This is a genomic window from Micromonospora sp. NPDC047762 (genome assembly GCF_043204655.1).
GTDB lineage: Bacteria > Actinomycetota > Actinomycetes > Mycobacteriales > Micromonosporaceae > Micromonospora.
The window spans coordinates 1-86,038 of sequence record NZ_JBIDCQ010000015.1; the positions used below are offsets into that span (position 1 = coordinate 1).

An 86,038-nucleotide genomic window follows, 5' to 3' on the forward strand; every position below is an offset into this window, starting at 1 on the left:
TCCACTCCGGGCGCGCTGCGGTGATCACCTGCACCCGGGCATCCTCGATGATCATCCTCAGCAGACAGACACCGGGGTTACGAGACGTCCCTTAGGAGGGGTGACGCAGCGAGTTCGTATGGCGGTCGTTGATGACCGCTGCCGCCTGCCGTTCTAGAGGGATGCCGCCGAACCTGGCGACCAGTACGTCAAGGAAGGCGAAGAGGGCGACCTCATCTCCAACGTCAAGCCGGGCAAGACGGGCTACCTGCTCTGCCTGACAGGAAGACCTGATTAGCGCAACGCAAGCATCGACGGCGGCGGGGGCGAACGAACCCCGCCGCCGTCGGCGTACCACCAATCACCGGGGGGCGAACGGGAGGTGAATGCCACTGTTCCGGCGTCTTCCGGGCGGGGGGCGCGGCATGGCAGGCTACCGGCACGTAGGACCACTGGGCGACCAGCCAACGATGACTGACCGCTAGGAGGACGGCCCATGGGCGAAATGGTGAGCTACCGCAGCAACGGGGGCGCGAGCGAGGGGTATCTCGCGATACCCGCCAGCGGCACGGCCAGCCCCGCCGTCATCGTCATTCAGGAATGGTGGGGTCTGGTCCCGCACATCCGGTCGGTGGCGGACCGGTTCGCCGAGGCCGGTTTCGTCGCCCTCGCCCCGGACTTCTACCACGGTGAGACGACCAGCGAGCCGGACGAGGCGCAGCGGCTCCTGCTGGCGATGCGGATGGACGAGGCGGCGAAGGACATCGCCGGAGCGGCCGACTATCTGGCCGGGCGGCCCGAGGTCACCGGTAAGGTCGGTGCCGTGGGCTTCTGCGCTGGTGGCAGCCTGGCCCTCTGGTCGGCGACCATCTCCGAGCGGATCGTCGCGACCGCCGGTTTCTATCCCGTGCTGCCGTGGGAGTCGATGCGTCCCGACTGGGCCGACTACGCCGGCAAGGCGGCTGTCATCCACTGCTCCGAAGAAGACGGCACCTCGGCCGCCGAGGGCGTGCAGACCGCCCGGCGGGCCATCGAGGAGGCCGGCGGCGACTGCCACCTCTACGACTACCCGGGCACCTCGCACGCCTTCTTCAACGACGACCGGCCGGAGGCGTTCGACCAGCGCGCCGCTGCCAGCGCCTGGGCCCGCACCCTGGAACTCTTCCGGGCCAAGCTTGGCTGAGACGCGTACCCAAGCACAGGTGGTCGCCCGCGCAGCGCGGGCGACCGACCTGGCCGACCTCGACGCGGCGGTGAGCGACTGCTTCGCCTGCCCGCGGCTGGTGCAGTGGCGGGAGGAGGTCGCCCGTACCCGCCGGGCCGCCTTCCGTGACCAGGAGTACTGGGGTCGGCCGGTGCCGGGCTTCGGCACCGGTTACGCCCGGATCGCCATCCTCGGGTTGGCGCCCGCCGCGCACGGTGGCAACCGCACCGGCCGGATCTTCACCGGTGACCGCTCGGGTGACGTGCTGTTCGCCGCGCTGCACCGGGCCGGGCTGGCCAACCAGCCGACCAGCGTCGCCGCCGACGACGGGCTCACGGTGCGCGACCTGCGGATCTTCTCGGCTGTCCGGTGTGCGCCTCCGGACAACAAGCCGACCCCGCTGGAACGGGACACCTGCGCACCCTGGCTGCACCGCGAGGTCACGATGATCCGGCCCACGCTGCGGGTCGTGGTCGCGCTGGGCGCGTTCGCCTGGGCCGCGTGGTGGCCGGTGCTCCGTGCGGTGTACGGGCAGCGCCCGCCCAGCCCGCGCCCGGCGTTCGGTCATGGGGCACACTGGTCCGGCACGAACGCCCCGGACTTGCTCGGCTGCTACCACGTCAGTCAGCAGAACACCTTCACCGGGCGGTTGACACCAGAGATGTTGGACGATGTCTTCGGCCAGGCCAAACAGCTGGCCGGAGTGGACTGAGGCGACGCGTGGGGTGGTGGCGATGACAGACGGAACACGCCCGCCCACACCGGTACCGTCCGCCGAGCCGGGCGTGCTGCGGCCGGTGCTCGGCCTGCTGCGCCGGTGGTGGCCGGTCGGCGCGGTCGCGGCCCTGCTCGCCGGTGCCGCGCTGGCGTCCGCCCACTCGTCGATCGGGGCCAGTCGCATCCCGCCGGCCGCGGACAACGTGCCGTGGGTTCCCGAGTACCCGACCGTCGAGCCGTCGCCGTCCATCCCGATCGAGCCCCGCGACGCCGGAGAGGCCACCCAGGCGCACATCCCGCAATGGGTCGGCACCGTGGCTGTGGTCCTGCTCGGTCTGGCCATTCTCGCCGCGCTCGGCTACCTCAGCTGGGTCCTGATCCGGGGAGCGCTGCGCCGCACCACCCGGGCACTACCCGCGCAGCGGGCCCGCCGTACCGCCGAGGGCACCGCCCGCGAGGTGGTCGCCGCCCTCGACGCCGGCCTGGTGGAGCTCGACGACCGGGACACCGACCCCCGGGTGGCGGTGATCGCCTGCTGGGTGCGCCTGGAGGAGACCGCCGCCGCGGCCGGTGTGCCGAGGCTCGCCGGGGACACCCCCACCGACCTGGTCAGCCGACTGTTGCAGGGTGACCCGGCGGCGGGCGTGCCGGCCATCGCCAGCACCGACGTGCTGGCCGAGTTCGCGCACGTCTATCGGGAGGCCCGCTACGCCACCCACCCGGTCGGGGAACGCACCCGGGACCAGGCCCGCGCCGCGCTCGGTCGGCTGCGCGGAGAGCTCACCGCGGCGGTGGCCTCATGAGCAGCACCAGCATCGACGATCTGCTCGCGTTCGAGGAGGAGGCCGCGCCGGTCGGTCCGCAGGCGCGTCCGTCCCGTTGGCGTCCGGTACTGCGCTCGCTGGCGTGGGCCGCCGCGTTGGTCGCGGTCCTGCTGGTCGGCTTCCGCGCGGTGGGCCTCCAGGTCTCGCTTCCCGTACTGATCGCCGGGGTGCTCGCCGTGCTGACGGTCCGCCGGGTCACCGCCCTGCTCGCGCCGCCACCTCCGCCGCCGCCGGCTCGCCGGGCCGGCGCGGGCGAGGAGGACGGCAGCTACAACTGGGACGCCCGGGACGCGCTGCGTGGCGCCATCAACCAGTGGGAACGGCCCCTGGACTGGTCCTCGAACCGAACCGAACGTTTCACCGAGGTGGTCCTGCCCCGGATCGGTGAACTGGCCGACGAGCGGATGCGGCTGAAACACGGCGTCACCCGTGAGTCGGATCCCGCCCGCGCCCGCGTCCTGCTGGGTGACCGCCTGTGGACGTTCCTGGAGACCCCGCCTCGCCGCACCCCGTCGCCGCGCGACCTCGCGGTGATCGTCGCCGAACTGGAGAGCATCTGATGAACGACGTGGACCGGAGCATTGCCCCCGCCGAGGTCGGGCACCTGGCTCGGGCGGTCCTGGACGCGGTCGGCACCGTCGTGGTCGGCAAGCGGGACGCGTTGGAGCTGGTCCTCGCCGGCATCCTCGCGGGCGGGCACGTGCTCCTGGAGGACCTGCCAGGGCTCGGTAAGACACTCACCGCCCGCTCGTTCGCCCAGGCCCTCGGGTTGGACTTCCGTCGGTTGCAGTTCACTCCCGACCTGCTCCCCGCCGACGTCACCGGCTCCTTCCTGTACGACCAGCGCAACGGTGACTTCACCTTCCGGGCCGGCCCGGTCTTCACCAACCTGCTCCTCGCCGACGAGATCAACCGGACGCCGCCGAAGACCCAGTCCGCGCTGCTGGAGGCGATGCAGGAGAAGCAGGTGTCGGTCGAGGGTGTGACCTACAAGCTCGACGAGCCGTTCCACGTGCTGGCCACCGCCAACCCCATCGAGTACGAGGGCACCTACCCGCTGCCGGAGGCGCAGCTGGACCGGTTCCTGCTGCGGGTCTCCTTCGGTTACCCGCAGCACGAAGAGGAGTGGGAGGTGCTGCGCCGTCGGATGAGTCGTCGCCGGGAGGAGGCGGACATCAAGGCGGTGGTCGACGCGGCGACGCTGCGGGCCATGCAGGCCGCCCTGGAGGACGTGGTCGTGGAGGACTCCATCGGCCGCTACATCGTGTCGCTCACCGCTGCCACCCGGGAGCACCCGTCGGTGCTGGTCGGCGCCTCACCTCGCGGTTCGCTGGCGCTGCTGCTGCTGGCCCGGGTCCGCGCGGTGTTCGGCGGACGGGACTACGTGGTGCCGGAGGACGTCAAGTCGGTGGCGGCCCCCGCCCTGGCCCACCGGATCACCCTGCGCCCGGAGATGTGGTTGCGCCGGGTCGACCCGGCGTTCGTGGTGGGCGAGGTGCTGGAGGCGACTCCCGCCCCGGCCAGTGGCGCGCTGCCCAGCTACGCGGCCGGCGGGCCCCGGCACTGATGACCGGACCGACAGTGCCGACGGCCACCGAGGCGGAACCGGCCGCCGGCTGGGCGCCCACCCCGGCGCTCGGCCGCGCGGTGCTGCTCGCCGGTCTGCTGCTGGTGGCCGGGGTGCTGCTGGGCCGGGTGGACCTCATCGTGCTCGCCGCCCCGTTCGCGTTGGGCACCGCGTACGCGCTGCGTCGACGACCCACTGCGCTGCCTCAGGTGTGGATCAGCCAGGGTGACGGTGGGCCGCTGGTCGAGGGCGGTGACGTGGCTGCGGCGGTGAGCGTCGGCAACCCGGACACTGTCGACTACGACCTGGTGGTGACGCGTACCCGCGTGTCGCAGTGGCTGCGGATCGACCGGGCCGGCTTCGCCCGCGACGAGGCCGCCGACGACGGGGAGCCGAGCGCCACCCCGGGAACCGGTGCGACGGCGACGGGCGACGGCAGGCGACGATCCGTCGCGGACCGACCGTTCGTGACGTCGGTGCCGAGTGGCGCGGCGGTGGACCTGGAGCTGGCCGGCAAGGCCCTGCGCTGGGGCCGGCACCCGGTCGGCCCCGCCGGTGCCCGGGTCGCCGCGGCCGGGGGTCTGCTGGTCTCCCGGGCGGTGATCACCGAGCCGGTGCGGGTGCGGGTGTACCCCCGTACCGAGCCGTTCGAGGCGGTCGAGGCGATGCCCCGCGCCGCCGGCCTGGTCGGGGCGCACCACTCTCGCCGACCTGGAGAGGGCGGCGAACTAGCCGGCGTACGCGTCTTCGCTCCCGGTGACCGGCTGCGCCGGGTCGACTGGCGGGTCTCGTTGCGGGCCCGGCAGCTGCACGTGGCCGCCACTCTCTCCGACCGGGACGCGGAGGTGGTGGTGCTGCTCGACGTGCTCGCCGAGGCGGGCCGCTCCGGTGGGGCTGACGGTGCCGCCTCGGTGTTGGACACCACAGTCCGGGCCACCGCCGCGATCGCCGAGCACTATCTGCACCGTGGTGACCGGGTCTCGCTGCTGGAGTACGGGCCGGCTGCCCGCCGGCTCCGGCCGGCCGCCGGGCGGCGGCAGTACCTGACCGTCCTGGAGTGGTTGCTCGACGTCCGGGTCCACGCGTCCGCACACGAACCGTACGACCAGGTCTTCGGCCCGCAGTTGCTCTCGTCGGACGCGTTGGTGGTGGTGCTCACCCCGCTGCTTGACGAACGGTCGGCGCAGATGCTCGCCCGGTTGGCCCGTGGTGGGCGGTTCGTGGTGGCGGTCGACACGTTGCCGACCGACCTGGCGTCGCCGAAGGACCGGGGTTGGGCCGAGGTGGCGTACCGGCTGTGGCGCCTGGACCGGGAGACCATGATCGGGCAGCTCCGGGAGCATGGCGTACCGGTGGTGCGCTGGGCCGGTGCCGGCAGCCTGGACCAGGTGTTGCGGGACGTGGCCCGGTTGGCGACGGCCCCAAGGGTGGGTGGCCGGTGAGCGCGAGGAGTGAGCTTGCGAGCCCCGCGGCCGCGAACGGAAGGCGGGTGCGGTGAGCGCTCTGGTGGAGCGGGTTCGGGCGGCGCAGTACGCCGTCGCTCGCGTCAGCGTGGCCCCGCTGCTGGTCCGGGTGGGGATCTTCGTCATCGTGTTTGCCGGGTTCGCTCTGGCGTTCCCCGCGGAGGTGCTTTCCGGCCGGTCGATCTTCTTCCTGGCGGTGGCCGCCCTGTTGCCCGCTTTCGGGCCGCGCAAGGTCTGGACGACCTTCACGGCGTTGGTCACGGTGTGCGGTTGGTTGCTCGCCACCGACGGGTACGGCCGTCCGGTCGCCCTCTGGCGGCTGCTCGCCGTCGCGGCCCTGCTCTACCTGGGTCACACCCTCTGCGCGCTGGCCGCGTTGTTGCCCTATGACGCGATGGTGGACCCCGAATTGATCACCCGGTGGTTGGTGCGGTCGTCGGCCGTGCTGTTGGGTTCCGCAGTCCTCGGCGTGCTGTTGTTGCAGGCGACGGGGACGGGCGGGGGTGCCGGATACCAGTGGGTGACAGTGCTGGGGCTGCTGGTGGCGGTGGGGACGGCATTGTTGCTGGGCTGGCTCCTGCGACGTCGGTGACCACTGCGATCCGAGGGTTACGCAGGTCACATGGGTTGTGCTCCGTCACAGATGGGGGCCGCGAGCGGGATTACCTGAGCCGGCCGGGGAAAGATAGACAACGTGAATCCGAAGCGGATCCTTGTGGTTGGTGCAGGGCACGTCGGTCTGTACGCGGCGCTGCGCCTGTCGAAGAAGCTCAGCTCCCGTGAGGCTGAGGTCATGGTGGTTGACCCCCAACCCCACATGACCTATCAGCCGTTCCTGCCGGAGGCGGCGGCGGGCAACATCTCCCCGCGGCACTCCGTGGTGCCGCTGCGACGGGAGTTGCGCCGGTGCAAGATGGTGGCCGGCACGGTCACGCGGATCGAGCACGACCGCAAGGTGGCCACCGTCCAGCCGATCAGCGGCCCGGCCCGGGAGATCACCTACGACCACGTGATCGTGGCCCCGGGTTCGGTCTCCCGCACCCTGCCGATCCCTGGTCTGCACGAACAGGGCATTGGGTTCAAGACCATCGGCGAGGCGATCTACCTGCGCAACCACGTGCTGGATCGGCTCGACGTGGCGGCCGCCACGCCGGATCCGGACGTCCGCCGTTCGGCGCTGACCTTCACCTTCGTCGGCGGTGGGTACGCCGGCATCGAGGCGCTCGCCGAGATGGAGGACATGGCTCGCGACGCCCTGCGGTACTACCCGGAGCTCAAGCAGGACGAGGTCCGTTGGGTCCTGGTCGAGGCCACCCAGCGGGTGCTGCCCGAGGTCGACCGGGACATGGGTGCGTACACCGTGCAGCAGTTGATGAAGCGCAACATGGACATCCGGCTGGACACCCGCCTGGAGTCCTGCGTCGACGGGGTGGTGAAGCTCTCCGACGGTGACAGCTTCCGTTCCGACACGATCGTCTGGACCGCCGGTGTGAAGCCGTCGCCGATGCTGGACTCGACCGACTTCCCGCGCGACGACCGTCGACGGATCACCTGCCTGCCCACGCTCCAGGTGGTCGACGGTGACCAGGTGCTCGAGGGCGCCTGGAGCGCCGGGGACTGCGCCGCCGTGCCGGACCTGACCAAGGAGCCGGGCAACTTCTGCTCGCCGAGCGCTCAGCACGCGGTGCGCCAGGCCGCCCGGATGGCCGACAACATCGCGGCCGTGATCCGGGGTCGCGAGCCGGTGAACTACAAGCACAAGCACGTCGGCAGTGTGGCGAGCCTCGGCCTGCACAAGGGCGTGGCCCAGGTGTACGGCATCAAGATGACCGGTTGGCCGGCCTGGGTGATGCACCGGACGTACCACATGAGCCGGATTCCGTCGTTCAACCGGAAGGTCCGGGTGGTGGTGGACTGGTCGTTGGCGTTCTTCCTCAAGCGCGAGGTGGTCGCCCTGGGCCAGCTGCACGACCCGCGCGAGGAGTTCGTCGAGGCCTCCCAGCCGGTCGGCGCACCCCGCGTCTGACCAGAGACAGACGCCAACCCCGTCGATCTTGCACTTCCGGATGCCGTGATGCGCCTTCTGGTGCGTCCTGTCCGGACAGAAAGTGCAAGATCGGCGGGGTTCTGGGCTGGTCTAGACCCGCCACGTCCAGGCGTCGGCGATGCGGGTGGGCGGGCCGTAGAGCTGCTCCAGGGTTGCTCGCAGAGCGTCCGCGTGAGGGGTTTCGTCGGTGAGCGCCACGCAGGAGGCGCCCCAGAATTCCGCGTCGCGGACGGCCTGGCGGCGCTGCTCGTCACCGATGGCCGGTTGGTCACCGCGGCGGGCGACATCCGCCAGTAGCGCGGAGGTGGGCTGCTTGAAGGTGCCCATCGCCGCGGCACCGCCTCTCCCGTACGGGCCGATGAAGAAGCCTTCCGGCAGCCCGAAACCCGCGTCGGCGGCGGTCGCCCAGCGCATCGGCCAGGGCTCCTTCGGAGTGGGCAGTGGCACCGGGACCAGCACCCCGCCCGGCGGTACGCACTGCCGCCAGTGGCCGCCGGTGATGAATTCCGGCACTGCGGGTCGCCCTGCGGTCGGCAGGGGGGTCGGGAAGATCGGCAGCAGCGCCGCGCCGACGGCCAGCGGCACCAGCCGCCGCGCCCGGCCGGAGCTGCGCTGGGCCCGGTCGACCGCGAGCACCAGCAGCGTGGCGACGATCGGCAGCAACGCCAGCGCGAACCGCATCGGCAACGCCCCGTCCACCACCGGCAGCCCTCCGATCAGGGCGTACGGGCCGGGAACCGCCGTCCTGGTGCCGCCGAGCACCACCTCCGGGCCGAGCGAGAGCGCCCCCATCACCAGGCCCGCCACGACGCAGGCGAAGACCAGCCGGCGCCGCCCGGCCCAGATCGCGCAGACCGCGGCGACCAGCAGCAGTGGCCAGCCGAGGAACGTGTTGTACTCGGCGGGCCCGGTGGTCAGCCGGGCGGACTCGTCGCTGCCGGCAACCGACAGTGGGGAGAGCGCCCACCAGCTGCTCAGGTCGGCGGAGAAGTAGGCAGGGGTGAACATCCCGTCGGCGACTCCCTGCGGCCCGGCGAACTGGAACCACAGCGGATAGCCGAGCACCAGCAGGGCGAGCCCGGCGGCGATCGCCAACCCGCCGGCGAACCCGGGAAGCGCCCGGCGGGCCAGGTCCCGGTCCGCCACGGCGTAGCTGATCGCCATCGCCAGCAGCGTGATCGCGGCGAGGAACAGCACCTCCTCGCCGATGAAGACCTGGGCGCTGACCGCGCCGGCCAGCCCCGCGGCAGAGGTGAACAGTCGCCGACGGTCCGGCCCGGTGGTCCGGGTACGGCCGGCTTCGTCGGGGGTGCCGGGCTCCGGGTCGGCCGCCCGCAGCAGCCGGACCACCAGCCAGACGATCACCGGCACCAGCCACTGGGCGGTCATGTGCAGGTGGCTGTTGGTCTGCGACACCATGCCGGGTCCGAATCCGCACAGCCCGCCGCCGAGTGCGGCGGCCAGCCGGCGGACGCGCAGCGTCCGGTGGAACAGCAGGTACCAGGCGAGTGCGGTGCCGGCGAGGTTGCCGGCGGCGAGCAGCGCGAAGGTGACCGGCGCGCCCAGCAGCAGGGTGACCGGCGCGAAGAGGACGCCGAGGGCGATCACAGTGGTGTTGGCCATCAGGTTCACACCGTCGGGAGCGTTGAGCCGGTCGGTGAGCAGGTCGAAGTCGCCGAGCAGCGCGCGGGCGTCCACCGCCAGGAACCACTCGTAGAGGGTCTGGTCCGCCGGGTTGAGCGCCAGGATGCGCCCGCTCGGGTCGGGCCACAGCCCGTGGGTGAGCCAGCCGGCCAGCGCCGCGAAGAGCAGAGCGGCCAGCAGATCCGCCCGGTGGCGGCGGACGGCGGCCAGCAGCCGGGTGGCCCGGGGTTGGCGGTTGGCCCGATCGGCGAGGCGGAATGCCTGCTCAGGGGCGGCGTCGGGGGCCGTGGGGGCTGCGCTGCTCACGGCATCGACCCTAATGTGGCCAGGCCGGCGGGGTACGCCGGGTCGCCGTAGACCGGCTACGGTGACACTGCACCAGGCGTGTCGGCGCGCCGGTGCCACTCGCCCGGGTGGTGGAAAGGCAGACACGGCCGCCTTAAAAGCGGCTGCCGAAAGGCGTGCGGGTTCGACCCCCGCCCCGGGCACCGGTCGACTCACACATTCTCATTCGTGATCTCCAGGACTTGGCTCTGCCGTTTACTCTTGGAGGGCACGTTCACGTGCAAACGACCCCCTGAGGGAGGCCAGACAGTGAAGACCTCGAACCCGGTGCTCGCCCGGCTCGGCCAAGCGGCCGAGCGGGAGCGCTCCGCCGGGTACGCCCCGGCCGGGCCGTACGGACAGCCCGGCATTCCCCAGCAGTACCCGTCCCAGGCCGACTACCCGGCCGCGCCACCCACTGTGGCGCCGATGACCGTCGACGACGTGGTCGTCAAGACGGTCGCTCTGCTCGGCATTCTCGGCATCACCGCCGCGGCCGCCTGGGTGCTCGTTCCCGACGCGCTGGTCGGTACCGCCTGGATCGGCGCGGCGGTCGTCGGCCTGGTGCTCGGCTTGATCATTTCGTTCTCCCGGATGGCCAACCCGGCGCTCGTGATCGCGTACGCGGTCGTCGAGGGTGTTTTCGTCGGCATGGTCAGCAAGGCGTTCGAGACGGCCTACGACGGCATCGTGCTCCAGGCCGCCGCAGCCAGCTTCGGCATCTTCTTCCTGATGGCGATGCTCTACCGGGCGAAGGTCATCCGTGCCACCCCGGCCTTCGTCAAGGGCATGATCGCCGTGATGGTCGGCCTCTTCGCGGTCATGATGATCAACCTGGTGCTGGCGCTGTTCGGCGTCAACACCGGCCTGCGCGACGGCAGCCCGCTCGCCATCGGCTTCAGCCTGGTCTGCATCGTGGTCGCCTCGCTGAGCTTCGTGCTCAGCTTCAAGGAGATCGAGGACGGCGTCCGGATGGGCCTGCCCCAGCGCTACTCCTGGGTGGCCGCGTTCGGCATCCTGGTCAGCCTGGTCTGGCTCTACATCGAGATCCTGCGCCTGCTGAGCTACTTCCAGGGCGACGACTGACCTCGTCCGCACTGCCGACCGGCGCCCGTCCCCACTCCGGTGAGGGCGGGCGCCGTCGTCCGCGCCGTTTGCCCGCCGCCGCCGGTCCGCCCGGGGCAGAGTGACTTCGGGGGGTACGCGGGCTAAGGAGGCGGCGGTGCGCAGCAACAACCCGGTGCTCAACCGGCTGGACGCAACCGGCCGGGTGGAGGCCCGGGTGCTCGGCGCCCGTGACGTCGAGCCGATGACCGTCGACGACGTGGTGGTCCGTACCGTCGGGTTGCTGCTGGTGACCGGCGCGGCCGCGGCGGTGTCCTGGGCGGTGATCCCCGACGCGGTGTGGCTGGGCGCAGCCCTGGCCGGCAGCGCGCTCGCCTCGATCGCGCTGGTCCTGGTCATCTCGTTGCGGGGGATCACCAACCCGGTGCCGATCGTCGGCTACGCCATCCTCCAGGGGCTGCTGCTGGGGGTGGCGAGCCGCACCTTCGAGCAGGTCTATCCGGGCATTGTGGTGCAGGCGGTGGCGGGTACCTTCGGCGTCTTCCTCGGCATGGCGGCGCTCTACCGGGCCCGGGTGATCCGGGCGACGCCCCGCCTGGCCCGCCTGGTGATCGGCACCCTGCTCGGCATCGCCGTGCTCAGCGTGGTCAACCTGGTGTCATACCTGATCACCGGGCGGTCGGGCCTGGCGGTCTACAGCGTCAGCGGGCAGGTCGGCTGGCTGCCGTACGCCTTCTCGGTGGTGGCCATCATCGCCGGGGCGTTCAGCTTCATTCTCGACTTCGACCTCGTCGAGCGTTCGGTGCGGGACGGCCGAGCCCGCCGGTACGCGTGGCTGAGCGCGTTCGGCCTGCTCACCGGGTTGGTCTTCCTCTACTGGCAGTTGCTGCGGCTGCTCAGTTACCTGCGCCGCTGACCGGCCCGACCCGGACGCGGCCGGTGTCGGCCGTAGACTCGGCGGCGATGAGCGCAGCGGAGTTGGACAAGGCCGTGCAGTTGCTGGTCCGTCAGATCGCGCACTGGCAGCAGCCCCGGTGGGCGGCGATCGCGACCGCCGGCAACGTGTCCCGCGCCGACCTGGTGCACCGCCTGGTGCAGGAGGTCGCCAACCTGGCCGCCGACGCCGAGGGGGAGCCCCGTCGGGTGGTGCCCCGGCTCGACAACGACCTGGCCCTGCCCGATCAGTTGCGGGTGGTCACGGCGGACCTGCTGGCCGCGCACCCGGGGCCCGAGGCGCTGGCCCGGGCCGCCGCCGAGGTGACGGCGACCCGCAGCGCGCTCTGAGGGCAGCCCGGCTCAGCTGAGCCGTTCGAGCACCATGGCCATGCCCTGGCCACCGCCCACGCACATGGTCTCCAGACCGATGGTCTTGTCGTGCCACTCCAGTGCGTTGAGCAGGGTGCCGGTGATCCGGGCACCGGTCATGCCGAACGGGTGGCCGACCGCGATGGCCCCGCCCATCACGTTCAGCTTCTCCTCCGGGATGCCCAGCTCGCGGTAGGAGGGGATGACCTGCGCGGCGAACGCCTCGTTGATCTCGACGAGGTCGACGTCGTCGATGGTCATGCCGGCTCGGCGCAGCGCCTGCCGGGACGCCTCGACCGGCCCGAGACCCATGATCTCCGGCGACAGGGCTGTCACGCCGGTCGAGACGATCCGGGCCAGCGGGGTGAGCCCGAGTTCCTCGGCCCGCTGGGCGCTCATCACCACCACTGCGGCGGCGCCGTCGTTGAGCGGGCAGCAGTTGCCGGCGGTGATCCGACCGTCCGGGCGGAACACCGGCTTCAGGCCGCCGACCGCGTCGAGGGTGACGCCGGCCCGGGGCCCGTCGTCGGTGCTCACCACTGTGCCGTCCGGCGTGGTGACCGGGGTGATCTCCCGGGCCCAGAAACCGTCGTTGATGGCCTTCTCGGCGAGGTTCTGGCTGCGTACGCCGAACTCGTCCATGTCGGCGCGGCTGACGTCGTACACCTGGGCCAGGTTCTCCGCGGTCTGCCCCATGGACAGGTAGATGTCGGGCAGTTCGCCGGCCTCACGCGGGTCGGTCCACACCTCGGCGTCGCCCTGCGCGCGGCGCTTCGAGCGCTCAGCCGCCGTGCCGAAGCGGGGGTTCTCCCAGCGGCCGCCGACCAGGGCCTGCGCCTCGGGCGGCAGCCCGTCGGAGCTGCCCCGGGCGTAGCGGGAAACCATCTCCACCCCGGCGGAGACGAACACGTCGCCCTCGCCGGCCCGGATGGCGTGCATCGCCATCCGGGTGGTCTGCAACGAGGAGGCGCAGTAGCGGGTCAGCGTGGCGCCGGGGACAGTGTCCAGACCGAGGAGCGTGGACACCACCCGGGCCATGTTGAAGCCCTGCTCGCCGCCGGGCAGGCCGCACCCGAGGTAGAGGTCGTCGATCGTGGTCGGATCAAGCGCGGGGATCTTGTCCAGCGCGGCCTGGACGATGGTCGCGGCGAGGTCGTCGGAGCGGACGTCGCGCAGGGAACCCTTGTGCGCCCGGCCGATGGGGGAGCGGGCGGTGGCGACGATGACGGCGTCGCGGGACGACTCAATCGGCATGGACCAACGTTAACCCGCCGGTAACATCGCGCGGAAGAAGCGGACGCGGCGGGAAATGTCACCCTGGCCGGGGGGATCTAGCGCCTGGCCGTGGCCGCCGCCGCGGCGACGATGGCCGGTAGCAGCGCGTGCGCCCACACCCGGTAGCCGTCGGCGGAGGGGTGGAAGCCGTCCTGGCAGAGCGTCCCGGCGTCGGCCCGGAACACCGGCCCGGTCTCGGTCGCCAGGTCGACCACCGAGCCGCCCGCCTCCAGCACGGCAGTGGTCTGCGCGCGGGCCACCCGACGCCCGGACCAGCCGACCACCTGGCGCAGCGGAGGCGCGATGGCACGCACGGCCCCGAGGTCGGGGCAGGTGCCCACCACCACCTCGACGCGTGCCTCGCGCAGGCGGTGCACCGCGGCGCCGAGATAGGCCGCCGCGTCGGAGGGCCGGCGCAGCCCGGTGGCGTCGTTCGCGCCGATCAGAATCAACGCCACGTCGGGCCGCTCGCCGAGCAGGGCCCGGGCCACCTGGGTGGCGAGGTCCGTCGAGCGGGACCCGGAGACGCCGACGCTGGACAGGTGCACCCTGCGGCCGGCCGGGCCCTCGGCGAGCAGGTTGGCCAACTGCCCGCCGATGGTGTCCTCCAGACGGTCGACACCGACGCCCAGTGCCGACGAGTCGCCCAGCAACACCAGCCGCAGCGGGGCAGCGCCCGCCCGGCCGATCGTGGCGCGCAGGGCAAGGCCGAGCTCCGGTTCGGCGTAGCGTCGGTGCCGGGCGATGAACGCCTCACCTGCGAGGACGGCGGCGCCCCCGACAGTGCCGGCGAACAGCGAGATCGCCGCCGCCCGACCCAGTCGGCCGGCGACGCCGGAGGTCACGCTCCGCGCGCTGCGCTCGTTCATGCCAGTCCCTCCACTGTCGAGGTGTCCGAGGCGGACCCGTGCTGCGGCACCGCGCCGACACCGAAGAACGCCCGTCGGCGCAGCTGCGCCCACCGGCCGGCCGGCCCCCGATCGCGGCCTCGTACCTGGACGCCGCTGACCTCCGTGCCGGCGTGTCGGGCCGCCTCCTGCGCGGCCCTCGGCAGCGACCGTACGCCGTCCCCGAGCGTCGGTGTGGCCCGTCGTTCCGGGGTCGCGCCGAGGGCGGAGAGCATCGTCGGCAGGAGCGCGGCGGCGGCCATCGCGTACCCCTCGGCGGAAGGATGGAACCGGTCCCAGGCGAACATCCGGGTCGGTTCGGCCGCGAACCGGGGGCCGAGCAGGTCACCGAGCGAGACCGTCCACCCGCCCGCCTCGACCACGGCCACCGTCTGGGCGGCCGCGAGCTGGCGGCTCCAGCGGTGCGCCAGCCAGCGCAGAGGAGGCTGGATCGGGCGGATCGCGCCCAGGTCGGGGCAGGTGCCGACGACCACCTCGCATCCCGCGTCACGCAGGGTGTGCACCGCCTCGACCAGGTAGCGCACCGCCAGGCCGCGCGGGGTGCGGTTGGTGATGTCGTTGCCGCCGATGAGGATCACCGCGATGTCGGGTCGGCACTCCAGCGCCGCCTCCACCTGGTGGCGCAGCGCCGCCGAGATGGCGCCGACCACCGCGAAGCGGTGCAGCTGCACCGGCCGGTGCAGTCGACGGGACAGGCCGGTGGCGAGCAGCGCCCCGGGCGTCTCCCGACGGCGGTGCACCCCGTAGCCGGCCGCCGACGAGTCACCGAGCACGACCATGGTGAGCGCCGGGCCGGGGAACTTCGCGCCGTACATCCCGTCGCAGCGGGGCGGCGGCGCCTCGGCCATCGGGATGGTCCGTCGTGCCTGGCGTGCCTGGCCGACCAGCACCCCGCCGGTCGCCACCACGGCCGCCGCGGTGGCACCTGTCCCGATGGCCGCCAGCAGGGCGACGCGCCTGGCCTGCCGCCAGCGCTCATCGGGTACGACGAAACCTGCCACCCCCATATCTCGACATTATCGCGCTGGCCCGACACACCGCTGTCGTCGTGACGGCACCCGGGTGCCTGGAAACCGACGCGACGGGGTACCTGGGTTCCAGAGGCCGGCCGACTTGCGCCGACCCGCCACGCTGATCCGGCGGAGAGGAGCGCGACGATGGGTAAGACACTGAAGCGCAGCGCGGCATTCACGGCCCTGGCGCGGGCCCTGGCGGCCGGGGCGCGCAACGGGCCGTCGATCGGCACGCGGTTGGCAGCGCTGCCCCGGATGATCAGGGCCACCACCAAGGGGGAGTACGACGGCGGCCTTCGGCTGGCCCTGATGACCGCGGCGACGGCGTACATCGTCTCGCCGATCGACCTGCTCCCGGAGATCCCGCTGGCGATCTTCGGGCTGGCCGACGACGCGGTGATGGTCACCTGGTTGGCTGGCAGCGTGCTCGCCGAGACCGACCGGTTCCTCGAGTGGGAGGCCCGCCGTAGCTCGGTCATCCCCGGGGGGTTGGTGCCCTGACGACACGTACGCTGGGCGGTGAGCAATCGTCTTCCCGGTCGCCCACCGCCGGCGCCGCAACGAAGGGCACACCGTGCAGTACTACGACAACGTCGTCGACATGATCGGAAACACCCCGCTGGTGCGTCTGCGTAACGTCACCGAGGGCATCCAGGCCACAGTGTTGGCCAAGGTGGAGTACGTCAACCCGGGCGGCTCGGTGAAGGACCGGATCGCGCTGCGGATGGTGGAGGACGCCGAGGCCGCCGGCCTGCTCAAGCCCGGTGGCACCATCGTCGAGCCGACCAGCGGCAACACCGGTGTCGGGTTGGCCCTGGTGGCCCAGCTCAAGGGCTACAAGTGCGTCTTCGTCTGCCCCGACAAGGTCAGCCAGGACAAGCAGGACGTGCTCCGGGCGTACGGCGCCGAGGTGGTGGTCTGCCCGACCGCCGTAGCGCCGGAGGACCCGCGCTCGTACTACAACGTCTCGGACCGGCTGACCCGGGAGATCCCCGGCGCCTGGAAGCCCAACCAGTACAGCAACCCGGCCAACCCGCGCTCGCACTACGAGACGACCGGTCCGGAGCTGTGGAAGCAGACCGACGGCGAACTCACCCACTTCGTGACCGGCGTCGGCACCGGCGGCACCATCTCCGGCATCGGCCGCTACCTCAAGGAGGCGTCCGAGGGTCGGGTGCGCGTCATCGGGGCCGACCCGGAGGGCTCTGTCTACTCCGGGGGCACCGGCCGTCCGTACCTGGTGGAGGGCGTCGGCGAGGACTTCTGGCCGGAGACGTACGACCGGGGTGTCGCCGACGAGATCGTGGAGGTCTCCGACAAGGCGTCCTTCGAGATGACCCGGCGACTGGCCCGCGAGGAGGGGCTGCTGGTCGGCGGTTCCTGCGGCATGGCGGTGGTCGCCGCTCTGGAGGTCGCCCGCCGGGCCGGTCCGGACGACGTGGTGGTGGTGCTGCTGCCCGACGGCGGCCGCGGCTACCTCTCCAAGATCTTCAACGACTCGTGGATGGCCCGGTACGGCTTCCTCGACAACTCGGGCGCAGAGCCGACGGTGGCCGACGCGCTGGCCAGCAAGCCGGGCGGCCTGCCCGAGCTGGTGCACGTGCACCCGACCGAGACCGTCCGCGACGCGATCGACTACATGCGCGAGTACGGCGTCTCGCAGCTGCCGGTGCTCAAGGCCGAGCCGCCGGTGGTGACCGGTGAGGTCGCCGGCTCGATCGCCGAGCGGGACCTGCTCGACGCGCTGTTCACCGGCCAGGCCCACCTGCACGACACGATCGAGCGGCACATGGGCGACCCGCTGCCGATGATCGGCGGTGGTCAGCCGGTGAGCGAGGCGGTGGGCATGTTGGAGAAGTCCGACGCCGCGCTGGTCCTCGTCGACGGCAAGCCCAAGGGCGTCCTGACCCGCCAAGACCTCCTGTCCCACCTGGGAGCCCACTAACCCCCCCCCCCGCCCCGCGCCCCCCCGCCCCGCGCCCCCCGCCCCCGCCCCCCGCCTCGTCGATCTTGCACTTACTGTCGCCCGAACGCGGCTCTTGTCAGGTTTTGTCCCGACAGGAAGTGCAAGATCGGCGCGGGTTGGGTGGGGGCGGGGTGGGGTGGGTTAGAGGGGGCGGGTGTAGCGGATCTGGGGCGTTAGGGCGTTGCCTATGTGTTCCGCGCGCTCGGCGCCGGTGGGGGTCCAGCCGCCGCGTTCGTAGAAGGAACGGGCGTGGGCGTTGTCCCGTAGCACCCAGAGCACGGCACGCCGCCAGCCCTGCGCCCGCATGGCATCCAGGGCGTCCACCATCAGGGTGCGGCCGACGCCACGGCCCTGCTCGGCAGGGTCGAGGTGGATCGCGTTGAGCAGCCCGGTGGCGGGGTCGTCCTCGTCGTCCGGGCCCAGGTGGCTGAACCCGACCAGCGCCCCGGCCCGCTCGGCCACTGTCATCCGGTGGGTGTCCCGCTCCCAGATCCACCGCTCGACCCAGTACCGCCCCATCGCCTCCGGTGTCGGGTCGGCCAGTGCCTCGGCCGGCACGAAGGCGGAGTACGCGGCGACCCGGGAGCGCTGGTGCAGGGCACCCACCGCCATCAGGTCGCCTTCGGTCGCGGGGCGGAGCGTGACGGTCACCCGGCCGAGGCTACCCGGCGGGGCGGAACCTGCACCGTGGTCAGATCCTCGGCGATGATCAGTTCGCCGTCGAAGTGCGCGCGCGCCTCGTCGTGAAACCGGCGTGGGTCGGGATAGCGCTGGGAGAAGTGGGTGAGTACGAGCCGGCGTACCCCGGACTCGGTCGCCACCCGGGCGGCCTGCGCCGCGGTCAGGTGGCCGACCTCGGCGGCGAGCGCGGCCTCCGACTCCAGGAACGTCGACTCGATGACCAGCAGGTCGGCGTGCTCGGCGAGGGCGTACACCCCGTCGCAGAGGCCGGTGTCCATCACGAACGCGAACCGCTGCCCCGGCCGGGGCACGCCCACGTCGGCCCGGGTGACGCGGCGCCCGTCGAGGTCCAGGTGCCCGACGCGGATCAGCTCGCCGACGGCCGGCCCGGCGATGCCGTACGCGGCCAGCTTCTCCGGCAGCATCCGGTGCCCGTCCGGCTCGACCAGCCGGTAACCGTACGTCTCGATGGGGTGCCGGAGCCGGCGTGCCTCCAGCGTGCCGCAGCGCAGGGCGATCCGCTGCCCGTCCGCCTCGATGGGCTCGACCCGCAGCTCGGCGGTCTCGTAGAACGAGGTGGCGTACCGCAGCCGGGCGAAGTATTCGGCGCCGCCGGCGGGAAAGTGCACAGCGACCGGGTGGGCCACCCGGTCCAGGGAGAGCCGCTGGATGGTGCCGGGCAGGCCCAGGCAGTGGTCGCCGTGGAAGTGGGTGACGCAGATCCGGGTCAGGTCGGTGGCGGTGACGGTGGTGTGCAGGAGCTGGCGCTGGCTGCCCTCACCCGGGTCGAAGAGGATCACCTCGTCGTCCCAACGCAACACGTACCCGTTGTGGTTGCGCTGACGGGTCGGCGCCTGGCTGGCCGTCCCCAGCACCACCAGCTCGCGCATGGACATCGCCACTCCCGCGGATATGGAGCGACCCCCGGGGCGCTCCGCGCATGTGCGCGGGCCGGCTGGACTTGGCCGGCACCCCGGGGGTCGGGTGGCTGTCGTGGATTCGCCGCACCGCTGCCACACGGTCTCGACGATGGTGCTTTTGCCCGCCTCGCGGCAGACCGATCACTGTCGAGGACAGCGGCTAGCTGACAGCCACCTCACGAGTCCGATTGCTATACAAGTCTGGACCACCTCCTTTCACGTGTACGGCCACGTTATCGAGTTCTCGTCGGGCTCGGCAACGGATTTCGATCACAGGGCCGAACGGGAATGCCCGGACACCTCCGGGGGCGGCCGAACGGCGGTGGCTCAGGTGGCGGAGGTCGGGTCGGCGTACCCCATCGCCCTCATCTTCGCCGCGGTGAAGACGACCAGGATCTCGTCGCCCGACCCGCTGCGAAACGGGTTGGAGCCGCACAGCTGTCGGGGCGCGGCGAGCGCCGCACCCCGACAGAATGGTGCGTCGTGGTCAGCCGCCGACTCGGGCCACGCCGACCGGGCAGCTCAGCCCGTTCGGGCCGTGGTTGCAGTACCCGTTCGGGTTCTTGGTCGGCGCGAGGTACTGCTGGTGGTAGTCCTCGGCGAAGTAGTAGCTGCCGAGCGGGGCGATCTCAGTGGTGATCGCACCCTTGCCGGCCCGCGTCACGATCGGCTGGAACGCGTCGCGGGACGACTCAGCGATGGTCCGCTGCTCGTCGGTGGTCGTGTAGATGGCCGAGCGGTACTGGGTGCCCACGTCGTTGCCCTGGCGCATGCCCTGGGTCGGGTCGTGGTTCTCCCAGAAGACCTTCAGCAGATCCTCATAGTTGATCTTGCTGGGGTCGTACACCACCTGGACGACCTCGGCGTGCCCGGTCCGGCCGGAACACGTCTCCTCGTACGTCGGGTTCTTGGTGATGCCACCCGCGTAGCCGGCGGAGGTGGTGTAGACGCCGGGCAGCGTCCAGAACAGCCGCTCGGCACCCCAGAAACAGCCCATGCCGAAGACCGCGACCTGGAGGCCCTCAGGGAACGGGCCCTGCAACGGCGTGCCCAGCACCTCGTGGCGGTCGGCGACCGGCATGGCGATCGGACGGCCCGGCAGGGCCTGGTCGGGCGAGACCATATCGGCGTTCATACGGCGCAAAAACACGGTGGGATCTCCTCTCGTACCTCTCCCAGCGTGTAACACCGGAGGGTCCAGCTTCCTTACCCGCGTGACCGTCAGTCAGGCCCCGCCGGGCAGTGCTGCCGCGATCCGGTCCGCGTACGTCTGGGCTTCGGTGTCGTCGTCGTACCTCGTGCGCGGCCAGAAGAAGCCCCGCAACCCGTCGCCCTTGGTGCGCGGGACCACGTGGGTGTGCAGGTGGGGCACCGATTGGGACACCTTGTTGTTCATCGCCACGAACGTCCCACCGGCGCCGAGGGCGGTCTCCACCGCCACCGCCAGCCGCTGAACCATGGCGAAGTAGGCGGGCAGCAGATCGGCCGGCAACTCCGCCAGGGTCACCAGGTGCGGCCGGGGCACCACCAGGACATGCCCCTTGAACACCGGCCGGGTGTCCAGGAACGCCACCCCGTCCGGGGTGTCGGCCACCCGGAACGCCGGCACCTCGCCCGTCACGATCCCGCAGAACACGCAACCGCTCATCGGGCCAGGCTATGCCGGCGGCCTCGCGGGTCATGGCGCCCCCCACGCCTGAACCGGCTGTGGTAGTCATCTGCGTGAATGAATGAGCGCGGGGCGATCCCGGCCGTCGGCGTCCGCGTCGACGCTCTGAGAGGACGAAGCTTGCAGATCAGAAGAGGTCTCACCCTGGCGCTGGCGGCGCTGACCGCCGGGCTGCTCACCGGCGCGGCCCCGGGCCACGCCCAGGCGGCCGCCGCGCAGACCGCCACCCCACTGCCGCTGAACACGGTGGCCGACGTGGTGTCGGCCGGTGACCGGGTCTTCGTCAGCGGTGGCAGCTCCGCCACCGATGTCGTGGTGACCAGCGCGACAGGCACTGTGCTCGGCACGCTGTCGGGCCTGCCCGGCCCCACCGAGCTGATGCTCAGCGCCGACCGGCGGACCCTCTACGTGGCGTTGCCCACCGCCAACGCCATCGCCGCCTTCGACACCGGCTCGCTGGTCGAGTCGGCCCGGTACGACACCGGCGCGGGCGAGTGCCCGTCGTCGCTGGCATTGACCGGCCGGTACCTGTGGTTCGGCTACGGCTGTGGCCAGGGGGACGGCAACATCGGCCGGATCGACCTGGGACGCCAGCCGGCCCGGGTGGCCACGGGGGTGGCCGTCGGCCAGTACTTCTACGGCGCTCCGCTGCTCGCTGCCGCCAGCCAGAACCGCTCGGTGCTGCTGGTCGGGCAGCCGGGGTTGAGCCCCGCTTCGGTGTACGCGTACGACATCGGTGTCGGAGGCGCACTGAGCACACCCAGGACCAATGCCTTCAGCGCGGTCGGCAGCAACCTCCGTGACGTCGCCCTCGACCCGACCGGCACCACCCTCTACACGGCCGCCGGTTCACCGCCCCTGGTGCAGGCGTTCCCGTTCACCGAGATCGCCACGCCCAGCGCGACGTACGCCACCGGCCCGTACCCGCGCGCCGTCGAGCTGTCGCGTCTCGGCACCCGGATCGCCGCCGGTGCCCACGCCTACTACGCCCCGGACGTCTTCGTCTTCGCCCTGGACGGCACCGAACTGGCCCGCTACGAGCTGGGTGATGAGCTCCCAGCCGGAGGACTGGCCTGGTCGCCGAACGGAGCCCGGGTCTACGCGGTCAGCTGGGACTGGACCGGAGCCCGTCCGGCGATGCTGCACGTGCTGCCGGTCCCGGCCGGCTGACGGGATCGCCCTGGCGCGGGGCCGGGCCGGAAGGTCCGGCCCCCACCGGGAGCGCGGGTTCCGTTCCAGCCCTCGGGACGGGGCACTAGCCTCACCAGAATGAGTCACGGCTTCGAGACGCTCGCCATCCACGCCGGTCAGGACCCCGAGGCCCGCACCGGCGCGGTGATACCACCGATCTACCAGACCAGCACGTACGCCCAGGACGCCGTCGGCGCACCTCGCCTCGGCTACGAGTACAGCCGCTCCGGCAACCCGACCCGTGACGCGCTCCAGGAGTGCCTGGCGGCGCTGGAGGGCGGGCCGGTCGGTCTCGCCTTCGCCAGCGGCCTCGCGGCGGAGGACACCCTGCTGCGGGCCGTGTGCCAGCCCGGTGACCACGTGGTGATCCCGGACGACGCGTACGGCGGCACGTACCGGCTCTTCGCCCGGGTCGCGCAGCGCTGGGGCCTGGAGTTCAGCCCGGCCAAGGTCTCCGACCCGGACGCGGTCCGGGCGGCGGTGCAGCCCGGCCGCACGAAGATCGTCTGGGTGGAGACGCCGACCAACCCGCTGCTCGGCATCGCCGACATCGCCGCCCTGGCCGCCGTGGCACACGACGCGGGCGCCCTGCTGGTGGTGGACAACACCTTCGCCTCGCCGTACCTCCAGCAGCCGATCGCCTTCGGCGCGGACGTGGTGGTGCACTCGACCACCAAGTACGTCGGCGGGCACTCCGACGTGGTCGGTGGCGCCCTCGTCGTCGCCGACGCCGGGCTCGGCGAGGAGTTGCGCTACCACCAGAACGCGATGGGCGCGATCAACGGGCCGTTCGACGCCTGGCTCACCCTGCGCGGCATCAAGACCCTCGGGGTACGCATGGATCGGCACTGCGACAACGCCGAGCGGCTCGCCGCGTACCTCGACGGTCACGCCAAGGTCGCCCAGGTGCTCTATCCGGGGCTGCCCTCGCACCCCGGTCACGAGGTGGCCGCCAAGCAGATGCGCCGGTTCGGCGGCATGATCTCGTTCCGCGCCGCCGGTGGTGAGGACCACGCCGTCGAGATCTGCAACCGGGCCAAGCTCTTCGTGCTCGCCGAGTCGCTGGGTGGTGTGGAATCCCTGATCGAGCACCCGGGTCGGATGACACACGCAAGTGCTGCCGGCTCGCCGCTTGAAGTTCCCGGCGATCTCGTGCGACTGTCTGTCGGCATCGAGACGGTCGACGACCTACTCGCCGATCTGGAGCAGGCGCTGGGCTGACCGCTGGGGAAGGATGGCCGTGCAGGACATCATGGCGACCTGGGTCGGAGCGACCGCCAAGCAGATCGCCCGGGGCGTACGTCGAGGTGACGTCTCGGCGACCCAGGTCGTCGCCGACCACCTCGAGTACATCTCCCGAGCCGACCGTGAGCTGGCCGCGTTCCGCGCCGTTCGCGGCGGTGAGGCGATCACCGAGGCGGAGAAGGTCGACGAGCAGGAGGACCTGGCCAACCTGCCGCTGGCCGGGGTTCCGGTGGCGGTCAAGGAGAACACCCCGGTCGCCGGCCTGCCCACCTGGAACGGGTCGGCGGCCGCCCGCACCGACGTGGCGGAGGCCGACCACGAGGTGGTGCGTCGGCTGCGCGGCGCCGGCGCGGTGATCCTCGGCGTGACCCGGATGCCGGAGCTGGGGCTGTGGGCGCTCACCGACGACGACAGCGCGGTGACCCGTAACCCGTGGGACAGCACACGTACCCCCGGTGGGTCCTCCGGTGGTGCCGCCGCCGCGGTCGCGGCCGGGCTGGTGCCGATGGCGCACGGGAACGACGGTCTCGGCTCGATCCGGATTCCGGCGGCCTGCTGCGGACTCGTCGGGCTCAAGCCGGGTCGGGGCGTGGTGCCCTGCCAGCTCGGGGCGGACGACTGGTTCGGCCTCACCGAGCACGGCATGTTGACCAGCACGGTCGCCGACGCGGCGGTCGGCTTCTCGGTGCTCGCCGGCCGGCGTCCCGAGAAGCTGGTCCCCCCGCAGCGGCTGCGGGTGGGTGTCTCGCTGCGCTCCCCGGTGCGTGGTGTCGCACCGGACGCGCCCAACCGGGACGCGGTCGCCGCCGCCGGTCGGCTCCTCGCCGCCGCCGGGCACGACACCGTGCCGGCCGATCCGGTCTACCCGACCGCGCTCGGCCTGCAGGGCATCGCCACCTGGTTCGCCGCTGCCGCGACCGACGTCCGGGCCTCCGGTCTGGACCGGCGGGGGCTGCAACGGCGTACCCGGCGACACGTCGCGCTCGGCGAGTGGGCGCAGCGTCGCGGCTACGTGCGGGAGGCGGACCGGGCCGCCTGGCGGCAACGGTCGGTCGACTTCTTCACCGATCACTCGGTCGACCTGCTCCTCACCCCGGCGCTGGCCAGCGCGCCACCGGAGGCGGCCCGCTGGTCGGAGCGGTCCTGGCGGGCGAACATGACAGCCAACATCCGGTACGCGCCGTACGCCGCACCCTGGAACATCGCCGGCCTGCCGGCGGTCGTCGTCCCGGTCGGACGCCGCCCCGACGGTCTGCCGGTCGCCGTGCAGCTGGTCGGTCCGCCCGGCTCGGAGCTGCTGCTGCTCGGTGTGGCAGGGCAGTTCGAGATGGCCGCCCCGTGGACGCGCCACGCCCCCGGTTATCCCCGCGTCGAAACGGGGTCGACGGCCACCGCGTGATCGTCTTCCGCACGCCTCGCACCGGTGTCGCCGCAGGGTGCCCCGGGGGCGAATGGCACGATCGGGGCATGACGGAACTGGTCGGTCTCGACGACGTGCGGGCCGCACGGGAGTTGCTCGCTGGCGTCACCCGCACCACCCCACTCGAGCCCTCCCGGCCGCTCAGCGCGGCGCTGGGCGGGCCGACGTGGCTCAAGTGCGAGAACGTGCAGCGTGCCGGCTCGTACAAGGTGCGGGGCGCGTACGTGCGGATCTCCCGGTTGTCGGCCGCGGAGCGGGAGCGCGGGGTGGTCGCGGCGAGCGCGGGCAACCACGCGCAGGGCGTAGCTCTCGCCGCCGGCCTGGTCGGCACGCACGCCACCGTCTTCATGCCGGTCAACGCGCCGCTGCCGAAGGTGGCCGCCACGAAGGGGTACGGCGCGCAGGTCGAGTTGGCCGGGAACACGGTCGACGAGTCGCTGGTCGCGGCGCACACGTACGCCGAGCGCACCGGCGCGGTGCTGATCCACCCGTTCGACCACCCTGATGTGATCGCCGGTCAGGGCACTGTGGCGCTGGAGATCCTCGAACAGTGCCCGGAGGTGAAGACGATCATCACCGGGGTGGGTGGCGGCGGTCTGATCTCGGGCATGGCGGTGGCCGCCAAGGCGTTGCGCCCGGACGTCCGGATCATCGGCGTGCAGGCGGCCGGGGCGGCGGCGTTCCCGCCCTCACTGGTGGCCGGGGAACCGGTCCGGCTGCCCATCTTCTCCACCATCGCCGACGGCATCGCGGTCGGCCGGCCGGGCGAGATCACCTTCAATCACGTGCGCAAGCTGGTCGACGAGATCGTCACGGTCTCCGAGGAGGACATCTCCCGGGCCCTGCTGATGCTGCTGGAGCGGGGCAAGCAGGTGGTCGAGCCGGCCGGTGCGGTCGGTGTGGCCGCGCTGCTGGCCGGTGTGGTCGAGGTGGAGACGCCGGTGGTCGCGGTGCTCTCCGGCGGCAACATCGACCCGCTGCTGATGATGCGGGTGATCGAGCACGGGTTGGCCGCGGCGGGCCGCTACCTGCGGGTGACAGTGCGCTGTTCGGATCGGCCGGGGCAGCTCGCGTCGCTGCTCAGCCAGATCGCCGAGCACCGGGCCAACGTGGTGGACGTGGAACACCAGCGGGCCAACCCGCACCTCAGCCTCGGCGAGGTGGAGGTGGCGCTGTCGGTGGAGACCCGTGGTGTCGAGCATTCGGACACCCTGATCAGCGCCCTGCGGGCCAGCGGCTACCAGGTGGTCTTCGCGGCCGAGGCGTGACACCTGTGGGTGCCACGCCTCGGATGCGCGGTGTGTCGGCAGCGGGGTGCCGGCGTCGGTCGACCCGGTCGGAAGCGGGTGACGCGATCGGCGACGGTCAGCCGGAGAACGGCTCGAAGCTGACCACCGTCACCTTGATGTCGGCGCCGCTGGGGGCCGTGTAGGTGCAGGTCTGCCCGGCGCGGCCGCCCAGGATCGCCTTGCCCAGCGCGGACTCGGGGCTGTAGACGGTCAGGTCGGTGGTGGCGGCGATCTCCCGGGAACCGAGCAGGAAGGTCTCGGTGTCGTTCGTGTCGTCGTCGAAGTAGATCGTCACCACCATGCCGGGCGACACCGCGTCCGCCGTCGGCGCCGCGCCGACCTTCGCGGTGCGCAGCAGCTCCTGGAGGTAGCGGATGCGGCCCTCGGCCTTGCCCTGCTCCTCGCGGGCGGCGTGGTAGCCGCCGTTCTCCTTCAGGTCGCCCTCTTCGCGCCGAGCGTTGATCTCGGCTGCGATCACCGGGCGGTTGGCGATGTGCTCGTCGAGCTCGGCCTGGAGGCGGTCGTACGCGTCCTGGGACAGCCAGGTGGCGGGCGCCTCGTTGCCAGTGGACACAGGCGTTCTCCTCAGTTGTGCGTGGCTGGCTGACAGGTGAACTACCAAGTTACCAGTGCGGTACGACACAGCGTGTCGGCCATCACCGCCGGTGTCCGGATCACACACCGGGCGTGAACGCCCCGGCGGCCCCACTTTTGGTGCTGTTTGGGCAGCTCAGGACGGTGCTCGGCAGCGCAGGACCTCACCGATGAACGGCCGCGCGGTGGTCGTCAGGCGGTGCCGGGTCGTGACGTGCCGATCCCCGGGGTCGGCGGTGACGGTGACTTCTTCGCGGCCGACCTCGGCGCCGGCACGGTCCCGGGCACGCAGCACGCAGACCGCTGATCCACCGGACGGGACCGTCACCCGAAAATCGACAAGCACCTGCTTGTCCGTGATGTCGGTGTAGGTGATCACCTGGGCGTCGTAGACCGGGTCGCCGTACTGGCGGTAGAGCCGGACCGAGATCACGGTCAGCGTCGCTACGAGCGCGAGCAGTGCCAGCGCGGCCATCAGCGTACGGCGGCGCTTTCCGCCCGGTGCCCGACGGCGGCCGTAGCGCCCGGCCGGGAATACCGGCGCGCCTGGTGAAATTGTGGCGTGCGTCTCGGTCACCGGCGGGTATCTCCTGGCGTTGTTGTCGGCGGCATCGGCAAGAATGACAGAGCCCCATCCTCCCACCCGGTCCAGCGGCAGGAATGGCAGGTCATGCCCGGCGCTGGTGGCCGGTGACAGGGTGCGGTGAAGAAAGATCCCGGCAGGTCAGCCGGTCGAGCCCGGTCGGGTCCACCGTCCGGCACAGACGAGGAGCGCCGAAGTTGGCAGAGCAACTGCGTCTCATGGCCGTGCACGCGCACCCGGACGACGAGTCGAGCAAGGGCGCGGCGACGACGGCGAAATATGTCGCTCAGGGGGTGGACGTCCTGGTCGTGACGTGCACCGGTGGCGAGCGCGGGAGCGTGCTCAACCCCAAGCTCGACCGACCCGACGTGTGGGCGAACATCGGCGAGATCCGGCGTGCCGAGATGGACGCCGCACGGGCGATCCTCGGCGTCGACCAGGCCTGGCTGGGCTTCGTCGACTCGGGTCTGCCCGAGGGCGATCCGCTGCCGCCGCTGCCCGAGGGCTGTTTCGCCCTCCAGGACGTCGAGGTCGCCGCGGGCCCGCTGGTGCGGTTGATGCGCGAGTTCCGTCCGCACGTGGTGACCACGTACGACGAGGAGGGTGGCTACCCGCACCCGGACCACATCATGTGCCACAAGGTGAGCGTGGCCGCGTTCGAGGCCGCCGGTGACTCGGAGCGCTACCCGGAGCTGGGCACGCCCTGGCAGCCACTGAAGCTCTACTACGACATCGGCTTCTCCAAGGGCAAGATCATGGCCTTGCACGAGGGCATGCTCGCCGCCGGTCTGGAGTCGCCCTACGAGGAGTGGCTCAAGCGGTGGGAGGACCGCCCCGACAAGGGCCCGCGGATCACCACCCGGGTCGAGTGCGCCGAATACTTCCCGGTCCGCGATGACGCGCTGCGCGCCCACGCCACCCAGGTCGACCCGGACGGCTTCTGGTTCCACGTCCCGATGGAGCTCCAGCGGCGCGCCTGGCCGACCGAGGATTACGAGCTGGCGCGCTCGATGGTCGACAGCCCGCTGCCAGAGTCCGATCTCTTCGCCGGGGTGCGGGAGACGGCGCACGCGCGCTGATTCCCGGCAGGGCTACCCTGGTTACCAACCGCACATCGGAGGAACGCCATGCTGACCGCTGCCCAGGTGCTCGCGGAGAACAACTTCGGGGACACCCGCACGGGTGGTCTGGCCGGGCCGATGGGCCTCTTCCTCATCCTGCTGCTGGCCACCGCGACCATTCTGCTGATCCGCAACATGAACGCTCGGCTGCGCCGTCTGCCGGAGCGTTTCCCCACGCAGTCCGGGCCGACCGACCCGAGCAGGGCCGATGCGGCAGTCGTCGATCCGACAGACGGGACCGGGGGGCGTGATTCATCCACGCCCGCTCCCAACGGGCACCAGCAGCACCTGAACGGGTAGTCCGCGCGTGAATCACGCCGAACCGGGTGGTCGCCCCCTGTTGCGACCACCCGGTTTGGCTTAGCCTTCCGCCGGGGGGACCAAAAGTCTCCGAGCCGTGTGCGGGAGGGGGCGCCGATGACCAGCACAGCACCGGCCGCCCACCGCGACGTCGGTCGGTCGGCTGACGGGGGAGGTCGATGACCTCCGGTCCGGCCGACGACCCGTTCGATCGGCTCGGGGTGCGTGGCACACCGGGCCGGGTGCTCGTGCTCACCGCCGCCGTCACGCTGACCGCCCTGGCCGCCGCCGCGGTCGGGCTGACCCTCCCGGTCCGGCTGCCGGCCGACGACCCCCTCGGCGGTCCGGCCCGTTTCGGCATCGCCGTCGCCGTCCTGGCCCTCGCCCAGCTCGCCCGGCTGCGATTCCGTTCGGCCGCCGGCATGGTCAGCATCACCTGGGGCGAGGCGGCCCTGATCGTCTGCCTCTACCTGACTCCAGCCGGCTGGCTCCCGTCCGCCACGCTGCTCGGCACCGGGTTGGCCTGGACGCTGCTGTCACTGCACAGCGACCGCCGTCCGGCCCTGGAGATCGTCCGGATCGCCGCTTCGCTGGCCGCCGCGTCCGCACTGGCCGTCTCCGTGACCACCGCGCTCGGGCGGCCCCTGCTCTCGCCACCCACCCCGATCCTGGCGCTGGCCGTGATCGCCGGTTCGGTGACGTACCTCCTGGTGACCGCCTGGCTGGGCGGCGTGACGCTGGGTCTGCGGCACGGGCTGCCGATCGGGCCGCCGCTGCTCGCCGCACTGCGTGGCAAGCTGCTGATGTTCGTCGGCAACGTGGCGGTCGGCCTCGTGGTGGTCGCCCTTCTGGAACTCGACCCGCGCTGGTTGCTGTTGCTACCGCCGCTGCTGTGGCTGTTGCAGCAGACCTACCGTTACCGGCTGCGCTCCGATCAGGAGCGGCGCACCTGGCGTGCCTTCGCCGAGGCCACCGCGGCCCTCAACCAGCTCGACGAGCGGGGCGTGGCCAGCGCGGCGGTCACCGGGGCGCTGACCCTGTTCAACGCCGAGCTGGTGGACGTCGACGTGGCCCGGGCCGACGGCCGGTGGCACCGCTACCGGGGCGACGCCAGCGGTCAGCTGGTCGACCGGGAGACCAGCCCGCCGGACCAGTCGGAGCCGGACGAGCACGAGCTGAGCCGGGCGCTGTCGGTCGGCGCCACGCCGGTCGGTCGGCTGCGGGTGCGGTTCCCCCGCTCGGCCCCACCCACGGCCCGGGAACGTGACGCGGTGGCCGCGTTCGGCGACGCCCTCGCCGCCGCTCTGCACGACGCCGCGACCCACCACGAGCTGCGGCTGGTGACCGCCCGTTCGTCGTACGAGGCGGTGCACGACCCGCTCACCGGGCTCGCCAACCGGGCGGCGATGCTGAGCAAGGGCGACCAGTCGCTGCGACAGCTCGGCCACGACCACCCGGTGGCGCTGTTGCTGCTGGACATCAACCAGTTCAAGGAAGTCAACGACACCCTCGGTCACGCGGCGGGTGACCAGCTGCTGCGACTGACCGCGAACCGGCTCAACGCGCTGGTCCGCGCCGGTGACCTGCTCGGTCGACTCGGTGGCGACGAGTTCGCCCTGCTGCTCACGGCGGTGCCCGTGCTCGGCGACCGGGCCGCCCCGATGGCCCACGCGCTGCGTCAGGCCCGCGAGATCGCCGAACGGCTGGCCGCACCGACCGAGGTGGCCGGCGTACGGATGTCCATCGAGGTCTCGGTCGGGGTGGTGGTGGCCGCCGCGGGCACCGCGGACCTGACCGAGCTGCTGCGTCGGGCCGACATCGCGATGTACCAGGCCAAGGAGGGCGGTGGCAACGTCGCCGCGTACGACGGCGCACGCGACGCGGCCAGCACCGACCAGCTCGCCCTGCTGGCCGAGCTGCGTGAGGCGTTGACGGTCGACGATCAGCTGGTGCTGGCGTTGCAGCCGGCTGTCGACCTGGCCACGGGTGCGCCCACCGGGGTGGAGGCGCTGATCCGTTGGCAGCACCCCAGGCGTGGGTGGCTGAACCCCGCCGACTTCATCCGGCCGGTGGAGAACAGCGAGCAGCTCGGCGCCTTCACCCGCTACGTGCTGAACAAGGCGCTCAGTGTGGCCGCCGGTTGGGCCCGGGACGGGCTGGACGTGCCGATCTCGGTCAACCTCTCGGCGCGCAGCCTGCTCGATCCCCGGTTGCCGGCGGAGATCGCCGAGGCGTTGCGCCGCCACCAGGTGCCGCCGCACCGGCTCGTGCTGGAAATCACCGAGACGGTGGTGATGAGCGAGCTGGAGGTCATCGACGAGGTGCTGGCGACGCTCCGATCGATGGGCGTGCAACTCGCTGTCGACGACTTCGGCACCGGCTTCTCGTCACTGACCTTCCTCACCCGGATCGCGGTGGACGAGTTGAAGGTGGACCGTTCCTTCGTCATCCGGATGGCCGACTCGCCGGAGGCCGCCGCGATCGTCCGGACAACCGTCGGCCTCGCTCACGAGTTGGGGTTGCGGGTGGTCGCCGAAGGGGTGGAGACCGCCGAGCAGCGAATGGCCCTGGCCGAGTTGGGCTGCACCTCCGCGCAGGGTTACCACTTCTTCAAACCCATGCCGGCGGACAAGATCGGCGCGGTGCTGGGGTCGCTGCGCGACTCGGCGGAGTCGAACGTGTTCCGGCTCCGCGCCGACGGCGCGTCCTGACCGTCCGGGTGGAGCCCGCGCGGTCCGCCCCCGGGCTGGCTATGGTCGTCAGGTGAACCGACTCGCCGAGGCCACCAGTCCGTACCTGCTCCAGCACGCCGACAACCCGGTCGACTGGTGGCAGTGGTCGGACGAGGCGTTCGCCGAAGCGAAGCGGCGGGACGTTCCGGTGCTCATCTCGGTGGGCTACGCGGCCTGCCACTGGTGCCACGTCATGGCGCACGAGTCGTTCGAGAACGAGCAGGTCGGTGCCCTGATGAACGACAACTTCGTGTCGATCAAGGTGGATCGTGAGGAACGTCCGGACGTGGACGCGGTCTACATGACCGCCACCCAGGCGATGACCGGCCAGGGCGGTTGGCCGATGACCGTCTTCGCCACCCCGGACGGCACCCCGTTCTTCTGCGGCACCTACTTCCCGCGACCCAACTTCGTCCAGTTGCTCCAGTCGGTCGCCACCGCCTGGCGGGAGCAGCGCGAGGCGGTGCTGGGCCAGGGTGCCGCCGTGGTCGAGGCGATCGGCGGCGCGCAGGCCGTGGGCGGCCCCACCGCGCCGCTGGACGCCCCGCTGCTCGACGCGGCGGCCGCGAAGCTTGCCGGCGAGTACGACGCCACGAACGGCGGGTTCGGTGGCGCCCCGAAGTTTCCGCCGCACATGAACCTGCTCTTCCTGCTGCGTCACCACCAGCGCACCGGTGACCCGGGCAGCCTGGAGATCACCCGGCACACGGCCGAGGCGATGGCCCGGGGCGGCCTCTACGACCAGCTCGCGGGCGGCTTCGCCAGGTACTCGGTGGACGCGCACTGGACGGTGCCGCACTTCGAGAAGATGCTCTACGACAACGCGCTGCTGCTGCGGCTCTACACCCAGCTGTGGCGACTCACCGGTGACCCGCTGGCCCGCCGGGTGGCCCGCGACACCGCCCGGTTCCTCGCCGACGAGCTGCACCGGCCCGGGCAGGGGTTCGCGTCCGCACTGGACGCCGACACCGAAGGCGTCGAGGGGCTCACCTACGCCTGGACGCCGACGCAGCTCGTGGAGGCGTTGGGCGAGGAGGACGGCCGGTTCGCCGCCGACCTGTTCACCGTCACCGACGACGGCACCTTCGAGAAGGGCATGAGCGTGCTGCGGCTCGCCCGGGACGTGGACGACGCCGCGCCCGAGGTGCGCGCCCGCTGGCAGCAGGTGGTCGGGCGACTCCTCGCCGCCCGGGACACCCGCCCCCAGCCGGCCCTCGACGACAAGGTGGTGGCCGCCTGGAACGGTCTGGCGATCACCGCCATCGCCGAGTTCCAGCAGGTCGCCGCCGTGTACGCGTCCCCGCAGGACGAGGACGCCAACCTGATGGACGGCGTCACCATCGTCGCCGACGGGGCGATGCGCCAGGCCGCCGAGCACCTGGCCGCCGTACACCTGGTGGACGGCCGGCTGCGCCGGGTCTCCCGGGACGGCAAGGTCGGCGAGCCGGCCGGTGTCCTGGAGGACTACGGCTGTGTTGCCGAGGCCTTCTGCGCGCTGCACCAACTCACCGGCGAGGGCCGCTGGCTGACCCTGGCCGGCGAGCTGCTGGACACCGCCCTGGCGCACTTCGCCGCGCCCGGTGGCGCCTTCTACGACACCGCCGACGACGCGGAGCGGCTGGTCGCCCGCCCGGCCGACCCGACCGACAACGCCACCCCGTCCGGCCGGTCGGCGTTGATCGCCGGGCTGGTGGCGTACTCGGCGCTGACCGGGGAGACGCGCTACCGGGAGGCCGCCGAAGCGGCCCTCGGCACTGTCGCGCCGATCGTCGGTAAGCACCCCCGGTTCACCGGGTACGCGGCAACCGTCGGCGAGGCGTTGCTCTCCGGGCCGTACGAGATCGCCGTGGTCACCGACGACCCGGCCGGCGATCCCCTGGTGGCCGCCGCCCGCCGGCACGCGCCGCCCGGAGCGGTGGTCGTCGCCGGGCGTCCGGACCAGCCGGGCGTTCCGCTGCTCGCCGACCGTCCGCTGGTCGAGGGGCGGTCCGCCGCGTACGTCTGCCGGGGTTTCGTCTGCCAGCGGCCGGTCACCTCGGTCGAGGAGCTGGTAGCCGAACTGGGCTGAGCGCACGGCCACGCCCGGTAGTCGCCCGCCCCGCCCGCCGGGTGGTCCCGCCAGCGCTCCCGAGGCGGGTCGCCGGCCCTCCCGGTGGGCCCGTCGACGGCCCGGATAGGCTGGCCGCGCTATGGATTCCCGTACCGGTCTGCCAGTTGTCGGCATGGTGGGTGGCGGCCAGTTGGCCCGAATGACCCACCAGGCCGCGATCGCCCTCGGCCAGTCACTGCGTGTGCTCGCGACCGCCCCTGACGACGGCGCGGCGCTGGTCGCCGCCGACGTCCAGTACGGCGACCACACCGACCTGGCCGCGCTGCGCACCTTCGCCAAGGGCTGCGACGTCGTCACCTTCGACCACGAGCACGTGCCCACCGAGCACATCCGCACGCTGACGGCGGAAGGGGTGCCCCTCTACCCGCCGGCCGACGCGCTGCTGCACGCGCAGGACAAGCAGGTCATGCGGGAACGCCTGACCGAGCTGGGTGCGCCCAACCCGGCCTGGCGGCCGGTTGCCGAGCCCGCCGACCTCGTCGGCTTCGGCGAGCAGGTCGGCTGGCCGGTGGTCCTCAAGGCGGCTCGGGGTGGGTACGACGGCCGGGGCGTCTGGATGGTCGACGACGCCGCCCAGGCCACCGAGTTGGCGACCACGCTGCTCGCTGGCGGCACCCGGCTGATCGTCGAGGAGCGGGTGCCGCTGCGGCGGGAGCTGGCCGTGCAGGTGGCCCGTTCGCCGTTCGGTCAGGTGGCCGCGTACCCCGTGGTCGAGACCGTGCAGCGCGACGGCATCAACGTGGAGGTCCTCGCCCCGGCCCCCGGCCTGGACGAGGAGCTGGCGGTCTCCGCTCAGCAGCTCGCCATCGACCTGGCCACCGCGCTCGGTGTGATCGGCCTGCTGGCCGTGGAGCTGTTCGAGGTGCGCGACGACGCCGGCCGGCCCGCGATCGTGGTCAACGAGCTGGCGATGCGACCGCACAACTCCGGTCACTGGACCATCGAGGGTGCCCGGACTTCGCAGTTCGAGCAGCACCTGCGGGCCGTGCTGGACTACCCGATGGGTGACACCGCGCTGACCGCCCCGGTGGTGGTGTCGGCGAACGTGCTCGGCGGTGAGCCGGGCGGGATGTCGATCGACGAGCGGTTGCACCACCTCTTCGCCGCCGAGCCGGGTGCCAAGGTGCACCTGTACGGCAAGCAGGTGCGACCTGGCCGCAAGATCGGGCACGTCACCGTGCTCGGTGACGACCTGGACGACCTGCGGGCGCGGGCCGCACGCGCCGCGCGCTGGCTGCGCGAGGGCCACGAGTGAGCCACGGTTTCGGGAACGACGAAGGGGCAGCAGTGAGCACCGTTGGCTTGATCATGGGCAGCGACTCGGACTGGCCGACCATGCGGGCCGCGGCCGAGGTGTTGGACGACTTCGGCGTGGCGTACGAGGTCCGGGTGATCTCGGCGCACCGGACTCCGGTCGCGATGATCGAGTACGGGCGCGACGCTGCCGACCGGGGCCTCAAGGTGATCATCGCGGGGGCCGGGGGTGCCGCCGCGCTGCCTGGCATGGTGGCCTCGGTGACGCCACTGCCGGTGATCGGCGTGCCGGTGCCGCTGAAGCACCTCGACGGCATGGACTCGCTGCTGTCCATCGTGCAGATGCCGGCCGGGATCCCGGTCGCCACCGTGTCGATCGGCAACGCCCGCAACGCCGGCCTGCTCGCCGTACGGATCCTCGGTGCCGCCGACGAGGGCCTGCGCGCCAAGATGGCGACCTACCAGCAGGACCTGGAGAAGCTGGTAGCAACAAAGGAAGCCGCCCTCCAAGCAACCCTGCCCCAGCCCTAACCCCCCACAGCCCCGCCCCAGCCCTCGCGCCGCGACCCCCGCCCCGCCCCGCCCCCGCGATCTTGCACTTGCGGTCGTTGTTCTGCGGCTTATACGCCTTATGCCGCAACAGAAAGTGCAAGATCGCGTAAGGCCCACTCACCCCGCCGTGGCCCTCCGGTTTATCTCATGCCGCGCAGGGCGGTCTGTAGGCGTTCCTGGGCGCGGCGGCGGCGCTCGTTGCTTGCGCCGAGCACCAGCAGCAGGATGCCCACCGGGATCAGCGCCAACCACGGGCCCAGGCTGAACAGGGCGTGGATCGCCGTGATCGCGGTGACCGACGCGCCGACGATCACCGGGGCCTGCTGTCGACTGGACGAGCCGAAGATAAGCACCGCGACCGCGCCGAGCAGCAGGAGCATCTGCCGCACCGTGCTGGACTCGGTGGCCAGCACGATCGCCAGCGTCGGCACGAAGGCCGCTACCAGCGCCGGGCCGTACGCCACCCAACTGCTCATGTCGGGCCGGTGGCGCAGCTCCAGGACGCCGACGAGGAGGGCCAGCACGGCGAACGGCAGCGTGTACGCCTCGGGCAGCGCCACGTCGGCGACTCGCATCAGGATCCACCACGCGGTGATCTCACAGACCACCACCGCCCAGAACAGGATCCGGCGTTCCACCGGTCGGCGACCGGGTCGGGTCGCCGCCACCCCGAGGACAGCGCCCCAGGCGGCCAGCAGGGCGGCGATGTGGCGGGGCGAGTCGAAGGCGAGGGCCAACGCGATCAGCGCGGCAGCGTACCCGGTCCACTCCACAGTGGAGGCCTCTCGCTGCGCCTCGGGGCGGCGCAAGCGGGGCACTGTCGCGGCGAGCACCTGTAGGACCGCGCCGACGGCGAGCACTCCGAACGCCGACCAGACCGCCGCCAGCCCGGCGACCAGGCCGACGGTGAGCACGAAGAGCTGCGCCATGAGTGAGGCGAAGAGCCAGCCGAGGATGCGCGCCCGCTGGGTGGTGCCGAACAGCGCGGCCACCGCGCCCACCCCGACCGCGCTGCCCAGTGTGAACAGGGTCATCTGCCGGTCGGCCAGGCTGCCGGCGAGCCCGGCGCTGCCACCGGCCAGACCGATGGCGAACACCAGCACCCGGGCCAGCCGCAGCGAGCGTGCCCGCTCGACCAGCGCCGGCGGTGGGGTCAGTGCGAGACCGAGCATCGCGATGGTGAAGACGGAGAGCGCGGCGACGGTGCTGGCGGGCCAGCCCTGGCCCAGCGCGATGGGTGCGATCAGCAGCGTGACGGCCGCCCCGGGCAGCACCACTGGCACGGCCCGGGAACGCCGCCCGCCGCTGAACCCGGTGGCGGCCAGCGCGGCGGTCGCGGTGAGCAGCAGCGCCGTCAGCACGTGGGTCGGGTTGACCACGTCCGGTGGAGGGGTGAGCAGCTCCGGCGGCGGGCCCTGCCAGATCCGGGTGAGTGTGCGGTGCGGCTCGACCAGGGCGGTGACCAGCGCGGGTGCTATCGAGGCGAGCGCCAGGGCGGTCGGCAGCGCCGCCGCGGCCAACGCACCCGCGGCCGGGTTGACCCGCCACCGCCGTCGTTCCGCGTCGTCCGGCAGCCGCCGCAGGGCCCCGTCGAGTCGGACCGCCCAGCGCCGGACCGGCTGGGCCGCGCCGGTGGGCGGCACGGTGGCCGCGCGGATCAGTTCGGCCAGTACGCCGAGCAGGGCGGCGGCGGCCGCGTAGACGCCGGCGGCGAGGCCGGTGGGGATGGCGGCGAGGGCGCTGATGGTGGCCCCGCCGACGACCGCCACGCTGACCCAGGGCAGATATTGCGGCACCAGTCGGCGGACCGCTGCCACGGCGGCCAGGCCGAGGCTGGTCGCGGCCAGCGCGGCGGTCAGCACCACCTGCGCCGAGTGGTCGAACTCGGCGGACAGTGCCGCCACCGCACCCGGGAGGGCCAGCAGAGCGGCACCGATCGCCGCGCCGCCGATCTGCGCCAGGTGCGGCGGCATGCCCTCGGTGTCGATGTCGGCGACCTGTGGACCGGCGAGGACGCGGGCCAGCGTGGCCACCACCACGCCGATCAGCGCGATGCTGCCCAGCGCCAGGGCCGTGGTCCACGGGCGGACCAGCCCGGCTCCGGCAGCGTGCAGCGCGACGACCCCGGCCACAGTGGCCCGGGACAGCCCGGCGCGCGCCTCCTCCGTGGCCACCGCGGCCACGCCGAACACGGTGGCGACCATTCCGCCGACCAGGACCGGTGACCACCAGGCCAGATCGAATGCGGCCGGTGCGCCGATCGTGGCGAGTACCACCGCCACACCGGACACGTCCCAGCGCCACGGCGGCGGGAGCAGGATGCCGGCGGCGAGGGCCAGCAGTGCCAGCGCGACCGGCGCCTGCCAGGTGGCACCGCCGACGGGGGCGGCCGGCCAGTCGCTCAGGTCGCCCCTCCAGATCGGGCCGGGGGTGGCCAGCACGCCGACCCCGCCGCGCACCGCCGTCCAGCCGGCGAGGACGCCGATCAGGACGCCGCCGACGGTGAGGCCGAGGATCGGACCGCGTCGCCACTCCTCCGGCATGCTGCGGGCGGCCACGGCGACCACCAGGAGCAGGGCGGCGGCCACCGCCAGCTGCCCGCCGGGGGCGAGCACCGCCCCGATCCGTACCAGCGTGGCGATCAGGGCGGTGGTGACCGCAGCGGCGGCCAGGTCCGAGCCGTCGAGGGTGAGGTCGGCGCGACGGCCGGCGTCGATGGAGGGGGCCAGGAAGAGCAGCACCGCCGCGACCAGCAGGAGCGCGCCCACCCAGGCGTCGGCGACGGTTGCGCCGGGCGCCCCGAACGCGGCGGCGGTGACCATCAGCGCGCCCAACCCGGTGCCGACCGACAGCGGAACGGGGATGTGGCGCTGGGAGACCTGCACGACGGCCGCGTAGCCCAGTGTCACGCAGACCGCCAGGAAGCTGGCCGCCAGGATCGGAACGGTCACCTCGCGCAGGCTCGCCGGGGTGAGGAGCGGGTCGTTCGGCATGGTCGCGGCCACGAACGCCGCCACCGCCCCGGGCAGCGCGAACGCGGCCCCACCGGCGGCCCAGGCGGTGACCGTCTCGGAGGCGGCCGAGGCGATCCGGATCCGGGGCGCCAGCGTGACCAGCGTGCCGGCCGCGAACAGGGTGATCAGGACCGCGGCGGTGAGGGTGGGGCTGGCCAGGCTGGCACCCGCGCCGAACAGGCCGACAACGGCCGCCCCGATGGCGTGCGCCACAGCGGCTCGGTCGGTGCGGGCGGACAGCCCGATGACCCCGATGCCGATCGCGGTGATCACCATTGGCCAGGGGGCCGTCGCCCAGCCGAGACCGAACGAGGCCGGAACGGCGAGCGCGGTGAGCGCCGCGCCGGCGACCGCGAACTCCCGGCGGATCTCGGTGGGCAGGGCCAGCACCGCCGCGATGGTGAGCAGGAACGCGGCACCCGCGAGCTGCCAGGTCGTCGGCCCGACGGCGGCGGCCAGCTCGCCCGGGTATCGGCTGAGGTCGGGGTTCCAGGCGGGCAGTGCCGCCCGGACCGGTGCCACCCCGGCGCGTAGCGCGCCGCCGGCGACCACCAGACCACTGACGGTCAGCGCCACCGCTGAGGCCAACTGTGGGCCACGTCGGGCCGCTTCCGGGACTGCGCGCACCGCCAGCCCGGTCACGGTGATGACCGCCGCGATCAGCAGCAGCGCCCGGCCAGGGAGTGCCACCGAGGCGATCCGGCTGAGCGAGCCGATCACCGCCAGGGTGAGGATGCCGGCCGCGACGTCCGGCAGCGGCGGGCGCCGCAGCACCAACGCGCCGGCCAGCCCGATCACGGCGGCGAGCAGCAGCACCACCCCGGCGCCGGTAGCGGTCGGCACGGTCTGTGCCCGCAGCAGGGCGGTGACCGCGTACGCCAGCGAGACGGCGACCGCCAGGGCGTGCAGCAACCAGGTCAGCTCACGCAGGCCGGGCACCGGCCTGGTGGGCTGCGGGTCAGTCGCGCCGCCGCTGGCGTCGATCAGCTCGGCGGCCTCCTCCGGGTCGCCCTCCGGCCGGCTCTCGGCGTCTCGTTGGCGGGGCGCGGGCGGCGTGCCCGGCGATGGCAGGTCCTGCCGGACCTGGCGTTCGACGGTCACGCCGGAGCGGGCCAGGCCGAGGTTGACGAGGGCGACCAGGGCCAGCACCAGCGCCCAGCCGCCCGGGCCGGTGATCTGGTCGTACGCCAGCAGCGGCAGCACCGGCTGGGCGGCGAGCACGGTGGCGAAGCGGGGCGCGCGCAGACCGGTCCAACCGGCGTACCCGAAAGCGACGGCGGCGGTGACCGCGAAGATCACCCCGGCGAAGACCGTGCCGGAGCCGCCGCCGACGCCGATCCGGTCCACCGCCCAGAGGGCGTTGCCGGCGAGCGGCACCAGCAGCAGGCCGACCGCGGCGATGGTCTCGGCGGTCGAGGTGAGCCCGCGCCGGGCCAGTGCCGGCGGGGCGAGCAGCATCAGCACGGTGGCCAGGAGCAGGATGCCGAGCCGGGCCAGCGCGTCCATCGAGCTGGTGGCCACCGCGGCGAAGACCACGGCGGCGACGCCGAGGAGCAGCGCGCCCAGCCCCAGCGGGATGTTCTGCACCTCGCGCGAGGACGCCTCCGGCGGGTGCTCCGGGTCGTCCACGTCCAGCCAGGCGGCCCGGGGCGGGGGCGGCGGCGGGTCCTCCGGGGCGGGCGGAGTGCCCTGGCGGGGCACCCGGGGCGGCGCTCCCATGGTGGCGGTCGGTGGCCGCCGGCCGGGGCGGCGGCGCAGCACCCGGCGTGGCCGGGTGGCCTGCTTGAGCCGCTCCTCGCTGGCGTGGGCGAGGATGTCCCGCTGGAAGAGCGCGGCCTGCATCTTGGCGGCGATCTGCCGCTGCTCGCGGGCGATGGCGGCGTCGCGCGCCTTCATCTCCGCGATCGAACGCTCAATGTCGGCCAGGTGCTCGGCCCACTGTGGTTGATCTGCCCCACAGTGCGGGCATCGAACGGCCGGCTTGATCTCCCGGCCGCACGAGGAGCATTGAAAGGTCGCCACGACACCCCTCCACCCGCACTGTGGACTCCCACTGTCGCAGCATGCCCAAAGCTGGCGCGGATTTCGACTCTTGTCGGCGGGTCCGGGGCAAACAACGACACCGGCCGGCCATCGAGATGCTCGATGGCCGGCCGGCGGGGCGTCGGTTGGGTCAGGGGCGACCCATGCCCCGGTACTCCCAGCCCGCCTGGGCCCAGAGTGCCGGGTCGAGGCAGTTGCGGCCGTCGACGACCTTGCGACCCTTGACCAACTCGCCGAGGGCGACCGGGTCAGCGTTGCGGAAGTCGGCCCACTCGGTGAGGACGCAGACCAGGTCGGCCTCGTTGACCGCCTCGTTGATGCTGCTCTCGTACGTCAACTCGGGGACCGCGCGGCGGGCGTTCTCGGTGCCCTGCGGGTCGTACACGTGCACGTCGGCGCCGGCCTTGTGCAGCAGCGCGGCGACGGCGAGCGCCGGGGCGTCGCGGACGTCGTCGGTGTTGGGCTTGAAGGTGGCGCCGAGTACGGCGATCCGGGTGCCGGAGAAGTCCGGGCCGGCCGGGCCGGAGCGGCGGCCGAGCAGGTCCGCGGCGAGCTGGAGCACCCGCGTACGCCGGCGCAGGTTGATCAGGTCGACCTCGTGGAGGAAGCGCAGCGCCTCGCCGGCGCCCAGCTCCTGGGCGCGGGCCTGGAAGGCCCGGATGTCCTTGGGCAGGCAGGCGCCTCCGAAGCCGAGGCCGGCCTGGAGGAACCGGTTGCCGATCCGCGGGTCGTAGCCGATCGCGCGGGCCAGCTGGGTGACGTCGCCACCAGAGGCCTCGCAGACCTCGGCCATCGCGTTGATGAAGGAGATCTTGGTGGCGAGGAAGGCGTTCGCGGCGACCTTGACCAGCTCGGCGGTGGAGAAGTCGGTAACCACCAGGGGCACCTCGCGGTCCTCCGTGGCGGCCAGGTCGAACACGCCCTTGTGCGCGGCGTAGAGCATGCCGTTGGCCCACTCGCTCTTGACGCCGACCACGATCCGGTTGGGCCGCAGGACGTCGTCGACGGCGAAGCCCTCCTGGAGGAACTCGGGGCTCCACGCCACCTCGACGTCCAGGTCGTTCGGGGTGTGCTTGCCGACGAGCTGCTCGACCCACTCGGCGGTGCCGACCGGCACGGTGGACTTGCCGACGATCAACGCCTTGCGGGTCAGGTGCTGCGCGAGGCTGGTGACCGACGCCTCGACGTACGACAGGTCGGCGCCCATGCCGTCGGCCCGCTGCGGGGTGCCGACGCAGATGAAGTGCACGTCACCGAACTCGGCGGTCTCGGCGATGTCGGTGCTGAACCGGAGGCGGCCGGCGGCAAGGTTGCGTCGGAGCAGCTCGTCCAGGCCGGGCTCGTGGATCGGCACCTGACCGGCGTTCAGCATCGCGATCTTGTCGGCGTCGACGTCGAACCCGAGAACCTCGTAGCCCAGTTCTGCGTAGCAGATGGCGTACGTCGCACCGAGGTAACCAGTCCCTAGGAACGTCACCCGCGGCCGGGGTGCGCCCGAGGGCGGGGTCACCGCGGCGATGGCGGGGGTCGGCTGGATGGTGGGGTAGGGGATCGTCACGCCTGTCTTCTCCGCTCGCGCTGGCGCCGCGTCGTCGCGTCGCATTCTGCTGCGGCGCCTGGGCGGGGCACCGGAGGGTGGCTCACTGTCTCAATCTCCATCATCGCTGAGCGCGTTAGGTGCACCGTCCTGCCCATACCTACGCGCCGGTAACATCACCTGAACTGCAGTCGCTAGTCTTCAGTCTGCGCCGTCGGCGGTCAGGAGTCGTCACAGACTGCGCATGATAGTGGTGAAGGGGAGGGCCGAGATGGCCGCAGGGGAGTCGTTCGACGTCTACCGGTTGCCGGAGGAGCACCAGGCGATCCGGGAAGCCGTGCGAGAGGTCTGCGCCGCGAAGGTGGCTCCGCACGCCGCGGAGGCCGACGAGACGGGGGAATTCCCCAAGGCGTCCTACGACGCGCTGCGAGCGGCCGACTTCCACGCACCGCACATTCCCGAGGAGTACGGCGGCGCGGGCGCGGACGCGCTGGCCACCGCCATCGTGATCGAGGAGGTGGCCCGTGCCTGCGCGTCGTCCTCGCTGATCCCGGCGGTGAACAAACTCGGCACCATGCCGCTCCTGTTGTCCGGTTCCGCCGACCTCAAGGCTCGCTACCTGACGCCGGTCGCGGCCGGTGAGGCGATGTTCTCGTACTGCCTCTCCGAGCCCGAGGCGGGCAGTGACGCGGCGTCCATGACCACCAGGGCGGTACGTGACGGGGATCACTGGGTGCTCAACGGTGTCAAGCGCTGGATCACCAACGCCGGGGTGTCCGAGTTCTACACCGTATTCGCCGTCACCGACCCGTCCGCCCGGTCCCGGGGCATCTCGGCCTTCGTGGTCGAGAAGTCCGATGCCGGGGTCAGCTTCGGCGCGCCGGAGAAGAAGCTCGGCATCAAGGGCTCGCCCACCCGCGAGGTCTACCTCGACAACGTGCGGATCCCGGCCGACCGGATGATCGGCGCGGAGGGCACCGGCTTCGCGACCGCGATGAAGACCCTTGACCACACCCGGGTCACCATCGCCGCGCAGGCCGTCGGGATCGCGCAGGGCGCGCTCGACTACGCGAAGGGGTACGTGGCCGAGCGTCGCCAGTTCGGCAAGGCGGTAGCCGAGTTCCAGGGAATCCAGTTCATGCTGGCCGACATGGGCATGAAGCTCGAGGCGGCCCGGCAGCTCACGTACGCGGCTGCTGGCAAGTCGGAGCGTGGCGACGCGGATCTCACCTACTTCGGCGCGGCGGCCAAGTGCTTCGCCTCCGACGCCGCCATGGAGATCACCACCGACGCGGTGCAGTTGCTGGGTGGCTACGGCTACACGCGGGACTACCCGGTCGAGCGGATGATGCGGGACGCCAAGATCACCCAGATCTACGAGGGCACCAACCAGGTGCAGCGGATCGTGATGGCTCGGCAACTATTGCAGGGCTGACCGAGGGGTTTCCGAACGCCGCTGCACAAGCGTCCGGTGCCGGCGGTCGCCGGTGCCGGCGCGCGGCATCCCGGCGCTCGGTTAAAGGCGGGGCGGCGCCGCGCCGGGCCTGATTCGGCGCGTACGCACACTGATCTTCGTCGATGGGTGCGCGCAACCGTCCGCCCGGATTCGGGTGGCGACGGCCGGCTGGGTGCCCGGCGTCGGCGGTGCCTTCGGGTGGGCCGGGTGCCTGCCTTCGCGCCACGCACGCGTGGTGGCGGGCCTGTGCGACAAAGGGATCCGGCGCTCGACGCGTCGTCTGGGCCTGATCGGATCCGGCAATCGAACGGAATCGTCCGGCGGCTCGCGCGTCGGCTTGTCGGCCCGGATGGTCGACTGCTTCGCGGGGGCAGTGATCCGGTGACGGTTGCGCTCTCTGTCGCGCCTCGCATTGCGCACGTTAACAACCATTACATTGACTGTTGTCCAACCATTCGGGTGCTCAGGCAATGGATGATCGGTCGCTCTTTCCGCCTGTCGTGTGAAACTCGTCTCCGTGTCGGATTGTGACCACGAGTTCCGCGATGAATGACTCTCCCCGTCCGGCCAGGTGATCATTCCGACGCGCCCCGTCCACTGTGGGCGGGGCCATCGTCGTTGATCGGTCCGCACGGCGCAGCGAGTCCGCCGAGAATACCCCTGTACTGCACAGACGCGTTGCTGGCAACGCATTTCTGGCCGATTCCGGTCGTCACGCCCGACCGCCCGCAGGCCCGCTCGCCGGAGCGCCGGCGGCCCCGCCGGCGTGCTCGGTCGACCAACCACCTGCGAAGCATTTGTCATAAATACGTCCCGGTTGGCATGGTCGACTTCAGCGGCAGGCAAGGGTCTTGACACGCTCCGTGTCTGGTGGTTTTCTGTGCCTCGCTTGCGTTTACATTCATGAACGCTGTTGGGTCGCAACTTCGGGGGGGAGCGCGACGTGGGTTCAGCGTGGCTTGCCAGAATCTGCTTGACATCGACTTGTTTGCGTCCGCAAAGGGCGCTCGGCCTCGGGTCGGATAGCCGATTAACGTGCAGGTGGCCGGCCGTGGCCGTGGTGGAATCCGATAGCGAGACACGCGGCGGTGAAACCCCGCACGTCCTCTGAGTGACGCATAGCAAAAGTCTCCGCAAACGACAGTTGACGACGCCCGATCTGGGGACGCGCGTCCCGACTGCGACGCCGGCAGGTCTGACCGCCATGGTCCCTGCCTGGCCGCCGTGCCGGTTCAGCGCTTCCTCGTCGGGTCCTGGGACCAGGCGCAGAGTGAGGAAGACGTGAACATTCTCGACAACCCCGACGGACGCTTCTTCGTGGTGGTGAACGACGAGGGGCAGCACTCGCTGTGGCCCGAGTCGCTCAGCCTGCCGGCCGGGTGGACGGTGGCCCACGGACCCGCCGACCGTGCGTCCTGCCTGGACCACGTCACCACCGAGTGGACTGACATGCGGCCGCGCAGCCTCGTGACGCACCTGGAGAGCACCGCTCGGGAGGTGGCCCGATGACCACCGACGCGAGTGCCAGCCGCCCCGCGCCACACGGCGCGGCGCTCTCGCCCGGCCGGTCACGCCTCGACTCGATGTCGCCCTCGAAGCGGGCCCTGTTCGAGAAGCGTCTCGGCGGCCGGCGCCCCCGGCCGGTCGAGGCGCTCGCCCGGATGCCGCGCGGTGGCGACCTGCCCGTCTCCCCGGCACAGCGCCGGCTGTGGTTCATGGACCAGCTCGTCCCCGGCTCGGCGATGTTCAACGTGCCGACCGCCCTACGCCTGACCGGTGCACTCCGGCTCGACGTGCTCACCGACGCGGCGCGCACCCTCGTCGACAGGCACGAGGCGCTGCGGACCGTGTTCGCGGCGAACGAGGGCGACCCGGTGCAGCGCATCCTGCCCGACATCGAGGTGGACCTCACCCCGCGCCCACTGCCCGCCGACGACGCGGCGGTGCTGGCCGCCGTACGCGACGAGGCGAGTCGTCCGTTCTCGCTCTCCGACGGGCCACTGGCTCGGGCCGCGCTGTTCCGGCAGACGCCCACCGCGCACGTGCTGGTGCTGACCCTGCACCACAGCATCTGCGACGGTTGGTCGGTCAGCCTGCTCATCGACGAGCTGCTGGAGCTGTACCGCGCCGGAGCAGAGGACCGGGCTCCCACGCTCGCGCCCCTCACCGTGCAGTACGCGGACTACGCCGCCTGGGAGAGCCGTCCCGACCGCGCCACGGAGCTGGCCGAAGGGCTCGACTACTGGAAGCGCGCACTGGCCGGCGCGGTACCCGTCATCGACCTGCCGTTGGACCGTCCCCGCCCGCCCGTGCAGTCCTTCCGGGGCGAGCGGCACCGCTTCGCTCTGCCCGACGGCCTGTGGCCGGCGGTGACCAGTCTGGCCCAGGAGGAGCGGGCCACCCCGTTCATGGTGCTGCTCGCCGGGTTCGCCGCGCTGATGTCGCGGTACGCGGCCCAGGACGAGGTCTCGGTGGTGACCCCGGTGGCGAACCGCCCCCGGGTCGAGCTGGAGACGATGGTCGGGTCCTTCGTCAACTCGGTCGTCGTGCGGGTCGACACCTCCGGCGCGCCCACCTTCCGGGCCCTGGTGGGACGGGTCCGCGATCTCGTGCAGCAGGGCATGGCGCACGGCGAGGTGCCCTTCGACACGGTGGTGGAGGCGGTCGACCCGGAGCGCGACCTCGGCCACACGCCCCTCGCGCAGGTGATGTTCGCCCTCGTCGAGGACCAGGCGTTGGAGGTCGAGGCGGCGGGGTTGCGGGTCACGGCCGTCGAACACCACCTGCCGATCAGCAAGCACGACCTGACGGTCGAGGTGTGGCCGGACGCCGACGGCCGGCTGCGGGGGCTGGCCGAGTACGCGACCGACATCCTCGACGAGCGCACGGTGGCGCGGATGGCCGCTCACCTCGGCGTTCTGCTGGTCGGTCTGACCGCCGCGCCGGACGCCCCGGTCGGGATGGCCCGCCTCCTGTCCGCTGAGGAGACCCGGGCGGCGGTCGTGGACGGCAACCGCACCGAGGACCCGCTTCTCGGCGACGTGCGCGCGCACGAGCTGTTCGCTCGGCAGGCCGCCCGTACCCCTGACGCGCCCGCGCTCCTGGTCGGCGACCTGACTGTCACGTTCGGAGAGTTGGACCGCCGGGCCGACGCCCTCGCCGCGCGGCTGCGCCGGCACGGGGTGGGCCCGGAGACCCGCGTCGGCCTCTTCCTGGACCGGGGTGTCGACCTCGTCACGGCCGTGCTGGCCACCCTCAAGGCCGGGGGCGCGTACGTGCCACTGGACGTGGGCGAGCCCGCCGAGCGGGTGCGGTTCATGCTCACCGACGCCGAGGTGCGGGTGGTCGTCACCAGCGCGGGCCGGCTCGCGGACCTACCGGACACCGACGTGTCGGTGCTGCTGCCCGACGACGAGGAGGACGCCACCACCGACCTGCCGCCGCTGCCGCGTCCGCACCCGGACAGCGCCTGCTACGTGATCTACACCTCGGGCTCGACGGGGCGACCCAAGGGTGTGGTGGTCACCCACCGCGGCCTGACCAACTACCTGGCGTGGAGCCTGCGGGCGTACCGGGTGGCCGAGGGCGGGGGCGCGCCCCTGGTCTCGCCGTTGCGATTCGACCTGTCGGTGACGACGCTGTTCTGTCCGCTGCTGGCCGGGCGCCCGGTGGTGCTCGTCGCCGACGGCACCGAGCTGGAGACCCTCACCGAGCTGCTCGGCAGCGACCTGGACCTCGGGCTGGTCAAGCTCACCCCGGCCCACCTGGAGGCGCTGGACCGGGCCGTTCCGAGCCGGACCATCGCTGCGAACGGCTATCTGATCGTCGGTGGCGAGTCGCTGCACGGCACCACCGCCGCCGCCTGGCGGCGCCGGGCTCCGGGCCTGCGGATCGTCAACGAGTACGGGCCCACCGAGACCGTCGTCGGCTGCTGCGTGCACGAGGTGCACGACGGCACCGACCTGTCCGGTGTGGTGCCGATCGGTCGTCCGATCGCCAACACGCGGCTCTACGTGCTGGACGGCAACCTGCTGCCGGTGCCGCCCGGCACGGTCGGCGAGCTGTACGTGGCCGGTGCTGGCGTGGCCCGTGGCTACCACGGTCGGCCGGACCTGACCGCCGGGCGCTTCCTGCCCGACCCGTTCGCCCCGACGCCGGGGGAGCGCATGTACCGCACCGGTGACCTCGTCCGGGTGCGACCCGACGGCGAGCTCGACTGCCTGGGCCGGGTCGACACCCAGGTGAAGATCCGGGGGTACCGGGTCGAGTTGGCGGAGATCGAGGCCACCCTGACCCGGCTGCCGCAGGTCCGCGAGGCGGTGGTCCTGCTGCGTACCGACCGGCCTGGTGAGGAGCGGTTGGTCGCGTACGTCACAGCGGCCGGGGATTCCGCGGCCCACGACCCGCGTGACGCGCTGCGCGCGGAACTGCCGGACTACATGGTGCCGGAGGTCGTCGTCACGCTCGACGCGCTGCCGTTGGCCGCCAACGGCAAGGTGGACCGGGCGGCGCTGCCCGCGCCCACGGCGGCCGAGCCGGCGCCCACTCTGGCCGCTCCGCAGAGCCGGCTGGAGGAGGCCATCGCCGAGGTCTGGGCCGATGTGCTGGGGCGGCCGGTCGAGTCGATCGGGCGGGACGCGAACTTCCTCGACCTGGGCGGGCACTCCCTGCTCGCGGTCCGGGCCATGGCCCGGCTGCGTAAGAAGCTCGACATCGAGCTGCCGCTGGCGGTGTTCCTGGAGTCCACCTCGTTGGCCGACCTGGGGACCCGGATCGAGGCGCTCGGCGGGCGGGCCCCCCGGCCCGGTCTCGTCGCCGTCCCGAGGACCGGCCCGGTGCCGTTGTCGCACGCGCAGGGCCGCCTGTACTTCCTCAACCGGCTCGCCGAGGACAGCGCGTTCTACAACGTGCCCCTCGCGCTGCGCTTCGACGGTGACCTGCGCGTCGACGCGCTGCGGGCGGCCTTCGGCGCGCTGTGGAACCGGCACGAGGGGCTGCGCACCCGGTTCCCGTCCGTGGACGGCGAACCGGTGCAGGAGTTCCTGCCGGTCGACGCCGTGGCGTACGCCGAGGTGGACGTGCGGGGCGACGCCGACCCGGAGGGTCGGCTGGCCGCCCTCTTCGACGCCGAGGGGCGCACTCCGTTCGACCTGGCCGCCGGGCCGCTGCTGCGCGGCACCCTGGTGCGGGTACGCCCCGACTCGCACGTGCTGCTGTTGACGCTGCACCACACCGTCTCCGACGGCTGGTCCCTGAACATCGTGTTGGACGACCTGGTGACGCTCTACCGGGAGATCGCCCAGGGGCAGCCGTCCTCGTTGCCCGAGCTGACACACACCTATGTGGACTACACGTTCTGGCAGCGGTCCTGGCTGACCGGTGCCGAGCTGGACGACCAGCTCGACTGGTGGAAGCGGCAGCTCGACGGCGTACCCACGCTGGACCTGCCGACCGACCGGCCGCGACCAGCGGTGCAGACCTTCCGCGGAGCGCGCCACGACGTCAGCTGGTCGGCCGAGCGGTCCCGGGCGGTGGCCGACCTGGCCCGGCGGGAGAAGGTCTCCCTGTTCATGGCGTTGCTGGCCGGCTTCGACGTGCTCATGGCCCAGCTCAGTGGCCAACGGGACATCACCGTCGGCACGCCCGTGGCCAACCGCACCAGCACCGAGTTGGAGAAGCTCGTCGGGTTCTTCGCCAACACCCTGGCACTGCGGGTCGACCTCTCCGGGGACCCCACCTTCCGCGAGGTGCTGCGGCGGGTCCGCAGCACGGCGCACGGTGCGTTCGCCCACCAGGACGTCCCCTTCGAGATGGTCGTCGACGCGGTGGCGCCCACCCGCAGCCTCAGCCACTCACCGCTGTTCCAGGTGCGCTTCGCGTTGCAGAACGCCCCGGGCGGCCTGCCCGACCCGGGCCCCGGCCTCACCCTCACGTCGATCGACAACGAGCAGTGCACCGCCCGCTTCGACCTGCTGATCGACCTGTGGGAGACCGAGGACGGCATCGAGGGGCACGCCGAGTACAGCACCGACCTGTTCGACGAGGGCACAGTCGAGGCGATGATGAGCCGCCTCGGAGTGCTGATGGACCGGTTGGTCGATGACCCCGACCAGCGCGTCTTCGACGTGGATCCCCTCCTGCCGGGCGAACGGGAGCGTCTCGACGCGCTCGCGCACGGTCCGGCGCTGCCGGTTGGCGCAGTGCACCGCACGCTCACCGCCCGGGTGGCCGAGCAGGCGCGACGCCGACCCGACGCTCCGGCGGTCACCAGCGGCGAGACGACCCTCTCCTACGGCGACCTGCACCGCCGCAGCGGTGACCTGGCCCGGGTGCTCGCCGAACACGGCGCGGGCCCGGAAACGACTATCGCCCTGCACCTCGACCGGGGCGTCGACGTCGTGGTGGCGGCGTTGGCGGTCCTGGAGACGGGCGCCGCGTACGTGCCGCTGGACCCCGCGTACCCCGCGCAGCGGTTGGCCGCGATCGTGGCGGACGCCCGGCCGGCGATGACGCTCACCACCCGCGACCTGGCGGGTCGTACGCCCCAGGGCGCGGGCGAGGTGGTGACGATCGAGGACCTGCCGGCCCCGGTGGGCCCCCGGCCGACACCGGCGCTGCGACCGGAGCACCCGGCCTACGTGGTCTACACCTCCGGCACCAAGGGGCTCCCCAAGGGTGTGGTGGTGACCCACGGCGGGCTTTCCGCGTACCTGGACGGGCTGCCGGCCGCGCTGGCCCTGCCCGATGAGCCGGTGTTCCTGCACACCGCGTCGTTCGCGTTCTCGTCCTCGGTGCGGCAGTTCGCCGTTCCGCTGGCGCTGGGCGGCCACGTGGTCGTCGCCGGGCGCGCGCACCTGGCCGACCCGTTGGCGCTGCTCACCTTCGTCACCGCGCACGGCGTGCAGGTGCTGGACCTGGTGCCGTCGTACCTGCGGGTCCTGCTGCCGGCGCTCACCTCGCCCGGCGGGTGGCGGCCACGGGTGGTGCTCACCGCCAGCGAGCCGCTGCGCTACGAGCTTCCCGAGGCCATCCGCAACGCGCCGGGGACGGCACCCCGACTGGTCAACATGTACGGCCAGACCGAGACGACGGGCATCGTCGCCGTGTCGGAGGTCCGCATCGACCGGGCGGGCCGCCAGGCGGTGGTGCCGCTCGGTCGGCCGATCCCGGGCGCGCGGCTGTACGTACTCGACGAGAGGCTGCGGCCGGTGCCGACCGGCCTGCCCGGCGAAATCGTCGTCGGGGGTGCGGGCCTGGCCCGCGGCTACCTGGGGGACGCCGCGTTGACCGCCGAGCGGTTCGTGCCCGACCCGCTGGGCACGCCGGGCGACCGGCTCTACCGCACCGGTGACCGGGGGCGGCTGCTGCCGGACGGCACCGTGGAGTTCCTGGGCCGGATCGGCGACCAGGTCAAGATCCGGGGGCACCGGGTCGAGCCGGACGAGGTCGCCTCGGCGCTGTCCGCCCTGGACGGCGTGGGCGAGTGCGTGGTGCTGTGCGACGACGACGGTGCGGACGACCGGCGGCTGGTGGCCCACGTGGCGCTGCGGCCGGGTGCCGCGCTCTCCACCGACGACCTACGTGCGGCGCTGCGAGAGCGGCTGCCGGACTACATGGTGCCGACGGTGGCGCTCGTCGACCGCCTGCCCCGGCTGCCCAACGGGAAGGTCGACCGGGCCGCGTTGACGCCGTCGACCCCCACCGCGGCTCCGGCCACCGCCGCTGCCACCGCCACCGCCGAGACCCGACGTGGACCGGTGGAGGGGATCCTGACCGGGATCTGGCGGGAGGTGCTGCGGGTGCCGTCGGTGGGTCCGGAGGACAACTTCTTCGCCCTGGGTGGGGACTCGCTGCACGTGATCCGGGTGGTGGACCGGGCTCGTAAGGCGGGTGTGGTGATCACGCCCGCGCAGTTCATCGCGTACCCCACCATCGCCGCGCTCGCCTCGGTCGCGACCGCCGCGCAGACGCCCGCCGACAAGGCGCGGGAGGTCCTGACCGGGATCTGGCGGGAGGTGCTGCGGGTGCCGTCGGTGGGTCCGGAGGACAACTTCTTCGCCCTGGGTGGGGACTCGCTGCACGTGATCCGGGTGGTGGACCGGGCCCGTAAGGCGGGTGTGGTGATCACCCCCGCGCAGTTCATCGCGTACCCCACAATCGCCGGCCTCGCGTCGGTGGCCGGTGGGCAGACGACCGCCGGCGCGGGTGGTGACGGAGGCCGGCGTACGGACCCCGGTGTGGTCCCGCTCGTCGCGTCGCACGTGGCCTTCGCCGAGCGGAACTTCGCCGACCCGCACAAGTACACGCACATCTTCATGTTCGATGCGCTGCGGGCACTCGACCCGGCGCTGGTGGAGCGGGCCGTGGCGGCGGTGATCACCCATCACGACTCGCTCCGGATCAGCTTCCCCCGGCCCGGGGGCCGGTTGTCGGTCCGGGTCAACGAGCCCTACCAGCCCACGCCGTTCACCAGCGTGGACCTGTCCGCCCTCGACCCGGCGGACCAGGAGGTCGCCTTCCGGCGCCTCGACCGCACCCTGCACCGCAAGCTCGACATCGAGAACGGGCCGCTGCTCCAGGTCGCCCTGGTCCGCTTCGGGGCCAACCGTCCCGATCTGCTCGTGGTGATCGTTCACCACCAGTTGATGGACAACAGCTCCTGGGACGTCCTGATGGCGGATCTCCAGACCGCGTACCAGGCCGTGGAGGCCGGCGAGGAGCCGCGCCTGCCGCTGCCGACGGCGTCGTTCGCCGAGTGGTCCCGCAACCTGGACGCGCTCGCCCATGGCACCGAGTTGACCGAGGACATCGCGTACTGGACGGCGCTGGCCAAGGAACCCGTCCCGACCTGGCCGCTGGACCACCTCGACGGAGACGACTGCATGTCGTCGGAGGAGACGGTGGTGGTCGGGCTCGACGCGGAGGAGACCGCCGCGCTGCGCCGGCTGGTGCCGCAGGAGTACGGCCTGAGCGTCAACGACGCGCTGCTGGCCGCCACCCTCCAGGGCTTCACCGACTGGTCCGGTCAGTCGTCGATCCTGGTCGACCTCGTCGCCCGGGGTCGGGAGATGGGCGGTCAGGACCTCGACCTGTCCCGTGCCATCGGCCGGTTCTCGATGACCTCACCCCGGCTCGTCCGCCGACCCGAGAAGCCCGGCCCGAGGGCGCTGCTGGAGTCGGTCCGTGAGCAGATCGAGGCGGTGCCCCGGCGCGGCCTCGCCTTCGGCCTGCTGCGCTACCTCGGTGGGCATCCGGCGGTGGCGGACGCGCTCGCTCCGCTCGGCAAGCCGGACATCCTGCTCAACAACTGGGGCGAGTTCGCCCATGAGCCCGAGGAGTCGCCGCTGCTCGGGCCGGCCATGGACGACTCCTGGCCGATGCCGAAGCTGCAACGCATGCACCGACTCCAGGTGTTCGCGCGGTTCGCCAACGGCGAGCTCAGCCTGCACCTGAAGTACAGCAGGAACCTCAACGAGCGGACGAGCATCGAGCGGCTCGCCGCCCTGACCCTGGCCGCCCTCCGGTCGTTCGTCCGGCCGGACGCCGACTGACCCGGACCACGACCCGACGTACGCGGAAGGACCTCCGACATGGACCACGTGAAAGAGAGCTGCCTGTTCCCGGAGCGCAACCGGGTGGCCTGCATCGAGGCCACCTCGCCCGGCATCTCGCCAGCGCAATGGGCCACCGAGCACCTCGACCTGATCAACGACCGACTGGACAGCCACGGCGCTGTCCTGCTGCGCGGGTTCGACGCCCCGGACGCGCCGGCCTTCTCCGCGTTCGTCAAAGTCTTCGGCGAGGAGATGGCCGAGTACACCTACCGGTCCACGCCGCGCAGCAAGGTCGGCGACGTCTACACCTCCACCGAGTACCCGGCCAGCGAGGTCATCCCGCTGCACAACGAGATGGCGTACACCAGCGTGTGGCCCCGGCGGTTGTTCTTCTACTCGAACATCCCGGCGCAGACCGGCGGGGAGACTCCGCTCGCCGACAGCCACGCCGTCTGGCAGCGCATCCCCGCCGAGGTGCGCGAGCGCTTCGAGCGGCACGGTGTGCGGTACGTGCGCAACTACCGGGTCGGTCTCGGGGTGTCCTGGCAGGAGACGTTCCCCGGGATGGACCGGGAGGCAGTGCAGGAGTTCTGCCGCGAGCGGGGCATCACCTACGAGTGGTTCGACGACGGCGCGCTGCGGACCACCGAGACCTGCCAGGCCGTCACCGTGCACCCCGTGTCCGGGCGGACGGTCTGGATGAACCAGGCCCACCTGTTCCACGTCTCCAACCTGCCCGAGGCCACCCGGGAGGCGCTGCTGGAACTGCTCGCCGAGGAGGACCTGCCGCGTAACGCGTACCTCGGCGACGGCAGCCCGATCACCGACGCCGACCTCGCGGCCATCCGCGCCGCGTTCGACGCGGAGTCCCTGGCCTTCCCCTGGCAGCAGGGTGACCTGCTGGTCGTCGACAACATGGCGATGGCGCACGGCCGGTCCAGCTTCACCGGGCCGCGCAAGACGTTGGTGGCGATGACCGGGTCGTACGGCAGTCGGGAGGCGGCGTGAGCGGGCTCGCCGAGAAGATCGCCTTCCTGGAGTCGCACGGGGTGGCCGAGTTGGCGCACTCGGAGGCCAACCTGCTGGCGCATCTGCGTGGCGTGCACGACCTGCTGGCCCAGTGGGGGTCGCGGCAGGAGCTGTGTGACGCGGGGTTGTTCCATTCGGTGTACGGCACGGAGATCTTCCCGACCGGTGCGATCCCGCACGAGCTGCGGCCCGCCGTGCGGGAGCTGATCGGTGCGGAGGCGGAGACGCTGGCGTACCTGTTCGGCACGGTTACCCGCAGCGCCCTCTTCGACGCCGCCTTCGACGGCCCGCCGTTCCTGCTCGAGGACCGCTCGGGCGGTTGCGTCGGTGTCAGCGCCGGCCAGTACGCCGACCTCGCCGCCCTGACCGTGGCGAACTGGCTGGAGCAACGTCCCCGGTTCGCCGAGTCAAGCAAGTTCAGCCGCGCCCGCGAGTTCGACGCCATGCGCCGCTATCTGCCGGACAGTGTCCGTACCGCCCTGGAGCGCGCCTACGGGTTCGCTCCGCTCGCCCTCGCTGGAAACGAGTAGACGCACCGTGTCGACAATCCCCACACCGGTCCGCCCGAGTGCCGAACAGGACGCGGGAGTGCTGTCCCGACTCTTCGTCCAATGGCCCTCGATCCTGGTGAAGGCGTCCCTGCGCCGACCACTGAAGCTGTCGGACAGCCTGACGCCGCCCCGGTACGACCACCTGGAGCGGGTGACCCCGGTCTTCGAGCGTGCCTGGGCCGCCCGGCGGGACCAACCTGACGGGCTGCGGCGGGCCCTCTACCAGACCTACCGCCGGCGGTTCTGGTGGGCGGGCCTGATCTTCCTGGCCTACCAGACCTGCGCGACCGTCGGGCCGCTGCTGGTGCGGGAGCTGATCGCCTGGTTCGAGGGCGACGGCCAGGGCCCGGTGGTGGAGGGTCTGCTGATCGCCGCCGGCCTGGCCGGCTTCTACGTCCTGGACGCGTTGAGCCACAAGCACCAGTGGTCCGAGGTGTGGAAGACCGCGCACTCGATCACCGCGCTGCTGCGGACCGAGATCCTGCGCAAGTACCTGCGGATGGACCGCGGCGCCCGACTGGCCCACCCCTCCGGGGAGGTCATCACCCTCGCCTCGTCCGACGCCCGGAGGGTCGGGCGGGTCGCGTTCACGCACATGGCGTGGGCGGTGCCGCTGGGCATCGCCGGCTCCTGCGTGGTCCTGTGGGTGCTGCTGGGCTGGGCGGCGCTGGTGGGCATCGTCATCCTCATCGCCGGCCTGTGGCTGTCGCACGTGGCCAACGAGAGGGTCTTCGCGCTGGTGCCGGCGATCCGGGACGCGAACGGCGTCCGGATCGGGCTGGTCGGCGAGTACCTGGGGGCCATGCGGACGCTGCGCACCCACGGGTGGGAGGACGTCGCCGAGCGGGCTGTCGGCCGGGAACGCGCGACGCTCAACGCGTTGCTGGTCCGCCGGCAGAAGCGGCTCGCCACGCTCTACCTGGTGAACGCCGCCGCGCCGGTCCTGATGGTGATGGCCACCCTGGTCACGTACGCGGCGCTGGGCAACGAACTGAAGGCGGCGGACGTGTTCGCGGCGATCGCCGTGCTCACCGTCCTCCGGTCCCAGCTGCCCGAGCTGGTGCGCTACCTGGACATGCGCAACGAGTGGCGGGTGGCGTTCGGGAAGGTGACGACCTTCCTGCGGGCCTCGGACACCGCCGAGGCGTCGACCGACGACGACGCGCCGGCCGGGGCGGTCGACCTCGACGGGGCGTCGTTCACCTGGCCGGGGGCCGACGCGGACGCCCGGCCGGTCCTGACCGGCGTCGACCTGCGGGTCGCGCCCGGTGAGTTGGTCTGCGTGCTGGGCCGGGTCGGCAGCGGCAAGTCCGCGCTGCTCGCGGCGCTGGCCGGTGCGCTGCCGACGGTCGCGGGTACCGCCCAGGTCGGCGGCAGCACCGTCTACCTGCCGCAGCGCCCCTGGATCATGCAGGGCAGCGTCGTCGACAACATCCGCTGCTTCTCGCCCGACGATCCGGACCGGTACGCGGCGGTCGTCCGCGCCACCGCCCTGGAGGCGGACCTGGCGGCGATGCCGGCCCGCGACGGCACGGCCATCGGCGAGCGGGGCGTGAACCTCTCCGGCGGGCAACGGCAGCGCATCGCGTTGGCCCGCGCCGCCTACGAGGACGCCGACGTCTACCTCTTCGACGACCCGACCAGCGCCGTCGACGACGCGGTCGCCGGCACCATCCTGGAGGCGCTGTTCGACGGGGTGCTCGCCGGGCGTACCCGGATCGTTGCCACCCACCGCCTCGACGTGGCCCGTCGGGCCGACCGGGTGGTGGTCCTCGACGGCGGCCGGGTGGTCGCGGCGGGCCGGTTCGCCGACGTCGCCGCGCAGATGCCGGACCTGCTGCCGGCCATGGCCGCCGAGGCCGCGACGCCGTCCGATCCGGACGGCGCCGCGCTGGACGAGGTGGCCGAGGACATGGCCGCCGAGGAGGAGGAGACGGTCCGCGCCGGTAAGGTCGGTTCCGCCACCTACCGCCGTTACCTGCAGGTGCTGACCCCGGGCCTCCTCGCCGTCGTCCTGCTCGGCCTGGCCGTCGGCGGGCAGGCCGTCCTGGGCGGCTCGTCGTTCTGGCTCGGCCACTGGACCGAGCACGCCGGGCAGGACACGCTGTACTACGCGGGCGTGTTCGCCGCCATCGGTCTGCTGGCGCTCGTGCTGGATCGCGGGCTGTTCAGCTTCGCCTTCGCCCGGGGTGTGTCCGCCGGCCAGAACCTGCACGGGTCGATGCTGAACCGGGTCTTCCGGGCCCCCCTGTCGTTCTTCGACCGCAACTCCTCCGGACGCGTCCTGGCGCGGTTCTCCGGTGACATGGAGACCATCGACCTGGAGTTGCCGGAGACCACGATGGACACCCTCCGGGTCGCCGTTGGCCTGGTCGTGCCGTTGGCGGCGCTGGCCTTCACCAGTCCGCTGATGCTGGTGGCAGCCCCGCTGCTGCTGGTGGTCTACCTCCGGTGGCAGCGGCTCACCCGGGCCAGCACGGTCGAGGCGTCCCGGCTGTCGAAGCAGGCGAACGAGCCGATGCTCGCGCTGCTCAACGAGGCCGTCGACGGGGTGACCTCGATCGAGGGCCGGAACAGCCGGGTGCGCGGATACCAGGCCGCGTTCGGTGAGCGGGTCCGCGTCGCGCACCACGCCGACTACACGGTCAACGCGCTGTCGCGGCACTTCAACCTGAAGCTCGACATGCTCGGCGCGGTCGTCCTGCTGACGTACGGGGTGCTGATCGTCGCCGTGGGCGGGATCGGCGCCGGGCTGGCCGGTGTCGGGATCAGTTTCGTGTACGCGCTGATGGAGGCGCTGGCGATGAGCCTGATGACAGTGCAGATGATGGACCTGTCGCTGGCGAGCTTCGAACGTGTCGACGACTACACCCGGCTGCCGGTCGAGCCGACCGACGGGCGACCGGCCCCGGCTGGTTGGCCCACCGCCGGCGAGGTCCACTTCGAGAACGTCACACTGCGCTATTCCGAGGGTGGCCCGGCCGCGCTGAACGGCGTGTCGTTCGACGCCCCGGCGGGCAGCAAGATCGGCATCGTCGGCCGGACCGGCAGCGGCAAGTCCAGCCTGTTCACCGCGCTGCTGCGGTTCGTGCCAGCCGAGCAGGGGCGCATCCTCATCGACGGGGTGGACACCGCCACGCTGCGGCTGGCCGACCTGCGGGCCGCCGTCGAGGTGGTACCGCAGGATCCGGTGCTGCTGCCCGGCACCCTGCGGGACAACATCGACCCGACCGGTGCGTACCCCGACGCGGAGGTCACCGCCGTCCTCACCAAGGTGGGTCTCGCCGACCGGCTGCTCGGCGTGGGCGGTGGCGGTCTCGACGCGGTCCTGTCCGCCGGCGGCGGACAGCTCAGCGCCGGTGAACGACAGCTGCTCTGCCTGGCCCGGGCGTTGCTGCGGGACGCGAAGCTGGTCCTCATCGACGAGGCCACGTCGAGCCTCGACGCCGAGACCGACGCCCGCATCCAGCGGCTGCTGGCGGTGGACCTCGCCGACGCGACGGTGCTCACCATCGCCCACCGCCGGGAGACCCTGGCCGGCGCCGACCGGGTGGTGACGCTCGACGGTGGGCTGGTGGCCCGGGTGACCGACAGCGATCCGGCCGGGGTGCTGGCCGGGGCGACGAACCCGGTCGGGCAGCGCGCAGGCCAGTCGAGTCTCGGGGAGCCGGTGCAGTGACCGGGTCGCGTGCGATGGCCGCGGAGGCGGACGCGCTCGCCCACTGGCGGGCCGGGCTGGCCGGCGTACCCACCCTGGACCTGGTCACCGACCGGGTCCGCCCGGCCCGTCGACGCCAGCACACCGACCGGGTGACGCTCACCGTCGGCCCGGACACCACCCGACGGCTGCACGCGGTGAGCGCGGCGGTGGGCGTCGCGCCCTCCGTGCCGTTGCTCGCCGTGGGGCAGGTGGTGCTGGGCCGGCACGCCGGCACCCGGGACCTGGCCACCGCGACGCCGCTGGACGACGCCCTGGTGCCGTTGCGCGGCAGGTGGGACGACGACCCGTCGGCCGCCGACCTGTTCGCGCGGGTCGACGCCGGGTTGCGGGAGGCCTCGCCGTACACCGGCGTCCCGCTGCACCGGGTGGCCGAGGCGCTCGGCCTACCCCACGACCCGAGTCGTGCCGCGCTCTGCCCGGTCGTGCTGGGGGTGGGAGCGGCCCCCGCCACCACCGGGGAGGTGCCGCCCGATCTGAGCGTGCTCTGGGACGAGCCGGGGCCCGACAGGGCGTCCGGCGTCCTCGCCTACGACCCGGATCTGTTCGACAGCGCGACGATGCGCCGGTTCGCCGATCACTACCTGACGTTGCTCGACAACGCCCTGACCGACCCCGAGGCGCCGATCTCCACCCTGGTGCACACGTCGGTGCGGGAGCGCGAGCTGATCGCCCGGTGGGGCACCGGCGGCGGTACGGCAGGTCCGCCGAGCGTGCCGGCGGCGTTTCTCAGCCAGGCCGAGGCGACGCCGGACGCCGTCGCTCTGGAGTACGACGGCACCACCCTCACGTACGCCGAGGTGCGCGCCCGGGCCGATGCCCTGGCGACCGTCCTGACCGGACACGGGGTCACCCCGGGCAGTGTCGTCGGCCTGGCGATGGGCTCGTCCGCGCAGCTCGTCGTGGCGATGCTCGCGGTGCTCGCCACCGGGGCGGCGTACCTGCCCCTGGACCCGTCCTACCCCGAGGCCCGGCGGGAGTTCATGCTGCGCGACAGCGGGGCGCGGCTGCTGCTCGCCGACGGTCCGGTGGCCGTCGTCGACGACCTGCCGGTGCTGCGGCTCGACCGGCTGGTGCTGCCCGCGGGACGGTCCGCGCCGACGTGGCCGCCGACGTACCCGACCCAACGGGCCTGCGTCCTCTACACCTCCGGGTCGACAGGGCGGCCGAAGGGGGTCGAGACCACCCACGGCGGGATCGTCCGGCTGGTTCACCGCGCCGACTACTTCCCCGTCGGGCCCGCCGACGCGGTCGCCCAGGCGGCCAACGTGTCGTTCGACGCGGCGAGCTTCGAGGTGTGGGGTGCGCTGCTCAACGGCGCGCGCCTGGTGGGCATCCCCAAGGACGACGTGCTCACGCCGTCCCGGCTGGGTCATCGACTCGCCGAGCACGGCGTCACGGTGCTGATGCTCACCACCGCCCTGTTCCACAGGTGCGTGGACGCCGACCCGGCGATGTTCGCCCCGCTGCGCGCCCTCTACTTCGGCGGCGAGCCGGCCGACGCCCGCCGGGTCGCCACGCTGGCCGCCGCCCTGCCGGGCCTGCGCCTCGTCAACGGGTACGGCCCGACCGAGTGCACCACGTTCTCCAGCACCTGGGACGTGACCGACCTGCCCGGCGACGCGGCGCGGACCCCGATCGGCCGACCGATCGGCGGGGAGCTGCTCTACGTCCTCGACGACCACGGCCGGCTGACCGGCATCGGCGCACCGGGGGAGCTGTTCATCGGCGGCGCCGGTCTCGCGCACGGTTACGTCGGCCGGCCCGACCTGACCGCCGAGCGGTTCGTACCGAGCCCCTTCGAGCCCGGCGCCCGCGTCTACCGCACTGGTGACGTGGTGCGGTGGCGCGAGGACGGTCAACTGGAGTGCCTGGGCCGGGCCGACCAGCAGGTCAAGATCCGCGGTGTCCGGATCGAGCCGGACGAGATCGCCAGCACCCTCACCACCTGCCCGGGCGTGCGGGCCGCCGCCGTCACCGTGCACGGGGACGGCGACGAACGTCGGCTCGTCGCCTACGTCGTCCCGGACGACGCCCCGGTCCCGGCGGGTGAGCTGCGCGCCCACCTCGCCGCCCGGCTGCCCGAGGCGATGGTGCCGACCTGGTACGTGCCGCTGGCGGTGTTGCCGGTCACCCCGAACGGCAAGGTGGACCGCCAGGCGCTGCCCGCGCCCGACGCGCACCACGGCGTCCGGGCCGCCGACGGCGTGCCGCCCAGCGGCCCGATCGAGGAACTGGTCGCGCGGACGTGGCAGGACCTGCTCGGCGTGCCGGTGGTGTCCGCCGCCGACGACTTCTTCGCCCTCGGCGGCCACTCGCTGCTCGCCGCGCAGATGGTGGCGCGGATCGCCGCCACCGCCGGCGTGCGGCTGGGCGTCCGCGCCGCCTTCGAGGCGCCCACCGTCGCCGCGCTCGCGGCACGCGTCGCCGACGCCGGCCCGGACGACGCCCGCCCGCCGGTGCCGGCCGCCGGCCCCGGGCCGCACCCCCTGTCGTACGCCCAGCAGCGGCTGTGGTTCCTCGACCGGCTCGACGCCGGTCAGGCGGTCTACTCGGTGCCGCTGGTGCTCACCGTGGACGGCCCGCTCGACGTCGACGCCCTCGACGCCGGCCTGCGGGGGCTGGTGACGCGGCACGCGGCGCTGCGGACCCGGCTGGTGACGATCGACGGCGAGCCCCGGCAGGTCGTGGACGACGAGCCAGCGGTCGTCCTCACGGTGGACGACCTGCGCGACCGGGCCGACCGTGACGAGCAGGCCGACGCGCTCCTGCGCCACGTCGCCGCCCGACCCTTCGACCTCGCCACCGGGCCGCTGGCCCGCTGGCACCTGGTCCGGCTGACCGACGAGCACGCGATGCTCCTGATGACGTTGCACCACGCGGTCTGTGACGGCTGGTCGATCGGAGTGCTGATCCGTGACCTCGGCGCGTTCTACGCCGCCCGGACCATCGGCACGCCCGCACCGGCCCCGCTCACCGTCGAGTACGTCGACTACACCCTGTGGCAGCGCGCGCTGCTGGCCGGCGACGCGCGGACGACCCAGCTCGCGTACTGGGTGGACCGGCTCGCGGGTGCGCCCGCGGCACTGGACCTCCCGACCGACCGTCCCCGCCCGGCCACCGCCCGACACCGGGGGGAGACGTTCGACGTACGGCTGCCCGCCGCCCTGGTCGAACGCCTCGACGCGGTGGGACGGCGGCACGGCGTCACCCGGTTCATGGTGCTGCTCGCCGCGTTCCAGCTGGTGCTGGGCCGGTACGCGGACATCCGCGACGTCAGTGTCGGCAGCCCGGTGTCCGGGCGTACCCGCTCCGAGTTCGACGACCTGGTGGGTTTCTTCGTCAACACCGTCGTGCTGCGGACCCGTTGGCAGGACGCCGAGACCTTCGTCGACGTGCTGGCCCGGGCGCGGGACGCGGTGCTCGGCGCGTACGAGCACCAGGACGTCCCGTTCGAGCAGGTCGTCGAGGCGGTCCGGCCACCACGCGACCTCAGTCGTACCCCGCTGTTCCAGGTCATGCTGTCGGCACAGAACCTGCCCGAGCGGACCGACGCGGTACCCGGCCTGTCGGTCGGGGTGACCGAGCCACCCGGCCGGGTGGCGAAGTTCGACCTCACTGTCGCCTGGGACGAGGTGCCCAGCGCCACGGGCGAGCTGCGCGGCACAGTGGAGTACGACGTCGACCTGTTCGACAGGGGCACCACCGAGCGGCTGGCGCACAGTTACCGCACCCTGCTGGAGTCGGCGCTGAGCGCCCCGGACGCCCCGGTGTCCACCCTGGACCTGCTGCCCGGCCCCGAGCCGGTCCCGTCGGTCGGCGGGTCGACCGAGGCGCCGGCCGCGTCGACTCTGCATGGCCTGGTCGCCGCCGCCGCGGCGCGCTGGCAGCAGCGCCCGGCGCTGGTGCAGGGCGACCGGCAGGTCAGCCACGCGGAGCTGGACGGCCGTGCCGCCGCGGTGCACGCCCACCTGACCGCCCGGGGCGTACGCCCCGGTGACACCGTCGCCGTCCTGCTGGAGCGCAGCCCCGACTGGCCGGCGGCGTTGCTCGGCGTCCTGCGCGCCGGGGCCGCGTACGTGCCACTGGACCCGGCGATCCCGCCGAGACGGTTGGCGCACGTCCTCGCCGACTCGTCGGCGGTGCTGCTGCTCGGCTCCCGCGAGACCGGCCCGCCCGCCGTCGACCTGCCGTTCGTCGCGATCGAGGACGCGGTGCTCGCCGCCCCGGCCGCCGCCGGCCCGCCGGTGCACCCGTCGGCGCCGGCGTACGTGCTCTACACCTCGGGCACCACCGGGCAACCCAAGGGTGTCCGCGTCAGCCACGCCAACCTGGTGCACACCCTGGAGGCGGTGGCCGGGCACTACGCGCTCACCCACGCCGACCGGGTGCTCCAGCTCGCCGCGCTCGGCTTCGACGTGGCCGTCGAGGAGCTGTTCGGGACGCTGATCCGGGGCGGGGCCGTGGTGTTGCCGCCGGCCGGGCCGGTGCCCGGTCTCGACGAGTTGACCGCGCTGGCCCGCCGGGAGCGACTCACAGTGCTCAACCTGCCGGCGTCGTACTGGCACGAGTGGGTGGCGGTGCTGGACCGTCACCCGCCCGCCTCCTGTCCGGAGCTGCGGCTCGTCGTGGTCGGCAGCGAGCGGGTCGACGCGGGACGGCTCGCCCAGTGGCGCGCCGCCGCGCCGGAGGTGCGCTGGCTCAACGCGTACGGCCCGACCGAGGCCACCATCACCGCCACAGTGCACGAGCCCGGAGGCGACCGGGAGCCGGTCACCGGCAGCGTCCCGGTGGGACTGCCGCTGCCGGGGGTGCGGGCGTACGTCCTCGATCGTGGACTGCGGCCGGTGCCGCGCGGGGTCCCGGGGGACCTGTGGCTCGGCGGACCGGGGGTGGCGCAGGGCTACGTCGGGGATCCGGCCCGCACCGCCGTCAGCTTCCTGCCCGACCCGTGGGGCCGGCCCGGCGACCGCATGTACGGCACCCGGGACCGGGTCCGCCTCGGTGTCGCCGGGGTGCTCGAGTTCCTCGGCCGGGAGGACGACCAGGTCAAGGTGCGCGGCTTCCGGATCGAGCTGGGCGAGATCGAGGCGGCGCTCGGCGCCCACCCCGCGGTCGGGGAGGCGGCGGCGGTGCTGCGCGAGGACGTGCCGGGCCGACCCACGCTGGTCGGTTACGTGACGCCCGGCGACGTGGACGTGGCGCTGCTGCGCGCGCACCTGGCCGACCGGCTGCCCGGGTACATGGTGCCGGCCACGATCGTCACGCTGGACCGGCTGCCCCGCAGCGAGCGCGGCAAGGTCGACCGGGCCGCCCTCGCGCCGCCCGCCGCCCCCACCCCTGCCGGGGTGGGTGTGCCCGGCAGCGAGTTGGAGCGCGCGGTGGCGGCGATCTGGCGCGACGTGCTGGTGGTCGACGAGGTGGGCGTCGACGACAACTTCTTCGACATCGGTGGGCACTCGCTGCTCGTGATGCGGGTGCAGACGCACCTGTCCGAGCGGCTGGGACGCACGGTGCCGGTGGTGGAGCTGTTCCGCCACCCCACAGTGCGGGCACTCGCCCGGCACCTGGCGTCCGGGGACCGGACGCCGGCGATGTCCGCCGCGCACCACCGCGCCGAGACACGCGCCGCCATCCAACGGGCGCGCACACCGCGACGTCGGCCGGGCCGGCATCACGACAGGGGGGACGCATGATGACCGAGGAACGTACGCTGCCCGACACCGCCATCGCCGTCGTCGGAATGGCGCTCCGGGTTCCCGGGGCCGCCACTCTCGATGCCTTCTGGAGCAACCTGCGCGACGGGGTGGAATCGCTCACCACCCTCGACGACGCCGACCTGATCGCCGACGGCGTCGCACCCGAGGAGTTCAACCACCCCGACTACGTCCGTGCCCTCGGCGTCCTCGACGACCCGGCCGGCTTCGACGCCCGCTTCTTCGGGTTCTCGGCCCGTGAGGCGCAGCTGCTCGACCCGCAGCACCGGATCTTCCTGGAGTGCGCCTGGGAGGCGTTGGAGCACGCCGGTCACCCGTTCGACTCCACGACACCGGTGACAGGTGTCTACGCCGGGGTGGGGGAGAGCTCGTACCTGCTGCACAATCTGCTGCCCAACGCGGACCTGGTGGCCCGGGTCGGGGCGTTCCAGACCTCCATCGGCAACGACAAGGACTTCCTGCCGACCCGGGTGTCCTACAAGGTCAACCTGCGGGGCCCCAGCATCAGCGTGCAGACCGGCTGCTCCACCTCCCTGGTCGCCGTGCACATGGCCGCGCAGGCGCTGCTGGCCGGTGAGTGCGACGTCGCGCTGGCCGGCGGCGCGACGGTCATCGCCCGCCGCCGTGGCTACCGGCACACCCAGGGCGGCATCCTCTCCGCCGACGGCCACTGCCGGGCTTTCGACGCCGAGGCGACCGGCGCGGTGGCCGGCAGTGGCGCCGGCGTCGTCGTGCTCAAGCGGCTCGCCGACGCGATGACGGACGGCGACCTGGTGCACGCCGTGATCCGAGGCTCGGCAGTGAACAACGACGGCGACCGCAAGGTCGGCTTCACCGCCCCGAGCGTGGACGGGCAGGCCGACGTCATCGCCGAGGCGCTCGCCGTCGCCGGGGTCGACCCCGGCACGATCGGTTACGTCGAGGCGCACGGCACCGGCACCCCGCTCGGTGACCCGATCGAGGTGGCCGCGTTGACGAGCGCCTTCGGTGACCTGCCGCCGGGCCGCGTCGGGCTCGGCTCGGTCAAGACGAACGTCGGGCACCTCGACACCGCCGCCGGGGTCGTCGGTCTGATCAAGACGGTGCTGGCGCTGCGGGCCGGCGAGATCCCACCGTCGTTGCACTTCCGCACCGCCAATCCCGAGCTGGGTCTTGACGCGAGTCCCTTCCACGTCGTCGCGGCCCGCACCCCGTGGCCCGACGGGGTGCGCCGTGCCGGGGTCAGCTCGTTCGGCATCGGCGGCACCAACGCGCACGTCGTCGTGGAGGAGGCCCCGACCCGCGTGGCGGGCCAGGAGAGCCGCCGGCGGCACGTGCTGCCCCTGTCCGCCGCCACACCCACCGCCCTCGACACGGCTGCCGAGCGGCTCGCCGCGCACCTGAGCGCCCACCCGGACACGCCGCTGGCCGAGGTGGCGTACACCCTGCAACGCGGCCGGCGGACCCTGCCGTACCGCCGGGCGGTCGTCGGGGGCAGCTCCGCCGAGGTGGTCGAGGTGTTGCGACGACCGGCGACCCGGCCGGCCGAGACCGCGACCGACCGCGCGGCGCTGTTCACCTTCCCCGGTCAGGGCGCGCAGCGCACCGGCATGGCGCACGCCCTCTACGTCGCTGAGCCGGTGTTCCGCTCCGAGGTGGACCGGGCCGCGGACCTGCTGACGCCGTTGCTCGACACGGACATCCGGGACCTGCTGTTCCCCGCCGACGACCAGCGGGAGAGCGCTGCGGAACAGCTCCAGCAGACCCGGTACGCGCAGCCGGCGCTGTTCGTCGTCGAGTACGCGCTGGCGAAGCTCTGGGCGCACTGGGGCGTACGGCCGGCGGGGCTGCTCGGGCACAGTGTGGGTGAGCTGGTGGCCGCCTGCCTGGCCGGGGTGTTCGCGCTGCCCGACGCGGTGCGCCTGGTCGCGGCACGCGGTCGGCTCATGCAGGCGGCGGAGCCGGGCGTGATGCTCGCGGTGCCGCTGGCCGAGGCCGAGCTGCTGCCGCTGCTCGACGATGTGCTGGACCTCGCCGCCGTCAACGGCCCCCGGCAGTGCACCGTCTCCGGGCCGCCCGAGGCCGTGGCGGCTCTTGAGGCCCGGCTGCGCGAGCGGGGGGTGGCCTCGACCCGGCTGGCCACCTCGCACGCGTTCCACTCCCGGGCGATGGCCGCTGCCGCGTCGGCGTTCGAGGCGGAGGTGGCCCAGGTGCCGCGCTCGGCGCCGGAGATCCCCTTCGTGTCGAACGTGACGGGTACCTGGATCACCGCCGAGTCGGCCACCAGCCCCGCGTACTGGTCCCGGCAACTGCGGTCGACCGTCCGCTTCGGCGACGGCCTGGCGGCGCTGCGCGACGCCGACGCCGACGCCGTGGTGCTGGAGGTCGGCCCCGGGCGAGCGTTGACCCGCCTCGCCGGTGGGTCGGTCGCCCGCGCGGTGGCGTCGCTGCCGTCGGCCGGTCGGGACGCCGACGCCGAGTCGGAGCTCCTCGCCGCCGCCGGTGCGCTGTGGCGGATGGGCGTCGCCATCGGGTGGGAGGCGCTGCACGGTGACGTGCCGCCCCGGCGGACGGTCCTGCCGGCCTACCCGTTCGAGCGGGAACGCTGCTGGGTCGATCCTCCCCGCGACGCGGTGACGAGCCGGGCGGGTGCCGACGGGCTCGTCGTGCGCGGCTACCGCCGGGCCGGCGGTGCCGGGCCGGCGACCATCTGGACCGGTGCCTGGCTGGCCGTCGACGCCGGTCTGCCGGACGGCGTCGTCGACGAGCTACGCACGGCGGGGGCCCGGGTGGTCGCCGCTGACCTCGATCCGGCCACCGGCGCGCTCCGCACGTCGCTGTCGCCGCAGGAGCGGGTCAGCGGGGTGCTGCTGGCGGTTCCACAGGGCGACCCGGCACTCACGCTCGCGGCCCTGGGCGACGCGCTCAGCAGGCGCGGCGACGCGTACGCCCGGGTGGTCGTCGTCACCGACGGCGCGCTCGACGTGACCGGCACCGAGACGCTGGTGCCGCCGCGCGGCGTGCTCGCCGGTTGGGCGACCAGCGGAGCCCCCCTCACCCGGACGCTGCTCGACGTGCTCCCGGCCACGACGCCGGTGGCCGCCCGCCGCCTCGCCGCCTCGGTGGTTCGAGAGGTCAGGTGCGCGGACCCCGAGCCGGTGGTGGCCCTGCGTGGCGGGCACCGCTTCCTGCCGCACGTCACCGCGGCTCCGGCTGCCGCCCCCGAGCGGCACACCGGTGCCCGATACCAGCTCGCTGGCGACACGGTGGTCGGTGCCGCGTTCCGGCGGGCCCTCACCACCGCCGGAGCGAGCGTCGACGACCCGGGGGGTGCCGGTCAGCCCGGTCCGGTGACCGTGCTGGTGCCGGTGGACGCCCGCACGTCCGCCGACGAGGCCCTGGCCACGCTGGCCGCGGCGGGCGTCGGCGCGCGGGAGCCGGTCACCGCCGTCGAGGTGCACCTGCTCGGCGGTACGCCGGACAACCCGCTCGCCGGCCACCTCGTCGCGCAGGCGGCGGCGCTCGGCCGGGAGTCCGACGCGGAGTGGGTGACCTACGGGTGGCCGGTGGCGGACCTGTCGGCCGTCGAACGGACAGCCGCCCGGGTGGTGGGCGCGGCGACCTCCACCGGGTACGTGGTGGTCACCGTGCTCGACGAGACCGAGGGCGGCGCGGCGGAGGACCCCGTCGAGGTCCACGCGGTCGAGGACCCCACCGAGCGTGAGGTGGCGGCGATCTTCGCCGACCTGCTCGGCGAACGGGACGTCGCGCCCACCGTCGGCTTCTTCGAGCTGGGTGGGCACTCCCTGCTCGCCGCTCAGCTCGTCGCCCAGGTGGGCCGGGTGTGCGGGGCGGACGTCCCGCTGCGCGCCTTCGTCGCCGACCCGACGGTCCGTGGCCTCGCCGCCGCGGTACGCGCGGCCCGCGCCGAGGCCGGTGTCAGCGGCCCCGAGTCGTTGCCGGCCGTCGTGCCGGACCCGGCGTCGGCGCACCTGCCGTTCCCGCTGACCGATGTGCAGCAGGCGTACTGGATCGGCCGCACCGGCGTGTTCGAGCTGGGCAACGTCGGCATGCACGGCTACGAGGAGTTCGACGTCCCCGAGCTGGACGTGTCGCGGTTGCAGCGGGCCCTGCGCCGGCTGATCCGGCGACACGGGTCGCTGCGTACCGTCGTGCTTCCGCACGGCGAGCAGCAGGTCCTCGACGAGGTACCGGACTACGTCGTCGTCACCGAGGACATGCGGGGTCGCCCGGCCGCCGAGGTGGACGCGAGCTTCGAGCGGACCCGCGCCGCCATGTCGCACCAGGTGTTCGTGCCGGACCGGTGGCCGCTGTTCGAACTGCGCGCCACACTGCTCGACGAGGGTCGGGGGCGGGTGCACTACAGCATCGACGGCCTGATCACCGACGCCTGGGCGTCGAGCATCGTGATGCGTGAGTTGACCCTGCTCTACCACGAGCCGGACGCGACAGTGCCCGAGCTGGAGTTGAGCTTCCGCGACTACGTGCTCGCCGCGCGGGCCGCGGAGTCGACCGAGCGGTACCAGCGCGCCGCCGCGTACTGGCAGGAGCGGGTGCCGACACTGGCCCTCGCCCCGGAGTTGCCGCTGGCGGCCGACCCGCACACCATCGCCGCGCCCCGCTTCGCCCGGCTCACCGGGCAGGTGCCGGCCGACGAGTGGGACGTCGTCAAGGCCGCCGCGTCCCGGCGCGGCCTCACTCCGACCGCGCTGCTGCTGGCCGCGTACGGCGAGGTGGTCGCCACCTGGTCGAAGAACCAGCGGTTCAGCCTCAACCTGCCGATGGCGCACCGGTTGCCGCTGCACCCACAGGTCGACGCGATCCTGGGTGACTTCACCTCGGTGACGCTGTTGGAGATCGACGCGGGCGGTGCGGCGTCGTTCGAGACCCGCGCCCGGACGATCCGGGACCAACTCCTCGCCGACCTCGACCACGGACTGTTCAGCGGTGTGCGGGTCGCGCGGGAGTTGAAGCGGGTACGCGGTGACGCCGCCGCCGTCATGCCCGTCGTGTTCACCAGCCTGTTCCAGGGCATCGGCGGGCACCCGCAGATCGGCGAGGTGGTCTACTCCATCTCGCAGACACCCCAGATCTGGATCGACACCCAGGTGTACGAGATGGACGGTGCCCTGGTGCTGGACATCGACGCCGTCGAGGGTCTCTTCCCCGAGGGCATGGTCGCCGCCATGCACGCGGCGACGCTGTCGGTGCTGCACTGGCTCGCCGCCGACGAGGCGCACTGGGCCGACCCGGTGCCGTCGCTGGTGCCCCGCGCGGAGCTGGCCGCCCAGGCGGCGTACAACCGCACCGAGGCGCCGTTGCCGGTGGGCCTGCTGCACGAGCCGTTCTTCGCCACCGCCGCCCGGGTGCCCGAGCGCCCGGCCGTGATCACGCCCACCCGGACGCTCACCTACGGCGAGCTGGCGGACCGGGCCCGCACGATCGCCGCCCACCTCGTCGGTCTGCGGGTACGCCCCGACGACCTCGTCGCGGTGGTGATGGACAAGGGCTGGGAGCAGTGCGCCGCCATCCTCGGTGTGCTCGCCGCCGGGGCCGCGTACCTGCCGATCGACCCGGACCTGCCGGACGAGCGGGTGCGTTTCCTGCTGACGCACGGCCGGGTGCGTGTGGTGCTGACCCAGGGGCGCCTGGCGGGCCCCGGGGAGCACCGGTTCGGCGACGTCGAGGTGTTGCGGGTGGACGAGCTGCGGGTCCTCCCGGCGGGCGCGTTGCCGGCGATCGACACCACGCCCCACAACCTCGCGTACGTCATCTTCACCTCCGGGTCCACCGGCCTGCCCAAGGGCGTGATGATCGAACACGAGGGTGCGTTGAACACCGTCGTCGACATCAACGAGCGCTTCCGGGTGGGCGAGGACGACCGGGTCCTGGCGCTGTCGTCGCTGAGCTTCGACCTGTCCGTGTACGACGTCTTCGGTCCGCTCGCCGTCGGCGGCGCGGTGGTGCTCCCGGAGGCGGCGGCACACCGGGATCCGGCCGCGTGGCTCGACCTGCTCACCAAGGCCAACGTGACGATCTGGAACTCGGTGCCGGCCCTCATGGAGCTGTTCGTCGAGCACCTCACGGTCCGGGAGGCCACCGGCGGCCTGCGACTGGTCATGCTCAGCGGTGACTGGATCCCGGTCGCCCTGCCGGACCGGATCCGGCAGACGCTCGACGGGCCCGAGGTGGTCAGCCTCGGTGGCGCGACGGAGGCGTCGATCTGGTCCATCCTCTACCCGATCGGGGCGGTCCCGGCGGAGTGGACGAGCATCCCGTACGGCCGGCCCATGGTGAACCAGACCTTCCACGTCCTCGACGACGCGTTGCGACCCCGACCCACCGGGGTTCCCGGTCACCTGCACATCGGTGGTGTCGGCCTGGCCCGCGGCTACCTGCACGACGAGGCGCGGACGGCGGCGAGCTTCGTCGTGGACCCGGCCACCGGACGCCGTCTGTACCGCACCGGTGACCTCGGCCGGTTCCTGCCGAGCGGGGAGATCGAGTTCCTGGGCCGGGAGGACTTCCAGGTCAAGGTGCAGGGTTACCGCATCGAGCTGGGCGAGATCGAGACCGCCCTCGCCCAGCACCCCGAGGTGCGCGGCGCGGTGGTGGTGGCGCAGGGCGAGCCGCGGGGCGCGAAGCGTCTCGTCGCCTTCGTCGTCCCCCGGGTCGCCGGTGCCGTGCCGACGGACGTGCGCGAGTTCCTCGCGGGCAAGCTGCCGGGGTACATGGTGCCGGCGGCGTTCCACGAGATCGACGAGCTGCCGCTCACCGCCAACGGAAAGGTCGACAGGCGACCGCTGGTGGAGTTGGCGGACGCGGTCGAGGCGGACGACGTGCCGTACGTGGCACCCCGCTCCACCCTGGAGGAGACCATCGCCGAGGTCTGGGCCGGCATCCTGCGGGTCGACCGGATCGGCGTGCACGACAACTTCTTCGCCCTCGGCGGTGACTCGTTGCTGGCGATGCGGGCCGTGGTGCACCTGCGCAAGGCGTTCGACGTGCAGGTGCCGATCCGGGTGCTGTTCGACAGTCCCACCCTGGAGGCCGCCGCGTTCGCCATCGAGGACCACCTGCTCAGTGAGCTGGAGGAGATGTCCGACGAGGAGGCCAGTGCCCTGCTGGCCGACGAGCCGACGTACTAGGAGAGCCGTTCCGTGAACCGCCTCACCACCCACGCGCCCGCCCGCGCCCAGGGCTGGCTGGCCGCCGGGCCGCGCCGCCGCGTCACCCCCGCCGTCCGACTGATCTGCCTGCCATACGCCGGTGGTGGGTCCTCGGCGTACCACGGGTGGCAGGAGCTGCTCGGCGACGACGTCGAGGTCTGCCCGGTCGAGCTGCCCGGGCGGCAGTCCCGCTGGCGTGAGCCGGCGTACACCGGGGTGCGGCAGCTGGTGGAGGCCCTCGCCCCGGCGCTGGCCCCCGAGCTGGGGGTGCCCTACGCCCTGTTCGGGCACAGTATGGGGGCGTTGGTCTCGTTCGAGCTGGCCCGCGAACTGCGTCGCCGCGCGGTGCCGCCGCCCCGCGTCCTCTTCGCCGCCGGTGCCCTCGCGCCGGGGCTGCGGCGTACCTCGCCGAACATCCACGACCAACCGGACGCGGTGGTCGTCGAACGGCTGCGTGAGCTGGGCGGTCTGGACGAGGAGATCCTGGCCGAACCCGAACTGCTCGACCTGCTGCTGCCCGCCATCCGCGCCGACTTCGCGGTCTGCGAGACCTACGAGTACCGGCCGGAGCCGCCGCTGAGCTGCCCGATCGTCGCCTTCGCAGGTGACCGGGACCGGGAGGTGCCGCCGGATCGGGTCGCGCCGTGGCGGGAGCACACGTCGGCCGGGTCCACCCTGCACGTGCTGCCGGGCGGACACTTCTTTCCAATGACGGCCCGGGACGCCCTGCTGGGAACCGTCCGGGCCACCCTCGCGGCGGGAAGTTAGACGGAGGGCGGGCCGGTCACCCGGCCCGCCCCGACCCGGCATGGTCCGGCAGGCGAGTCGCGCGGCGGACGGGGTGGGGTGACTCCCCACACACCGGGAACGTCACACACCGCCGGGGTGTTGCCGACCGAGAGAATCACCCTCGGATCATCGCGCCACCCGGCCACCCCCGCCACGACCCCTGCCTCGTCACATCCACGCTGCCCACCGCCGGGCACCCCACACTGGGACGCCGCGTCCGCGCGGCTCCGGTGACGCCCGCGCCGCCGCTCGTGACGACGCACCAGCTTCCGCAGAGAGATCGAGATGATGAAGCAGTTGGTGGACAAGACCGGACACGAATCAGCCGTCGCGCAAGAGGTGCTGCCCGGCGACCTGATGACCAACCGTCAGCGGGCGCAGCTCGTCCTGGTGCTGGGCGCCCTGATCGCGATCGGGCCGCTGACCATCGACATGTACCTGCCCGCGCTACCCGCCATCACGGCGGGCCTGCAGACCACCGAGACCGCTGTGCAATTGACGCTGACCGGCACGCTTGTCGGTCTCGCGTTGGGCCAGTTGCTGATCGGGCCGCTCTCCGATGTGGTCGGGCGACGGGTGCCGCTGCTGGCCGGTCTGGCCGCGCACATCGTGGCATCCGTGCTGTGCGTCTTCGCACCCAACATCGAGGTCCTCGGCGGGCTGCGCGTACTCCAGGGGCTCGGCGTCGCCGCCGCCACAGTGGTCGCGACGGCAGTGGTCCGCGACCTGTTCAGCGGTGCCTCCTTCGCCCGGATCTTCTCCCGGCTGATGCTCGTCATGGGCCTGGCGCCCATCCTCGCGCCGACGCTCGGCAGCGGCCTGCTGAGCTGGACCGACTGGCGGGGCGTCTTCGCGGCGCTGGCGGTGCTGGGCGCGCTGCTGATCGTCGTGGCCGCGTTCCGGCTCCCGGAGACCCTTCCGGTGGCGCGTCGGCGGCACGGCGGGGTGAGCGCCACCCTCCGCGACTATCGGGGGCTGCTCAACGACCGGGCGTTCGTCGGCCTGGTGCTGGTCGCCGGGCTGGCGATGGCCGCCCTGTTCGCGTACGTCTCGGGTTCGTCGTTCGTGCTCCAGCAGGAGTACGGCCTCGACGAGCAGCAGTTCGGCATCGCCTTCGGGGCCGGCGCGGTGGGCCTGATCGGGGCCACCCAGTTCAACGTGCGGCTGCTGCGCCGCTACACCCCGCAGCAGATCCTGGTGAGCGCACTGATCGCCGGAACGGCAGCCGGACTGCTGCTGGTCATGTTCGCGGCGACCGGCATCGGTGGCCTGGGCACCCTGCTCGCGTCACTGTGGCTGGTCCTGGCCGCCGCCGGTCTCGCCCTGCCCAACGCGCCGGCACTGGCCATGAGCCGGCACAGCGAGGCCGCCGGCACCGCCGCAGCGCTGCTCGGCGCGGTGCAGTTCGGCATCGGTGCGTTGTCGGCGCCACTGGCCGGTCTGTTCGGCACCGGGAGCGTACCGATGGCGATAGTCATCGCGGGCGGTATGGCCGCCGCGCTGATCGTCATGCTCCTCGTCGTGCCCCGCGCCGACCTCGGCACAGTCGACCCGGACCTGGCGATCGCGCTGCACTAGCCCGCAAGAGACGGAGGGCGGGCCGGTCACCCGGCCCGCCCCGGCGATCAGCGGATCTCGGTGGTGTCCTCGGGTCGCGGTTGGCCGCGCGGTGGGGCGGACCAGGGTGATTCGCCACCCACCCGGCGGGGCAGCGGATCGGTCGATGTCGAGTCGGCCGGGTAACCCAGAGTGAGGGGCGCGGTGTCGCGCTCCGTGGGCGCGGGAGGCGTCCAGTCGGTCAACGTGAAGTTGTCGTCGCGGGGGCCTCCGTCCGACCCCGGGGTGGGTGCCGCGGTCGGTTCGGTCGCCGGGCTCGGCCACTGCCGCCAACGCTGTTGACTGAAGGTCGCCATCAGCAGCAGCAGGCCGAGCAGGAAGAGCGTGCCGTTCTCCACGGGCAGTCGCAGCGGCAGAGGATCGCCGAACACCTTCCACTCGTGCGGAATGGCGTCCCGCACCGAGAAGGGCGCCACGAACATCCCGATGTACGGGGTGACCAGCAGCGCACCGGCCACCAACGGGCCCAGCGGCGAGAAGCGCAGCGTGCCGAGCAGGCCCAGCAGGACACCGCCGACACCGAGGTACACGGCCGGCTCGATCAGGTTGGCGGTGTTGAACGTGCCGATCTCCACCCAGCGGTCGACCGTCCGGCTCGACCCGTCCTGCCCCAGTGTGACCAGCACCCAGGTGATGGGCGCCACCACCAGCCCGGCGAGGAAGCTCCAGAGATGTCGCATCCGCGCACCGTACCGTTTTCGACATGACTGAGCACCTCTCCGCCCCTCCAACCGGCAAGCCGACGTCGTACTCGCGCGTCACTCTCAGCAAGATCATGACCGCGGTGGACGTCAACCTGTACGGCACCGTGCACGGCGGGGTCCTGATGAAGTTCGTCGACGACGTGGCCGGGGCGGCTGCCGCCCGACACAGCGGAGGGACCGCGGTGACCGCGGCGATCGACGAGATCGTCTTCTCCGAGGCGGTCCGGGTCGGCGACCTGGTGCACGCGCACGCCCAGGTGAACTGGACCGGCCAGACCTCGATGGAGGTGGGCGTGCGGGTGGTCGCCGAACGGTGGGACTCGGCCGAGGACGCGCCGGTCCGGGTCGCCACCGCGTACCTGGTGTTCGTCGGCGTGGACGTGGGTGGGGCGCCGCGGGCGGTCCGCCCGGTGCTGCCCGAGACGGCGGAGGACGAGCGCCGGTACAAGGAGGCGGAGATCCGCCGAGCGCACCGGCTGGCCCGCCGCCGTGCCATCCAGGCCCACCGCGCCGGCTGACCCACATGAGGTGGCGGGTTGCAGTGTGGGACGGGCACGCGTCGGTTGGCCTACCCGGTGCGCAGAATGGCGCTTCGAGGTAGGGCAAGATGGCGCCACGGCCCAGTCACAGTGTCGTGTCGGGCCAGGGGGAGGGTGGAGCAGTGGGTGACATGCTGTGGACGCCGCCGGCGGACGTACGCGAGCGGTCCCGGATCGGTGCCTACCTGCGCTGGCTGCGGGAGCACCGCGGGTTGGACTTCGCCGACTACGACGCGCTGTGGCGCTGGTCCACCACCGATCTGGACGGGTTCTGGCGCTCGATCTGGGACCACTTCGAGGTGATCGCGCACACACCGCCGAGCGCCACCCTCGCCGAGCGGGGGATGCCCGGCGCCCGTTGGTTCCCCGACGCCACTCTCAACTACGCGGAGAACGTGCTGCGGATGCCGGGGCGGGCCGACGACGACCCGGTGGTGATCGCGCACGGGCAGACCCGCCCGCCGGTCACGCTCACCGCTGGGGAGCTGCGCGAGCAGGTCCGCCGGGTGTCGGCCGGGCTGCGCCGGCTCGGAGTCACCGCCGGTGACCGGGTGGCGGCGTACGCCCCGAACATCGCCGAGACGTACGTCCTGCTGCTGTCCACCGCCAGCCTGGGCGCGATCTTCTCGTCCTGCGCGCCCGAGTTCGGCACCCGTAGCGTCACCGACCGTTGGCAGCAGATCGAACCGACGGTGCTGGTCGCCGTGGACGGCTACCGGTACGGCGACAAGCCGGTGGACCGGCGTGCCGAGGTCGCCGCGATCCGGGCCGCCCTGCCGTCGCTGCGCCACACCGTCAGCATCGGCTACCTCGACCCGACGGGCCCCGCACCCGAGGGCGCGCTGGGCTGGGCCGAACTGGCCGCACCCACCGACGAGCCGTTGACGTTCACGCCGGTGCCGTTCGACCACCCGCTCTACGTGCTGTACTCCTCGGGCACCACCGGCCTGCCGAAGCCGATCGTGCACGGCCACGGTGGCATCCTGCTGGAGCACCTGAAGATGCTCGCCCTGCACCACGATCTGGGCCCGGCCGACCGGTTCTTCTGGTTCACCACCACCGGTTGGATGATGTGGAACTTCCTGGTCTCCGGCCCGGCGGTGGGGGCGGCCATCGTGCTCTTCGACGGCAACCCGGGGGTGCGGGCGGAGCCCGGCCGGCCGGCCGAGCCTGACCTGGGCGGGTTGTGGCGGCTGGCGGCGGAGACCGGGACGACGTACTTCGGCACCTCCGCGCCGTACCTGCTGGCCTGCCGTAAGGCCGGGTTGGTCCCCCGGGAGGTCGCCGACCTGTCGGCGCTGCGCGGCGTGGGTTCCACCGGTGCGCCGCTGCCCGCCGAGGGCTTCCGCTGGGTGTACGAGACCGTCGGCGACCACGTCCAGCTCCAGTCGCTCTCCGGTGGCACCGACGTGTGCACCGGCTTCGTCGGTGGGGTGCCGCTGCTGCCGGTGTACGCCGGTGAGATCGCCTGCCGGGCGTTGGGCGCCAAGGTGGAGGCCCGTTCCGCCGACGGCACACCGGTCATCGGCGAACTCGGCGAGCTGGTGATCACCGAACCGATGCCGAGCATGCCGGTGGGCTTCTGGAACGACAGGGACGGCACCCGTTACGCGGAGGCGTACTTCGACGTCTACCCGGGCGTCTGGCGACACGGTGACTGGATCACCATCAACGAGCGGGGCGGCTGCGTGATCACCGGCCGCTCCGACGCCACCCTCAACCGTGGTGGGGTGCGTCTCGGCACCGCCGAGTTCTACTCGGTCGTGGAAGGGCTCGACGAGGTCATCGACTCGGTCGTCGTGCACCTGGAGGACGACGAGGGCGGCGCCGGTGAGCTGCTGCTCTTCGTGGTGCTGGCCGAGGGTCTGGAGCTGGACGACCCGATGCGCGCGAAGATCTGCCGTGAACTGCGCACGGCGCTCTCACCCCGGCACGTGCCCGACGAGATCCACCAGGTGCGTTCGGTGCCCCGCACCCTCTCGGCGAAGAAGCTGGAGGTGCCGGTCAAGAAGATCCTCACCGGCACCCCGGTCGACCAGGCCGCCGCGAAGGGCGCCCTCGCCAACCCCGAGTCCCTGACCGCCTTCGCGGCCCTCGCCCAGTCCCGCGCGACGTCCTGACCCTTCCCCCGATCTTGCAGTTTCTGTCCCGACCCAAGGGACATCCCACCTGTTTCGACAACCGAAACTGCAAGATCGGCGGGGCGGGGTGTGGTCAGGAGAGGGAGTGCGTGACTTTTTCCGCGGTCAGCCGGGCGGGTAGGCGGGCGGGGTCCTGGTTGGCGCAGAGGACCACTGTGGCGGCCCGGGTCAGCGGGGCCAGCAGCCAGTCGACCGGGTCGGGGTGCCGGGCGGCGTCGATGAGGACCCGGGCGCCGGGGAGGATGCCCAACTCGGTGGCGCGGGCCTCGGCACGGCTCAGCAGGTGCGCGTCGGTGGGGCCAGGGCCGGACTGCGGCGTGAAGTGGTCACCGTGTCCGCGTACCTCGACGACGTAGTCGACGAATCCCGGCGGCACCTGCCGAAGCGGGGCGGCGAGCGGGGCCAACCCGAGGGCGTACCGCTCGTCGGCGGACCAGGACTGCGCCTCGTCGAACCTGTCGGCGGCGGCGAAGAGCACCCCCACCTCGCCCGGCGTGTCGACGACGCTGAGCTTGGCCGACCAGCAGGCCAGCAGCACCGCCGCGGTCTGCCAGTGTGGCGGCAGCACCACGCCGGCCGGGGTGCCCGGCGCGAGGCCGACCTCGTCGACGAGGAGGTTGGCGGTCTTCGCCACCCAGTTCGCCAACGTGACGCCGGAGAGTTCGGTGCGGTCGCCGGTGGCGTCGTCGTACCAGGTGAGCAGCGGTCGGGTCGGGTCGGACGCGATCGCGTCGGCGAACACCCGGGCAATGTTGTCGGCCATCGGCGCGAACGATACGCCCCTGCGGGCCGTACTCGATGACGATGACAAGTCGGCGTACCGTCGGGTCGCAGTCAGCGTCGGCCCCGCGCCCCGGCGTAGGCTTTACCCCCGGAGTGTTGTTCCCCACAGTCTCGCCAGTACAAGGAGTCGCCCCGTGACCGCCGGTCGCCCGCCCCGCGTGCTCATCGACGCCACGAGTGTCCCCACCGACCGTGGTGGTGTCGGTCGATACGTCGACGGTCTGCTCGGCGCCCTCGGCAAGGTGTGCGGGTCGGGGGTGGAGCTGGCGGTGGTCAGTCTCCGCACCGATCTTGAGCGGTACACCCGCATGCTGCCCGGCGCGGAGATCATCCCGGCTCCGGCCGCCGTGGCGCACCGCCCGGCCCGGCTCGCCTGGGAGCAGACCGGCCTGCCGCTGCTCGCCCAGCAGGTCGGCGCGGAGGTGCTGCACTCGCCCTTCTACACCTGCCCGCTGCGGGCCGGATGTCCGGTCACGGTCACCGTGCACGATGCGACGTTCTTCACCGAGCCGGAGCATTACGACAAGTCGCGCCGCACGTTCTTCCGCAGCGCCATCAAGACCTCGTTGCGCCGCGCCAACCGGGTGATCGTGCCCAGCAAGGCCACCCGGGACGAGCTGATCCGGTTGCTCGACGCCGACCCGACGCGGATCGACGTCGCCTACCACGGCGTCGACCAGGCTGCCTTCCACGCTCCCACCGAGGAGGAGAAGGCTCGGGTGCGAGCGCGTCTGGGGCTGGGCAACAGCAGCTACGTCGCCTTCCTCGGTGCCAAGGAACCTCGGAAGAACGTGCCCAACCTGATCCGCGGGTGGGCGCGGGCGGTGGCCGACCGGGTCGACCCGCCGGCCCTGGTGATCGCCGGTGGGCAGGGGCACGACGAGGACATCGACCGGGCGGTGGCCGAGGTGCCGTCGCACCTGCGTCTGCTGCGCCCCGGCTACCTTCGCTACGGCGACCTGCCAGGTTTCCTCGGCGGTGCGCTGGTCGCCGCGTACCCGTCCTACGGCGAGGGGTTCGGGCTGCCGATCCTGGAGGCGATGGCGTGCGCCGCCCCGGTGCTGACCACCCCCCGGCTCTCGCTGCCCGAGGTGGGCGGCGACGCGGTCGCGTACACCTCGGAGGACCCGGAGCAGATCGGCATCGACCTGGCCGCCCTGCTCGACGACGAGCAGCGACGGTTGTCGCTGGCGAAGGCGGGGTTCGACCGGGCCAAGGAGTTCACCTGGGAGTCCAGCGCCGAGGTGCACATCTCCGCGTGGAGTCGCGCCCGCTCCTGACCCTCCGCACCACTGCGGGTGACCCGTGCCACTTTGGGCAGGTACGTCGGGCATGATGTGCGGATGCTTTATGCGGTCATTCCGGCAGGTGGCAGTGGCACGAGGTTGTGGCCGCTGTCCCGCGCCGGCCATCCCAAGTTCCTCCACCCGCTGACCGGCACCAGCGCCTCGTTGCTCCAGGCGACGGTCGAACGGCTCGCGCCGCTGACCACACCGGATCGGATCCTCGTGGTCACCGGTGCCGCGCACGTCACGGCGGTGGCACGGCAGCTCGCCGTGCTGCCGGAGGAGAACATCCTGGTCGAGCCCTCCCCCCGGGATTCCTGCGCGGCGATCGCGTTGGCCGCCGCGGTCATCGCGGCACGTGACCCGAACGCGGTGATGGGCAGCTTCGCGGCCGACCACCTGATCCGCGACCCGGACAGCTGGGTCTGCACCGTCCAGGAGGCGGTCCACGGGGCCCAGCAGGGCATGCTGATGACCGTCGGGATCACTCCGACCCGCGCGGAGACCGGCTACGGCTACCTGGAGACCGGCGATCCGACCGAGGGTGTGCCGTGGCGGCCGGTGACCGAGTTCAAGGAGAAGCCGGCCGCCGAGGTGGCCGAGGCGTACGTCCGTTCGGGCCGGTACCTGTGGAACGCGAGCATGTTCGTGTGGCGGGTGGACGTCTTCCTCGCCGAGCTGGCCCGCCAGCAGCCGGCGCTGCACGCCGGCGTCGCCGCGATCGCCGCCGCCTGGGGCACCCCGGAGCAGGACGACGTCCTGGGCGCGATCTGGCCGACCCTGCCGAAGATCTCCGTCGACTACGCGGTGATGGAGGGCGCGGCCACGGCGGGTCGGGTCGCGACGGTGCCGGGCGACTTCGGTTGGAACGACGTCGGTGACTTCCACACCCTCGGCGACGTGCTGTCGGCCGACGACGCGGGCAACGTGGTGCTCGGCTCGGAGGCCAAGCCGGGCGTGCTGCTGCGGGACAGCAGCAACCTCGTGGTCGTCCCGCAGTCGGGTCGGTTGGTGGCCGTGCTCGGTCTGCGCGACCTGATCGTGGTGGACACCCCGGACGCGGTGCTGGTCTGCCCGCGCGACCGGGCGCAGGACGTCAAGAGCCTCGTCGACGAGCTCAAGGGGCGAGGCGAAGAGGGCTACGTCTGAGGGCGGCGAGGGCCGGTGCGACCAGTTGTGCGGTCCCGCCGGCCAGTGGCTCGGGCAGCTGGTCCGGTGGGAACCAGCCCAGCTCCTCGGCCTCGTCGCTGACCTGCTCCACGGCCGAGGGCGGGGCGATCACGGCGAACCGGACGTCGTAGTGCGCCGAGCCGCCCTGACACTGCACCTGGTGCACGTCCACGTCGATCGGCACCGGGTCGATGCGCAGGCCGGCGATCCCGGACTCCTCGGTGGCCTCGCGGAGCGCCGCGCCGACCAGGGTATGGTCGGTCGGCTCGCAGTGCCCGCCGAGCTGCACCCAACGCCCGAACTTGCCGTGCAGGCAGAGCAGTACCCGGGAGCCGGTGGCGTCCAGCACCAACGCGCTGGCGGTGACGTGCCCCGGGCGGTGCTGCCGGCTCATCGCGACCGGGCCGGCGGCGAGCAGCGCCAGGGTCCGGTCCCGCGCGCTGGCCGCGTCCGGGCTGGTGGGCTGCCAGCCCTCCAGCAACGCGGTGGCGTCGGCGTGCAGCGCCTGGTACGTCTCGGGGTCGGTCGGCTGGGCGGTCGGGCCGGTCATCACGGTGTCGGGCACCCCGCCACTGTACGAGCGTGTGCTCCGTACGCTGGCTCGGTGACCCTGCGACTCGTCGAATTCGTGGTGGCCGGTAACGAGGCCAGTGATCTGTTGCCGGTGCGGTCGGCGGCGCTGCTGCGCGCGTACGGTGCCCGGCGGGGCTTCTGGACGGTGCTGGACGAGGGGCCGGTGGAGCGCTGCCTGGCGCTGCTGCTGGAGCGCGACGACGGGGAGTGGACGGCCCTGCACGTGCCGGCGGATGCCGGTGTGGAGAACGGGCGGACCGAGGACGGTGAGGCGCTCGCCCACCACGACGGCTGGGTGTACGTGTTCGGCTCCCACTTCGGCTCGAAGGCTGGCCCGCTGCGACCTCGGCGCGCCTTCGTGGCCCGGTTCCGCGAGGACGACGCGGCAGCCGGGCCGGTGCCGGTGCACGTGGTACGCAACTCGTTTCGCCTGCACCGGGCGGTGAACGACGCCCTCGCCGCGGCGCCGCTGACCCTCCTGCCGGCGGGGGAGCGGGTGCGGGAGCGGTTCATCGTGGAGACGCTGGCTCGGGGGACCGTCCGGGAGAAGAGCTGGGTGAGCCGGTTGGCCCCGGACGACCTGCCGTTGAACGTGGAGGCTGCGGCGTTCACCCCGGCCGCGACGGTGCTGCTCGGGCTGCGTTTTCCGGTCACCGTCGCCGGTGAGCCGATCCTGGTCGAGGTGGCCGGTGTGCCGGGCATGTTCACGGCCGAGCGGGCCTGGCCGCGGGCGTTGGGCGCGTACGTGTTGACCGGAGTCACCGCGCCGGGGCAGCTGACCGGCTTCCGCGCGATCACCCCGACGGCGGACGGCGGGTACGCGGCCGTGATCGGCTCGATCGACGCGCTGGGCAAGGGGTCGGTCCTGCTCGACGACCATCCGGGTGGGGGTGAGGTCACCTCCCGGCACGTCCGCTTCCGGCTCACCGGTGGCGAGGCCGGCGACGGGCGGCGGCTCGTCGGGGAGCAGGTGGCGGACCTGGCCCCGTTTCACCACGTCGAGGGCGTGGCGGAGCTGGACGGACGGTCGTTCTACGTCACGGACGAGGACCATCGGGTCGCGCTCTGGGTCGGCTGAGCCGGCACCGGGGGGGGCGGATGACCGGACGGCACCTCCGCGGAGCAAGGGCCGCAGACCCTCGTGGTGCCGTCCGATCACCGGGGCCTCCCCGGTCCCGGTGCCCCCGGCAGCACGGGCGTCAAGGACGCACGGCGCCGTGTTCGGGCATGGGAAGCATGCCTAACCGGCCCCGGAGGCGTCGAGGTTTTTCAGTCCAGGCTTAAAGATGGAGATTACTGCCGGCCAGGTAGAGTCGAACGGTCATCCGGCATCCCCCTGTCGGCGACACAGGAGCGCTCCATGCTGAAGATCCACTTTTCTGGGGAGGACATCCTCCGGACCCGGGTGGCGCCGGCGGCGGACCCGGTCTGGGAGCTGGTCCTCAGCCTGCACGTGCTGCGCGGCCGCACCCGCGATCCGCTGACCGCCAACTGGCGGCGCAGCGTGGCCCGGGATCTACGCCAGAACTCCGCCTCCGAGCAACTCCGCCTGCTCTTCGCGTTGAACCCGCCGCGTGGCTACTTCCCCGACTTCCTCACCCCGTACGCCAGCGTCGAGGGCTTCGAGGCCGGGCTGGACGCGCTCCGCCGGACCCCCGCCGAGTTGCTGCACCGGGACCTGAGCGTGCTGGCCGCCGAGAATCAGCTGCCCTCCTCCGCGGCAGCGCTCGCTCGCGGTGAGGTGTCCGCGCTGCACCACCTCGCCGAGTCGATGGAGCAGTACCGGTCGCTGGCGATCAGCCCGTACTGGGGTCGGATCCAGGCCGCGGTCGCGGCGGACCGCACGCGGCGGGCGCGGGCGCTGCTCGACGGCGGCGTCGAGGGCCTGCTCGCCAGCCTCCGGCCGGCCATGCGCTGGGAGAGCGGGGTTCTGGAGGTCCACAGCTACCCGCACAGCAGGGAGCTGCACCTGGACGGCCGCGGGCTGCTGCTGGTGCCGTCGTTCTTCTGCGCTGCGACCCCTGTCGCACTGCTCGACCCGGCGCTGCCACCGGTGCTGGTCTACCCGGTGGACCGGCTGGGAGCGCTGGTCTCCGCCGACGCCGACGCCGCGTCCGGTGCTGCCCGCGAATCACTCGCCGCGCTGCTGGGCCGCACCCGGGCGGCGGTGTTGCAGGCCAGCGACGAGGGCTGCACCACCGGGGAGGTCGCCCGCCAGCTCAACATCTCACCGGCGGCGGCGAGCCAGCACGCCACAGTCCTGCGCAACGCTGGTCTGCTGGTCAGCCACCGCGAACGCAACAGCGTGCTGCACACGTTGACCCCGCTGGGCCGGGCCATGCTGGACGCGTGACCCGGCCGTTCGCACCAGCTTCTACAGGGCGAGCGCGGCGCTCGCGGGGCTTCCGGGCGGCGGCGGCAACAGTGTCGACCCGACACCCTGGGCGGCCAGGGCGACGCGCAGCCGGTGCAGGTCGGCGCCGAAACGGACCAGACCGAACGGCTCGACGGGCGTCGGGGCCGAGCCGAGCACCAGGTCGGCGCCGTCCGGCCACCCGGGCATCTCGGCGACCAGACCGGCGCGTACCTCGGCCTCGTCGACCAGTGTGAAGACCGTGCCGGGGGCGACCACCCCGGCGACCGCGTCGATCGCCCGTCGTACCGCGGTCAGGTCCGCCGGTGTCGGGCCCGGACCGTCGGTCAGGGTGGCGGCGTCGGAGAGCCCGGCGGCGCGGGCTTCGGCGGTACCGAGCGAGAACAGGTCCTGCGCCGCGTCGCGGATCAGCGCCCGCGCGCCACCGGCGTCGTCCGGGTTGCTGGCCGGCAGATAGCCCCGCACCACAGCGACGGGGACCTGATCGCACTTGCCCTTGATCAGTTCGCCGGCACCCGCCAGCTCGTCCACCACGGCCATCTGGGTCAACTGCAACTCGTTGCCGTACGGGTCGACCTCGCCCCGGTGGTCCCGGATCGCCGTCATGCCGGCCACCCCGAGCGCCACGTCGGTGAGCCCGTTGCGCCAGGGCCGGCCCATCGTGTCGCTGATGATCACGGCCAGGTCCAGGTCGTAGCGCTCCCGAAGCGCGTCCCGAAGAGCCCGCGCCGAGGCGTCCGGGTCGACCGGCAGCAGCACCAGTTGGGTCTTGTCCACGTTCGACGCGTCGATCCCGGCCGAGGCCATGACGAAGCCGTGGTGGGTCTGCACGATCCGGGTCGCCCCCCGACTGGCCACCACCCGGGCGGTCTCACCGGCCAGGACGTCGTCCCGGGCGGCCAGCCGTTCCGGCCCGTCCGCCGGCACGTCGACGAGCCGCCCCTCCGCCTTGGAAACGATCTTGCTGGTCACCACCAGTACGTCGCCGTTGCGCAGCCACGGCGCGGCAGTCGCGATCACCGCGGCCAGATCGTCACCCTCGGTCACGTGACCGATGCCGAGCACCGGCAGAATCTCCAGCCTCACGTCAACTCCACCGCGGCACGGACCATGGCCGCCGTCGCCGCCTCGTCGGTCATCCGCAGCGGCACCGCGCGGACCGTCACCTCGGGCACCACGGTGCCCGCATCCTCCTCAGCCACCAGCCAACCGTCGAGCAGACCGCCGCTCGCCCGGCCGCCGTAGAGCCGACCCACCCCCGCCGCGCTGCACTCCGCGCCGAGCACGGCCAGGCAACGGTCGGCCATCCCCCGCACCGGCGCGCCGCCGATGATCGGGGAGACACCCACCACCGGCGCCGGGCCGTCCGCCACCGCCGCACGCAGCCCCGGTACGGCCAGCACCGGCGCGACGCTCACCACCGGGTTGCTCGGCGCGATCAGCACCAGGTCGGCCGAGGCGATCGCGTCCAGCACCCCCGGTGCCGGCTTCGCCGTCTCCGCGCCCACGAACACGAAACGGTGCGTGAGGATGTCGGCCCGGTACCGCACCCACCACTCCTGAAAGTGGATCGCCCGCTGACCCTGGTCGTCCTCCACCACGGCATGGGTCTCCAGGCGGTCGTCCGTCGCCGGCAACAGGCGTACGCCCGGCTCCCAGCGACTGGCCAGCGCCTCGGTGACCGCGCTCAACGGATAACCGCCGTTGAGCATGGTGCTGCGGACCAGGTGGGTGGCGATGTCCTTGTCGCCGAGGCCGAACCAGGTCGGCTCCGCCCCGTACGCGGCCAACTCCTGTTTGACCGTCCAGCTCTCACCGACCCGACCCCAACCCCGTTCCGGGTCGGCGCCCCCGCCGAGGGTGTACATGACGCTGTCCAGGTCGGGGCAGATCTTCAACCCGTGTAACCACAGGTCGTCGCCGACGTTGACAACGGCGGTCACCTCAGCGCCGACGTCACGGGCGTACGCCCGGACGCCGAGCAGGAACCGGGCGCCGCCGATGCCGCCGGCCAGAACCACGATGCGCATGTCGACCATCCTCGCGCACGTGACGCCTCCGATCGGTGGGTGGCCCGGGAGACTAGGCTCACGGTCACCTGTCCGTTGATGCCCCGAGGGGGAGCTCGTGACCAGCCCCGCCGAGCCCGCGTCCGCCGACGCGACGCAGGCCCGCCAGCTGACCAAGCCACTACGGGAGCTCGCCGCGCTCGCGCTGCTCGGCGCCAACGCCGTGTTCCTCTTCGTGGGCCTGCTCCGGCTCATCGCCCCGAACGACTACAGCTCCTTCACCGACCGCGCGGGTAGCGCCTTCTACGCGTTCGTCGGGGTGGAGGCGGTGGGCCTCCCGCTGCTGGCGGTGCTGCTGGCCACGCACATCTCGCCGGTGTTGGCGAAGGCGAAGCTGATCACGCAGGCAGCTCTCGTCGAGTACGCGGTAAGCGCACTGTTCGGCACGCTGACCATGCTGATCTGGACGGTGGGCCGGCTGGCCGAGGCCGAGGTGCTCGACGCGCTGCTCGGTGTGCTCACCCGGTTCGCCTGGATGGTGATCTTCGCGATCGCCGCCTGGGTGGTCTACACCATCTGGCGCGCCCACTACTACGTGCCGCGAGCCAAGCCGCAGCCAGGCGTCTACGGCCAGCCCCAGCCGGGCTGGCCGCAGCAGCAGGGCGGTTGGCCGACCCCGGGTCAGCCCGGCAGTCAGCCGCAGGGTGGCTGGCCCGCTCCCGGCCAGCCCGGCGGCGGCTACCCGCAGGCTGGCCAGCCGGGTGGTGGCTACCCGCAAGCTGGTCAGCCGGGTGGTTACCCGCAGGCCGGCCAGTACGGCCAGCAGTCGCCACCGTTCCAGGCCCCGCAGTCGGCCCCACCGTTCCCGCAGTCCGCGCCGCCGCACCCGCAGCCGGGCCCGCCGCACCCGCAGTCCGCGCCACCGTTCCCGCAGTCGGCCCCGCCGTTCCCGGCGCCGCAGTCCGCGCCTCAGGCGAATCCCGCCCCCCAGTCAGCGCCGCCGTCCCCGGCCGCGCCGCCGTTCGGGCAGCCGCCGTCGGCCGACCCCACTCAGGCGATCCCGCGCCAGTCCGCCGACCCGACCGAGGTCATCTCCCACCCCACCGACCCGGACAACGACCGCACCCGACACATTAAGCCCAACGACCACCCCGACCAGCCCCGCTGACCCGAAGACCGCGCCGATCTTGCACTTCCGGTAGTCGAAAGGCGGGCTCAACCGGTGGTTGCAACACCCTTTCGTGATCTTCGTTGGGGTGGTTATGGCGTCGAGGTTGAGCCCGCTGGAGCGGGAGCAGATCGG

General features: G+C 72.6%; 56 protein-coding genes, 1 tRNA gene and 1 pseudogene. 41 read left to right on the forward strand and 17 right to left on the reverse strand.

Annotated elements, in window-relative coordinates; genetic code table 11:
- Nucleotides 1-475 precede the first annotated feature (475 nt).
- The 8 genes from ACGF3C_RS32225 to ACGF3C_RS32260 all read left to right on the forward strand — a co-directional run bounded on the left by ACGF3C_RS32225 (nt 476) and on the right by ACGF3C_RS32260 (nt 7,780).
- Nucleotides 476-1,162, forward strand: a complete 687-nt coding sequence (locus ACGF3C_RS32225) for a dienelactone hydrolase family protein (protein ID WP_357205206.1) — start codon at nt 476-478, stop codon at nt 1,160-1,162.
- Nucleotides 1,163-1,181: 19 nt separating this feature from the next.
- Nucleotides 1,182-1,895: a uracil-DNA glycosylase gene (locus tag ACGF3C_RS32230; RefSeq protein ID WP_393227504.1), complete on the forward strand. Its 714-nt coding sequence runs from the start codon at nt 1,182-1,184 to the stop codon at nt 1,893-1,895.
- A gap of 22 nt (nt 1,896-1,917) precedes the next feature.
- Nucleotides 1,918-2,703, forward strand: a complete 786-nt coding sequence (locus ACGF3C_RS32235) for a DUF4129 domain-containing protein (RefSeq protein ID WP_393227506.1) — start codon at nt 1,918-1,920, stop codon at nt 2,701-2,703.
- Complete coding sequence (locus ACGF3C_RS32240) at nt 2,700-3,284, forward strand: hypothetical protein (protein ID WP_393227508.1); 585 nt, start codon at nt 2,700-2,702, stop codon at nt 3,282-3,284. Before ACGF3C_RS32235 ends, ACGF3C_RS32240 begins: the two co-directional genes overlap by 4 nt.
- Nucleotides 3,284-4,291, forward strand: coding sequence for a MoxR family ATPase (locus ACGF3C_RS32245; RefSeq protein ID WP_091394243.1), 1,008 nt, complete (start codon nt 3,284-3,286; stop codon nt 4,289-4,291). The genes ACGF3C_RS32240 and ACGF3C_RS32245 overlap by 1 nt, the downstream gene beginning before the upstream one ends.
- Nucleotides 4,291-5,733 (forward strand): DUF58 domain-containing protein, encoded by a 1,443-nt coding sequence (locus tag ACGF3C_RS32250; RefSeq protein ID WP_393227510.1) that lies wholly within the window; start codon nt 4,291-4,293, stop codon nt 5,731-5,733. The genes ACGF3C_RS32245 and ACGF3C_RS32250 overlap by 1 nt, the downstream gene beginning before the upstream one ends.
- A gap of 52 nt (nt 5,734-5,785) precedes the next feature.
- Nucleotides 5,786-6,346 (forward strand): hypothetical protein, encoded by a 561-nt coding sequence (locus ACGF3C_RS32255; RefSeq protein ID WP_357222542.1) that lies wholly within the window; start codon nt 5,786-5,788, stop codon nt 6,344-6,346.
- Between the two features lie 102 nt (nt 6,347-6,448).
- On the forward strand, nt 6,449-7,780 hold the full coding sequence (locus tag ACGF3C_RS32260) for an NAD(P)/FAD-dependent oxidoreductase (RefSeq protein ID WP_145787284.1): 1,332 nt from the start codon (nt 6,449-6,451) through the stop codon (nt 7,778-7,780).
- Between the two features lie 111 nt (nt 7,781-7,891).
- Here the strand turns inward: ACGF3C_RS32260 and ACGF3C_RS32265 are convergent, their stop codons facing one another.
- Entirely contained in the window at nt 7,892-9,751 is a 1,860-nt protein-coding gene (locus ACGF3C_RS32265) for a hypothetical protein (RefSeq protein WP_393227512.1), read from the reverse strand.
- A gap of 101 nt (nt 9,752-9,852) precedes the next feature.
- Between ACGF3C_RS32265 and ACGF3C_RS32270 the strand changes: the two genes are divergently transcribed.
- The 4 genes from ACGF3C_RS32270 (at nt 9,853) to ACGF3C_RS32285 (ending at nt 12,118) form a co-directional block, all read left to right on the forward strand.
- Nucleotides 9,853-9,933 (forward strand) — tRNA-Leu (locus tag ACGF3C_RS32270).
- Nucleotides 9,934-10,039: 106 nt separating this feature from the next.
- The gene (locus ACGF3C_RS32275) at nt 10,040-10,855 is read left to right on the forward strand and encodes a Bax inhibitor-1/YccA family protein (protein ID WP_238679755.1); all 816 of its coding nucleotides are present in this window, start codon (nt 10,040-10,042) and stop codon (nt 10,853-10,855) included.
- Nucleotides 10,856-10,991: 136 nt separating this feature from the next.
- Nucleotides 10,992-11,750, forward strand: a complete 759-nt coding sequence (locus tag ACGF3C_RS32280; protein ID WP_357222537.1) for a Bax inhibitor-1/YccA family protein — start codon at nt 10,992-10,994, stop codon at nt 11,748-11,750.
- A 47-nt stretch (nt 11,751-11,797) separates the two neighbouring features.
- Nucleotides 11,798-12,118, forward strand: coding sequence for a hypothetical protein (locus ACGF3C_RS32285; RefSeq protein ID WP_393227514.1), 321 nt, complete (start codon nt 11,798-11,800; stop codon nt 12,116-12,118).
- Nucleotides 12,119-12,130: 12 nt separating this feature from the next.
- Here the strand turns inward: ACGF3C_RS32285 and ACGF3C_RS32290 are convergent, their stop codons facing one another.
- The 3 genes and pseudogenes from ACGF3C_RS32290 to ACGF3C_RS32300 all read right to left on the reverse strand — a co-directional run.
- Complete coding sequence (locus ACGF3C_RS32290) at nt 12,131-13,393, reverse strand: acetyl-CoA C-acetyltransferase (protein ID WP_393227516.1); 1,263 nt, start codon at nt 13,391-13,393, stop codon at nt 12,131-12,133.
- A gap of 77 nt (nt 13,394-13,470) precedes the next feature.
- The gene (locus ACGF3C_RS32295) at nt 13,471-14,283 is read right to left on the reverse strand and encodes an SGNH/GDSL hydrolase family protein (RefSeq protein WP_357222533.1); all 813 of its coding nucleotides are present in this window, start codon (nt 14,281-14,283) and stop codon (nt 13,471-13,473) included.
- Nucleotides 14,269-15,329: pseudogene (locus ACGF3C_RS32300) on the reverse strand (SGNH/GDSL hydrolase family protein); the annotation flags it as partial. The gene ACGF3C_RS32295 and the pseudogene ACGF3C_RS32300, both read right to left, overlap by 15 nt.
- A gap of 150 nt (nt 15,330-15,479) precedes the next feature.
- Here ACGF3C_RS32300 and ACGF3C_RS32305 point away from each other — a divergent pair.
- On the forward strand, nt 15,480-15,836 hold the full coding sequence (locus tag ACGF3C_RS32305; protein ID WP_112582466.1) for a YkvA family protein: 357 nt from the start codon (nt 15,480-15,482) through the stop codon (nt 15,834-15,836).
- Nucleotides 15,837-15,909: 73 nt separating this feature from the next.
- A complete protein-coding gene (locus ACGF3C_RS32310) occupies nt 15,910-17,280 on the forward strand; it encodes a cystathionine beta-synthase (RefSeq protein WP_355005636.1) in 1,371 nt (456 codons plus the stop codon).
- 162 nt (nt 17,281-17,442) lie between these two features.
- Here ACGF3C_RS32310 and ACGF3C_RS32315 read toward each other — a convergent pair whose 3' ends face one another.
- From ACGF3C_RS32315 to ACGF3C_RS32330, 4 genes are all read right to left on the reverse strand, one after another.
- Nucleotides 17,443-17,952 (reverse strand): GNAT family N-acetyltransferase, encoded by a 510-nt coding sequence (locus ACGF3C_RS32315; protein WP_357222529.1) that lies wholly within the window; start codon nt 17,950-17,952, stop codon nt 17,443-17,445.
- The gene (locus ACGF3C_RS32320; RefSeq protein ID WP_357222527.1) at nt 17,949-18,878 is read right to left on the reverse strand and encodes a ribonuclease Z; all 930 of its coding nucleotides are present in this window, start codon (nt 18,876-18,878) and stop codon (nt 17,949-17,951) included. Before ACGF3C_RS32320 ends, ACGF3C_RS32315 begins: the two co-directional genes overlap by 4 nt.
- A gap of 511 nt (nt 18,879-19,389) precedes the next feature.
- Nucleotides 19,390-20,052, reverse strand: a complete 663-nt coding sequence (gene msrA, locus ACGF3C_RS32325) for a peptide-methionine (S)-S-oxide reductase MsrA (protein ID WP_355005633.1) — start codon at nt 20,050-20,052, stop codon at nt 19,390-19,392.
- A 75-nt stretch (nt 20,053-20,127) separates the two neighbouring features.
- Complete coding sequence (locus ACGF3C_RS32330; RefSeq protein ID WP_357196754.1) at nt 20,128-20,550, reverse strand: HIT family protein; 423 nt, start codon at nt 20,548-20,550, stop codon at nt 20,128-20,130.
- Nucleotides 20,551-20,691: 141 nt separating this feature from the next.
- On the opposite strand from ACGF3C_RS32330, the gene ACGF3C_RS32335 reads away from it, so the two are divergent.
- From ACGF3C_RS32335 to ilvA, 4 genes are all read left to right on the forward strand, one after another.
- On the forward strand, nt 20,692-21,741 hold the full coding sequence (locus ACGF3C_RS32335; RefSeq protein ID WP_357222520.1) for a hypothetical protein: 1,050 nt from the start codon (nt 20,692-20,694) through the stop codon (nt 21,739-21,741).
- A gap of 99 nt (nt 21,742-21,840) precedes the next feature.
- The gene (locus tag ACGF3C_RS32340) at nt 21,841-22,983 is read left to right on the forward strand and encodes a cystathionine gamma-synthase (protein WP_355005630.1); all 1,143 of its coding nucleotides are present in this window, start codon (nt 21,841-21,843) and stop codon (nt 22,981-22,983) included.
- Nucleotides 22,984-22,996: 13 nt separating this feature from the next.
- On the forward strand, nt 22,997-24,406 hold the full coding sequence (locus tag ACGF3C_RS32345; protein WP_393227520.1) for an amidase: 1,410 nt from the start codon (nt 22,997-22,999) through the stop codon (nt 24,404-24,406).
- A 68-nt stretch (nt 24,407-24,474) separates the two neighbouring features.
- The gene (gene ilvA / locus ACGF3C_RS32350) at nt 24,475-25,695 is read left to right on the forward strand and encodes a threonine ammonia-lyase (protein ID WP_357196763.1); all 1,221 of its coding nucleotides are present in this window, start codon (nt 24,475-24,477) and stop codon (nt 25,693-25,695) included.
- 97 nt (nt 25,696-25,792) lie between these two features.
- On the opposite strand, the gene greA is transcribed toward ilvA, so the two are convergent.
- Nucleotides 25,793-26,290, reverse strand: a complete 498-nt coding sequence (gene greA / locus ACGF3C_RS32355) for a transcription elongation factor GreA (RefSeq protein WP_357196766.1) — start codon at nt 26,288-26,290, stop codon at nt 25,793-25,795.
- Nucleotides 26,291-26,446: 156 nt separating this feature from the next.
- Nucleotides 26,447-26,887 (reverse strand): DUF4307 domain-containing protein, encoded by a 441-nt coding sequence (locus tag ACGF3C_RS32360; RefSeq protein ID WP_393227522.1) that lies wholly within the window; start codon nt 26,885-26,887, stop codon nt 26,447-26,449.
- 203 nt (nt 26,888-27,090) lie between these two features.
- On the opposite strand from ACGF3C_RS32360, the gene mca reads away from it, so the two are divergent.
- From mca to purE, 6 genes are all read left to right on the forward strand, one after another.
- A complete protein-coding gene (gene mca, locus ACGF3C_RS32365; RefSeq protein ID WP_393227524.1) occupies nt 27,091-27,972 on the forward strand; it encodes a mycothiol conjugate amidase Mca in 882 nt (293 codons plus the stop codon).
- 48 nt (nt 27,973-28,020) lie between these two features.
- On the forward strand, nt 28,021-28,314 hold the full coding sequence (locus ACGF3C_RS32370) for a hypothetical protein (protein ID WP_393227526.1): 294 nt from the start codon (nt 28,021-28,023) through the stop codon (nt 28,312-28,314).
- 179 nt (nt 28,315-28,493) lie between these two features.
- Nucleotides 28,494-31,025: a bifunctional diguanylate cyclase/phosphodiesterase gene (locus tag ACGF3C_RS32375; protein WP_357228940.1), complete on the forward strand. Its 2,532-nt coding sequence runs from the start codon at nt 28,494-28,496 to the stop codon at nt 31,023-31,025.
- A gap of 52 nt (nt 31,026-31,077) precedes the next feature.
- Nucleotides 31,078-33,114: a thioredoxin domain-containing protein gene (locus ACGF3C_RS32380; protein ID WP_393227528.1), complete on the forward strand. Its 2,037-nt coding sequence runs from the start codon at nt 31,078-31,080 to the stop codon at nt 33,112-33,114.
- Between the two features lie 121 nt (nt 33,115-33,235).
- Nucleotides 33,236-34,411, forward strand: a complete 1,176-nt coding sequence (locus ACGF3C_RS32385) for a 5-(carboxyamino)imidazole ribonucleotide synthase (RefSeq protein ID WP_357228934.1) — start codon at nt 33,236-33,238, stop codon at nt 34,409-34,411.
- 32 nt (nt 34,412-34,443) lie between these two features.
- On the forward strand, nt 34,444-34,941 hold the full coding sequence (gene purE, locus ACGF3C_RS32390) for a 5-(carboxyamino)imidazole ribonucleotide mutase (protein WP_355005621.1): 498 nt from the start codon (nt 34,444-34,446) through the stop codon (nt 34,939-34,941).
- A gap of 161 nt (nt 34,942-35,102) precedes the next feature.
- Here the strand turns inward: purE and ACGF3C_RS32395 are convergent, their stop codons facing one another.
- Both ACGF3C_RS32395 and ACGF3C_RS32400 read right to left on the reverse strand, forming a co-directional pair.
- Nucleotides 35,103-39,998 (reverse strand): SCO7613 C-terminal domain-containing membrane protein, encoded by a 4,896-nt coding sequence (locus ACGF3C_RS32395; RefSeq protein WP_393227530.1) that lies wholly within the window; start codon nt 39,996-39,998, stop codon nt 35,103-35,105.
- 151 nt (nt 39,999-40,149) lie between these two features.
- Nucleotides 40,150-41,577: a UDP-glucose/GDP-mannose dehydrogenase family protein gene (locus tag ACGF3C_RS32400; RefSeq protein WP_355005619.1), complete on the reverse strand. Its 1,428-nt coding sequence runs from the start codon at nt 41,575-41,577 to the stop codon at nt 40,150-40,152.
- A 250-nt stretch (nt 41,578-41,827) separates the two neighbouring features.
- Between ACGF3C_RS32400 and ACGF3C_RS32405 the strand changes: the two genes are divergently transcribed.
- From ACGF3C_RS32405 to ACGF3C_RS32450, 10 genes are all read left to right on the forward strand, one after another.
- Nucleotides 41,828-42,991: an acyl-CoA dehydrogenase family protein gene (locus ACGF3C_RS32405; RefSeq protein WP_355005618.1), complete on the forward strand. Its 1,164-nt coding sequence runs from the start codon at nt 41,828-41,830 to the stop codon at nt 42,989-42,991.
- A 1,245-nt stretch (nt 42,992-44,236) separates the two neighbouring features.
- Nucleotides 44,237-44,521 carry an MbtH family NRPS accessory protein gene (locus ACGF3C_RS32410; protein ID WP_357222983.1) on the forward strand — a complete coding sequence of 95 codons (285 nt, stop codon included), beginning with the start codon at nt 44,237-44,239 and terminating at the stop codon, nt 44,519-44,521.
- Nucleotides 44,518-52,563 (forward strand): amino acid adenylation domain-containing protein, encoded by an 8,046-nt coding sequence (locus tag ACGF3C_RS32415; RefSeq protein ID WP_393227533.1) that lies wholly within the window; start codon nt 44,518-44,520, stop codon nt 52,561-52,563. Before ACGF3C_RS32410 ends, ACGF3C_RS32415 begins: the two co-directional genes overlap by 4 nt.
- Nucleotides 52,564-52,602: 39 nt before the next feature.
- A complete protein-coding gene (locus ACGF3C_RS32420) occupies nt 52,603-53,574 on the forward strand; it encodes a TauD/TfdA family dioxygenase (RefSeq protein WP_393227535.1) in 972 nt (323 codons plus the stop codon).
- Nucleotides 53,571-54,125 carry a DUF6817 domain-containing protein gene (locus tag ACGF3C_RS32425; RefSeq protein ID WP_112582443.1) on the forward strand — a complete coding sequence of 185 codons (555 nt, stop codon included), beginning with the start codon at nt 53,571-53,573 and terminating at the stop codon, nt 54,123-54,125. The genes ACGF3C_RS32420 and ACGF3C_RS32425 overlap by 4 nt, the downstream gene beginning before the upstream one ends.
- A gap of 7 nt (nt 54,126-54,132) precedes the next feature.
- Nucleotides 54,133-57,825 (forward strand): ATP-binding cassette domain-containing protein, encoded by a 3,693-nt coding sequence (locus ACGF3C_RS32430; protein WP_393227537.1) that lies wholly within the window; start codon nt 54,133-54,135, stop codon nt 57,823-57,825.
- Nucleotides 57,822-63,560 (forward strand): amino acid adenylation domain-containing protein, encoded by a 5,739-nt coding sequence (locus tag ACGF3C_RS32435; protein WP_393227539.1) that lies wholly within the window; start codon nt 57,822-57,824, stop codon nt 63,558-63,560. The genes ACGF3C_RS32430 and ACGF3C_RS32435 overlap by 4 nt, the downstream gene beginning before the upstream one ends.
- The gene (locus ACGF3C_RS32440; protein ID WP_393227541.1) at nt 63,560-70,729 is read left to right on the forward strand and encodes an amino acid adenylation domain-containing protein; all 7,170 of its coding nucleotides are present in this window, start codon (nt 63,560-63,562) and stop codon (nt 70,727-70,729) included. Before ACGF3C_RS32435 ends, ACGF3C_RS32440 begins: the two co-directional genes overlap by 1 nt.
- Before the next feature lie 12 nt (nt 70,730-70,741).
- Nucleotides 70,742-71,518 carry an alpha/beta fold hydrolase gene (locus tag ACGF3C_RS32445; RefSeq protein ID WP_355005610.1) on the forward strand — a complete coding sequence of 259 codons (777 nt, stop codon included), beginning with the start codon at nt 70,742-70,744 and terminating at the stop codon, nt 71,516-71,518.
- Nucleotides 71,519-71,824: 306 nt separating this feature from the next.
- Nucleotides 71,825-73,117 carry a multidrug effflux MFS transporter gene (locus tag ACGF3C_RS32450; protein WP_393227543.1) on the forward strand — a complete coding sequence of 431 codons (1,293 nt, stop codon included), beginning with the start codon at nt 71,825-71,827 and terminating at the stop codon, nt 73,115-73,117.
- Nucleotides 73,118-73,164: 47 nt separating this feature from the next.
- Here ACGF3C_RS32450 and ACGF3C_RS32455 read toward each other — a convergent pair whose 3' ends face one another.
- Nucleotides 73,165-73,836: a hypothetical protein gene (locus ACGF3C_RS32455; RefSeq protein WP_357203608.1), complete on the reverse strand. Its 672-nt coding sequence runs from the start codon at nt 73,834-73,836 to the stop codon at nt 73,165-73,167.
- A 23-nt stretch (nt 73,837-73,859) separates the two neighbouring features.
- Here ACGF3C_RS32455 and ACGF3C_RS32460 point away from each other — a divergent pair, with 23 nt between their 5' ends.
- Nucleotides 73,860-74,378, forward strand: a complete 519-nt coding sequence (locus ACGF3C_RS32460; RefSeq protein ID WP_203125586.1) for a hotdog domain-containing protein — start codon at nt 73,860-73,862, stop codon at nt 74,376-74,378.
- Between the two features lie 143 nt (nt 74,379-74,521).
- Nucleotides 74,522-76,519, forward strand: a complete 1,998-nt coding sequence (locus ACGF3C_RS32465) for an acetoacetate--CoA ligase (protein ID WP_393227546.1) — start codon at nt 74,522-74,524, stop codon at nt 76,517-76,519.
- Nucleotides 76,520-76,613: 94 nt separating this feature from the next.
- Here the strand turns inward: ACGF3C_RS32465 and ACGF3C_RS32470 are convergent, their stop codons facing one another.
- Nucleotides 76,614-77,303 carry a TIGR03089 family protein gene (locus ACGF3C_RS32470; protein WP_357222873.1) on the reverse strand — a complete coding sequence of 230 codons (690 nt, stop codon included), beginning with the start codon at nt 77,301-77,303 and terminating at the stop codon, nt 76,614-76,616.
- 154 nt (nt 77,304-77,457) lie between these two features.
- Here ACGF3C_RS32470 and ACGF3C_RS32475 point away from each other — a divergent pair, with 154 nt between their 5' ends.
- Both ACGF3C_RS32475 and ACGF3C_RS32480 read left to right on the forward strand, forming a co-directional pair.
- Nucleotides 77,458-78,603, forward strand: coding sequence for a glycosyltransferase family 1 protein (locus tag ACGF3C_RS32475; protein ID WP_357222870.1), 1,146 nt, complete (start codon nt 77,458-77,460; stop codon nt 78,601-78,603).
- 63 nt (nt 78,604-78,666) lie between these two features.
- Nucleotides 78,667-79,758, forward strand: a complete 1,092-nt coding sequence (locus tag ACGF3C_RS32480) for a sugar phosphate nucleotidyltransferase (RefSeq protein WP_357222867.1) — start codon at nt 78,667-78,669, stop codon at nt 79,756-79,758.
- On the opposite strand, the gene ACGF3C_RS32485 is transcribed toward ACGF3C_RS32480, so the two are convergent.
- Nucleotides 79,727-80,329, reverse strand: a complete 603-nt coding sequence (locus ACGF3C_RS32485) for an NUDIX hydrolase (protein WP_393227550.1) — start codon at nt 80,327-80,329, stop codon at nt 79,727-79,729. The two genes, ACGF3C_RS32480 and ACGF3C_RS32485, sit on opposite strands and share 32 nt — an antisense overlap.
- 54 nt (nt 80,330-80,383) lie before the next feature.
- Here ACGF3C_RS32485 and ACGF3C_RS32490 point away from each other — a divergent pair, with 54 nt between their 5' ends.
- Nucleotides 80,384-81,430 (forward strand): hypothetical protein, encoded by a 1,047-nt coding sequence (locus ACGF3C_RS32490; protein ID WP_357222865.1) that lies wholly within the window; start codon nt 80,384-80,386, stop codon nt 81,428-81,430.
- Nucleotides 81,431-81,712: 282 nt separating this feature from the next.
- Nucleotides 81,713-82,705, forward strand: a complete 993-nt coding sequence (locus ACGF3C_RS32495) for a winged helix-turn-helix domain-containing protein (protein ID WP_357203625.1) — start codon at nt 81,713-81,715, stop codon at nt 82,703-82,705.
- A 21-nt stretch (nt 82,706-82,726) separates the two neighbouring features.
- On the opposite strand, the gene ACGF3C_RS32500 is transcribed toward ACGF3C_RS32495, so the two are convergent.
- On the reverse strand, nt 82,727-83,812 hold the full coding sequence (locus ACGF3C_RS32500; protein WP_357203628.1) for a coenzyme F420-0:L-glutamate ligase: 1,086 nt from the start codon (nt 83,810-83,812) through the stop codon (nt 82,727-82,729).
- A complete protein-coding gene (cofD, locus tag ACGF3C_RS32505) occupies nt 83,809-84,756 on the reverse strand; it encodes a 2-phospho-L-lactate transferase (protein WP_355005600.1) in 948 nt (315 codons plus the stop codon). The genes ACGF3C_RS32500 and cofD overlap by 4 nt, the downstream gene beginning before the upstream one ends.
- Before the next feature lie 97 nt (nt 84,757-84,853).
- Between cofD and ACGF3C_RS32510 the strand changes: the two genes are divergently transcribed.
- The gene (locus ACGF3C_RS32510; RefSeq protein ID WP_357222859.1) at nt 84,854-85,903 is read left to right on the forward strand and encodes a hypothetical protein; all 1,050 of its coding nucleotides are present in this window, start codon (nt 84,854-84,856) and stop codon (nt 85,901-85,903) included.
- Nucleotides 85,904-86,038 lie beyond the last annotated feature (135 nt).

Coding starts and splice junctions, on each gene's coding strand:
- ACGF3C_RS32225 (WP_357205206.1), top strand. CDS start 476: ATGGGCGAAATGGTGAGCTACCGCAGCAACGGGGGCGCGAGCGAGGGG.
- ACGF3C_RS32235 (WP_393227506.1), top strand. CDS start 1,918: ATGACAGACGGAACACGCCCGCCCACACCGGTACCGTCCGCCGAGCCG.
- ACGF3C_RS32240 (WP_393227508.1), top strand. CDS start 2,700: ATGAGCAGCACCAGCATCGACGATCTGCTCGCGTTCGAGGAGGAGGCC.
- ACGF3C_RS32245 (WP_091394243.1), top strand. CDS start 3,284: ATGAACGACGTGGACCGGAGCATTGCCCCCGCCGAGGTCGGGCACCTG.
- ACGF3C_RS32250 (WP_393227510.1), top strand. CDS start 4,291: ATGACCGGACCGACAGTGCCGACGGCCACCGAGGCGGAACCGGCCGCC.
- ACGF3C_RS32285 (WP_393227514.1), top strand. CDS start 11,798: ATGAGCGCAGCGGAGTTGGACAAGGCCGTGCAGTTGCTGGTCCGTCAG.
- ACGF3C_RS32290 (WP_393227516.1), bottom strand. CDS start 13,393: ATGCCGATTGAGTCGTCCCGCGACGCCGTCATCGTCGCCACCGCCCGC.
- ACGF3C_RS32295 (WP_357222533.1), bottom strand. CDS start 14,283: ATGAACGAGCGCAGCGCGCGGAGCGTGACCTCCGGCGTCGCCGGCCGA.
- ACGF3C_RS32305 (WP_112582466.1), top strand. CDS start 15,480: ATGGGTAAGACACTGAAGCGCAGCGCGGCATTCACGGCCCTGGCGCGG.
- ACGF3C_RS32320 (WP_357222527.1), bottom strand. CDS start 18,878: ATGTCCATGCGCGAGCTGGTGGTGCTGGGGACGGCCAGCCAGGCGCCG.
- ACGF3C_RS32330 (WP_357196754.1), bottom strand. CDS start 20,550: ATGAGCGGTTGCGTGTTCTGCGGGATCGTGACGGGCGAGGTGCCGGCG.
- ACGF3C_RS32340 (WP_355005630.1), top strand. CDS start 21,841: ATGAGTCACGGCTTCGAGACGCTCGCCATCCACGCCGGTCAGGACCCC.
- ACGF3C_RS32345 (WP_393227520.1), top strand. CDS start 22,997: ATGGCCGTGCAGGACATCATGGCGACCTGGGTCGGAGCGACCGCCAAG.
- ilvA (WP_357196763.1), top strand. CDS start 24,475: ATGACGGAACTGGTCGGTCTCGACGACGTGCGGGCCGCACGGGAGTTG.
- ACGF3C_RS32370 (WP_393227526.1), top strand. CDS start 28,021: ATGCTGACCGCTGCCCAGGTGCTCGCGGAGAACAACTTCGGGGACACC.
- ACGF3C_RS32375 (WP_357228940.1), top strand. CDS start 28,494: ATGACCTCCGGTCCGGCCGACGACCCGTTCGATCGGCTCGGGGTGCGT.
- ACGF3C_RS32385 (WP_357228934.1), top strand. CDS start 33,236: ATGGATTCCCGTACCGGTCTGCCAGTTGTCGGCATGGTGGGTGGCGGC.
- ACGF3C_RS32405 (WP_355005618.1), top strand. CDS start 41,828: ATGGCCGCAGGGGAGTCGTTCGACGTCTACCGGTTGCCGGAGGAGCAC.
- ACGF3C_RS32415 (WP_393227533.1), top strand. CDS start 44,518: ATGACCACCGACGCGAGTGCCAGCCGCCCCGCGCCACACGGCGCGGCG.
- ACGF3C_RS32420 (WP_393227535.1), top strand. CDS start 52,603: ATGGACCACGTGAAAGAGAGCTGCCTGTTCCCGGAGCGCAACCGGGTG.
- ACGF3C_RS32440 (WP_393227541.1), top strand. CDS start 63,560: ATGACCGAGGAACGTACGCTGCCCGACACCGCCATCGCCGTCGTCGGA.
- ACGF3C_RS32450 (WP_393227543.1), top strand. CDS start 71,825: ATGATGAAGCAGTTGGTGGACAAGACCGGACACGAATCAGCCGTCGCG.
- ACGF3C_RS32455 (WP_357203608.1), bottom strand. CDS start 73,836: ATGCGACATCTCTGGAGCTTCCTCGCCGGGCTGGTGGTGGCGCCCATC.
- ACGF3C_RS32460 (WP_203125586.1), top strand. CDS start 73,860: ATGACTGAGCACCTCTCCGCCCCTCCAACCGGCAAGCCGACGTCGTAC.
- ACGF3C_RS32470 (WP_357222873.1), bottom strand. CDS start 77,303: ATGGCCGACAACATTGCCCGGGTGTTCGCCGACGCGATCGCGTCCGAC.
- ACGF3C_RS32480 (WP_357222867.1), top strand. CDS start 78,667: ATGCTTTATGCGGTCATTCCGGCAGGTGGCAGTGGCACGAGGTTGTGG.
- ACGF3C_RS32485 (WP_393227550.1), bottom strand. CDS start 80,329: ATGACCGGCCCGACCGCCCAGCCGACCGACCCCGAGACGTACCAGGCG.
- ACGF3C_RS32495 (WP_357203625.1), top strand. CDS start 81,713: ATGCTGAAGATCCACTTTTCTGGGGAGGACATCCTCCGGACCCGGGTG.
- cofD (WP_355005600.1), bottom strand. CDS start 84,756: ATGCGCATCGTGGTTCTGGCCGGCGGCATCGGCGGCGCCCGGTTCCTG.